The organism is Acetobacter oeni (assembly GCF_011516825.1).
GTDB lineage: Bacteria > Pseudomonadota > Alphaproteobacteria > Acetobacterales > Acetobacteraceae > Acetobacter > Acetobacter oeni.
Map to the genome: position 1 here is coordinate 1 of NZ_WOTA01000012.1, position 114,927 is coordinate 114,927.

106 protein-coding genes, 1 tRNA gene and 2 pseudogenes (1 of these 109 only partly in view) are annotated in these 114,927 nt (G+C 61.3%); 77 read left to right on the forward strand and 32 right to left on the reverse strand.

The window, feature by feature from the left end; translation table 11 throughout:
• Nucleotides 1-103 precede the first annotated feature (103 nt).
• The 17 genes and pseudogenes from GOB90_RS19780 to GOB90_RS09410 all read left to right on the forward strand — a co-directional run.
• Nucleotides 104-283: pseudogene (locus tag GOB90_RS19780) on the forward strand (DUF736 domain-containing protein); the annotation flags it as partial.
• A 340-nt stretch (nt 284-623) separates the two neighbouring features.
• Nucleotides 624-776, forward strand: coding sequence for a hypothetical protein (locus GOB90_RS09335; protein WP_010518334.1), 153 nt, complete (start codon nt 624-626; stop codon nt 774-776).
• A 180-nt stretch (nt 777-956) separates the two neighbouring features.
• On the forward strand, nt 957-1,241 hold the full coding sequence (locus GOB90_RS09340; protein ID WP_018308128.1) for a helix-turn-helix domain-containing protein: 285 nt from the start codon (nt 957-959) through the stop codon (nt 1,239-1,241).
• A 130-nt stretch (nt 1,242-1,371) separates the two neighbouring features.
• Nucleotides 1,372-1,635, forward strand: coding sequence for a DNA -binding domain-containing protein (locus GOB90_RS09345; protein WP_010518332.1), 264 nt, complete (start codon nt 1,372-1,374; stop codon nt 1,633-1,635).
• 138 nt (nt 1,636-1,773) lie between these two features.
• Nucleotides 1,774-1,992: a transcriptional regulator domain-containing protein gene (locus GOB90_RS09350; protein WP_010518331.1), complete on the forward strand. Its 219-nt coding sequence runs from the start codon at nt 1,774-1,776 to the stop codon at nt 1,990-1,992.
• 19 nt (nt 1,993-2,011) lie between these two features.
• On the forward strand, nt 2,012-2,560 hold the full coding sequence (locus tag GOB90_RS09355; RefSeq protein ID WP_018308127.1) for a DUF2285 domain-containing protein: 549 nt from the start codon (nt 2,012-2,014) through the stop codon (nt 2,558-2,560).
• A 222-nt stretch (nt 2,561-2,782) separates the two neighbouring features.
• Nucleotides 2,783-3,034: a helix-turn-helix transcriptional regulator gene (locus GOB90_RS09360; RefSeq protein ID WP_010668883.1), complete on the forward strand. Its 252-nt coding sequence runs from the start codon at nt 2,783-2,785 to the stop codon at nt 3,032-3,034.
• Complete coding sequence (locus GOB90_RS09365; RefSeq protein WP_018308126.1) at nt 3,031-4,122, forward strand: replication initiator protein A; 1,092 nt, start codon at nt 3,031-3,033, stop codon at nt 4,120-4,122. The genes GOB90_RS09360 and GOB90_RS09365 overlap by 4 nt, the downstream gene beginning before the upstream one ends.
• Nucleotides 4,119-4,757, forward strand: coding sequence for a ParA family partition ATPase (parA, locus tag GOB90_RS09370; protein WP_018308125.1), 639 nt, complete (start codon nt 4,119-4,121; stop codon nt 4,755-4,757). Before GOB90_RS09365 ends, parA begins: the two co-directional genes overlap by 4 nt.
• Nucleotides 4,754-5,497, forward strand: a complete 744-nt coding sequence (locus tag GOB90_RS09375; RefSeq protein ID WP_018308124.1) for a DNA-methyltransferase — start codon at nt 4,754-4,756, stop codon at nt 5,495-5,497. The genes parA and GOB90_RS09375 overlap by 4 nt, the downstream gene beginning before the upstream one ends.
• Entirely contained in the window at nt 5,494-5,736 is a 243-nt protein-coding gene (locus GOB90_RS09380) for a ribbon-helix-helix protein (protein WP_018308123.1), read from the forward strand. The genes GOB90_RS09375 and GOB90_RS09380 overlap by 4 nt, the downstream gene beginning before the upstream one ends.
• Nucleotides 5,733-6,233: a DUF2840 domain-containing protein gene (locus tag GOB90_RS09385; RefSeq protein WP_146893096.1), complete on the forward strand. Its 501-nt coding sequence runs from the start codon at nt 5,733-5,735 to the stop codon at nt 6,231-6,233. Before GOB90_RS09380 ends, GOB90_RS09385 begins: the two co-directional genes overlap by 4 nt.
• Complete coding sequence (locus GOB90_RS09390; protein ID WP_010666222.1) at nt 6,230-6,787, forward strand: S26 family signal peptidase; 558 nt, start codon at nt 6,230-6,232, stop codon at nt 6,785-6,787. The genes GOB90_RS09385 and GOB90_RS09390 overlap by 4 nt, the downstream gene beginning before the upstream one ends.
• 1 nt (nt 6,788) lies before the next feature.
• Nucleotides 6,789-7,127, forward strand: a complete 339-nt coding sequence (locus GOB90_RS09395; protein ID WP_146893098.1) for a DUF736 domain-containing protein — start codon at nt 6,789-6,791, stop codon at nt 7,125-7,127.
• A 4-nt stretch (nt 7,128-7,131) separates the two neighbouring features.
• The gene (locus GOB90_RS09400; protein WP_010666220.1) at nt 7,132-7,803 is read left to right on the forward strand and encodes a lytic transglycosylase domain-containing protein; all 672 of its coding nucleotides are present in this window, start codon (nt 7,132-7,134) and stop codon (nt 7,801-7,803) included.
• Between the two features lie 294 nt (nt 7,804-8,097).
• Nucleotides 8,098-9,837, forward strand: a complete 1,740-nt coding sequence (locus GOB90_RS09405) for a relaxase/mobilization nuclease domain-containing protein (RefSeq protein ID WP_010666219.1) — start codon at nt 8,098-8,100, stop codon at nt 9,835-9,837.
• A gap of 253 nt (nt 9,838-10,090) precedes the next feature.
• The gene (locus GOB90_RS09410; RefSeq protein ID WP_155723214.1) at nt 10,091-10,231 is read left to right on the forward strand and encodes a hypothetical protein; all 141 of its coding nucleotides are present in this window, start codon (nt 10,091-10,093) and stop codon (nt 10,229-10,231) included.
• Nucleotides 10,232-10,302: 71 nt separating this feature from the next.
• On the opposite strand, the gene GOB90_RS19495 is transcribed toward GOB90_RS09410, so the two are convergent.
• Complete coding sequence (locus GOB90_RS19495; RefSeq protein WP_146892496.1) at nt 10,303-10,527, reverse strand: GDCCVxC domain-containing (seleno)protein; 225 nt, start codon at nt 10,525-10,527, stop codon at nt 10,303-10,305.
• On the reverse strand, nt 10,520-10,882 hold the full coding sequence (locus GOB90_RS09415; RefSeq protein ID WP_062497130.1) for a mercuric reductase: 363 nt from the start codon (nt 10,880-10,882) through the stop codon (nt 10,520-10,522). The genes GOB90_RS19495 and GOB90_RS09415 overlap by 8 nt, the downstream gene beginning before the upstream one ends.
• A gap of 69 nt (nt 10,883-10,951) precedes the next feature.
• Here GOB90_RS09415 and GOB90_RS09420 point away from each other — a divergent pair, with 69 nt between their 5' ends.
• Nucleotides 10,952-11,383: a MerR family transcriptional regulator gene (locus tag GOB90_RS09420; protein ID WP_062497128.1), complete on the forward strand. Its 432-nt coding sequence runs from the start codon at nt 10,952-10,954 to the stop codon at nt 11,381-11,383.
• Here GOB90_RS09420 and GOB90_RS09425 read toward each other — a convergent pair.
• Nucleotides 11,372-11,554 carry a hypothetical protein gene (locus GOB90_RS09425; protein WP_062497126.1) on the reverse strand — a complete coding sequence of 61 codons (183 nt, stop codon included), beginning with the start codon at nt 11,552-11,554 and terminating at the stop codon, nt 11,372-11,374. The two genes, GOB90_RS09420 and GOB90_RS09425, sit on opposite strands and share 12 nt — an antisense overlap.
• 256 nt (nt 11,555-11,810) lie before the next feature.
• Here GOB90_RS09425 and GOB90_RS09430 point away from each other — a divergent pair, with 256 nt between their 5' ends.
• From GOB90_RS09430 to GOB90_RS09450, 6 genes and pseudogenes are all read left to right on the forward strand, one after another.
• On the forward strand, nt 11,811-12,152 hold the full coding sequence (locus GOB90_RS09430) for an ArsR/SmtB family transcription factor (protein WP_062497124.1): 342 nt from the start codon (nt 11,811-11,813) through the stop codon (nt 12,150-12,152).
• A gap of 8 nt (nt 12,153-12,160) precedes the next feature.
• Nucleotides 12,161-12,499 (forward strand): annotated as a pseudogene (locus GOB90_RS19155) (arsenate reductase ArsC); the annotation flags it as partial.
• A 141-nt stretch (nt 12,500-12,640) separates the two neighbouring features.
• Nucleotides 12,641-13,078, forward strand: a complete 438-nt coding sequence (arsC, locus tag GOB90_RS19160) for an arsenate reductase (glutaredoxin) (protein ID WP_231100611.1) — start codon at nt 12,641-12,643, stop codon at nt 13,076-13,078.
• Nucleotides 13,078-14,373, forward strand: coding sequence for an arsenic transporter (locus tag GOB90_RS09440; RefSeq protein ID WP_062497122.1), 1,296 nt, complete (start codon nt 13,078-13,080; stop codon nt 14,371-14,373). The genes arsC and GOB90_RS09440 overlap by 1 nt, the downstream gene beginning before the upstream one ends.
• 23 nt (nt 14,374-14,396) lie before the next feature.
• Nucleotides 14,397-15,095 carry an arsenical resistance protein ArsH gene (gene arsH / locus GOB90_RS09445; RefSeq protein WP_062497199.1) on the forward strand — a complete coding sequence of 233 codons (699 nt, stop codon included), beginning with the start codon at nt 14,397-14,399 and terminating at the stop codon, nt 15,093-15,095.
• Between the two features lie 8 nt (nt 15,096-15,103).
• Nucleotides 15,104-16,183: an ArsO family NAD(P)H-dependent flavin-containing monooxygenase gene (locus GOB90_RS09450; RefSeq protein WP_062497120.1), complete on the forward strand. Its 1,080-nt coding sequence runs from the start codon at nt 15,104-15,106 to the stop codon at nt 16,181-16,183.
• A 132-nt stretch (nt 16,184-16,315) separates the two neighbouring features.
• Here the strand turns inward: GOB90_RS09450 and GOB90_RS09455 are convergent, their stop codons facing one another.
• A complete protein-coding gene (locus GOB90_RS09455; protein ID WP_062497118.1) occupies nt 16,316-16,732 on the reverse strand; it encodes a hypothetical protein in 417 nt (138 codons plus the stop codon).
• 1,309 nt (nt 16,733-18,041) lie between these two features.
• On the opposite strand from GOB90_RS09455, the gene GOB90_RS09460 reads away from it, so the two are divergent.
• From GOB90_RS09460 to GOB90_RS09515, 12 genes are all read left to right on the forward strand, one after another.
• On the forward strand, nt 18,042-20,033 hold the full coding sequence (locus tag GOB90_RS09460; protein WP_146892499.1) for a conjugal transfer protein TraG: 1,992 nt from the start codon (nt 18,042-18,044) through the stop codon (nt 20,031-20,033).
• 7 nt (nt 20,034-20,040) lie between these two features.
• Nucleotides 20,041-20,487, forward strand: coding sequence for a hypothetical protein (locus GOB90_RS09465; protein ID WP_023979799.1), 447 nt, complete (start codon nt 20,041-20,043; stop codon nt 20,485-20,487).
• A 194-nt stretch (nt 20,488-20,681) separates the two neighbouring features.
• Nucleotides 20,682-21,611, forward strand: a complete 930-nt coding sequence (gene trbB, locus GOB90_RS09470; protein ID WP_031241578.1) for a P-type conjugative transfer ATPase TrbB — start codon at nt 20,682-20,684, stop codon at nt 21,609-21,611.
• A complete protein-coding gene (locus tag GOB90_RS09475; RefSeq protein WP_035444205.1) occupies nt 21,608-21,940 on the forward strand; it encodes a TrbC/VirB2 family protein in 333 nt (110 codons plus the stop codon). The genes trbB and GOB90_RS09475 overlap by 4 nt, the downstream gene beginning before the upstream one ends.
• On the forward strand, nt 21,940-22,215 hold the full coding sequence (locus GOB90_RS09480; protein WP_110912912.1) for a VirB3 family type IV secretion system protein: 276 nt from the start codon (nt 21,940-21,942) through the stop codon (nt 22,213-22,215). The genes GOB90_RS09475 and GOB90_RS09480 overlap by 1 nt, the downstream gene beginning before the upstream one ends.
• Before the next feature lie 12 nt (nt 22,216-22,227).
• Complete coding sequence (gene trbE / locus GOB90_RS09485) at nt 22,228-24,660, forward strand: conjugal transfer protein TrbE (protein ID WP_110912913.1); 2,433 nt, start codon at nt 22,228-22,230, stop codon at nt 24,658-24,660.
• A gap of 23 nt (nt 24,661-24,683) precedes the next feature.
• Nucleotides 24,684-25,391, forward strand: a complete 708-nt coding sequence (gene trbJ / locus GOB90_RS09490) for a P-type conjugative transfer protein TrbJ (RefSeq protein ID WP_077814490.1) — start codon at nt 24,684-24,686, stop codon at nt 25,389-25,391.
• 3 nt (nt 25,392-25,394) lie between these two features.
• On the forward strand, nt 25,395-26,819 hold the full coding sequence (gene trbL, locus GOB90_RS09495; RefSeq protein WP_077813798.1) for a P-type conjugative transfer protein TrbL: 1,425 nt from the start codon (nt 25,395-25,397) through the stop codon (nt 26,817-26,819).
• On the forward strand, nt 26,819-27,502 hold the full coding sequence (trbF, locus tag GOB90_RS09500; RefSeq protein WP_010516386.1) for a conjugal transfer protein TrbF: 684 nt from the start codon (nt 26,819-26,821) through the stop codon (nt 27,500-27,502). Before trbL ends, trbF begins: the two co-directional genes overlap by 1 nt.
• The gene (gene trbG, locus GOB90_RS09505) at nt 27,499-28,500 is read left to right on the forward strand and encodes a P-type conjugative transfer protein TrbG (RefSeq protein WP_146887791.1); all 1,002 of its coding nucleotides are present in this window, start codon (nt 27,499-27,501) and stop codon (nt 28,498-28,500) included. The genes trbF and trbG overlap by 4 nt, the downstream gene beginning before the upstream one ends.
• On the forward strand, nt 28,497-29,699 hold the full coding sequence (locus tag GOB90_RS09510; RefSeq protein ID WP_010516382.1) for a TrbI/VirB10 family protein: 1,203 nt from the start codon (nt 28,497-28,499) through the stop codon (nt 29,697-29,699). Before trbG ends, GOB90_RS09510 begins: the two co-directional genes overlap by 4 nt.
• The gene (locus tag GOB90_RS09515; RefSeq protein ID WP_010516380.1) at nt 29,696-29,956 is read left to right on the forward strand and encodes a DUF2274 domain-containing protein; all 261 of its coding nucleotides are present in this window, start codon (nt 29,696-29,698) and stop codon (nt 29,954-29,956) included. The genes GOB90_RS09510 and GOB90_RS09515 overlap by 4 nt, the downstream gene beginning before the upstream one ends.
• Here the strand turns inward: GOB90_RS09515 and GOB90_RS09520 are convergent.
• Nucleotides 29,919-30,845 carry a LysR family transcriptional regulator gene (locus GOB90_RS09520; RefSeq protein ID WP_010516378.1) on the reverse strand — a complete coding sequence of 309 codons (927 nt, stop codon included), beginning with the start codon at nt 30,843-30,845 and terminating at the stop codon, nt 29,919-29,921. The genes GOB90_RS09515 and GOB90_RS09520 overlap by 38 nt on opposite strands.
• Nucleotides 30,846-31,059: 214 nt before the next feature.
• On the opposite strand from GOB90_RS09520, the gene GOB90_RS09525 reads away from it, so the two are divergent.
• The gene (locus GOB90_RS09525) at nt 31,060-31,629 is read left to right on the forward strand and encodes a hypothetical protein (RefSeq protein ID WP_010516376.1); all 570 of its coding nucleotides are present in this window, start codon (nt 31,060-31,062) and stop codon (nt 31,627-31,629) included.
• Complete coding sequence (locus tag GOB90_RS09530; RefSeq protein WP_010516374.1) at nt 31,626-32,258, forward strand: glutathione S-transferase family protein; 633 nt, start codon at nt 31,626-31,628, stop codon at nt 32,256-32,258. The genes GOB90_RS09525 and GOB90_RS09530 overlap by 4 nt, the downstream gene beginning before the upstream one ends.
• Nucleotides 32,259-32,499: 241 nt before the next feature.
• Here the strand turns inward: GOB90_RS09530 and GOB90_RS09535 are convergent.
• The 3 genes from GOB90_RS09535 to GOB90_RS09545 form a co-directional block, all read right to left on the reverse strand.
• A tRNA-Gly gene (locus tag GOB90_RS09535) sits at nt 32,500-32,574 on the reverse strand.
• 129 nt (nt 32,575-32,703) lie between these two features.
• Complete coding sequence (locus GOB90_RS09540; RefSeq protein WP_146887789.1) at nt 32,704-33,402, reverse strand: histidine phosphatase family protein; 699 nt, start codon at nt 33,400-33,402, stop codon at nt 32,704-32,706.
• The gene (locus GOB90_RS09545; protein WP_146887787.1) at nt 33,402-35,600 is read right to left on the reverse strand and encodes a hypothetical protein; all 2,199 of its coding nucleotides are present in this window, start codon (nt 35,598-35,600) and stop codon (nt 33,402-33,404) included. Before GOB90_RS09545 ends, GOB90_RS09540 begins: the two co-directional genes overlap by 1 nt.
• Nucleotides 35,601-35,771: 171 nt before the next feature.
• On the opposite strand from GOB90_RS09545, the gene rfbB reads away from it, so the two are divergent.
• The 5 genes from rfbB to GOB90_RS09570 all read left to right on the forward strand — a co-directional run bounded on the left by rfbB (nt 35,772) and on the right by GOB90_RS09570 (nt 40,387).
• A complete protein-coding gene (rfbB, locus tag GOB90_RS09550) occupies nt 35,772-36,854 on the forward strand; it encodes a dTDP-glucose 4,6-dehydratase (protein ID WP_146887785.1) in 1,083 nt (360 codons plus the stop codon).
• A 26-nt stretch (nt 36,855-36,880) separates the two neighbouring features.
• Nucleotides 36,881-37,750 carry a glucose-1-phosphate thymidylyltransferase RfbA gene (gene rfbA / locus GOB90_RS09555; RefSeq protein WP_173572024.1) on the forward strand — a complete coding sequence of 290 codons (870 nt, stop codon included), beginning with the start codon at nt 36,881-36,883 and terminating at the stop codon, nt 37,748-37,750.
• Nucleotides 37,751-37,880: 130 nt separating this feature from the next.
• Nucleotides 37,881-38,441: a dTDP-4-dehydrorhamnose 3,5-epimerase gene (rfbC, locus tag GOB90_RS09560; protein WP_146887781.1), complete on the forward strand. Its 561-nt coding sequence runs from the start codon at nt 37,881-37,883 to the stop codon at nt 38,439-38,441.
• On the forward strand, nt 38,438-39,346 hold the full coding sequence (gene rfbD, locus GOB90_RS09565) for a dTDP-4-dehydrorhamnose reductase (protein WP_146887779.1): 909 nt from the start codon (nt 38,438-38,440) through the stop codon (nt 39,344-39,346). The genes rfbC and rfbD overlap by 4 nt, the downstream gene beginning before the upstream one ends.
• A gap of 45 nt (nt 39,347-39,391) precedes the next feature.
• Entirely contained in the window at nt 39,392-40,387 is a 996-nt protein-coding gene (locus GOB90_RS09570) for a glycosyltransferase (RefSeq protein WP_146887777.1), read from the forward strand.
• Nucleotides 40,388-40,434: 47 nt separating this feature from the next.
• Here GOB90_RS09570 and GOB90_RS09575 read toward each other — a convergent pair whose 3' ends face one another.
• A complete protein-coding gene (locus GOB90_RS09575) occupies nt 40,435-40,713 on the reverse strand; it encodes a hypothetical protein (protein ID WP_242011922.1) in 279 nt (92 codons plus the stop codon).
• Nucleotides 40,714-40,808: 95 nt separating this feature from the next.
• Here GOB90_RS09575 and GOB90_RS09580 point away from each other — a divergent pair, with 95 nt between their 5' ends.
• The 3 genes from GOB90_RS09580 (at nt 40,809) to rho (ending at nt 43,882) form a co-directional block, all read left to right on the forward strand.
• On the forward strand, nt 40,809-41,780 hold the full coding sequence (locus GOB90_RS09580) for a magnesium transporter CorA family protein (protein WP_146887774.1): 972 nt from the start codon (nt 40,809-40,811) through the stop codon (nt 41,778-41,780).
• Nucleotides 41,781-42,035: 255 nt separating this feature from the next.
• Complete coding sequence (locus GOB90_RS09585) at nt 42,036-42,362, forward strand: hypothetical protein (protein ID WP_146887772.1); 327 nt, start codon at nt 42,036-42,038, stop codon at nt 42,360-42,362.
• A 221-nt stretch (nt 42,363-42,583) separates the two neighbouring features.
• Entirely contained in the window at nt 42,584-43,882 is a 1,299-nt protein-coding gene (gene rho, locus GOB90_RS09590) for a transcription termination factor Rho (protein ID WP_146887770.1), read from the forward strand.
• Nucleotides 43,883-44,024: 142 nt separating this feature from the next.
• Here the strand turns inward: rho and GOB90_RS09595 are convergent, their stop codons facing one another.
• The gene (locus GOB90_RS09595) at nt 44,025-44,975 is read right to left on the reverse strand and encodes an SDR family oxidoreductase (protein ID WP_146887768.1); all 951 of its coding nucleotides are present in this window, start codon (nt 44,973-44,975) and stop codon (nt 44,025-44,027) included.
• Complete coding sequence (locus GOB90_RS09600) at nt 44,972-45,571, reverse strand: DedA family protein (RefSeq protein WP_146887814.1); 600 nt, start codon at nt 45,569-45,571, stop codon at nt 44,972-44,974. Before GOB90_RS09600 ends, GOB90_RS09595 begins: the two co-directional genes overlap by 4 nt.
• A gap of 191 nt (nt 45,572-45,762) precedes the next feature.
• On the opposite strand from GOB90_RS09600, the gene GOB90_RS09605 reads away from it, so the two are divergent.
• Nucleotides 45,763-47,757: a S9 family peptidase gene (locus GOB90_RS09605; protein ID WP_146887766.1), complete on the forward strand. Its 1,995-nt coding sequence runs from the start codon at nt 45,763-45,765 to the stop codon at nt 47,755-47,757.
• A 175-nt stretch (nt 47,758-47,932) separates the two neighbouring features.
• Complete coding sequence (locus tag GOB90_RS09610) at nt 47,933-49,276, forward strand: sugar porter family MFS transporter (RefSeq protein WP_146887764.1); 1,344 nt, start codon at nt 47,933-47,935, stop codon at nt 49,274-49,276.
• A gap of 169 nt (nt 49,277-49,445) precedes the next feature.
• Here the strand turns inward: GOB90_RS09610 and GOB90_RS09615 are convergent, their stop codons facing one another.
• Nucleotides 49,446-50,699, reverse strand: coding sequence for a cytochrome-c peroxidase (locus GOB90_RS09615; RefSeq protein WP_306309442.1), 1,254 nt, complete (start codon nt 50,697-50,699; stop codon nt 49,446-49,448).
• 43 nt (nt 50,700-50,742) lie between these two features.
• Between GOB90_RS09615 and acpA the strand changes: the two genes are divergently transcribed.
• The 4 genes from acpA to GOB90_RS09635 all read left to right on the forward strand — a co-directional run bounded on the left by acpA (nt 50,743) and on the right by GOB90_RS09635 (nt 55,014).
• Entirely contained in the window at nt 50,743-52,359 is a 1,617-nt protein-coding gene (gene acpA, locus GOB90_RS09620; RefSeq protein ID WP_242011923.1) for an acid phosphatase, read from the forward strand.
• 83 nt (nt 52,360-52,442) lie between these two features.
• Nucleotides 52,443-53,222: a DsbA family protein gene (locus tag GOB90_RS09625; protein WP_146887762.1), complete on the forward strand. Its 780-nt coding sequence runs from the start codon at nt 52,443-52,445 to the stop codon at nt 53,220-53,222.
• Between the two features lie 189 nt (nt 53,223-53,411).
• Entirely contained in the window at nt 53,412-53,597 is a 186-nt protein-coding gene (locus tag GOB90_RS09630; RefSeq protein ID WP_146887760.1) for a hypothetical protein, read from the forward strand.
• 124 nt (nt 53,598-53,721) lie between these two features.
• On the forward strand, nt 53,722-55,014 hold the full coding sequence (locus tag GOB90_RS09635; protein WP_146887758.1) for a DEAD/DEAH box helicase: 1,293 nt from the start codon (nt 53,722-53,724) through the stop codon (nt 55,012-55,014).
• A gap of 306 nt (nt 55,015-55,320) precedes the next feature.
• On the opposite strand, the gene metH is transcribed toward GOB90_RS09635, so the two are convergent.
• Nucleotides 55,321-58,836, reverse strand: coding sequence for a methionine synthase (gene metH, locus GOB90_RS09640; RefSeq protein ID WP_146887756.1), 3,516 nt, complete (start codon nt 58,834-58,836; stop codon nt 55,321-55,323).
• Between the two features lie 142 nt (nt 58,837-58,978).
• Between metH and GOB90_RS09645 the strand changes: the two genes are divergently transcribed.
• The 7 genes from GOB90_RS09645 (at nt 58,979) to GOB90_RS09675 (ending at nt 71,676) form a co-directional block, all read left to right on the forward strand.
• Nucleotides 58,979-59,428, forward strand: coding sequence for a hypothetical protein (locus GOB90_RS09645; RefSeq protein ID WP_146887754.1), 450 nt, complete (start codon nt 58,979-58,981; stop codon nt 59,426-59,428).
• Nucleotides 59,429-59,751: 323 nt separating this feature from the next.
• Nucleotides 59,752-61,929, forward strand: coding sequence for a peptidase domain-containing ABC transporter (locus GOB90_RS09650; protein ID WP_146887808.1), 2,178 nt, complete (start codon nt 59,752-59,754; stop codon nt 61,927-61,929).
• Nucleotides 61,930-61,931: 2 nt separating this feature from the next.
• Nucleotides 61,932-63,392 carry an HlyD family type I secretion periplasmic adaptor subunit gene (locus GOB90_RS09655; protein WP_146887752.1) on the forward strand — a complete coding sequence of 487 codons (1,461 nt, stop codon included), beginning with the start codon at nt 61,932-61,934 and terminating at the stop codon, nt 63,390-63,392.
• Nucleotides 63,393-63,635: 243 nt separating this feature from the next.
• Nucleotides 63,636-65,438 carry a tetratricopeptide repeat protein gene (locus GOB90_RS09660; protein WP_146887750.1) on the forward strand — a complete coding sequence of 601 codons (1,803 nt, stop codon included), beginning with the start codon at nt 63,636-63,638 and terminating at the stop codon, nt 65,436-65,438.
• 15 nt (nt 65,439-65,453) lie between these two features.
• Nucleotides 65,454-68,879 (forward strand): glycosyltransferase, encoded by a 3,426-nt coding sequence (locus GOB90_RS09665; RefSeq protein ID WP_261765952.1) that lies wholly within the window; start codon nt 65,454-65,456, stop codon nt 68,877-68,879.
• Between the two features lie 101 nt (nt 68,880-68,980).
• The gene (locus GOB90_RS09670) at nt 68,981-70,159 is read left to right on the forward strand and encodes a hypothetical protein (RefSeq protein ID WP_146887748.1); all 1,179 of its coding nucleotides are present in this window, start codon (nt 68,981-68,983) and stop codon (nt 70,157-70,159) included.
• 170 nt (nt 70,160-70,329) lie between these two features.
• Nucleotides 70,330-71,676 carry a glycosyltransferase family 4 protein gene (locus GOB90_RS09675; RefSeq protein WP_146887746.1) on the forward strand — a complete coding sequence of 449 codons (1,347 nt, stop codon included), beginning with the start codon at nt 70,330-70,332 and terminating at the stop codon, nt 71,674-71,676.
• Between the two features lie 39 nt (nt 71,677-71,715).
• Here the strand turns inward: GOB90_RS09675 and GOB90_RS09680 are convergent, their stop codons facing one another.
• The 4 genes from GOB90_RS09680 to GOB90_RS09695 form a co-directional block, all read right to left on the reverse strand.
• Nucleotides 71,716-72,993, reverse strand: a complete 1,278-nt coding sequence (locus tag GOB90_RS09680) for an NAD(P)/FAD-dependent oxidoreductase (protein WP_146887743.1) — start codon at nt 72,991-72,993, stop codon at nt 71,716-71,718.
• Nucleotides 72,994-73,307: 314 nt separating this feature from the next.
• On the reverse strand, nt 73,308-74,369 hold the full coding sequence (locus GOB90_RS09685; protein WP_146887741.1) for a WD40 repeat domain-containing protein: 1,062 nt from the start codon (nt 74,367-74,369) through the stop codon (nt 73,308-73,310).
• A 104-nt stretch (nt 74,370-74,473) separates the two neighbouring features.
• Nucleotides 74,474-75,481, reverse strand: a complete 1,008-nt coding sequence (locus tag GOB90_RS09690) for a CobW family GTP-binding protein (RefSeq protein ID WP_146887739.1) — start codon at nt 75,479-75,481, stop codon at nt 74,474-74,476.
• 102 nt (nt 75,482-75,583) lie between these two features.
• Entirely contained in the window at nt 75,584-78,958 is a 3,375-nt protein-coding gene (locus GOB90_RS09695; protein ID WP_146887737.1) for an AsmA-like C-terminal region-containing protein, read from the reverse strand.
• Nucleotides 78,959-79,065: 107 nt separating this feature from the next.
• On the opposite strand from GOB90_RS09695, the gene GOB90_RS09700 reads away from it, so the two are divergent.
• From GOB90_RS09700 to GOB90_RS09710, 3 genes are all read left to right on the forward strand, one after another.
• The gene (locus GOB90_RS09700; protein ID WP_146887804.1) at nt 79,066-82,203 is read left to right on the forward strand and encodes a bifunctional [glutamine synthetase] adenylyltransferase/[glutamine synthetase]-adenylyl-L-tyrosine phosphorylase; all 3,138 of its coding nucleotides are present in this window, start codon (nt 79,066-79,068) and stop codon (nt 82,201-82,203) included.
• 60 nt (nt 82,204-82,263) lie between these two features.
• Nucleotides 82,264-82,737: a thioredoxin-dependent thiol peroxidase gene (gene bcp / locus GOB90_RS09705; RefSeq protein ID WP_146887735.1), complete on the forward strand. Its 474-nt coding sequence runs from the start codon at nt 82,264-82,266 to the stop codon at nt 82,735-82,737.
• Between the two features lie 126 nt (nt 82,738-82,863).
• The gene (locus GOB90_RS09710; RefSeq protein ID WP_146887732.1) at nt 82,864-83,247 is read left to right on the forward strand and encodes a hypothetical protein; all 384 of its coding nucleotides are present in this window, start codon (nt 82,864-82,866) and stop codon (nt 83,245-83,247) included.
• A gap of 214 nt (nt 83,248-83,461) precedes the next feature.
• On the opposite strand, the gene GOB90_RS09715 is transcribed toward GOB90_RS09710, so the two are convergent.
• Nucleotides 83,462-84,406, reverse strand: a complete 945-nt coding sequence (locus GOB90_RS09715) for a helix-turn-helix domain-containing protein (protein ID WP_146887730.1) — start codon at nt 84,404-84,406, stop codon at nt 83,462-83,464.
• Between the two features lie 224 nt (nt 84,407-84,630).
• On the opposite strand from GOB90_RS09715, the gene GOB90_RS09720 reads away from it, so the two are divergent.
• From GOB90_RS09720 to GOB90_RS09730, 3 genes are read left to right on the forward strand one after another with little or no spacing between them, the layout of a single operon-like run.
• On the forward strand, nt 84,631-85,596 hold the full coding sequence (locus GOB90_RS09720; RefSeq protein ID WP_146887728.1) for a thiamine pyrophosphate-dependent dehydrogenase E1 component subunit alpha: 966 nt from the start codon (nt 84,631-84,633) through the stop codon (nt 85,594-85,596).
• Between the two features lie 30 nt (nt 85,597-85,626).
• Nucleotides 85,627-86,655 (forward strand): alpha-ketoacid dehydrogenase subunit beta, encoded by a 1,029-nt coding sequence (locus GOB90_RS09725; protein ID WP_146887726.1) that lies wholly within the window; start codon nt 85,627-85,629, stop codon nt 86,653-86,655.
• Nucleotides 86,656-86,658: 3 nt separating this feature from the next.
• On the forward strand, nt 86,659-87,783 hold the full coding sequence (locus tag GOB90_RS09730) for an acetoin dehydrogenase dihydrolipoyllysine-residue acetyltransferase subunit (protein WP_146887724.1): 1,125 nt from the start codon (nt 86,659-86,661) through the stop codon (nt 87,781-87,783).
• A gap of 53 nt (nt 87,784-87,836) precedes the next feature.
• Here the strand turns inward: GOB90_RS09730 and GOB90_RS09735 are convergent, their stop codons facing one another.
• Nucleotides 87,837-88,532, reverse strand: a complete 696-nt coding sequence (locus GOB90_RS09735) for an NADPH-dependent F420 reductase (RefSeq protein ID WP_146887722.1) — start codon at nt 88,530-88,532, stop codon at nt 87,837-87,839.
• Nucleotides 88,533-88,731: 199 nt separating this feature from the next.
• Complete coding sequence (gene folD, locus GOB90_RS09740; RefSeq protein WP_146887720.1) at nt 88,732-89,655, reverse strand: bifunctional methylenetetrahydrofolate dehydrogenase/methenyltetrahydrofolate cyclohydrolase FolD; 924 nt, start codon at nt 89,653-89,655, stop codon at nt 88,732-88,734.
• 62 nt (nt 89,656-89,717) lie between these two features.
• Between folD and GOB90_RS09745 the strand changes: the two genes are divergently transcribed.
• Nucleotides 89,718-90,833, forward strand: a complete 1,116-nt coding sequence (locus GOB90_RS09745) for a threonine aldolase family protein (RefSeq protein WP_146887718.1) — start codon at nt 89,718-89,720, stop codon at nt 90,831-90,833.
• Between the two features lie 57 nt (nt 90,834-90,890).
• On the opposite strand, the gene GOB90_RS09750 is transcribed toward GOB90_RS09745, so the two are convergent.
• Nucleotides 90,891-91,820 carry a nucleoside hydrolase gene (locus GOB90_RS09750; protein ID WP_146887716.1) on the reverse strand — a complete coding sequence of 310 codons (930 nt, stop codon included), beginning with the start codon at nt 91,818-91,820 and terminating at the stop codon, nt 90,891-90,893.
• Nucleotides 91,821-91,963: 143 nt separating this feature from the next.
• On the opposite strand from GOB90_RS09750, the gene GOB90_RS09755 reads away from it, so the two are divergent.
• Nucleotides 91,964-93,214, forward strand: coding sequence for a class I SAM-dependent methyltransferase (locus GOB90_RS09755; RefSeq protein WP_146887714.1), 1,251 nt, complete (start codon nt 91,964-91,966; stop codon nt 93,212-93,214).
• Between the two features lie 37 nt (nt 93,215-93,251).
• Here GOB90_RS09755 and GOB90_RS09760 read toward each other — a convergent pair whose 3' ends face one another.
• The 3 genes from GOB90_RS09760 to GOB90_RS09770 all read right to left on the reverse strand — a co-directional run bounded on the left by GOB90_RS09760 (nt 93,252) and on the right by GOB90_RS09770 (nt 96,337).
• Nucleotides 93,252-94,061, reverse strand: a complete 810-nt coding sequence (locus GOB90_RS09760; RefSeq protein ID WP_146887711.1) for an MBL fold metallo-hydrolase — start codon at nt 94,059-94,061, stop codon at nt 93,252-93,254.
• A 216-nt stretch (nt 94,062-94,277) separates the two neighbouring features.
• A complete protein-coding gene (gene lexA / locus GOB90_RS09765; protein ID WP_146887709.1) occupies nt 94,278-94,985 on the reverse strand; it encodes a transcriptional repressor LexA in 708 nt (235 codons plus the stop codon).
• A gap of 143 nt (nt 94,986-95,128) precedes the next feature.
• Nucleotides 95,129-96,337 (reverse strand): molybdopterin molybdotransferase MoeA, encoded by a 1,209-nt coding sequence (locus GOB90_RS09770; RefSeq protein ID WP_146887707.1) that lies wholly within the window; start codon nt 96,335-96,337, stop codon nt 95,129-95,131.
• Nucleotides 96,338-96,492: 155 nt separating this feature from the next.
• Here GOB90_RS09770 and rpmG point away from each other — a divergent pair, with 155 nt between their 5' ends.
• On the forward strand, nt 96,493-96,660 hold the full coding sequence (rpmG, locus tag GOB90_RS09775; RefSeq protein WP_146887705.1) for a 50S ribosomal protein L33: 168 nt from the start codon (nt 96,493-96,495) through the stop codon (nt 96,658-96,660).
• Between the two features lie 202 nt (nt 96,661-96,862).
• On the opposite strand, the gene GOB90_RS09780 is transcribed toward rpmG, so the two are convergent.
• Entirely contained in the window at nt 96,863-97,192 is a 330-nt protein-coding gene (locus GOB90_RS09780; protein WP_146887703.1) for an FtsB family cell division protein, read from the reverse strand.
• 194 nt (nt 97,193-97,386) lie between these two features.
• Nucleotides 97,387-98,694, reverse strand: a complete 1,308-nt coding sequence (gene eno, locus GOB90_RS09785) for a phosphopyruvate hydratase (RefSeq protein WP_146887701.1) — start codon at nt 98,692-98,694, stop codon at nt 97,387-97,389.
• Nucleotides 98,695-99,328: 634 nt separating this feature from the next.
• On the opposite strand from eno, the gene GOB90_RS09790 reads away from it, so the two are divergent.
• The gene (locus tag GOB90_RS09790) at nt 99,329-100,351 is read left to right on the forward strand and encodes an alpha/beta fold hydrolase (protein ID WP_242011924.1); all 1,023 of its coding nucleotides are present in this window, start codon (nt 99,329-99,331) and stop codon (nt 100,349-100,351) included.
• 54 nt (nt 100,352-100,405) lie between these two features.
• Nucleotides 100,406-101,383, forward strand: a complete 978-nt coding sequence (locus GOB90_RS09795; protein WP_306309446.1) for a mitochondrial fission ELM1 family protein — start codon at nt 100,406-100,408, stop codon at nt 101,381-101,383.
• Nucleotides 101,384-101,481: 98 nt separating this feature from the next.
• Here the strand turns inward: GOB90_RS09795 and GOB90_RS09800 are convergent, their stop codons facing one another.
• The 6 genes from GOB90_RS09800 to GOB90_RS09825 all read right to left on the reverse strand — a co-directional run bounded on the left by GOB90_RS09800 (nt 101,482) and on the right by GOB90_RS09825 (nt 108,943).
• Nucleotides 101,482-102,090, reverse strand: coding sequence for a YceI family protein (locus tag GOB90_RS09800; protein WP_146887699.1), 609 nt, complete (start codon nt 102,088-102,090; stop codon nt 101,482-101,484).
• A 38-nt stretch (nt 102,091-102,128) separates the two neighbouring features.
• The gene (locus GOB90_RS09805) at nt 102,129-102,965 is read right to left on the reverse strand and encodes a DODA-type extradiol aromatic ring-opening family dioxygenase (protein ID WP_146887697.1); all 837 of its coding nucleotides are present in this window, start codon (nt 102,963-102,965) and stop codon (nt 102,129-102,131) included.
• 148 nt (nt 102,966-103,113) lie between these two features.
• The gene (locus GOB90_RS09810; protein WP_173572026.1) at nt 103,114-105,321 is read right to left on the reverse strand and encodes a TonB-dependent receptor; all 2,208 of its coding nucleotides are present in this window, start codon (nt 105,319-105,321) and stop codon (nt 103,114-103,116) included.
• 530 nt (nt 105,322-105,851) lie between these two features.
• Complete coding sequence (locus tag GOB90_RS09815) at nt 105,852-107,276, reverse strand: cytochrome-c peroxidase (RefSeq protein WP_146887693.1); 1,425 nt, start codon at nt 107,274-107,276, stop codon at nt 105,852-105,854.
• Nucleotides 107,277-107,396: 120 nt separating this feature from the next.
• Entirely contained in the window at nt 107,397-108,125 is a 729-nt protein-coding gene (locus GOB90_RS09820) for a DNA-methyltransferase (protein WP_242011926.1), read from the reverse strand.
• A 140-nt stretch (nt 108,126-108,265) separates the two neighbouring features.
• Nucleotides 108,266-108,943: a Tim44/TimA family putative adaptor protein gene (locus GOB90_RS09825; RefSeq protein ID WP_146887690.1), complete on the reverse strand. Its 678-nt coding sequence runs from the start codon at nt 108,941-108,943 to the stop codon at nt 108,266-108,268.
• Nucleotides 108,944-108,997: 54 nt separating this feature from the next.
• On the opposite strand from GOB90_RS09825, the gene GOB90_RS09830 reads away from it, so the two are divergent.
• The 7 genes from GOB90_RS09830 to sucD all read left to right on the forward strand — a co-directional run.
• Nucleotides 108,998-109,714 carry a histidine phosphatase family protein gene (locus tag GOB90_RS09830; protein WP_306309448.1) on the forward strand — a complete coding sequence of 239 codons (717 nt, stop codon included), beginning with the start codon at nt 108,998-109,000 and terminating at the stop codon, nt 109,712-109,714.
• Between the two features lie 134 nt (nt 109,715-109,848).
• The gene (gene secB / locus GOB90_RS09835; protein ID WP_146887688.1) at nt 109,849-110,364 is read left to right on the forward strand and encodes a protein-export chaperone SecB; all 516 of its coding nucleotides are present in this window, start codon (nt 109,849-109,851) and stop codon (nt 110,362-110,364) included.
• A 173-nt stretch (nt 110,365-110,537) separates the two neighbouring features.
• On the forward strand, nt 110,538-110,882 hold the full coding sequence (locus tag GOB90_RS09840) for a hypothetical protein (RefSeq protein WP_373322105.1): 345 nt from the start codon (nt 110,538-110,540) through the stop codon (nt 110,880-110,882).
• 275 nt (nt 110,883-111,157) lie between these two features.
• Complete coding sequence (locus GOB90_RS09845; RefSeq protein WP_146887686.1) at nt 111,158-112,294, forward strand: acyl-CoA dehydrogenase family protein; 1,137 nt, start codon at nt 111,158-111,160, stop codon at nt 112,292-112,294.
• Nucleotides 112,295-112,519: 225 nt separating this feature from the next.
• Entirely contained in the window at nt 112,520-112,999 is a 480-nt protein-coding gene (gene ybaK, locus GOB90_RS09850; RefSeq protein ID WP_146887684.1) for a Cys-tRNA(Pro) deacylase, read from the forward strand.
• A gap of 23 nt (nt 113,000-113,022) precedes the next feature.
• Nucleotides 113,023-114,222 (forward strand): ADP-forming succinate--CoA ligase subunit beta, encoded by a 1,200-nt coding sequence (gene sucC / locus GOB90_RS09855; RefSeq protein ID WP_146887682.1) that lies wholly within the window; start codon nt 113,023-113,025, stop codon nt 114,220-114,222.
• Nucleotides 114,222-114,927, forward strand: the 5' portion of a protein-coding gene (gene sucD / locus GOB90_RS09860) for a succinate--CoA ligase subunit alpha (RefSeq protein ID WP_146887681.1). Its footprint extends 176 nt past the window's final position; 706 of the gene's 882 nt are visible here — the first part of the coding sequence; it begins with the start codon at nt 114,222-114,224; the stop codon falls past the right edge of the window. The genes sucC and sucD overlap by 1 nt, the downstream gene beginning before the upstream one ends.

Consider the following 114,927-nt stretch of genomic DNA (forward strand, 5'->3'; position numbering starts at 1 on the left):
CGGAGCAGAAACCAGCCCAAACCCGCAGAAAACCACCATCGAGGATCACCCGCTCCGCATAATCCCGGACTCCACATAATCAACCTTATGCGGTGCTCCGCATAAGGTGGAGATCGGAGCGGCCTGGTCCCGGCGCTCCAACGAGGGGCGCGACTATCTGAGCCTCAAGCTCGACGATCCGAGCTTCAACGCCCCGATCTTCGCCAACCTCTTCGATGACGAGGACGGCGAGGGCTACAGCCTGATCTGGTCCCGCCCCAACGGCCGCCGCAACGGCGACTGAGGTGCCAGCGATCCCCCGCCCGGCCGGTCCGGGTGGGGCCTTCGCATGACCGATCGCGAACCGGCGGGTGGGCGCACCAGTCGCGCCGCGCCCAATCTGCCAATGTGTGGGCAAGAAAGGGGAACAGGGCTTCCCTCAGCCTTCCCATTGTACCATGCCCGGCGTGAACCGCCTCAAGGACGCGCGGTCCCCCCAATTTTGCCCGGCGCACCCTACGGGCACACCAGACAAAATCGGCTCCCCCGCGCGCCGCTGGGGCGGTCGCCTGCGGCGATCCTTGACCCGATTCACGCGCGCATGAGGCGACGGCCTGTCTTCGAAAAACGAAAGGAGCAGGACGATGACCACGCTACACGACCAGATCCAGATGCTGCGCGCCGAACTGACCAGCTTTCACCTCAGCCGTCGTGAGCGGGCCAAAATCGAGCGTGAACTGAACCAGGTATGCGCGCAATTCGCAGCAAAATGCCACGACGGGGAGGCCTCCGCGTAAGCGGGGGACTTTTCGTCTGGTCGCCCGTACCGACGGCGGACCCCACTGACGGTCCTATCAGAAGCAGGACGCCGGTGTTTCCTCACTATCCAACTGAAAGAACGATATTGAATCTCCATTATACGACTATTATAGTCGTATTTCTGGTGTGCATGCCCTGCATGTCGGATGTGATCATGGATGATCACTGGCCGACAGGTAAGGGCGGCACGGGCACTCCTGAACTGGACACAGGAACGGCTCGCTGAAAAAGCCCTCGTAGCATTGACCGCGCTCAAGCGCCTTGAATCCGAGCGTGGCCTTGGTGTCCATGAGGGCACGATCGACCAGGTCCGCCGCGCGCTGGAAGCAGCGGGCATCCTGTTCATCGAGTCCGGGCAAGGGCGTGGTGTCATGTTTCTTCACGAGACTTCCGATCCACAGACGCGACAGGATGCGGGCCGTCGCAGACGCGCGCCGTCCTGATCGGCCTGGCCGCGCAGCCTTCCCACTCGGCCCCGCGTTGTTTTTTGCGTCAGCGCGGAACCGTCGAACGGTCGTCATTCCACGAATTTGTTATCGAACCGATCCAACAGCGCTATCACGAGGGATCGTCATGACCCACCCATCCTTCCAGGATCACCCGCCTCTGACGGCGCGTGTGAACGCCTATGACGAGCAGCATCTCGACCTTTATCTCCGCCTCCTGATCGCCGACGAGGAAGGTGCCGACTGGCGCGAAGTCGTTGCGGTGCTGTTCAAAATCGATCCTGTCTGTGAACCCGTGCGCGCCAGGGCTGTTTACGACAACCATCTTGCACGGGCGCGCTGGATGACCAAAGCCGGCTACCGGCATTTGCTGGAGCCGCGCCTGCAATAGCCGGGCTTCGCCGGCCCACGCGCTGGTCCCCCACGGCACTCTCCCCAATAGAAAATCAGGGTCTATGCGCTCGCGGTTCCGATCCGGCTAATTGAGGCTGCCCCCTTGCCGTATGAGGGGCCAGACAGGGAGGTCACCATGCCGACATCCTTCTGGCGTTCACAGGAAATACGCGACCGTATCAGCACTCTGGACCGTTCCGGTTTCGCCGTCGAGTTCCTGCGCCGCAACGCGACGTACCGTCGCGAGTATGCCCGCCTGCAACGACGCATCGCCCGCCGGGCAACGGACGCCGCCGCAGAGCGCGCGGCGTTCGCCGAACGCTGGGGGTTGGGCTTTTGTCCATGCTCCCGATGAACCCGCCCGCCGCGGCCGCATGGTCTGGAGGCCCGAGGTCTCCCCGGCCACGCTGATTCTCACGCCGGCACCCTCGGGTTTCGCGACGGTGACCCCGATCGAACCCGCCATGCTGGGGAATATCCTGGCCCGTCACGACGATGCGGATGGCGGGTGGCTTACGATCGGCGACGCGGTTGGCGATCTCTTTCTTCGGCTTCTGGACCCTTCGGCCTTGCAACGCCCCGCCGTGCTGCTGCCGCTGGACGCTGCCGGCGAGCTTCGTCTCGACGTGGCGTTGCGCTTTTTCCGGCATCTGCGTGGCAGCCGCGTTGCCCTGCTTCCACGCGCGCTCCAGCTCACGCCGCTCCAGCGTGCGCGGCAGATTCAGCTTCTGATCGCCTTCGACATTCAGGAAATTGGTGGCGGCCCACGTGAGGTCGCCATAGCCGCCGGCCGTTCATGGCAGGCGATTTTACCTTCCATCGAGTGGAAGAACACTGCGGCGCGGCGCTTTGCGGATCGCCTGATTCAGGACGCAGAGAACCGGGTAAACGGCGGTTACCTGGATTTCTTACACGGCAAATAGCATCAGCCGTTTTTCGCTCTCCTGCGCTGTTTCCCTCCATTTTTTCGACGGTGGCCTGCGCCCGGCTGCGCACGGTAACTCTTGCGCGCGTCATGGTCCGCCGAAGGTGGACACTGAGTCTGAAAAATCTTCGTCCACCCCCAACGCCTGCTTTCTTCGCCACCGTCATCCCGATCCGCCGCGACTTCGCCGCGACGCTTCAAAACCGGACGGAGGCATATCATGCTCAACAGACCCACGCCCTCACCGGCGCGCTATCTGCGCACCCATGAGGCTGCGCAAATTCTCGGACTTTCGCCGCGCACACTGGAAAAATATCGCTGCCACGGTACAGGACCGACGTTCCGCAAGCTTGGTGGTCGCGTCGTCTATCTGATCGATGACCTCGACGTATGGGCAGCCGCCGGTGCGTGCAAATCCACCTCCGACCCGAATTATGACGCGGCGCGTGCCGCCGGGCATGACCCACGATGAATGCCGCGCCGGGTATTCCGCGTTCCAGGCGCGCAAGCGAACGCAACAGGCTCGACCCGTTCGTGGTCTCCGGCGGGGATGCCAGCCCGCGCGATCAGCGCGACCTGATGGAGCGACCGTTCTTCTCGCTCGCGAAGACAAAGCGCACGGTGCCGATCTTCTATGAAGCCGGTGACGTCCGTGTCGAAGTCTTCGGCATGCCCGACCATGGCATGGCGACGATCTGGGACGCCGATGTGCTGATCTGGGCCGCCAGCCAGATCGTCGAGGCGGAAAATCTTGGTCTTACGACATCGCGCTTCCTGCGCTTCACGCCCTATCAGCTTCTGAGCAGTATCGGGCGTCAGACGGGAGCGCGGGATTATGGGCTACTCAAGGCGGCACTGACCCGGCTCCAGTCCACCGTGGTCGCCACTACGATCCGCAACGGCCAGAACTGGCGCCGTCAGCAGTTCTCCTGGATCACCGAATGGGAGATCTGTGCCAGCCAGACGGGCCGCGCCGCTGGTGTCGAGATCGTCATTCCCGAATGGTTCTATCGCGGCGTGATCGACCGCTCGCTCGTGCTTGCCATCGACCCGGCCTATTTCCGCCTCACCGGCGGCATCGAACGCTGGCTCTATCGCATCGCCCGCAAGCATGCTGGCCGCCAGCGTGCGGGCTGGACCTTCGAGATCGCCCATCTGCATGCGAAATCCGGCAGCCTGGTGCGTGTCTCGGATTTCGCCATCCAGATCCGGCATATCGCCGCCCGCCAGTCGTTGCCCGGCTATCGCCTGGGCATCGAGCGCGACGGCGCGCGCGAATTGCTCCGCATCCTGCCGGCCGACTTATCCACAATTCCTGTGGATAACCATGTGAATGGTATCGGGATTTCACACGCAACCCTTATCGGGACATCACACGCAGGACTATCGGGACTTCGCACGCACGAATCGCAGCTAAGTCTTTGGCCTGAAACGGCGATTCCGGCCCTTAACTTATCTAACTTAGAATCTAACTCTTATGTTGATGGGGCGGGCCGCCTTGCGGATAACGGCCCTGGTCCCTCCGTTTCCGGCCCAAAAGCACGCGGAGACGGGCCATGATCGTGGCCCTCCTCAACCAGAAGGGCGGCGTCGGCAAGACGACGCTGGCGCTGCATCTCGCGGGCCAATGGGCTCGGGAAGGCCGGCGCGTGACGGTCATCGATGCCGACCCGCAGGGCTCGGCGCTGGACTGGTCGGCGCAGCGCGCACGGGAGGGACTGCCCCGCCTGTTCGGCGTGATCGGCCTGGCGCGCGACACGCTGCATCACGAGGCGCCGGAACTGGCTCAGGGGGTGGATCACGTCGTCATCGACGGTCCGCCTCGGGTGGCGGCGCTGCTGCGCTCCGCCCTGCTGGCGGCCGATCTGGTGCTGATCCCGGTGCAGCCTTCGCCGTTCGACGGCTGGGCCTCGGCCGAAATGCTGCGGCTGCTGGCGGAAGCGCGGCTCTTCCGTCCCGGTCTGCTGGCCCGTTTCGTGCTGAACCGCTGCGCCGCGCGCACGGTGATCGCCCGCGAAACCCGGCTGGCGCTGGTGGGGCATGAGCCGGCGGCGCTGGCAGCGCGGATCGGCCAGCGGGTCGCGTTCGCCGACATGGCGCGCACCGGCCGCCTGGTCTGCGACTTGCGCCCGCAGGGGATTGCCGCCCGCGAAATCGCCGCACTGACAGCCGAGATTGGGGGGCTGGTGTCATGACCCTGCTGACCGGCGACAGCGCGCTCCTGATGCCCTGGCACGGCCCCTACGACATGATCCTGGTCGATCCCCCCTATGGCGATACGTCGCTCGCATGGGACCGGCGCATAGCGGATTGGCCCGGCAAGGCGCTCGCTGCCCTGAAACCCAGCGGCTCGCTCTGGGTTTTCGGCTCCCTGCGGAGTTTCCTTGCATCCAACGCGGCATTTCGGAATGCGGGCTGGAAATATGCCCAGGAACTGGTCTGGGAGAAGCAGAACGGTTCCAGCTTCCATGCCGATCGGTTCCGGCGCGTGCATGAACTGATCGTCCAGTTCTATCGCGACGATACGCCCTGGCGCGCCGTCTACAACGTGGTTCCGACCACGTCCGACGCACGGGCACGCACGGTACGACGGAAACACCGGCCGCCCCACATGGGTCGGATCGATGCCGGTCGTTACGTCAGCGAGGACGGTGGCCCGCGCCTGATGCGCTCCGTGATTCCGGTCCGTAATACGCATGGCCGGGCCATCCACCCGACCGAGAAGCCGGTGGCGTTGCTGGAGATCCTGATCCGCACGAGCTGCCCACCGGGTGGCCTGGTGGGCGACTGGTTCGCCGGCTCGGGGGCTGCTGGCGTCGCCTGTCGGCTCGCCGGTCGGCGCTATGTCGGCTGCGAGATCGATCCTGTCATGGCGCAGAAAGCGCGCGACCGTATCGCGTCCGTGCTGCCGCTCGGCGAGGGAATATCGCCATGACAGAGCGTCGCACGCTACCCGGCTTCGCGTCGCGCCCCGCCGACCCGGAACGCTGGGTCAAGGCGCCGGACAAGCCTGCGGCTGCCAACCACTTCACCGCCCGGCTGACCATCGACGTCACGCCGGCGCTGCGCGCCCGCATCAAGGTCGCGGCGTTCCAGCGCGGCATGACCGTCGCCGACATGCTGCGCGCGCTGCTCGCCCGTGAGTTCCCTGACAATCCCGGAGACGTGCCATGAACGGACGATTTTCTACGCCGCCGCATCGCCGCGCGGCGTCGCTGACCCATGTCGAACTGACCTGGATCGAGAAGCGTATCGAGCACTGGTTGCGCTTCGGCCACCGCGTTGACGAACAGATCCTTGATGGTCGCCGCCGCATTTCCAGTTTCGCGCCGGGCAGCATCTTCGCCTTCGTTCGCTGGGCGTCGAACGATCTGGGAGCCACGGTCTCCCGCGTGGACATCGTACGGGCGGTGGAGGCAGGAAGCCCGTTCCAGACCCTCCCGTTTGTGCGTCCCGGTGGCGAAATCCTGCTGCGTGTCGATAGCTGGCCGAGGGTCGAGCGCGTACTCCGGGCGATCGACGTTATTGACGCGCTGGGCATCGACCCGGCGGATGCCGCACCCGAATACTGGCGGCATCTCCACCATCGCATCAGTGCCGGACATGAGCCCCGCAGCTACACGCGTGAGCAGCAGTCAGCATGGCTCAAGCGACGGCAGGTGACGTCATGACCCGGCGTGGCTGGTTCTTCGCCACCTATTTCGCGGTGCTCGGCGTGGGCATTTCACTGGCCGTGCATCCTATGCCCCGGCTGATCTGGAATGAGACGGCGAGCGTGCCAATCGGACTTTATCGGCTGCACACGGACCTTTCGCCGCATGTCGGCGATCTGGTCGCTGTCCGTCTGCCCGAGCGCGCGGCGACGCTGCTGGCGACGCGCGGCTACCTCCCTCTCGGTGTGCCCCTGCTCAAACCTGTAGCGGCCATCGCAGGGCAGTCCGTTTGCCGTACCGGACAACGCATCACCATCGACGGAAAATTCGCTGGCGACGCGCAATCCGTCGATCACCGTGGCCGCCCGCTGCCCGTCTGGCAGGGCTGCCAACACCTCGATCCCGGCCAGGTCTTCGTCATGAACCCGGCCGAACCACGCAGTCTCGACGGTCGATATTTCGGCGTGCTGTCCCTCTCCACCGTCATCGGCCGTGCCACCCCGGTCTGGCGTCCATCCGGGAGCGGCCAGGCCGTCGCCTCATCCTCCAATCCATCCTCGAAAGGACAATAAGATGGCACAGATCGGTCTTTTCACCCGCACCAAAACCGGCTTTGCCGGGCGCATCCGCACCCTCACCGTGACGCAGGATCTTACCCTCATTCCGGCCGATTTTTCTGATGCCGAACATGCTCCGGATTATCGCGTCCATCTCACCGACGCGGACGGCCCGGAGGTCGGCGCAGGCTGGAAACGCACCGGCGAGAGGGCTGGTGAATACATCGCCGTAGCCCTCGACGATCCCGCCTTCACGCAGCCGATCCGGGCCAATCTCTTCCGCACCGCCGACGACCGCGCGGTCTGGGTGCTGAACTGGACGCGCCCGTCAAAGCGCGCCGAACGGGGAGATTGAGACGATGCGACGCGCCTTCTTCCTCGCTGTCGGCATCACCGCGATCGGCGTATTGGCTGCTGCCGACCAGACACGGGCTGCGTCGGTTTCGACACTCGCCGGCACCGATCCTTTTGCTGCCCAGATCGCTGAGGCAGTCCGCCGTTTCGACGTTCCGACCGCCTGGATAAGGGCGGTGATGCGTGCTGAGAGCGGCGGCGACACCAGCGCGATTTCGTCAAAAGGCGCGGTCGGACTCATGCAGATCATGCCCACGACCTGGGCCAACCTGCGTGTCCGTTACGGGCTGGGAAGTGATCCATTCGATGTGCATGACAACATTCTCGCGGGTGCTGCGTACCTGCGCGAGATGCACGATCGCTACGGCTCACCGGGATTTCTCGCAGCCTATAATGCCGGACCGGGACGCTACGAGGACTTCCGCGATCGGCATCGCCCGTTGCCGCCCGAAACACTCGCCTATGTCGCCGGTCTTCTGCCTCTTCTCGGCCAGAACGGTGACACAATACCGCTTCTGGCGGTGCATCCCGATCCCCTGGCATGGAGGCGCGCGCCGATCTTTATCGCACTCGCGAACGATGCGTCTGCCAACATCACCGCACGCGATCTGTCGCCTATTGCACCGCACTCCGCTGGCCTGTTCGTGACGGTTTCTGACAGGGAGCCGGCACCATGACCATGCCGAATCCGCCTCTGCTTACCGCCCATTCGCAGCCGGTCGCAGGTCAGCGCATCATCGTGGTCTGGCGTGGTCCAGCGTTTCTCATGAGGGATCGTAGCAGGGATCAGGGGGCGCACTGGGTCTGGGCAAAGAAGAGGCGAGATAAAAGGGCGCACATTGCGCCTCGGTTGGGGTGTTGGTTTTCCAGCGTTTTTACCTTTCCTACACAATGTTTCTCTCTCTCCTCCAATGTTTTCCGACCCTACTTTTCCTTGTTGCACCGGCCTTTTTCGCACATTCGGGGCGCCAATGGCCCGCGAGAATGATTTCCAGCCCCGTCTGGGCCGCATCCGCTCGCCGCGCGCCCAGCGGCTCAAGCCCTTCGTCGCCCAGGCCCTCGCCTCGGCCCAGCGTGCCGGAGGCGGTGGGTTCCGATCGGGCCGCAGCGGCGGCGGTTCCCGCTCGTCCTTCGGGCGTGGCCGCGTCGCAGCAGCCAGGGCCAATCGTCTGCTGACCAGCCGTGCCCGCCGCGTGACCGTCAAGGCCCGTGTCGTGCGCCACAGCGGGCGCAAGGCGCCACTCGCCGCCCATCTGCGTTACCTGCGCCGGGAAGGGGTCACGAAGGACGGCGAAAAGGCGCGGCTCTTCGGTCCTGGCATCGACGATGCTGACCCGAAGGCGTTCGCCGAGCGCTGCGAGGACGACCGTCACCATTTCCGTTTCATCGTCTCACCCGAGGACGCGCCCGACATGGCCGACCTCAAGGGCTATGCCCGCGAGCTGGTCGGGCAGATGGAGAAAGACCTCGGCACAAAACTGGACTGGGTGGGGGTGGACCACTGGAACACCCAGCACCCCCATGTCCATATCCTCGTGCGCGGCGTGGCCGAAGATGGCAGCGATCTCGTGATCTCCCGCGATTACATCCGCGAGGGCCTGCGCGCCCGCGCCCAGGATCTGGTGACGCAGGAACTCGGGCCGCGCAATGACGTCGAAATTCACCGCGCACTCGAACGCCAGGTCGATGCCGAGCACTGGACCCAGCTTGACCGGCAACTTGCCCGCGACGCGGGCCGCAACGGCATCATCGACATGGCGCCAGCGCCGGATCGGCAGCCTGATCCGTTCGAGGCCCTGAAGGTCGGGCGCCTGCGCAGCCTGGAAGGGCTTGGCCTCGCCCATCAGGTCGGTCAGGGACAATGGATGCTGGATGAATCCGCCGAGGTGACGCTCCGCGAACTCGGGGAGCGCGGCGACATCATCAAGCGTATCCACCGCTCCCTGACCGAGCGCGGCATCGAGCGGAGCGCGTCGAGCTATGTGCTGGGGGGTGAAAGCCTTGATGTTCCCGTCATCGGCAGGCTGGTCGATCGCGGGCTGGACGATGAACTGAAAGGCACTGCCTACGCCGTCATCGACGGGGTGGATGGCCGCACGCATCATATCCGCTTTCCCGATCTCGATGCGACCGGTGATGGCAGCATGGGATCGGTTGTGGAGCTTCGCGCCTTCGATGACAGGAAAGGGCAGCGTCGCGTTGCTCTGGCTGTTCGTTCTGACCTGTCGATTGAGGATCAGGTGACGGCGCGAGGGGCCACCTGGCTCGACCGGCAAGCAGTGGCGCGCGATCCCGCGGCGCTAGGCCAGAGTGGCTTCGGTGCCGAAGTGCGCGAGGCGATGGAGCGGCGGACCGAGCAACTGATTGAGCAGGGTCTTGCCGAACGTCGGACGCAGGGGGTGGTCCTTGCGCGCAACCTGATCGGGAAACTCAGGGACCGCGAGGTCCGGGAAGTCGGAGAGCAGCTCGCCGGCGAGACAGGCCGGGCGTTCAGCCAGTCGGCCTCGGGTGAGTATGTCACCGGCACGTATCGTCAACGCATGACGTTGGCCTCCGGCCGCTATGCGATGATCGATGATGGGCTCCAGTTCCAGCTTGTACCATGGACTCCGTCGCTGGAGAAGCAGCGGGGCCAGCACGTCTCCGGCGTCGCACGCGACGATGGCGGGATCGACTGGAGCTTCACCCGGAACCGGGGGCTCGGACTGTAGTCGTCGTAGCGATAAGGACAGTTAAATTCCCCTGGATTGAAGATAGACGCGCCGAGGGACAGGAAGTTGCTGGCGACATATCCTGACAGTCCAGTCCCAAACGGCGGTCGGAAGAAAAAATCATCGCTGCCACCGGCCCTGCCCAAAAAGCCCCATGAACCTCCCGCGAGGCGGGGGTGGGCGACGAGAGCGAGCCGAGAGGCCCGCAGAAGCGGCGGGCTGCACCCGCAGGGGCGAAATGGAATGGAGCAGCGTGACGAAGCCGGGCTTGCAGCGCGCTGTGGCGGGCCACTTCCCCGATCAGGGTCGCCAGACAACCGTCGAGCACGCCACGCTCGATCCAGCGATAATAACTCCGCTTGGGCATCGCGACCGCGATGATGGTGCTGGCTGACGTTGTTGTGGCCCAGGATCAAGCTGATTGCGGTTGAGGTGCTACGCCGCTGATTTGCGGTGGCTTGCCAATCAACGGCAGCAGCTATCCTTGCCGTCGGCCTGGACCGGCGGACACGACACGGTTCCATAGGAACAAAATACGCAGCAATCGCCCGGCTTGGGCTTGAGCACCATACCGCAACCCTTGCAGTAGTAGAAGAACTGGCACGCATTGGTCGGCATGGTCTCGGTCGCCTGATGCCCACAATGTGGACAGGTGAGCGTGGAGCGCAGTTCGATCGCGGCGTCAGGCATAACGGTAGCCAAGATAGAGCAGCACGACGCCGACCAGCAGGCCAGCAAAGGTGAATATCCGGACCGCCGGCGGCGTGCAGACACCGTCCGGTCCGCAACGCGATGCCGCAACCTGCTGCCGCCCGAGCAAGACCGCACCGAACAGGAGGAACAGCGCGCCGACGATCAGAAGCGGCGTGCGGAAGGGCGCAGTTGCGACCGCGATGCCGGAAAGCCAGGCGACGCCGAGTCCGGCTGACGTGAGCAGGATCGGGAGCGCGCAACACGAGGCGACGGCGAATGCCGCCGCAATCCCGCCGAGTGTGAGGGAGGCGGCACCGATACCCTTGGGGCGGGGTTGAAGAGGTTGCGACATACGAATCCTTGTGCGTGACCGAACCGAGCGATACCATCTGTAGCAACTACAGACTCAAGCGGAATCTTCATGCCGGCTTCAGAAACGATACCGATCGGCGAACTCTCACGCCAAACCGGCTGCAACATCGAGACGATCCGCTATTATGAGCGGATCGGCGTGCTTCCTGTCCCGATCCGACGCGGGCGTTATCGCCATTACGGTGCAGGCGACGTGCGCCGTCTGAGCTTCGTTCGCCGAGCCCGTGAACTCGGCTTCTCGATCGAGGCGATCCGGACGTTTTTGACGCTGGCTGAGGGTGGCGCGCAGTCGTGCCAGCAAGCGCACGATCTGGCAAAGGACCATCTGGCAGAAGTGCGCTCGAAGCTTGCCGACCTCGAACGGATGGCGAGCGTGCTGACGAGGGCGGTGCAGGCCTGCGAACGCGGCGACAATAGCGGCTGCCCGCTGCTCGAAACCCTCGCCGAGGTGACCCCGTCAGCCGCACCCTCAGACGGCTGAACGCACCTCATACCAGAGTCGCGTGCGCTTCACGAGTCCAACGACCGAAAGCATAACCGGGACCTCGACGAGCACACCCACGACGATCGCGAGCGCAGCGCCCGAGCCCAGGCCGAACAGGCTGATCGCGGCAGCGACGGCCAGCCCGAAAACGTTGGACGCACCGATCAACGCGGCGGGTGCAGCGACGCACCCGATCGGCGATCATGGCAGGCAAAGGCCCAAGCTTGACGGCGGCATCGTCGAGCGTCCGTGTGATGCGCGGTCCCGCCGGCCCGCCATCAGTGGAATAGAGAATGATGAATGGCCGATGTCGGGAAAGCAGCCAGTCGGAAATCGGCAATGACGCTGAGCAATCCGGCGACAGGAACGGTCCATCGGGCGAAAGGGGTTTGACAATATTCCATATATCCGTGAGTAAGGATATATGGATACCGAATCGAGCCTATCAGCCCTGAGCGCACTGTCGCAATCCACGCGACTGGAAATCTTCCGCCTGCTGGTGCGCCACGAACCGGACGGGCTGCCGGCCGGAGACGTCGCGCGGCATCTCAATGTCCCGCAGAACACGATCTCGGCCCATCTCGCCACCCTGACGCGGGCTGGCCTGCTGACCTCGCAGCGCCATAGCCGTGTGATTGTCTATCGTGCCTGCCTGCCGCGCCTGCGGGAACTGATGCTGTTTCTCGTCAAGGACTGCTGCGGGCGAAGCCCCGAACTCTGTGAGCCACTGGTTGCAGAACTGTCCTCCTGCTGCCCATCCGAGTGAGCCCCCCAATGACCGATCGCGTCTTCAATGTCTTGTTTCTGTGTACGGGTAATTCCGCACGTTCAATCTTGGCCGAGAGCATCCTGCGCAAGGATGGTGCCGGCCATTTCAGAGTCTTCTCCGCCGGAAGCCATCCCAAGGGGCAGGTCAATCCTCTCGCCTTGAAAGTACTGACGAGCTTCGACTACCCGACCGAGGGGCTGCGTTCCAAGCCCTGGGATGAGTTCGCTGTTGCGAACGCTCCCGTTATGGATTTCGTTTTTACCGTCTGCGATGACGCCGCAGGAGAAGTCTGTCCGGTATGGCCAGGAAAACCCATCACGGCCCATTGGGGCATTCCCGATCCGAGTAGTGTTTCGGGAACCGATGCCGACCGGGAACGCGCGTTCGTCTCGGCGTTCAAGGGTCTGAAGAATCGTATTTCCCTGCTTGTCGCGTTGCCGATCGCCAAGCTTGAGACTGCCAGTCTGGTGACGAAATTGCGCGACATTGGCACCGAGACAACCGGCGTTACGATCTATCACAACCCGGATTGCGGCACATCGCGCAATACACTTGCCCTGATCCGCAATGCGGGGATCGAGCCGACCATCATCGAATACCTCAAAACTCCGCCATCGCGCGCCGAACTGGTCAGTCTCATCACGCGCATGGGAATCTCGGTTCGCGATCTCCTGCGGCGCAAGGGCACGCCCTATGATGCGCTTGGCCTCGACAATCCATCCCTGACCGATGACGACCTGATCGACGCCATGATGGCGCATCCAATCCTGATGAACCGGCCGATCGTCGTCACCCCGCTCGGTGTTGCGCTCTGCCGTCCGTCCGAGGCGGTACTGGACATCCTGCCCAACCCGCAGCGAGGCGCTTTCGTCAAAGAGGACGGCGAGAAGATCGTCGATGAATCCGGAAAGCGGATCTCCTGATGCTGGCTCTTCTGCTTTTCGTTGCCACGCTGGTTTTTGTCATCTGGCAGCCTCGGGGGCTGGGCATCGGCTGGAGCGCCATGACAGGTGCCGCCGTGGCCCTGGCGGCTGGCGTGATCCACTGGCACGACATTCCTGTCGTCTGGCACATCGTCTGGGACGCGACCTTCACCTTTATCGCGCTGATCGTCATCTCGCTGTTGCTGGATGAGGCCGGGTTCTTCCATTGGGCCGCCCTGCACGTCGTGCGCTGGGGCAAGGGGCGAGGCCGGACGCTATTCCCGCTGATCGTGGTGCTGGGAGCGGCCATTGCGGCTGTGTTCGCCAATGACGGCGCGGCCTTGCTGCTCACGCCCATTGTCATCGCCATCCTCACGCAGCTTCGCCTCAGTCCTGCTGCGGCGCTGGCCTTTATTATCGCCACTGGCTTCGTCGCGGATACCACCAGCCTGCCGCTTGTCATCTCCAACCTGGTGAACATCGTCAGCGCCAATTTCTTTGGCATTGCGTTCGATCGCTATGCCGCGATCATGGTCCCTGTCGATCTGGTGGCGCTGGGCGCGACGCTGGCGGTGCTTTGGCTGCGGTACCGGCGGCAGGTACCGGCGACTTATCCCGTGGCCGAACTCCCCGCCCCGGCCACGGCGATCCGGGATCATGCCGTGTTCCGCGCCGCGTTCCCATTGCTGGCGCTGGTCCTGGCCGCGTATTTCCTGACCGCCCCGTTCCATATCCCAGTCTGCATCGTGGCAGGTCTTGCGGCTGGGGCTCTCCTGATCGTCGCCGGGCGGGGACACGTCATTCCGGTCCGTACAGTGCTGCGCGGCGCGCCGTGGCAGATCGTGATCTTCTCGCTGGGCATGTATCTGGTGGTGTATGGCCTGCGCAATGCCGGGCTGACTGACTATCTCGCGACCGCGCTGGTCTGGCTCGGCCATCAGGGAACATTCACGGCCACGATCGGCACCGGCTTTCTGGCGGCCCTTCTCTCGTCGGTCATGAACAACATGCCGAGCGTGCTGGTGGGGGCGCTGGCGATCCAGCAGGCTCACGACATCACACCGCTGACTCGCGACCTGATGGTCTATGCCAATGTCATCGGCTGTGACCTCGGCCCCAAATTCACCCCGATCGGCAGTCTCGCCACGTTGCTATGGCTGCATGTGCTGGCATCCAAGAAGCATCGGGTCACATGGGGGCAGTATATGAAAGTCGGACTGGCGATCACCCCGCCTGTCCTGCTGGTCACGCTCGCGGCGTTGGCCCTGTGGCTGCCCTGGATCAGCCACCTGTAATGCACGAATGGACCGATATCACAATGACTGAACCTGACTTGCCGGCCCTCCACCCCGAATATCTTGAACGGGTCGATCTCGCGCGGCTGGAACCGCAACCGCGTGTGGACCATCCGCCGCGTATCCTTCTGCTCTTCGGCTCTTTGCGTCCCCGATCCTTCAGCCGGTTGCTGGTGCTTGAGGCAGAACGCATCCTGAAGGTGCTGGGGGCCGAGACACGGGTGTTCGACCCGACCGGCCTGCCGGTAGCGGATTCCGTGCCTGCGACCCATCCGAAAGTGCAGGAACTGCGGGACCTCTCAATCTGGTCGGAAGGCCAGGTCTGGTGCAGCCCTGAACGGCACGGCAACATGACGGCAGTATTCAAAAACCAGATCGACTGGTTGCCCCTCACCGAAGGCTCGATCCGCCCGACGCAGGGCCGCACGCTGGCGGTCATGCAGGTCTCGGGCGGATCGCAGAGCTTCAATTCCGTCAATGCCCTGCGGGTGCTGGGCCGGTGGATGCGGATGTTTACCATCCCCAACCAGTCCAGCGTGCCAATGGCCTATACGCAGTTCGGTGACGATGACCGGATGAAGCCGTCCCCCCTCTATGACCGGATGGTGGATGTCATGGAAGAGTTGGTGAAGTTCACATGGCTTTTGCGCGACCGGGCCGACTACCTCGTGGATCGCTACAGTGAACGCAAGGCGGAATTTCGTCTCCCGGAAAGTCTGTGAGCCGGGCAATGGCGGAACCGTTCGATGTCGTGATCGTGGGCGGCGGTCAGGCAGCGCTCGCCGCGTCCTATTTCCTGCGCCGGACCGGGCTGACCTACGTCATTCTGGACAACGGGACGCAGGCGGGAGGGGCATGGGTCCACGGCTGGGACTCCCTGCATCTGTTTTCACCCGCGTCCTACAGTTCACTGCCCGGCTGGCCGATGCCCGACACGCCCGATGGCAGCTACCCCACCCGCGACGAGGTGCTGGACTATCTGTACCGGTATGAGGCGCGCTATGCGCCGCCGATCCACCGCCCCGTATCGGTCGATCGCGTGGAGCGCGCGGAAGGAAAACTCCTGAATGTCCGGACGAACACAGGTGATTTCCTCAGCCGTGCGGTTATCGGGGCGACCGGTACGTGGTCAGCCCCTTTCATTCCCGATGTCGCGGGGCATGACCTCTTTGGCGGGACGCAACTCCATTCCAGCCATTACCGGAATGCCGCGCCCTTTGCTGGCCGGCGTGTGCTTGTGGTGGGAGGCGGCAATTCCGGGGCGCAGATCCTGGCGGAGATGTCGCTTGTCGCCCAGGCAACATGGGTCACGCTGCATGACCCCGTCTTCTTGCCCGATGACGTGGATGGACGGGTTCTGTTCGAGCGGGCGACCGCTCGCGTTCTCGGCGGCCCGTCGGCCATGCCTGCCGGCGGTTTTGGCGATATCGTCATGGTACCACCTGTGCGCGCCGCCATGGAGCGAGGCGTGCTCCACGCGGTGCGCCCGTTTGTACGTATGACCGCAACGGGCGTCGTCTGGCCCGACGGGCGGGAAGAAGCCATCGACGCGATCATCTGGTGTACCGGCTTCCGACCCGCGCTCTCCGCATTTGCGCCGCTCGACGTGATCGAGCCGGACGGGCTGATTCGCGTTAACGGACAGCAGGCCGTCAGGGAGCCACGTCTCTGGCTGCTGGGTTATGGATCCTGGTGCGGCCCCGCATGCGCCACCCTGCTGGGGGCAGGCCGCGTCGCACGATCTATGGTCAGGCAACTGGCGGCCTGGCTTGCGTCGCCGACACAGGATGTCCGATTAACGAAGAACTGAATGGATATTCCGGCGGCCGGGGCGCGACTACGACCGTCCGTTTGCCGCGCGCAGCGGCCAGCATAGAACTTGCTATCAACCACGAACTTTAGGCACTTCACACGATCCGATATCCCTGCGGATAAAGAAATCTCACGCGACGACTGTCGTTTTATTCTGATTGTTCGTATCGTACTCTGCGAGAGTGCTGCGCAATGCCTTGAGGGACGCAACCGTATCTTTCACATCGCCGATGCCGTTCGTTTCCTGATAGTTGATCATTGTATCAAGCAAGGAATAGGCATTGAGATTGCCGGTGGATGACTGGCGAAGCTGGCCGCCATTGACGCCTTGGAGTGCCCATCCGTCCAGTAGTGAGAGTTCACCGCTTTGACGGAGAGTAATTTTCCCCTGATCATAAAGTTCTGCATTCACGTCTTGCAGGTTCGATGCGGAAATGTTGCTGAAGTCAAGGGACGAAGATTGCAGAATTCCTGTCTTTTCTGTTGCGGCTCCTGATGAGGATTGTGTCGCATTGCCGATAATCGAAGATATGCCGCTGATGCGCATTTTCAGTCCTTTCCCATGGAGAGACAGAGGCCGAAGACCTCACCTGCATGATGTCCGATGTTCTCTTCTGTCTATGTCATTTCACCGTTGTCGCCAACCATGGCGTTTGAATCCCACACTAACCTTCCTGTGCGGTAGATGTCGGTCCGTCAGGATCCGGCCGATCATCAGTAATTTCAAAATCTGTACACGCGTTCGATCCATGAAGAAGACATAGAAGTGCATCAGGAACGGCCTCATTGATAATGCTGCCAAACCGCGCGCGAAGATGCTGTTTTATCCAGAATTTGACTATCTGATCCTCAGAATCGATGTCCATCTCCGAATACTTTCTATGACCGTTCAGTGAATTAAGTCACGGTCCTGCGGCCCCAACGTCGTGAGGTGATCCACGATATTTCGTACATTCATCCAGAATTGCGCGCTGTCTCTATGACCCGCCTCAACACATCGCAACACATGCGCATGAGCTTTGTTCCACGCTCCACTCCATCCGAAGGAACGGATCAAGGCGTCTGCCATGTCTGACGCACAACACGCATTGGAAATTTCGTCATCTTTTTCTATCGCCAATCCGCTCTCCGCCTCGCACGACATGACGACGACGGAAGCGAATTGAGGGCGTGACTCCCCGTTACCCGCCTGGCGTCGGGCGGGTCGAAAGGTGTTTTGCACTGGGCGTAGCCACCTCCTGCCTATTCCCCTGCTGAGAACAGCCAAGGCTGTTCACCGCAGGACCATAGGTCCGGGTGTTCTATTCGGCAGGCCACCCGACATAGGAGGCCGCCCAGTTGCAAAAAGCGTTTCGACACGCCGATTTCAGAATAACACATGGGATATCCCCGTGTCACCCTCCGTAAGCACACGTGCGCACAGCACCTTCGCGATGTATATCCGTCAATTCAACAAGAATTTTGGAAACCAACAGAGTATTGGTTAATGAAGTCGCAGCATTTCAGGCGCCGGCCAACACGGCCTTCACAAGGCACAGCACTCTGTTATTCTTTCCCAGAGAAATGAAAAGTCTCTTTGTGCAATAATACTATGATTTTTCACATATTTTCCATCCGAAGGCAGGCTGCGCTGCCGATCGTCCATTCCTCATTGTCATTGCCGTCACCGTGCTTTTGAAGCTCAGCCCTATGTCCGAATCGCCTGCTACCGGTGTGTCCCAGGATCGGCTGGGCGGACCTTGTCCGCACAGCGCAAGTATTTTTTCGCTCTGGTTTGCCCGGCTGCGAACAACGCTTAAAAGCACTTGAACGCAGGAATCCGCCGTTCCTTCCTCCTCTAAAAGGGAGGGCTCCCGATGTCGGGCACCAAGATTCTTTGGGGGCAGATCATCGTCGTCTTGGCGATCATCCTGCTGACCATGTGGGCTGCGACCGAATGGATCGCTTGGAAGCTGGCCTTCCAGGCCGAACTCGGGCGACCCTGGTTCATAATCCTGCGGTTTCCATTCTACTTGCCGCCCGCGTTCTTCTGGTGGTGGTATGCGTATGACGCCTATGCGCCGGAGGTCTTCGCACGGGGTGCCTATATCGCCGCGTCGGGCGGCATCCTGGCTGCGCTTACTGCGATCGGCCTCTCGGTCTGGCGGGCGCGCGAGGCGAAGCGGATCGAGACATATGGCTCGGCCCGTTGGGCTGACGCCAAGGAGATCGCCCAGGCCGGTTTGCTTGACCCCGACGGCGTGGTACTAGGCCGCTATCGTCGAGAGTACCTGCGGCATGACGGGCCAGAGCACGTCCTGACCTTTGCACCAACGCGCAGCGGCAAGGGTGTCGGCATGGTCATCCCCACGCTCCTGACCTGGCCCGGTTCGGCCATCGTCCACGACATCAAGGGTGAGAACTGGGAACTGACGGCGGGATTCCGCGCCCGTTTCGGCCACGTCGTGCTGTTCGATCCAACCAATGCAGCCTCCGCGGCCTACAACCCGTTGCTGGAGATCCGGCGTGGGGAGTGGGAAGTCCGTGATGCCCAGAACGTCGCCGATATCCTCGTCGACCCGGAGGGCAGCCTGGAGAAGCGCAACCATTGGGAGAAGACTTCGCACTCCCTGCTGGTCGGCGCCATCCTGCACGTCCTCTACGCCGAGCCCGACAAGACCCTGGCCGGTGTCGCCAATTTCCTGTCGGACCCGAAGCGCCCCATCGCCACCACGCTGTCAGCGATGATGCGGACGAAGCATCTCGGTGACGCCGGTCCGCATCCCGTCGTGGCCTCGGCCGCGCGCGAGTTGCTGAACAAATCCCCCAACGAGCGCTCGGGTGTGCTGTCCACCGCCATGTCCTTCCTCGGCCTCTATCGCGATCCAGTGGTCGCGGAAGTGACGCGGCGCTGCGAATGGCGCATCGCCGACATTGTCGGCGCCGATCGCCCGGTGACGCTCTACCTGACCGTGCCGCCGTCGGACATCAGCCGCACCAAGCCACTGATCCGTCTGGTGCTGAACCAGATCGGCCGGCGCCTGACGGAAGACCTTGATGCCGCGGCGCGGCGGCGACGTGTGCTGCTGATGCTCGACGAATTCCCGGCCCTCGGGCGGCTGGATTTCTTTGAATCGGCGCTGGCCTTCATGGCGGGCTACCGGATCAAGAGCTTCCTGATCGCCCAGTCCCTCAACCAGATCGAGCGGGCCTACGGGCCGAACAATTCGATCCTCGACAACTGTCATGTCCGGGTGAGCTTCGCCACCAACGACGAACGGACGGCAAAACGTGTCTCCGACGCGCTCGGGACCGCCACCGAGATGAAGGCGATGAAGAACTACGCGGGCCACCGTCTTTCGCCCTGGCTGGGCCATCTGATGGTTTCGCGCTCGGAGACGGCACGCCCGCTGCTGACGGCGGGAGAAGTCATGCAGCTCCCGCCAGCGGATGAGATCGTCATGGCCTCCGGCCTCTATCCGATCCGTGCGAAGAAGGCCCGTTACTTCGAGGATGCGCGCTTCCAGGAACGCATTCTGCCGCCGCCAAAGCCTACGCCCCCGAAGGATGGGTGCCCGGACGACTGGAGTAGCCGTCCCCTGCCGCCCAGGCCGCCGGCACCCGATGCGGCGGCCGAAACGCGGACAGGGGACGATGAGGAAGAAGACCCGAAGCAGTCCGCCCGACGCCATCAGCCCGAACTGGACGAAGGCACTGTCGAGAAAAAGGAGCCGATGGAGAACGAGTTCACGCCCGATCCGGTCGATGAGTTCGACGACATCGCGCCCCGCAACAACCGGATGAACGATCTCAGGCGCGGCATCGCCCGGCAGGCGTCGCTCGACCGTGGCGATGAGCTTGGACTGTGAGGCAGACATGGCGATACCGAAAAAGAAGGCCCAGATCTCCGTCTATCTCGATCCCGATGTGATGAAGACCCTGTCTGCCTATGCCGCGCGACGCGCGCAGCCGATGTCGCTGATCGTCGAGGCCGCCGTTGCTTCCTTCCTCTCGCCCGACGGGGAAGAGCGCCGCGAGGCTGCTACATCGAAGCGCCTCGACCGGCAGGACCGACGTCTCGCGCGGCTGGAGCGCGATATCGGCATCACGGTGGAGACACTAGCGCTGTTCATCCGTTTCTGGCTGACCACGACCCCGCCGCTGCCCGAACCGGCCGCGAAGGCGGCGCGCGCGCAGGCCGGGGTGCGCTACGATAATTTTGTCGCCGCCCTCGGCCGTAGGCTGGCCCAGGGGCCAAGACTCCAGCAGGAAATCCCGGAGGATGTTTTGGACCCCGGCGCACGGGATGAACCGGAGGCGTAAAATCCGCACCCCGCAAGTATTTTTGCCCTGTGTTTCGCCGCCGTTCTACGACCTCTGAATTCTTGTTGAAACGCGCTGTTTCCAGCCTTTCTTAATGATCCCCGTCGCTGTTCGTCCGTCGCGTGCGGCCCATACGGGGGAAGGTCATGTCGGTTTCCGTCATCCATGAAGGGGCCAGAGTGCGCGGCGTGTCCATGCTGCGCACAGCGATGGGGCCGGCGATTGCCCGGCACCTTGCCGATCCCTCTGTGGTCGAGGTCATGCTTAATCCCGATGGGCGGCTGTGGATCGATCGGCTGTCAGAGGGCATGGCCAACACGGGCGAAACCATCACACCTGCCGACGCCGAGCGCATCGTGCGTCTGGTTGCACACCACGTCGGGGCTGAGGTGCATGAGGGTGCGCCCCGTGTCTCGGCCGAGTTGCCAACCGGCGAACGGTTCGAGGGATTGCTGCCGCCCGTGGTGACGGCCCCCAGTTTCGCGATCCGCAAGCCCGCCGTCGCGGTGTTCACCCTCGATGACTATGTCGCCGCCGGGATCATGACAGAAGGGCTGGCGGTGTCTCTGCGCCGCGCTGTTTCGGAACGGAAGAACATCCTGGTCGCAGGCGGCACATCCACGGGCAAGACCACGCTGGTCAACGCCCTGCTGGCCGAGGTCGCGAAAACCGGCGATCGCGTCGTCCTGATCGAGGACACGCGCGAGTTGCAATGCATGGCGCCCAATCTCATTGCCCTGCGGACCCGCGAAGGGGTCATCACGCTGTCGGATCTCGTCCGGTCCGGTCTGCGCCTGCGTCCCGACCGTATTCCCATCGGTGAGGTGCGTGGTGCCGAAGCCCTTGATCTGGTCAAGGCATGGGGCACCGGCCATCCGGGCGGCATCGGTACGCTGCATGCGGGATCAGTGCTCGCCGCTCTCTACCGTCTCGAACAACTGATCCAGGAAGCGGTGGTAACGGTGCCACGCGCCATGATCGCGGACACCATCGACGTGATCGCTGTCCTGTCCGGGCGAGGCAATGCCCGCCGGCTCTCCGAACTCGCCACCGTGGACGGGCTCGATCCCGCCACCGGCGCCTATCGCATTCATCCCTTCCAGAATTCGGGAGATTCCCAATGACCCATGCCATAATCCGCGTGCGTCGGCACGCGCCCGCCATTTCCGCCATGTTGCTGCTTTCGGTCGCATGGTGTTCCTCGGCCCTGGCGTCCGGGTCGGACATGCCGTGGGAAACGCCCCTGAACGAGATCCTGCAATCCGTGCAGGGACCGGTCGCCAAGATTATCTCGGTGATCATCATCACGGTCACGGGTCTGACCCTGGCGTTCGGGGAAACATCGGGTGGGTTCCGCCGCCTGATCCAGATCGTCTTCGGCCTGTCGATCGCTTTTGCGGCGTCCAGCTTCTTCCTGTCGTTCTTCTCCTTCTCGGGCGGGGCGCTGATCTGATGGCGGGATACGACGATGACGCGGTGCCGGGCTTTCATGTCCCGGTGCATCGCTCCCTGACCGACCCGATCCTGTTGGGTGGCGCTCCCCGTGCCGTGGCCATCGCCAATGGCACGCTGGCGGCGGCCATAACACTCGGCCTGCGTCTCTGGCTGATCGGGGCCGCCTTCTGGATCGTCGGCCACGGGCTGGCGCTCTGGGGCGCGAAACGCGATCCGCTGTTCATCGAGGTCGGGCGGCGGCATCTCCGCTATCCCGCCTGGCTGCGGGCATAGGGGAGATCGGCCATGATGTCCCTTGGCGAGTACCGTAATCGCAGTGCCCTTCTATCTGATTTCCTGCCCTGGGCCGCGCTGGTCGAAAAGGGTGTGGTCCTGAACAAGGACGGCAGTTTCCAGCGCACGGCGCGCATCCGTGGCCCCGATATGGACAGCGCCACGCCCGCCGAACTGGTCGGTGTCACCGCACGGCTCAACAGTAATCTCCGCCGTCTGGGCTCCGGATGGGCGGTGTTCGTCGAGGCGCAGCGCGTCCCGGCCACACTCTATCCCGAGAGCGATTTTCCGGATGCCGCCTCGCACATGGTCGATCTGGAACGGCGTGAGCAGTTCGAGGATGAGGGCGCACATTTCGTGAGCCGGTATTTTCTGACCCTTGTCTGGCTGCCACCGGCGGAATCATCTGATCGCGCTGCCCGGTTCCTGTTCGAGGGCAGGGAGCGCGAAGGGCCGGACCCACACGGCATGCTCCATGCGTTCGTGGATCGCTCCGACCGGATGCTGGCGTTGCTGGACGGTTTCATGCCCGAGGCCACCTGGCTCAATGACGGTGAGACGCTGACCTATTTACATTCGACCATTTCGACGCGGAACCAGCGTGTCCGGGTGCCGGAAATCCCTATGCATCTTGACGCGCTGCTGGTCGATCAGCCGCTTTCGGGCGGGTTGGAGCCAAAACTCGGCGATGCCTTCCTGAAAACGCTGACGATCACCGGTTTCCCGTCGCGGACCTTTCCCGGAATCCTGGATGACCTGAACCGGCTGGCGATGCCCTATCGCTGGTCCACCCGCGCGATCCTGCTGGACAAGACGGATGCGACGAAAGTGCTGATAAAAATCCGTCGCCAGTGGTTCGCAAAGCGCAAGAGCATTACGGCGATTGTTCGGGAGGTGATGACCAACGAGGCGTCGGTTCTGGTGGATAACGACGCCGCCAACAAGGCGGCGGATGCGGACCTTGCCTTGCAGTCCCTCGGTGCTGATGACGTCGGGCAGGCCTACATCACCGCCACGGTAACGGTCTGGGATGGTTCCGCTTCCATCGCTACAGAAAAACTCCGTTTGGTCGAAAAGATCATCCAGGGCCGCGACTTCACTTGCATGGCGGAAAGCCTCAACGCCGTGGAGGCATGGCTCGGCTCTCTTCCCGGCCATATCTATGCCAATGTGCGCCAGCCACCCGTCTCGACGTTGAACCTGGCGCATATGATTCCGCTGTCAGCGGTGTGGGCTGGACCGGAGCGCGACACCCACTTCAACGCCCCGCCTCTTTTCTACGGCAGGACGGCGGGCGCTACACCGTTTCGTTTCTCGCTCCATGTCGGCGATGTCGGCCACACGCTGATCGCAGGACCGACAGGAGCTGGCAAATCTGTCCTGCTAGCGCTGATGGCGCTCCAGTTCCGGCGTTATGCGGGATCGCAGATTTTTGCCTTCGATTTCGGCGGGTCCATGCGTGCGGCGACGATGGCGATGGACGGGGACTGGCACGATCTTGGAGGCGGGCTGACGGACGAGGGCGATGGGCATTCCGCCGTTTCCCTTCAGCCGCTGGCACAGATTGACGATCCCGACGAGCGCAAATGGGCCAGTGAATGGCTGGGGCAGATCCTTGTCGGTGAAGGGGTAACGCTGACCCCCGAGGTGAAGTCTCACCTCTGGTCGGCGCTGAATTCCCTGGCATCGTCGCCTGTGCCGGAACGTACATTGTCCGGGCTGGTAGCACTGCTTCAATCCAACGCTTTGAAGCAGGCTCTGGCCCCATACTGCCTCGGTGGTCCTTATGGCCGCCTGCTCGATGCAGACGCCGAACGTCTGGGTGACGCCGATGTCGTGGTGTTCGAGACCGAAGGGCTGATCGGCTCCAGCGCGGCATCATTCGTTCTGTCGTACCTGTTCCACCGCATCGAAGGGCGACTGGACGGGAGGCCGACGCTGCTGGTCATCGACGAAGGCTGGCTGGTGCTGGATGACGGGGACTTTGCCGGCCAGCTCCGAGAGTGGCTAAAGACGCTGCGCAAGAAGAACGCATCGGTGATTTTCGCCACCCAGTCGCTGTCCGATATCGCCAATTCCCGCATTGCGCCTGCCGTGGTGGAAAGCTGCCCGACCCGGATCTTCCTGCCCAACGAACGGGCGATCGAGCCACAGATCGCGGCCATCTATCGCGACTTCGGGCTGAATGACCGGCAGATCGCCATCATCGCCCGCGCGGCATCCAAGCGGGAATATTACTGCCAGACCCAGCGGGGGAACCGGCTGTTCGAACTGGGGCTCGGCCCTGTCGCCCTGGCGCTGTGCGCGGCCTCCGGCAAGGACGACCACAGGCTGATCGATCGGGTGCTGGCGGAGCACGGGCGGGTTGGGTTCCTGCCCGCCTGGTTCGAGGCGCGTGATGTCATGTGGGCGGCTGATCTTCTGCGGGAAGGGGAGGTGCCGTGAGATATCGTCTGATTCCTGCCGTTATGGTCGTTGCTTTTACGGTTTCTGCTTCTCAATCCGCCCATGCCCAATGGGCGGTGTATGATGGCGCGAACCATGTCGAGAACGTGCTGATCGCGGCGCGCACGCTCCAGCAGATCGACAACCAGATCACGTCACTGGCCAATCAGGCGCAGATGCTGGTCAATCAGGGTCGCAATCTGGCGAGCCTCCCGCTTTCGACACTGTCGACGCTGCAATCGACGATTTCCCAGACGACGGCGTTGCTCGCGCAGGCGCAGAATATCGCATACAGCGTCCAGTCCGTTGAGCAGCAGTACCAGCAGTCATACACATCGTTATCGTCAGGCATGTCAGACAGCGCCCTGTTCAGTCAGGCGCAGACGCGGTGGCAGAATTCCGTGGGTGGGTTCGAGGATGCCCTGAAGCTTCAGGCGCGGGTGGTAGGAAATATCCCGAGCGACAGCTCGGCCATGACGCAACTGGTCTCGGCGAGCCAGAGTTCGGCCGGGGCGCTACAGGCCGCACAGGCGGGAAACCAGCTTCTCGCGCTTCAGTCTCGCCAGCTTTCCGACATCCAGGCCGAACTCGCGGCTAATGGCCGGGCCGCGGACCTCGAACGGGCGCGACAGGCGGCGAACGAGGCCGGTGCGGAAGCCCAATATCAGCATTTCTCGCAGTATGACGCCTATGTTCCCCAGGCCGTCGCCATCCCAAGTTCTGGATATTGAGCAATGGCGAGCGACAATGTCGGCATCATCGACGGCTTCCTGAATACCTTCGAGACCACGATCGACAGCGGTTTCGGTCTGGTCCGGGGAAGCGTGGTGTCGCTCGCGGGTTCGCTCTCGGTGCTGGACATCGTGCTGGCGGGGCTGTTCTGGGCGTGGGCGGCCGACGAGGACATCGTCCAGCGTCTCGTGAAGAAGACGCTGTATATCGGCTTCTTTGCCTTCATCATCGACCATTTCAGCGGCCTGTCGGGGATCGTTTTCAACAGTTTCGCGGCCCTCGGTCTCAAGGCCGGCGGCGGCACGCTGGCAATTGCGGACTTCATGCACCCCGGCCGACTGGCGGCGACCGGGCTCGATGCCGCGCAACCGCTTCTGGATGCGGCGAGTAAACTGGCGTTTTCGTTCGGTGCGCTGGCCAGCATCGTGCAGATCCTCGTCCTGGTCCTGTGCTGGTTCATCGTGCTGGCGGCCTTCTTCATTCTCGCGGTGCAACTCTTCGTGGCGATCGTCGAGTTCAAGCTGACCAGCCTAGCCGGTTTCGTGCTGATCCCGTTCGCCCTGTTCAATCGCACCGCTTTCCTGGCCGAGAAGGCGCTGGGCAATGTCGTATCGTCCGGTGTGAAGATCATGGTGCTGGCGGTCATTTCCGCCATCGCCTCCGTGCTGTTCAGGCAGTTCACGACGTCCTACGGTGATAGTGCGCCCACCATCGGCCAGGCGCTGTCCGTTGTTCTGGCGTCGCTCTGCATCGTGGGTCTCGCCATTTTCGGCGGCTCTCTCGCCAATGGGCTGATCTCCGGTGCCCCGCAGCTTGGTGCCGGGGCAGCGGCCGGAACCGCAATGGCGGTGGGCGCGATGGGTGCTGCGGCTGTTGCCGCGCCCGCTGCCCTGGCGTCTGGGGGCGCTGCCGCGCTTGGTGCGACGGCCGCGGCAGCGCGCGGCGGGGCTGCCGTCGCAGGTGCCGCCACGACAGCCTACTCCATGGGAGCAGCCGGACAGACCGGCGCGGCGGGCATGGCGTCGGCGGCTGGCAATGTCGGTCGCGCCGCTGGTGGTGCTGCGATGAACGCCGTGAAGAACAAGGTCGGCGCGGCAACATCCTCGTTGAAGGAAAGCTACTCTGCTGGCGGACGCTGGGCCGCCGGTGCGATGGGCGCCGGCGGAGAAGGCGATAGGCCATCGGGTGACGGTGGATCTTCAGGCCCGTCCGGCGGCGGAGGTGATCCCGGTACCGGGCCTGCCGGTAGCGGTAACCCTGGCGGCGGCCCCGATGGCGGCGACGGCTCCGACGGCAAGCCGCCCCGCTGGGCGCGAAAGATGAAGCGCCGCAACGCCGCCACCCATGCTGCCGAGGCCGCCCATATCATCCGCTCCGCCGATGGCGGGGGCGGGTCCACGTCCATCGATCTCTCGGAGAAAGAATGATGTTCCGTCGCTCCACAACACGCTACGGGACCACGCCCGAGCCCGTCACGCCCTACCAGAAAGCCGCACAGATCTGGGATGAGCGCATCGGCTCGGCCCGTGTGCAGGCCCGCAACTGGCGGTTGATGGCGTTCGGTTCCCTGTTCCTGTCCGCAGGTCTCGGGGCCGGGCTGGTCTGGCAGTCCGCGCGCGGCACCATCACGCCGTGGGTCGTGCAGGTCGACACGCTCGGTCAGGCGCAGGTCGTGGCGCCGGCGACGTCCGGCTACATGCCCGCTGATCCGCAGATTGCCTGGTATCTGGCACAGTTCGTCCACGACGTGCGCTCCCTGTCATCCGATGCCGTCGTGGTCCGGCATAACTGGCTGCGCGCCTATAATTTCACCAGCGTTTCTGGTGCCGTGGCGCTGAACGATTATGCCCGCCTGAATGATCCGTTTTCGCGGATCGGGCACGAGCAGGTCGAGCTGGACATCGCTTCGGTAATCCGGGCCTCGCCCGCCAGCTTCCGCGTCGCCTGGACCGAGCGCCATTACCGTGACGGCGCGTTCACCGGCACCGAACGCTGGACCGCCATCGTGTCGGTTGTTCTGCGCACGCCGCGCGACGCTGATCATCTTCGGAAAAACCCGCTTGGAATCTACGTCTCTGCCATCAACTGGTCGAAGGAACTCGGGCAATGATCCGTCGCGCTCTTCGTGCTTTGCCGTTGCTAACCCTGCCCCTGGCGGGTTGCGCGCAACAGTACCATCCACCCGTCATACGATATGACGACGCGGCCCAGGCCACGCTCCTGCCTGATCCGCCGAAGCCTGTGCGGGTGGCGGAGGTGCCACAGCCACTCCCGCTGCCGGGCCAGCTCAAGCCGCTTCCGCCCTTACGGCGTACCCATGTCGTGCCCGAGGCGGCTGACCCTACCGTGCGCGTGACCCAGGCCAATCTTGCCGCTCGCATCCAGCCGACGCGGGCCGGTTACGTGAACGCGGTGCAGGTTTACCCCTACAGCGCGGGAGCGCTCTATCAGGTCTATGCTTCGCCCGGCGAGATCACCGACGTTATGCTCCAGCCGGGTGAAAAACTGGTGGGTACCGGCCCGGTCGCGGTGGGTGATACCGTGCGCTGGATCGTCGGCGATACCACCAGTGGCGCGGGCACGACCAGGCGCGTGCATATCCTGGTCAAGCCGACGCGACCGGATCTCATCACCAATCTGATCGTCAATACCGACCGGAGGAGCTACCTTGCCGAACTGCGGGCGACACCCACGACCTATATGGCGTCGGTGTCCTGGGATTATCCCGAGGACGACCTGATTGCCCTGCATCGGCAGGACAGCGACGCCGATGATGCAGCCCCGGTGGATGCGGGGCTGGCTCTGAATGCGCTGAATTTCCGTTACGCTATTCAGCCGGTGAAAGGTGGCACGCCGCCCTGGCTGCCCAGCCGGGCGTTTGACGATGGCCACAAGGTCTATATCGCGTTTCCGTCCGGTATCGGGCAGGGCGAACTGCCGCCGCTGTTCGTGTTGGGGGCCGATGGCGGGCCGGAATTGGTGAACTACCGCGTCCGGCAGAACTGGATGATCGTCGATCGCCTGTTTGCCGCCGCCGAATTGCGGCTGGGCGACAGGCATTCCGAGCAGCGGGTACGGATCGTGCGCACGGATGGCAGGAAGTCATGAGCGGCGCGGAAGAGCGCCCGGAAGGGAATACGGGAGCCACCACAAGCGGAAGCGGAACAGGACCATCATCCCCGCCGCCCTCTCCCGATCTGCGGCTGCGCGCGCAGCGTCCGCCGGTGGTCCGGCTCTCGCGCCCCGTCATCTGGACGCTGGGTGGTGCGGGGATGCTCGCGATCGGTCTTGCGCTGGGCTACGCGCTGCAAAATGGTGCGCAGAAGGGGCCGCTCCAGGGGGCACAGGACACCGACACCCGCCCCTCGGCCGACGGGCTGGCCGCACTCCCCAATGACTATACCGCCACCCCGAAACTCGGGCCGCCTTTGCCCGGCGATCTCGGCAAGCCGATCCTCGATGCACAGCGGAACGGTCGCGCGGGACCGGTTTCCGGCATGGGAGACCGGCGTGGCGATCAGGAGATCGAGGCGGCACGCACCAGCAGGCTCTTCGCGCAGATCGAGGCGCGGGAGGGCCAGGCTGCGCAGACGATTCCGGTCATGGCCACCGCTCCCGGAGCACAGGCATCACCGACCGGCCCCGACCAGCAGACCGGCAATCGCGCCTTTCTGGCAGGTCAGCCGGATCGCGCGACGGTCAGCCCGGACCGGATCGTATCTCCCGCCTCGCCCTATATGCTCCAGGCCGGGACCGTCATTGCCGGCGCGCTGAACACGAAGATCAGTTCCGATCTGCCCGGCCAGATCGTGGGGCATGTGACCCAGAACGTCTATGACAGTCCGACAGGCCGGTTCTTGCTCGTCCCGCAGGGTAGCACCCTGTTCGGAGCCTATAACAGCGGCATTTCCTTCGGGCAGCAGCGCACCCAGATCATCTGGACGCGGCTGATCTATCCGAATGGCGAAAGCCTCGTCCTGGAAAAGCTGCCCGGTGGCGACGCCATCGGCCAGTCTGGCCTGTCCGATGAGGTGAACAATCATTGGGGGCAACTGTTCAAGGCGGCCCTCGTCACGACCCTCCTCAGCGTGGGCTCCGAGGCCGGGACGTCATGGAACGAGAACAACCTGATGCAGGCCATCCGCTCCGGCGCGAGCAACGGGTTTTCTATGGTCGGCAACCGGCTGATTGATCGCAGCCTGAATATTCAGCCGACGCTGACAGACCGCCCGGGCCTGCCGTTCACGCTTATCCTGAATCGCGACCTTGTCCTGAAACCCTGGCACCCAAAGGAACCGGCTCCATGACGAAGCTGCGCATCACCGAAATTCCCGACGAGAAGCCGGTCCGTGTCACCGTGGACCTGCCTGCGGACCTGCATCGCGATCTCGTCGCTTATGCTGCCCTGGTCAGCCAGAACGGCCAGTCCGTCGATCCGGCCCGTCTCGTACCGCACATGATCCGTGGCTTTATCACCTCCGACCGCGCGTTCCGAAAGCTCCGGCAGGAGCCACGGCGGGCACCCGTTAAAACGCAGTCGCCTGCTGCTCCAGAAAACGGATGACTGTCCTCGCGGCCGGTGGGCAGCGCTCACGGTGCCAAGCCGCGCCATAGGCGAAGTGGGAAAATCCGTCCCCGTCGATGACTTCCACTACCGCGATCCGCTCCCGGATGGCAGCGGGCAGAAAACCCAGCCAGGCATCCGGCAACAGAGCGATGCCGCTGCCATTCGCTGCCAATGCGACGACCCGCAGGCTTCTGACCGCCTCCTGACGTGTCACCGGCACGAATCCCGCCTGCCGCATCTTGCGCATCAAGAGCGCGAGCAGTTCCTCGCCGGTATCATCCTTGCCGATCAGAAAGATTCCATCATGCAACTCAGCCCATGACGCGGTTCCGACCTGTGCGATCGGATGTTCGGCCGACATGATCGCAACGACACGATCGCTCCAGAGCGGGACGGTGGCCACCATGCTGCCGGGCAGGGGCAGCGTCATTATCGCGAGGTCGATCTCCTCCTGTTCCAGGGCCTGGAACAGTTCTTTTTTCGCATTATCCCGATAAGTGAAGGAGATACCGGGTTGCGCAAGGCTGTACGACTCCAGTATCGCCGAGATCCGGCCGGGTGGGATGCTGCCCTGGACGCCCACGGAGATGACGCCGGTCTCGCCCCGGCTCCAACGCCGCGTGCGCTCGTACAGTCCGACTGTTCCATCGAGCAACTTCTCAGCCTCTCGCAGAAAGGCAACTCCCGCCGGGGTGAGCCGGGCACCGCTCGACGTGCGTCGAAAAAGGGAGACGCCAAGTCGCTCTTCCAGTAACCGCAAGGACCGGCTTACGGCAGATTGTTTGCCTCCCAGCGCCCGTGCGGCTCCATGGATACTTCCCTCCCTCGCGATGACACGCACGAACAGCAATTCCCGCAGATCGAGAGGTGGTCGCCGAACCGACATTTTCTGTCTATCCCGATTTTTTGAAGACCTTCGGCATGACCTGCCAAAATCCAGTCATTGTGCTTTCAAGTCTGCAACAATAATTCGTTCACGATATATTATGACGTTACTCTCTGCCTTCGCCATGAAGCCATCGCAATATCCGCGCTGCGGTGCAAAATGCTCTTGTGGCATAGTGCGCTAATGTACCACCTCGCCGAAGAGAAATGGAAGCATGATGAACCTATTGGACGAATTCATCCCGCGCTTCGATTTCAGCGAGCGACACAGTGTCGATATCTCCGCCCCGGCCAGTCGCATCATGAACGCGGTGGCTGCATGGCGGAATCAGGACGATCCGCTGGTTCGTGCCGCCATCCGCCTGCGCGAAATGCCCGCCCGGCTGTTAGGCCATGCGCGGCAACGGAATCTGGACCTCACCGACTTCACGCTGCTGGAACGGCGAGGCGATGCCGCCCTGGTCTACGGCCTCGTCGGCGCGTTCTGGCGGGCGGATTACGGATTGTGCGACATTCCCACAACGGACGCTTTTCTCACCCCTTGCCATGATGACGTCTGCAAGCTCGCTCTGGGCTTCTCCATCCAGCCGGGACCACACGGTACCCAGTTGCTGGTGACGGAAACCCGCGTGTTTTGCGCCATGGACCGGGCCAGGCGTCGCTTCACGCCCTATTGGTATCTGATCCGCCCGGTCAGCGGCCTGATCCGCCGCCGCATGCTCGCGACCATCCGGGAACAGTCGGAGTCTCCGCCCTCTCATCACCCGCGCGCAGCATTGCCATGAAGCTTTACGACTACCCCACCGCCCCCAATCCACGGCGTGTGCGCTTCTTCATCGCCGAGAAAGGGCTGACGATTCCTATCGTTACAGTTGATCTGGCGAAGCACGAGCAGTTCGCGCCCACGTTCCGCCTCCTTAACCCCTCCTGCACCGTTCCCGTCCTGGAACTGGACGACGGCACCGCGATCAGCGAGGTGCCCGTCATCTGCCGTTATCTGGAGGAGTTGCATCCCGATCCCCCTCTGATGGGCGCGACGCGAGAACAACGCGCCATCATCGGCATGTGGGACCGGCGCATGGAGATCGACGGCTATCTTGCCGCGATGGAAGCCGTACGGAACAGCCTGCCGGGACTGTCGGGCCGCGCACTGGTCGGACCACACGGCTATGCGCAAATCCCCGAGCTTACCGCGCGCGGCCGTCAGAGGCTGGCCGATTTCATGGCCGATCTGGACACCCGGCTGCGCGATGTACCCTATGTCGCGGGCAATGCCTTCTCGATCGCTGACATCACCGCGTTCGTCACGCTGGATTTCGCCCGTAGCCGACTGAAGCTGGCATTGCCAGACGAGGCCTCCGCCCTGCATGCATGGGTCACGAGCATCGCGAAACGGCCAGGAGCACAGGCATGACGGCCTTTGCCATACTCTTGTTAGCCGGCATCTCGTTCAAGAGCGCTGTTCTACTTATGAACATCACCCGCCCGAACATCCTGACGATGTGTGCCACGGGATTCGGCACGCTACGCCGTAGCCACCCCCGATTTGCTCCGGGCTGCTTACAAAATGCTTACATTCCTGTGCTACGGCACACTGTAAACAAAAAACGGTCCCGAAGGAACGTCTTTAACCGCCTGATTTTCCTTGGAAAATCTGGAGCGGGCGATGGGATTCGAACCCACGACCCCAACCTTGGCAAGGTTGTGCTCTACCCCTGAGCTACGCCCGCGTCCTGTGCGACGAGGGCTCGTTTAGATCAGTCATCCGGACTGCGCAAGAGACAAAACGCGTTTTGCACCCGAAAAAAACGGAGCCCGATCATTCACTTCTCCATTTCCGGAAAAATACGAACAGACTTTCAGATTCCAGGCAGTTCGTTCACCGTCACCACACGCCAGGCTCCGTCATGACACTCGAGGATCGTAAGGGAAAGATTCTGGACTGAAAAATGCAGAGCTGTATCCGGTGAAATCCTGAGAGCGTGCGCCAGCGCGGCACGTATCGCGCCACCGTGGCTCACAACAACCATATCGCGAGACGCATTTTCCTCAGCCAGCCGGTCCAGAGCCGCGCCCACGCGGGTGCAGACCGTGACCATGCTTTCCCCGCCCGGTGGACATTCACTCCCGGAAAGAGGCCAGAACTGATGTGGCGGCAGCTTCAGTTTTCCCGGTAACTCCCCATGTGGCAGCCCCTGCCAGTTCCCGAGATCCTGCTCGACCAGATCCGACTCGACGATGAGACCACGCGCTCCGTATCCTGCATTCTGAATTGTTTCCGCCGTCCGGCGCGTGCGCCTTAAAGGCGTGATAAACCATAAAGCCTCTGAAGGCAGACGTCGGGCCAGCGCCTCATACATTGATTGCTGCGCAATCAGACTTTCCGGACACAGCGGAACGTCCATGGTTCCATAAAGCATGGCCCGGGCGTTTTGCTCCACCAAGGCATGACGTATGAGCCAGAAACGCGTAATCCCGGCTTCCAGCTTTGGCGCATCCAGAAAATTACCGTGATTTTGCTGTCCTTCAGGAATAAATCCGGAGGAAACCACACCCATCAGACGTCTCCGTTTTGTTTCAGCAGATTACCCGCGATCTTATCCACATCCTGAAGTGGTGCGTAAGTCGGCAGGGGATCAACGGCCAGAATCCGGTCCCAATGCCGTCGGATCAGACCAATTTTTGCAATAACCTCGCGCGCGTCATCGATTTCTCGCGCCAGGCGCAAATCCGTATCAAGCTTTCTGTGAGACGGCTCGCCTGATACCAAGCGAGCTCCGGCTGAAATTCGCAACGCACCCGCACATGCACCGCCGAGCGCAGCGGAAGGAACAGCAACTGGCTGGCCGATATGGCACAACAGCCTTGCCAGACCACTCACTCTTTCCGGCTCGTTCGCCGCGAATACATGGCTCAGATCTGCATTCAGCCAGCGATAAAGCCGCCGGGCATCAGCAAGCCCCAGCGGCGTCATTTCCTCTTTCCTAAGGGAATTCCGAATGCCTGAATCCGGTGCTCTCACAAGAAAGCTGAGGATTGTCGTCATATCATCCCATGCACCAGGCAAAGCAGGCCGCACAGGAACCGGTGCCTCTAGCAGAGCGATATCATCGCACTCCGTCAGCGCCGAGCGCACTTCCCGAAGAAACCGCTCAAGGCGCATGCGCGTCTCTGTCGCCGGAACGGCCCGGAATGCCTCCATTTCGGCGATCGCCGCATGCCATCTCAGGGTCAGGCCGCAATTCGTTGCCTGCGGCAAATTTTCCGTCGCCTGGCAAGCCGGCCACTCAGTGCGCCCGGCATAATCGGACAAACCTGCCGGCAGACCACCGTGGTTCAGCCTTTTACGCCAGTGAGCCGGAAGAAGCAGCGCCCCGCAAAATGGCGGCCCGGTGATAAACTTCGATCCGGTAATCATGACAGCCCGGCCTCTGGCGACCCAGTTCCCAATTCGCTCCCGCGTCAGCCGATCCTGGCAGGCATCAACGACAATATCGATTCTCTCACCGAATTTCTGTTCGAAATTTTCCAGTGTCTCCTCATCCGGCGCCAGCAGACCGGTTTTCGACAGATCCAGTTGATGCAGGAGAATGTGGTGTCCCCGTGCAATCGCACCCGCGATCTGTTCCCGACATCGATCAGCCAGGATATCGGGAGCCACAGCATCGCCATTCGCTTCGCGCAACCGGATGGCTTCGACCTCAGTACGGGCCTCCCTGTTTTCCGGATCAGCAAATCCGAAACCGTCGATGATTTCACCATGAACCACTTTCGAACGCCGGGCCGTATCGTCCGCGAAGTGACGCCCGGCAGCCGCGAGCGGCACACCACTCCCTGTTTCGTCCGGTGCAATCAGAATATTTGTAACCGGCCTCGTTCCCGCTCCAAGCAACGAAATCGCCAGAGCAGCGAGTTCACAATCGGTGCCTGACGGGGCAAGCACGACCCGGTCCTCGCCAGGCAGGTTGAAATATGAAGCAAGGAACATACGGGCTTCACTGGCAAGCGCTGCAAGAAGGACTTCGCCATCATCACGGATTAAAGCCCGCTGCAAACGCTGACGTGCTTTTTCCGCGCCGGCAAAACCCCGCTCCGATACGGACGATGCGGTCGAAGACGCAAATGTAATCGCCCAGGGCCGCGGCCGATGTGAACAGCCGTAGTGATTAAGTCCGGTCCGCGGATCAAGCAGCAACCGTGCGTCTCCGCCCGTCGCCATCAGGGTCTCGGTCGGACCAATAAGACCCCACGAACGATCCAGCCATGACGTCAGGTCTTCCAGATCCTGCCCGGAAAGCTGTTTCGGCACGTGCGACGGGACGGGAAGCAGAAGCCGCAACATCGGCCAGAGTTCATTGATAGCATCCTGCTGAAGTGGCGTGTCGTCGCCGAGCAGATCCACCCAGTCCGGCTTGCGGGTTTCTTTATCCGGAGATCCTGCATCCAGCCCGTAGAACAGCGCTGCTGTTCGTGACGCGGCAAAACTCGCCCTTACGATCCATCTCTCCGGCGATAACTCCGGCATTCCATCCAGCAGACTCGCCAGTTCGAGAGCATGCCTCAGAACGAAAGCCTGATAGCGCGCGGTGTTATGGCTGACAGCGTCCTCACTGATATCGATCGTTCCGTCAGACCTGACACGGAAGGAACCGGGAGTCGTGGAAATGAGGCGAATATTGCGTTCTTCCGCAATAACTCTCAGATCCGGCCGATCGGAACCCTTTAAAAGTTCCGGAGTGGGAAAGCCTGCAAGCATAAATGCTACCCATTCTGTCGTTAAATAAAAATCATCGCCCCAGGGCTATGGTTAATGTGAGACGTAACGCGTAGCTCGTTCAGTAACGTATAAGGTGCTTCTAGTGATTGAGTCCGCTCTCCGCTATACGCAAAGCGCAGCCCCTTCGGGCATTCGAAACGGGATGGTTTGATGCGTATTCTATTAACCGGCGGATGTGGATTCATCGGATCCGCCGTAATCCGGCACCTGATTGGCGGAACCGAACACTCAGTCATGAACGTGGACTGCATGACTTATGCAGCATCACCTGAAACGGTGCAGAGTGCCGCATCATCGGATCGGTACCAGTTTGCTCAGGTGAACATCTGTGATGCTCCGGCGCTGGCGGAACTGTTCACCACCTTCCGCCCCGACGCGGTGATGCACCTCGCGGCCGAAAGCCACGTAGACCGCTCTATCGACGGCCCGGATGTCTTTATCCAGACCAATGTCGTCGGCACATATACTATGCTGGAGGCAGCGCGCGCTTACTGGCAGACGCTGGGTGACGACGCACGCAAGGCTTTTCGCTTCCATCACATCTCCACGGACGAAGTGTTCGGCGCACTGGAACCGGGCGAACCGCCGTTCACGGAAACCACGTCCTACGATCCGCGCAGCCCTTATTCAGCATCGAAGGCCTCATCCGACCATCTGGTGCGCGCCTGGTATCATACTTATGGGCTGCCGACTTTCGTCACCAACACCACAAACAACTACGGAATCTGGCACTTCCCGGAAAAACTGATCCCGCTGGTAACGATCAACGCGATCGAAGGCAAGGAACTGCCTGTTTACGGGAAAGGCGAAAATATCCGCGACTGGCTCTTTGTCGAGGATCATGCTGAAGCTCTCGTACGGGCCGTTGAAATCGGGATACCCGGTGAGACCTACGCCATCGGGGCACGGCAGCCGCGCTCCAACCTTGAGGTCGTCAGAACCATTTGTCAGGTTCTTGATGAGCTTTCACCTGATCCGGCAGGGCCACGCGAGCGTCTTATCCGTTTCGTATCCGATCGTCCGGGACATGATTTCAAATACGAAATCGATCCCACACACGCAGAAAAATCGCTCGGCTGGAAAGCAAAACATAACTTCGAGTCCGGCATTCGTCGCACAGTGCAATGGTATCTTGATAACCATTCATGGTGGCAGTCCATACGGGAACGTCGATATACTGGTGAACGCCTCGGCCAGACCGTAAAAACAAAATCCGGAACTGATTCCAAATGAGTAAGACCCCACCCGTTCAGACAAATATGAAGGGCATTCTGCTGGCAGGAGGATCGGGGACACGCCTTTATCCTATGACCCTTGCGGCAAGTAAGCAGCTGCTCCCGGTTTATGATAAACCGATGATTTATTATCCGCTGACGACACTTATGCTCGCCGGCATCCGGGATATCATGATCATCTCCACGCCGGCGGATCTGCCGCAGTTTAAGCGTCTCCTGGGCGACGGATCTCAGTTCGGTGTCCGTTTTGAATACCGCGAACAGCCAAGCCCCGACGGAATCGCGCAGGCCTTTCTCATCGCAGGAGACTGGATTGAAGGGTGTCCCTGCGCGCTGGTGCTCGGAGACAATCTGATCTTCGCCGATCATCTGTCAGTGCTGCTGCGTGCTGCCGCCACACGCCCAAAAGGTGCTACGGTTTTTGCCTACCAGGTTCGTGACCCTGAGCGTTATGGCGTCGTCAGCTTCGATGAAACAGGAAAGGCCCTGTCTGTCGAAGAAAAGCCCGCTTACCCGGCTTCGAACTGGGCCATTACAGGGCTTTATTTCTATGACAATCGCGTTGCGGAATTTGCCCGTCAGGTCCGGCCATCGGCACGCGGTGAACTGGAAATCACCGACCTCAACCGCTTTTATCTTGAAGAGGGAAGTCTGCACGTTGATCGTCTGAGCCGTGGCTGTGCATGGCTGGATGCCGGCCTTCCGGAGAGTCTGATGCAGGCCGGGCAGTTTGTGCACACTATTCAGGCCCGGCAGGGGATGCTGGTCGGCTCACCTGCGGAAGTCGCATTCCGCATGGGATATATTGATGCCGATGCCCTGCGTGCTCATGCTGCGAAGATGGGCAAAACCGAACTGGGACGGATGCTCAGAGAACTGGCCGATCAGGGCTGATTTCATCGCGCAGACGCCGCGGATTTATCCCGCCGGTGGTCTGCTGCATAAAAACACACCCTCAGGCATAGCCAGGGTGTGTTTTTCTGTATCACAAAATTACCGCATTATTATTCTACGGAGCTGAAGTATGAAGGTAGAACGCCTGGAAATTCCTGATGTCATTCTCATTACACCTCCGCGCTTTTCCGATAATCGTGGTTTTTTTTCAGAGACCTATAATATCCAGCGCATGATGGACGCCGGAATTACACAGCCTTTCGTTCAGGATAACCAGAGCCTTTCACGTCAGAAAGGAGTCGTTCGAGGCCTTCATTGTCAGCTTGACCCGCATGCTCAGGGCAAACTCATACGTTGTACCAGAGGTGCGATTTGGGATGTGGCAATCGACGCCCGAACCGGCTCTCCCACTTATGGTAAATGGGTCGCGGCAGAACTGTCAGAAGAAAACTGGTCTCAACTCTGGATTCCGCCCGGTTTTCTGCACGGGTTTTGTACACTGGCAGAAGATTCAGAGGTGCAGTACAAATGTACCGGTCTCTACGATAAAGCTTCTGAACGCGCTGTAATCTGGAACAGCCAGGAACTCGCCATTGACTGGCCTGTTCAGCCCGGCGCTGCAGTACTGTCCGGAAAAGATCTCGAAGCACCGGATTTTTCGGCTGCAAAAGACTGGTTTCATTACAAATGACAAGTACAGATTCCGATACCCGCTCTATTCTCGTCACAGGTGGAAACGGTCAGCTTGCCACCTCCCTTGCCAATCTCGGAGGGGAAAAGATCCGTCGCGTCGGGCGCCCGGAATTCGATTTCGAGCGTCCTGAAACAATTGAAGCCACAATCAAAGCCTGTAATCCCGCAGCGATCGTGAACGCCGCCGCATGGACAGCGGTTGATCTCGCTGAGAAAGAAGTTGCCGGCGCGGAAGCAGCAAACCGTGATGGCCCGGCTCTGCTCGCTGCCATTTGCGCAGAGCGGAACATCCCTTTCATCCACGTCTCAACAGATTATGTTTTTTCCGGGGATAAGGGATCACCCTATACAGAGACGGACGCCGTTTCCCCGGAAACTGTTTACGGGCTCACAAAAGCAGAAGGCGAGCGGCTCGTACTCCGCGCGGACCCAAAAGCAATCATCCTTCGGACTTCCTGGGTCTATTCCGCTCACGGCAAAAATTTTGTGCGTACCATGATCAGTGCAGGCGCCAGAAACTCTGTTTTGAAGGTCGTGGGGGATCAGCGCGGAAATCCGACCAGTTCGGATGATCTGGCGAAAGCCATTCTGGCGATCCTGGCTTTGATTGAGGAAAGCGGCTGGAAGGATGAATATGCAGGCATTTATCATGCCTGCGGCACGGGTGAAGCCACCTGGCATGAACTCGCCGTTGCAGCGCTCGAACAGGCAGCCCGCCACAGACAACGGATGCCGGAAATTACATCGATCCGAACTGAAGACTGGCCCACTCCGGCAAAACGTCCGGCAGATTCACGCATGGACAACAGCAGGCTTGCTCAGGTCTTCAACGTGTACATGCCGGAATGGCGTGAAAGCGTCGCGCGAACTGTGGACTCTCTGTTCGCGGAAAAAATATCCTGAACGATATGAAATTGCGTACAATATTGTAATGACGCAATACATCCGATGAGTGCCGCTCCCATAACCTCCGCTCCCTGGGTTCCACGCCTCATCGGAGCCGGTCATGATCCGACAGACGGACCGCCTGTCGCGATCCTGCTTTCGCTCTACAATGGCGAAACATTCCTTAACCGTCAGCTCGATTCGTTTCTTGACCAAAATTATCAAAACTGGATTCTGCTCTGGCGTGATGACGGCTCAGCCGATGCGTCCCGGGCAATTCTGAGAGCGTTTCAGGCAAACCGGGGTGCCGGCCGTTGTCTGGAGATCGATAGTGAATCAGATACGAATATCGGCATAGCAGCTTCTTACTGGCGTCTTATGGACTGTGCGCCCGCAGGACATCTGATTGCTTTCGCAGACCAGGATGATGTCTGGCTTCCGGAAAAACTGTCGCGAGGTGTCGCTGCTCTTAAAGACGTTCCCGCAAATACACCAGGCATGTATTTCGGTCGACAGATTCTGACAGACCGACAGTTGAAGCCGATTATGATCTCTCCCCCCATCACGAACCTTCGCGGCATTTTCTCCGCGCTCGCACAAAACGTTGCAACGGGTTGCACGGTCATCCTGAACGAAAAGGCCCTGAGCCTTCTGGACGCAATGCGGCCGCCACCACCTTTTATTCTCCACGACTGGGCAGCTTATCTCGCTGTCTCTGCCGCCGAAGGAACTGTGTGCGTTGATGAGCATCCCGCCATATTATATCGGCAACATTCCGGAAATGCCGTAGGCGCTCCGTCTTCGTGGCTGCGGCGCAGTTATGCCGCGGCCCGCAGAGGTCCAACCGCATTTATGACAATTTTTCGTTCAAATCTTGTATGGCTTCTCAGACACCGGGGTCTCGTAACCCCATTAACCACGTTACGCCTTGAAAAGCTGGAAAGAGGTCTAGCGGGAACACGCCGCGAACGATTACAGTTACTGAGACAATTCCCTGACCTGACACGTTCCGGCTTTAGCGAAAAACTACTTTTCCGCCTGTGGTTCCTCTTTGGATAGCCGGTCGCCGGCGACCGACCTGTCAGCGCTTTACCTTCCCCTCTGTTTCACGATTCCCGCCGCAATGCCGTTCTGTTTTCTCCGGATGTGTCGGCCAGATCTTTCATATAACTGAGCAGCGATGCTGTGCGCGTCACCGTGAAACCAAGAGTTTGCAATGTGGTGAGCATATCAGGTGTCACACCGGCTTTATCACGCAGCAACGCGATATCATCGTTCTCCAGATCCATTACCCATTTTCCCGCCTGCGCATCCCTGTCCGGGGATCTTTCATATATTCTTAACCGCAAAACGATTGACCAACGATTAAAGCCCTGTTCCGGCACAACGTTACAGCCACGGAAATTGATGATAGACCCCGACCTCATGCCGGGGTTTTTACAGCCTGTGTGCAAAGTGAAATCATCGCAGGAGTGGGTTTATGTTTCTGGCTCACAGAACTGGCCAGCCGGCACGTGCCGTCGAAACGGAGGCCGATGCTGCCGGCGCTACGTGGCTTGATCTGATTGACCCGACCGATGCGGAACATGCTCTGGCAACTAAAATTGCCAGCCAGGATATTCCACGCCGTGCCAATCTCGATGAAATCGAGAGTTCCTCACGTCTTTTCACTCATGACGATGCCGTTTACCTGTCAACGCCGCTCGTACGACGGACGGAAACCGAACTTGTCTGCCCGCCGATTGGCTTTGTACTTACACCCAAAATTCTCATCAGCGTCCGTTTTTCACAATATGCGTCGTTCGATATTGCAGCGCGCCAGCTTGCAGACTCTGCTACACCTCTGAGCAGCGATGACGTTCTGATTCTGCTGCTCGAGGCGATCGTAGACCGCCTGGCAGACGTCCTTGAGCATGTAGGACTGGCACTGAACCAGCTCTCGAGAGATGTTTTCGCTGGCTATAGTCCCCAAGCCGGAAGGATAGCTGCGTGGCAGCGTGCAATTCTGCGTCGCGTCGGGCACTCAGAGGATTTTTCCTCCCTCGTCAGAGACAGTCTGCTCGGTCTCGACCGTATCGCCATTTTTGTCAGTGAAACGACGAAGCACCGCCTTGCTCACTCTCTCACCACGCGACTGGCCACAGTAAATCGCGATATCGCCTCGCTTAATGACTTTGTGTCACAGCAGTCTAATAAGGTTCAGTTCCTGCTTGATGCTGCTCTGGGTTTCATCAGCATCGAGCAAAACGACGGAATGAAGATTCTGACCGTGGTCAGTTTTATTGGTGTGGCGCCAACGCTGATCGCGGGTGTCTACGGGATGAATTTTAAGGATATTCCCGAACTGACATGGAGCTTTGGCTACTGGTACGCTCTGACAGCCATGGCGTCTTCGGTCATCCTGCCGCTTCTGTGGTTCTGGAGACGTGGCTGGCTGGGAGAAGTAAAATAAACCGAAGTTCAGATATGCGATTACTACAAATGAGATACCGCCCCACAGCATTGCTCATTACGGGGCTCTGAGTCCTGCTTCTTTCCGGACTGTCCGCAAAATCCGTCACGAAATCAGGCGGCGCGTTGCCATCCGCTGCCGGGTCCGCACAGCCTCTGATTGACCGATAGGAACAACCCCTGGCGTTATGGCGGATCATCGCCGGGCAGCACACACCGGATTATCGTTGGACTGCGGCAAAGCGGAGAACACAGCATGCCGGTAGAATGTGCAGTTCCTGATCGCAATCTGCGGGCGTTGATGTTCGGCACCCTGTCCGGCTCGTTCGATATGCCAACAGCAGGCAGAGGGTCTGTTCACTGCCGGATGACCGTTCCCCTGAGTGACCGGATACTGCCTCTGGAGGGCATCTGCAGTCCCGGCACACCGGGAGGTTCGGTGGCCACCCGACAAACGCCGGTATTGCTCAGCGCACAGCTGAATAACTTCCTGTCGCCGGATACTTCAACTGCTGAGTACTGGCTGACTGCCAGAGGTTTTCCCGAAGCCTTTCACAAGGCCAGCTCCGTTCAGGCACGGTAATTCCTGCCCCGGAACCTTACGCTTGACAACGCCCGACACTCCCACTACTCGACTGTCCACCACTGGCGGCCTTCATCCGCCCAGTGCGTTCCTTATATCAGGATTTTCGCCATCAGACGCGGCACGTCAGTCCCGCGTTATGCTGTCCCGTTCCGGGACAGAACTGCGAAAGCCTTGATTCTCCCCGGTAGTCCCGTTTGCCACATCAAGGCGCATTTTACATGCATCTCGCTGAACTTAAGGCCAAAACCCCGGCCGATCTTCTTTCTTACGCCGAAAGTCTCAATATCGAGAACGCGTCGTCACTCCGTAAACAGGAGCTGATGTTCGCGATCCTGAAGACTCTGGCCGATAACGACCAGGCTATTTACGGCGAGGGGACACTTGAAATCCTTTCGGATGGCTTCGGTTATCTCCGCTCACCGGAAGCCAATTACCTGCCCGGTCCGGATGATATTTATATCTCTCCTGTTCAGGTACGCCGTTTCGGCCTCCGGACAGGCGATACGGTAGAAGGCCAGATCCGCGCGCCACGCGACGGAGAGCGTTACTTCTCGCTCCTCAAAGTCAACACGATTAACTTTGAGTCGCCGGATGCCGTTCGCCACAGAATTAACTTCGACAATCTGACGCCGCTCTATCCGGAGCGCCGCCTGCAGATGGAAGTTGAAGGCCAGACGCCTCCGGAAGCGGAAACGCCGTCCAAAGGCAAAAAAAGCCAGCCGCGCGACTTTACGTCCCGCGTCATCGATCTTGTTGCACCGATCGGTATGGGGCAGCGCGCACTCATAGTGGCGCCCCCCAGAACCGGTAAGACTGTGATGCTGCAGAGTATCGCCTCATCCATCAGCGCCAATCACCCGGAAGTCTTCCTGATCGTTCTGCTCATTGATGAACGCCCGGAAGAAGTCACCGACATGGCCCGCTCCGTGCGCGGCGAAGTGGTCGCATCCACGTTTGACGAGCCGGCTCAGCGTCATGTCCAGGTCACGGAAATGGTGCTCGAGAAGGCCAAGCGTCTTGTCGAGCATAAGCGTGACGTGGTCATTCTGCTTGACTCGATTACGCGCCTTGCACGCGCTTACAACACCGTTGTCCCGTCATCGGGTAAAGTGCTGACCGGTGGTGTGGACGCGAATGCGTTGCAGCGCCCGAAACGCTTCTTCGGTGCGGCCCGTAACATCGAAGAAGGCGGCTCGCTGACCATCATCGCAACGGCACTGATCGATACCGGTTCGCGCATGGATGAAGTCATCTTCGAAGAGTTCAAAGGCACGGGCAACTCCGAACTGATCCTCGACCGCAAACTGGCTGACAAGCGCACCTTCCCCGCTATCGACATCACCAAGAGCGGCACACGCAAGGAAGAGCTTCTGGTGGATCGGGCAACGTTGTCGAAGATGTGGGTACTTCGCCGCATCCTGGCGCCCATGGGCACGATGGACGCCATGGAATTTCTGCTGGACAAGCTGAAATACAGCAAATCCAATCATGACTTCTTCGAAGCGATGAATAACTGACAGTTAAACGGGGCTCGCAGCAGCATGCAATCTGCGCTGCGAACCCCGTTTTTCGTCAGAAGCACAAAGAAAAATCCGCCGGACTCTCCCGATCGGTATCGGCGCGGGAATGAATACCCGCCGAAACTCCGGCACTATAGATTCAGTCAAATCCAACGTCAGTCAGGCGTTCCGATACGTCCCACAGACGTTTCGCGATGTCAGGGCGCTGAGCAGAAGGCGGAATCACGGCGGGTCCCGGCGGCCCGCGCCGCTCACCGGCACCTGTCGGGCCGTAATACTGTCCGTCTTCAGCCTGAGACGATGCCGCTGCATAAACAAAAGGTTCGGCACCTTCCGCAGCCGATTGCCCAAGCAACTGAAATGCAATGTTGGCGCCCAGTTCTGTCACGAGCGTCAGTACGCCGCCAGTCCCGCTGCCCATTCCGTTAACAATGAGCCGGGTCCGTGCCCAGCCCGGATGGGCGATACGGGCATGCAGTTTCCACCCCTCAATCTTTGCCCGCCGGGCAAGCTCCATCCCGAACATGAGATTGGCCAGCTTGCTCTGATTGTAAGCATGAAACGGCACGTAGCGGTACCGGGACTGCAGATCGTCGAACCGTATCTGGCCTTTCCAGGCGGCCAGACTGGCGATCGCCACGACGATACCTCCGTCAGGCGCACACTCCAGAAGCGGCTTCAGGCGTGCCGTCAGCGCAAAATGTCCCAGATGATTGACGCCGAACTGGAGTTCGAATCCGTCTTTCGTTTCCAGGCGGCGGGGAGGCGCCATAACACCGGCGTTGTTAATAAGCACGTCAACCGCCGAAACACGCCCGGCCAGTCTGTCAGAAAATTCCGCGACGGAAGCGAGGGATGCCAGGTTCAGCGGTGCCGCTTCAACGCGTGCGCCGGGAACACGACTGGCAAGTTCCCTGACAGCCGCATCGTTGCGTTCCACATTACGCGAAGCGAGAATCACGCGGGCCCCCAGCAGAGCCAGATCACACGCGGCCTCAAACCCCAGTCCGCTGTTGGCGCCGGTAACCACGGCAACTTTGCCATCCAGCCGTTCGAGGGAACTCAGAAAAGAGCCACGTTCATCTGTCATTGTTTCAGTTCCGCTTCCATTCCATGCACAAGCGCCGGATCATTTTCGGCCGCTTCAAGTGCTTCTTTTGTCAGCCGCTTTTCATTCTTTTTCAAAAAGACAAGCATACCGACAATAACAGCCACGCCGATCGGTATGACGATCCAGGCAGCGGGTCCCGAGAGCCGGAGAGCTTCATGACCCAGATAATAGGTAATCAGACTGTACCCACCGGCCCAGCACAAACCTCCCATGGCGTTGAAAATCAGGAAACTGCGCCAGTGCATATGATTCGCGCCGGCCATCAGAGCCACGAAAACGCGCAGAATGGCAATAAACCGTCCGAAGAACACCACGATACCGCCGTGCTGACGGAAAACGTATCGCCCGAGAAGCAGTCTCTGCGGTGTCAGACCTACTTTGCGGCCATGACGGAGGAGCAGGTGAAATCCGAGCGCCTTGCCGATCAGATAGCCGAAATTGTCGCCCATGATGGCGCCGGTTACACCTGCGGTTGCAACGCCGTAGATATTCAGTCTGTGTGTTGTCGCCGCATAGAGCGCCGCAGTGATGAGCAGGCTTTCCGCCGGAAGAGGCAGGCCCATGCTTTCAAACATCACGACGACACCGATCACACCGTAACCATATTCAGAGAGAAGCGTATCCAGATAATGTAACAGGGCAGAGGTTCCCGAATGCACAATAAAGGAGCCCTGAGGAACCGTCTGGACACGGGACTGTCAAGCCTGCAAACCATTATCAACATTTTATAAATAACGCGCAGGGCGGCGCAGACATCGGAGGCCTCATGATGCAACACGCCAGACCATGCGGCACGTGGCCTTCACCCGTGACAGTCGGACTGGCTGCGGGAAAAACCGTCACACTTTCCTCCGTTTCAGTGGTCGGAAACTCTGTTTTCTGGCTGGAGCGGCGACCTGCGGAAGGCGGACGAACCGCACTGGTTTGCAGTTGTGACGGTGATGCGCCTCGCGATGTGACACCCCCTGACATGGATGTGGCGACTAAAGTCCACGAATACGGCGGCAAGGCCTACACTCTCAGCGACAGCAGTCTGGTGTTCAGCAATCACCGTGACAACGGCGTGTATCTGCTGCCGGTCAACGCTCCGTCCGGAAAAAAACCACAGCTTGTCGCCGGGGGTGCGGCGCTCCGTTACGCCAGTCTGGCGATCGATCCGCTTAACCGGGCTGTTTTCGGGGTCCGCGAGGATCACCGTGCTGAAGGAGAACCCCGCTCCACACTGGTTGCTCTGCCGCTGTCGCCCGATTCCAGGGGAGGTGAAGGCACGGTCCTGGTCAGCGGGGCAGATTTCTACTCAACACCCGTGGCAGCGCCGGACGGATCGTTGCTGGCCTGGATCGAGTGGGATCACCCGGCCATGCCTTGGACCTCCACCCGTCTGTGCGTAGCGCCGATTCTCTATGCCGATGGTCGCATGGAACTCGGCCCGAAACGCGTTCTTGCCGGTCTGAACATAAATGAGTCGGTCACGGAACCCCAATGGGCCGACCCTCAGACGCTGATTGCCGTATCGGATCGGAGTGGCTGGTGGAATCTCTGTCGCTTTTCCGTGGCCCTCCCTGCCTCTGAACCGGAAGCTCTTTGTCCCATGGAGGCGGAAACAGGCCAGCCGCACTGGGTTTTCGGACAAAGCAGCTACACGCTTTTACCGCACAACCGCATCCTGGCATTGAGCGTGCGGGAGGGGCAGTCGCAGACGCTTATGCTCACTCCGGCGAAAAACGGCTTTTCCGTGCGATCCGTCTCTCTCGGTCAGCCGGACCAGTGCCCGCTCCGTCTGGGGGGCGCCGGCGAGCAGGAGATTTACGCCTGGCTTAATCAGCCTGCCGACGGGCCTGCTGCGGTCGTGATCGGCAGGGCTGACAAAACGCCACGTATTCTGAAGGCTGCCGCCACGCTTCCTTTCGGATCGCGCGATATCGCACTGCCACAGCCCGTGCGCTTCCCCATCCCGGGGGGAGATAAGGGTTATGCTTTCTTCTATGCGCCGGCCAATGCGCATTACACCATTCCGGACAATGAATTGCCGCCCATGATCGTTACCGCTCACGGCGGGCCGACAGCGCGGGCGAGTGAAGCTTTTTTACTCAAAGTCCAGTGGTGGACGAGCCGGGGCTTTGCGGTACTGGATGTCAATTACAGCGGCTCGACCGGCTTTGGCCGGGCGTATCGTGAGCGTCTGGACGGGAAGTGGGGAGTTCGCGATGTGGCGGACTGTGTTGCCGCCGCACGTTATATAGCCGGCACCGGTAAGGTTGACCCGAAGCGCATTGCCATCAGAGGGGCCAGTGCGGGGGGCCTGACGGTGCTGGTCGGGCTGGCGACATCCGATGTTTTCGCCGCTGGCGTCAGTCTGTATGGCGTGACCGATCTCCGGGCTCTTGCACAGGAAACTCACAAATTTGAAGCACGTTATCTGGACAGCCTGGTAGGTCCATGGCCGGATGCGGAGGCTGTCTATCGTGAACGCTCGCCTCTCTTCATGGCTGACCGGATCAGGTGCCCGGTGCTGTTTCTGCAGGGTCTCGACGACAGAGTCGTGCCGCCGGAACAGGCGAGGGCCATGGTGCTCGCCCTTCGGGAAAACGCCGCTCCATGCGCATTGTATGAATTTCCGGGAGAAGGCCACGGTTTTCGGGGAGAAGCCACCATCGGACAGGCGCTGCTGCTCGAGCTGGATTTCTACGGGCAGGTTTTCGGCTTTGTGCCCGCAGAGCAGGATCGCACGCCGGCAACCCACGTTCATCTGGAACCATGAGAATGGGGGTTTCCGGAACATTGCTTTCAGGCACCGGCGCAGGGGAAACATCTGAAAGTTTCGACTTCCGGTTACGTTTCAGGTATTAAGAACCATGCACACCGTCACACTGAACGGATATAAGAACAATAAACCGGCTTTTGAAGCACGTTGGGAAGAGACGGAATAATACTATATGAATGACAGTTTCATCGTCGGCATCATCGCCGTCGTTGCTGCCACGGGCGGCCTTCTCTTCGGGTATGATACAGGGATCATTTCTGCGGCGTTGCTGCAGATCACCCGTGACTTCTCTCTTTCAGTCATGGGGCAGCAGATTGTTACCTCGGCAATTATTGCCGGAGCCCTTATCGGCTGTCTCGGCTCAGCCCCGGTTTCCGATCATTTCGGGCGCCGTCGTACGATCATGATTGCCGCGGCGATCTTTCTCGTCGGTACGATCGGAGCGACTCTCTCCGGGACAGTTCCGCTTCTGACGCTCTCACGCTTTATTCTTGGGCTTGCCGTCGGCGCTTCTTCACAGATTGTGCCTGTCTATATCGCTGAAATCGTCCCCGCGAACCGGCGCGGTCAGCTTGTTGTTCTGTTCCAGATGGCGGTTGTCTTCGGCATTACGGTCTCTTTCATCACCGGTTATCTTCTGCGTGACCATTCCTGGCGGCTTATGTTCGGTCTCGGCGCAATCCCGGCGATTCTTCTGTTGCTGGGCATGGCGTTTCTGCCCAACAGCCCGCGCTGGATGACCATGCAGGGCGACGTTCCCGGTGCCCGCAAGGTTCTGCGTCTTGTCCGGAGCTCCGACAGAGTGGCGGAACGGGAACTGGACAGCATCATCTCGGCACTGGGGAATCAGGCGGGCTGGCCCGAGATCTTCAAGTCGTGGCTGCGTCCCGCCGTGGTCGCCGCTGTCGGCGTGGCGCTGCTGACCCAGATTACCGGAATCAATGCGGTGCTTTATTACGCGCCGACCATCTTTGCGAGCGTCGGTTTTGGTCAGGGGTCGGCTATTCTGGCTTCCATTCCGATCGGTGTTGCCATGATTCTGGCGACCGTATTTGGAAGCTGGGCCGTGGATGCGTGGGGCCGGCGAGCGTTGATGCTTCGTCTGTTACCGTTTTCGGCCCTGTCGCTGGCTGTGCTGGCCGTTGTGTTCATGCTTGGGGCCACGCAGGGCGCCAATCCCTGGATCGCTGTCGGCTCACTCGTCGCTTATGCCATTTTCAATGCGGGCAGTCTGTCTGTGACGATCTGGCTGATCGGAGCGGAAGTCTTTCCGCTTTCAGTCCGTAGCAAAGGAATGAGTCTGGTCGCGGGAAGTCATTGGGCGGCCGATCTGCTGGTTTCACTTTTCACACTTTCCCTGATCGGGGCGATCGGCGCGGCCGGGACGTTCTGGCTGTTTGCCGGCGTCAACCTGGCGGCAGCGGGCTTTGTTTATAAATTTGTGCCGGAAACAAAGGGACGGTCGCTCGAAGAAATCGAGACCAGCCTGCGCGAGCATCGCTTCAGCGAAGGCTGAGCGGGTCCCGCTCCGGACCTGTGGTTCCTCGTGGCTCTGGTGGCTGTTTTTCTCAGGGCCTTGCCCTGAAACCCACCGAAGGCCGGGGCCTTTGGAAACCGATTTATTCAGGCAAAAATCGGGCTGTTTCTGATTTCCGGATAAATCACACAGTGAACTGCAACACCCGTCAGCGGTCTTTCTGATCCGGATTATCGGTCAGTGTTTTGAGAAATGCGACAATGGCATCGATCTCATCATCGCTCAGCGAGGGGTGTTTCTGACCGACGCCGCCAAAGGGCGGGTCTGAATTGATGTTGCTCCGGTATTTGCGCGGAAGATCATCATAGCGCAGGGGCCCATTCGGTCCTTTGCCATACCAGCGCCCCGGATCGCTGTCGCGGGTTGCATAAAAGGCTACGGCATCGCGCAGGCTGTGCATGACCCCGTTATGAAAGAAGGTCTTTCGCAGCGCGACGTTTCTCAGCGAAGGCGTGCGGAACAGACCGCAATACTCCGGCCGGTCGCTAAAATCCGTGCGCAGCGGACCGCAGAGACCGAGATCGTGGAAATTCGGGTTCCGGTTGGCCGGAATGGCCATGTTCCGCGGCACGGCCAGAGCGATCATCCCATAATCGCTCAGTTGTGGCGGGGTGCCGTCTTTGCCCGGCGCGCTGATATGGCAGGAGGCACAGTTGCCTTTTTCCGGATCGCTGAAGAGGGCCAACCCCCTCGCTTCGACTGGCGTAAGTGTCGCTTTCCCGGCCAGAAACAGGTCATATTTGCTGTTGTAGGGGTAAAATGTCTTCCAGTCCTGCTGATAGGCCTCAAGCGCCTCCAGAGCGACGGACAGCCTCGACTGGAGAAGGGGAGCGCCGGAGGAGGGCCTGCTACGTGCGGCGGGCAGGCGCAGGAGATCGAGTTCCGGGCCGTAACCGGCGGCAACCAGACGCTTTTCGGCGTCATCTTCCGTGCGGTTCGCCATCTCCACGGGTGACAGGAGCGGAATCAGAGCCTGAGCAGCGCCGGTATCGACGCGACCATCCCAGGTCAGGCCCCCTGTCGGGCCATTATCAATACTTTCATCGGCTTCCTCGTCGGAATCGAAGGCATGTTCCGTGAAGCGCGGCACGGCTTCCAGATAAGTCAGGGACGGCGGCGCCCTGAACCCCCGGAGGGTCATGGACGGGCCGCCGGGCTCTACCGGACGGGTGTCGGGCGGCCCGTAGGCATAGCGCGGATCGTGGCAGGACGCGCAGGACTGGCGGCCTGATGCGGAAAGGCGCGGGTCACGGAACAGGCGGGCACCGAGCGTCGTGAGGGTCTGCGCACGCCGGAACGCGGCCTGTCGGGAGAGAGCGGCTCTGGCGGGCATGGCGGTCGGGAGGACCGATGCCGGCAGGACCATCAGGCAGGCGGCAGCCAGTATGAACCTTTGAAGCACGCGGGTTATACGGCCTTGCGGCTTCTTCCGCTTCCGATACAACATGATCCTCTTTCCGGAACAGGCGGTCGCCTGCTTTCTGCTTCTGATACGGGAGACTGAAGCGATGCATCGCAGCCTGCAAGCCGCACTGTCCACCGCGGGACTGTGCCTGCTGCTCCTTTACCCGGCGGACACGGGTTTCGCGGCTTCCTCGCAGACAGCGGACACTCTGTCACAGATTCAGACCGTGGTGGTGATCTATGATGAGAACCGCTCTTTTGACAGTCTCTATGGTCGTTTTCCAGGCGCTGAAGGTCTGGATCAGGCTCCGGACAGTGCGAAGATCCAGCGGGACCGGGACGGCAGCGTGCTGCCGGAGCTGCCGCCGGTCTGGGGCGGCATCACCGCTTTCGGCGTAAAGCCGGCCATCACGCAGGCCATGAGCGCGCATCTGCCGAACGGGCCGTTTCAGGTCGATGCAACAGACGGGCTCAATGTCGCCGACGGGGTTCCGACGACGGATCTCTGGCACCGATTTTATCAGAACCAGGCGCAGATCAACGGTGGCCGGAACGATCAGTTCGTGGCCTGGACGAATGTCGGCGCGATGGTCATGGCCAACTGGGACGGATCACGCATGAAGATGTGGAAGATCGCGCAGCGCTACACGCTGGCGGATCACTTCTTCATGGGCGGGTTCGGCGGGTCTTTCTTCAACCATCAGTGGCTGATCTGCGCCTGCGCGCCCTATTACCCGCACGCGGACAAGAGCCCGGCGGCGGCGCTGATTGCCGAGACCGGGGCGGATCGCGCAAAGCTCCTTCTCGCCGCCAACTCGCCGAAATCAGTCCTGGACGGGCCACCGAAATATGCTCATGACGGCGATCTGACACCGGATTTCTACGCCGTGAATACGATGCAGCCGCCGTATCAGCCGAGCGAGGGGCCGGTGAACAAAGGGGGTGATCCGGCATTTGCCGATCCTGCGCGGCCAACGACCCTGGTGCCCCAGACGGCGGCGACGATCGGCGACCGTCTTTCGGACGCGGGTGTGAGCTGGGCGTGGTATGCCGGGGCCTGGAGTGAGGTGCTGACACATGGGTTTCACAGTCCGGTGCCGGACTTTCAGACCCATCATCAGCCACTCAACTATTATAAGTCTTTTGCGCCGGGGACCGCGGCGCGACAGGAACACCTCCGGGATGGTGGGATGGCCGGTCGGGCGCTGATTGCCGATATCGATGCCGGGCGGCTGCCGCAGGTGGCTTTTTACAAGCCTCAGGGTAATCTGAACGAACATTCAGGCTACACCGATATCATGTCGGGCGACGCGCATCTGGCCGAGGTAATCGGCCATCTCGAACACAGTCCGCAATGGCCGCACATGCTGGTGATCGTGACCTATGATGAGAACGGCGGGTTGTGGGACCATGTGGCGCCGCCGAAAGCGGATCGCTGGGGGCCGGGGTCGCGGATTCCGGCGATCATCATTTCGCCGTTTGCGAAAAAAGGGGTCGTGGATCACACGCCTTATGACACGACGTCGATCCAGCGGTTTCTGAACCGGCGTTTCGGGCTGAAGCCCCTGCCCGGTCTTGTGGTGCGCGATGAATCGGTGCGGAAACGCAGCGGGATTGCGCTCGGGGATCTGACCGGGGCGCTCACGCTGACGCCATGAGAGGCGGTGTGGCTCTGGTGAGCGGTCCGCGGGAAGCGGGTTCGACATTCACAATCGGGCGGTGCTGGGGTAGAGCACCGGGCATGACATCCTTTCTTCGTTCCCTCCCGTTCCGCACCCTGGGCCGCGCGATTGCCCTGCCCGCTCTGGCCCTTGTCTCATCCGGTCTTCTGGCCACCACGCCCGCGCGGGCGGATGAGACGTTCACGGCGGCCCAGCGGCAGGAGATCGTCTCGATTGTCCGGCAGGCGCTGAAGACCGATCCGTCGATTCTCGCGGATGCGATCACGACGCTGCGGGCACAGGGCGAGGCGACGAAGCAGGCCGACGCGCTGAAGGCGGTTCGTGAGAACCATGTGAAGCTCGCGGGCAGCGCAACGGATGTGGTTCTCGGCAACCCGCAGGGGACGCAGACGATCGTTGAGTTTTACGATCCGCGCTGCCCTTACTGCCGGAAGGTGCTGCCGGATCTGGACCGGCTGGTGGCGGACGAACCCGGGCTGAAGCTGGTCGAAAAAGTAATTCCGGTTCTGGGCGCCAACAGCCAGCTTGAGGCGCAGGCGCTGCTCGCGGCGGCTTTGCAGGGTGGCTACATGAAGCTCCAGCATGTGCTGATGAATGACAGCGAGACGCCGTCGCTGCCGCGTATCCGCACGCTGGCGGGATCGGTCGGTCTGGATGCGAACCGGCTGGAGCAGGACATGAAGAGCCCGGCGGTTGCCGCCGCGATGCGGGAGAATATGGCGCTCGCGCAGAAGGTCGGCGTGGACGGAACACCGACCTTTGTGATTGACGAGAAGATGATCATTCCGGGCGCGGCCTCTGTCGATGACCTGAAGAACGCACTGAAGGCAGCCCGCTAAAGGGGCTGAGAGCGTGCATGGGGCGGGGTTGTCCTTCCGGGGCGATGTTCACGGGAGCTGATGAGCCGTGTCCCTGCGCGCCGGAGCCATGGGTTTTTCTTTTCCGCCCGGTATTGGATGATTTTGGGGACGGGACGATCGGCCGGACCGATTCCAGAGAGTTACGGACATTTCCGTTCCGGATATGGAATGGAAAAAGGGCGGTCGGAGGATTTCGGGCTTGCGGTCCGGACGGGGACACGGGTGCGTCTGTGCGGCCTGTCTGATTCCAGGCTGGATGGAGTGTTCGTTTTCGGGAATGGCGAGCCGGAAGATCAGGTGACGGGGGACGTAACGGTTCAGCCGACGGGTCTGCGTGTTGCACGTGGAAGATGAGTCATCGCGTAGTGTTCCTTCTTCACGTTGACGCGGTGCGGCGTCACCCTTAAAAGCCCGCATTCTGACCCAGCGAAGCCCGCTCAGGCGCAACCTTACTCAGCGCCGGAGGCGCCGCTTAATCATGACCATGACTTTCGCCGATCTCGCTCTGGCCCCCGACCTGCTAAGTGCTCTGGCCGAGGAGGGGTATGTCTGCCCTACTCCGATCCAGGCGCGGTCAATCCCGCTTCTGCTGGAAGGCCGCGATCTGCTGGGCATGGCCCAGACCGGCACAGGCAAGACCGCTTCCTTCGCGCTGCCGCTGCTGCATCGGCTTGCCGAAGCGCCCCGGTCCGCACCTGCGGGGGGTGCCCGCGTTCTGGTGCTCGCGCCCACGCGCGAGCTGGTCTCTCAGATCGCCGATGGTTTCGGGAATTTTGGTCGGTATCTGAAGCCCGAGGTGACAACGATCTTTGGCGGTGTCAGCCAGTTTCACCAGATCAATGCGCTCAGGGCCGGCGTGGACATCATTGTGGCGACCCCGGGGCGGTTGCTGGACCTGATCGAACAGGGCCACTGCGATCTCTCGCAGCTTGAGGCGCTGGTGCTGGATGAGGCCGACCAGATGCTCGATATGGGCTTCGCCAAACCGATCGAGCGCATCGTCGCGACATTGCCGAAGGACCGGCATACACTGCTGTTTTCGGCGACGATGCCGAAATCCATCACCGCGCTGGCCGAGAGTCTCCTGCGCGATCCGGCGAAAGTCGAGATCGCTCCGCCCTCGACCACCGTCGACCGGATCGAGCAGTCAGTCATGTTTCTCGATGCCGCTGACAAGAAAACGGCGTTGCTGGCACAGTTGCAGATGCCGGGGATTGGTCAGGCTGTGGTCTTCACTTTGCAGAAGAACATCGCCAACGAAGTCTGCGCTTTTCTCACCGGTGCAGGCATCACGGCTGAAGCGCTGCACGGCAACAGATCGCAGGGCCAGCGGGAGCGTGCGCTGAACGCCTTTCGCGAAGGAACCGTGCAGGTTCTGGTGGCGACGGATATCGCGGCGCGTGGCATCGATGTTGACACGGTCACGCATGTTTTCAACCACGATCTGCCGAGCCTGCCGGAAAGCTATGTTCACCGCATAGGCCGCACCGGTCGCGCGGGACGCAGCGGCTTCGCCGTCACGCTCTGTGATGCCGAACAGCGGGCCTGGCTGCATGATGTGGAGCGGGAGATCGGCCGGACTCTGACCGTTCAGACCGATCACCCGTGGCATTCGGAAGAGGCGCAGAACTCGACCATGCGCGCTCCCGTGCTGGGCGGTGGTCCGGCGAAGAAAATCAAGCCGCCGAAAATCCGTGAGCGTAAAGTGTGGACCGAGGAAGAGAAGGCTGCCGCGCGGGCAGCGGCCATGGCGGTCAAAGAGGAAGTCTGATGAATCCGGGACCGGTTTTGGCGTCCCGGCGATAGTTACGCAGAGGGCTCTGCCCGAACCCGGCAGGGGCCAAAGGCCCCTGCACCCCAATCTGCTGATAAATAAACCGGTTTCCAAAGGCCCCGGCCTTTGGTGGGTTTCAGGGCAAAGCCCTGAGAAAAGCAGTAATATTTAATAAGAAACAGCCAGATCTGGCGCGGGTGTCGGCCAGACCAAGCTTGTACACATCATTACGAACAGATCCTGATGTAGCTGCCGGCTCCCGTGAACGGCTTTTCCTGTAGCATTGCGCCGGAAAAGCCGTGATCAGACTGTAAAGTATTTGGCATGGGGGTTGAGGATCACCAGGGCCGAAGTCGATTGTTCGGGGTGGAGCTGGTAGCCATCCGAGAGGGAGACGCCGATGCGTTCGGCATCGAGAAGTTTCAGAATGGGTTCCTGATCTTCCAGACGCGGGCAGGCGGGATAGCCGAAGGAGTAGCGGGAGCCGCGATAGCCCTGGCTGAGGAGCTTATCCATATCGCGGTCGTCTTCGGCGGAGAAGCCGAGTTCGGCTCGGATGCGTTTATGAGTGTATTCGGCCATGGCCTCGGCGATCTCGACGGAGAGGCCGTGGAGATAGAGGTAGTCCTGATAACGATTTTCCTCGAACCAGTCGCGGGCGATGTCGGAGGCTTTCTGGCCGACGGTAACGACCTGGAGACCGATGACGTCGCGCTGCTCGTCGTCCACGTCACGCACGAAATCAGCGATGCACTCACCGTCCTCGCGGGGCTGGCGGGGCATGGTGAAGCGGGCGACTTCGGTGGTACCGTCCTCAGCGAAAAGAATAAGATCGTTGGCCTGCCCTGCGGCTTTCCAGTATCCGTAGGAAGCGCGGGGTGTGAGGATGTTATCGGCTTCAGCAAGGGTGAGCATGCGGCGCAGCACCGGACGGAGTTCCTGATCGGCCCATACCAGGAAATCATCAAGTGAGCGGCCCTGTTTTTTGAAGCCCCACTGAAACTGATAGAGTGAGCGTTTGTTCAGGAAGGGCAGAACCGCGTTCGTATCGGCTTCGAGCTTGCGCGGTCCCCAGAAAGGCGGCGTGATGACGGGTTCGTCTTTTGTCAGACGATGACGGCGTTTTTGCACGGCGATGACATCGACGGGACCGAAGCCGCGCTCTTCGGCGGTCTCGGGCGTGCGCGGGGTATTACGGCTGGCCTTGCCCTCGCGACGTCTGGCGATGGCGGCGCAGTAATCGTCGAATTTGCCCTGAACGACGTGATCCATGAGGGAAAGACCGTCGAAGGCGTCCCGGGCATACACGACGCGGCCGGTTGTGCCGTAAGCGGCGACACAGTCTTCCTCGACATAATTCCGGGTGAGCGCCGCGCCGCCGAGGATGACGGGGAGGTCCATATCCTGACGGGCGATCTCCTGGAGATTTTCCCTCATGATGACAGTAGATTTCACAAGCAGGCCGGACATGCCGATGGCATCCGCCTTGTGGATGCGGGCGGCTTCGATCATGTCGGCGACGGGGATTTTGATGCCGAGATTGATGACACGGTAGCCGTTATTGGTGAGGATGATATCGACAAGGTTCTTGCCGATGTCATGCACGTCGCCCTTGACGGTGGCCAGCACGATGATGCCGCGCGCCTGCCCTTCCTTCCGCTCCATATGCGGTTCAAGGTAAGCGACGGCGGTTTTCATGGTTTCGGCGGATTGCAGCACGAAAGGGAGCTGCATTTTGCCGGAGCCGAAGAGTTCGCCGACGACTTTCATGCCATCGAGCAGGACGGTGTTGATGATGTCGAGCGGAGCCATGGTCTGCATCGCCTCTTCGAGATCGGCTTCCAGACCTTTGCGGTCGCCGTCGACGATGCGGTCTTTGAGACGCTCAGGGGCGGTTTCGGCTTTAACTTTCTTGGCGACATCGGCGGCCTTGCGACCCGCGAAGAGTTCGAGCAGGCGCTGGAGCGGGTCGTAATCTTCGGTTCTGCGATCGAAGATAAGATCTTCGGCGACGCGGACTTCTTCTTCGGCGATGAGGTGCAGCGGGCGGATTTTCGAGACGTGGACGATGGCGCCGGTCATGCCGGCTTTGACGGCGTGGTCGAGGAAGACGGAGTTGAGCACGGCGCGGGCGGCGCGGTTCAGGCCGAAGGAGATGTTCGACAGGCCGAGGACGATCTGGATCTCGGGGAACCGCTCGCGGATGAGGCGGATGCCTTCGAGGGTCCATTCGCCGAGTTTGCGGTCATCCTCCACGCCGGTGGCGATGGTGAAGGTCAGCGGATCGATCATGAGATCGGACTGCGGCAGGCCGTACTGCGTGCAGGCGAATTCGACGAGGCGGGTGGCGATCCGGAGTTTGTCTTCCGGGGTTTTGGCCATTCCGACTTCATCGATGGTGAGTGCGACGACGGCGGCGCCAAATTTACGGGCCAGTTTCATGCGCTCATGCGCGATGTCTTCGCCGTCCTCGAAGTTGATCGAGTTGATGATCGGTTTGCCGCCATGGAGTTTAAGGGCGGATTCGATGACGGGTGTTTCGGTGGAGTCGATGACCAGCGGGGCGTTCACTGAGGAGGTGAAGCGGCGGACGACCTCGTCCATTTCGACGATTTCGTTACGGCCGACGAAGGCGGTGCAGATATCGAGTGCGTTGGAGCCTTCGGTGGCCTGTTCGCGGCCGACGGCGACGCAGCCGTCCCAGTCGTTAGCTTCCTGGAGTTCGCGCCATTTCTTCGAGCCGTTGGCGTTGCAGCGTTCGCCTATGGAGAAGTAGGCGTTTTCCTGACGCAGCGGGGTCTGGCTGTAGAGGCTGGCGACGGAGGGGACCCAGTTCGGGCTGCGCTTTACGGGCGCGGGGCGGTGTTTTCCGCTCGGCGCGCGGCTGCGGAGCATGGCGTCGAGGGCGGCGATATGGGGGGTGGAGGTGCCGCAGCAGCCGCCGACGATGTTCAGGCCGTCTTCGACGACGAAGCGCTCGACCCAGCTGGCCATTTCGTCCGGGCCGAGGGGGTAACAGGTCTCGCCGTTGACGAGTTCGGGCAGGCCGGCGTTTGGCTGGACGGAGAGCAGGCCGGGCCAGTTTTCGGCGAGCCAGCGGACGTGTTCGGCCATTTCCTGCGGGCCTGTGGCGCAGTTGAGGCCCATCAGATCCACGTCGAGACTGTGGATGACAGTGGTGGCGGCGGCGATATCCGGGCCGACGAGGAGGGTCCCTGTGGTTTCGACGGTGACCTGAACGAAGATCGGGGTTTTCGTGCCGAGTTCGTCGCGGGCGATTTTCATGCCGTTGACGGCGGCCTTGATTTGCAGCGTGTCCTGGCAGGTTTCGATGAGGATGGCATCGACGCCGCCTTCGATCAGTCCCCTGCCCTGCTCGGCGAGACCGGCTTCGAGCGTGTCGTAGTCGATATTACCGAGGGAGGGCAGTTTGGTGCCGGGGCCGACGGAGCCGATGACGTAGCGGTGCCGGTTGTCATCGAAGCTGTCGGCGGCCTCACGCGCCAGGGTTGCGGCGATGCGGTTGATGTCGCGGGCCTGATCCTGGAGGCCGAATTCGGAGAGGGTGAGGGGCGAGCCGCCGAAGCTGTTGGTCTCGACCATGTCGGCCCCGGCCTCGAAATAGCCGCGATGGATTTCCCGGATGAGTTCGGGCCGGGAGAGGTTGAGGATTTCGGTGCAGTTCTCCTGTCCCCGGTAATCCCGTTCGGTATCGAGGTCGAGAACCTGGACACGTGAGCCCATGCCGCCGTCGCAGAGGAGGACCTGTTCGCGGAGGGCTTCGAGGAGAGGGGGGCGCGGGGATCTGGCCGAGGTCATTGCCTGTGTACCGGAACTGGGGGAAAACGGAGGGTGCCCGTCATGCGAGGCATCGGAAGACGGCGGTTATCACAGAGGGTGTGGCGGCTGTCCAGAATGCATTGGCTGCGTTTTGCCGGGGCGGGAGACAGCCGGGCGGTTCATGACAGGCGATTCTTATCAAATTCCACTTATTATTACGACGCCGGAGCAGGTTTCGGACTGGTCCGGCGAGCGCAGAAGCACGGCGCTGCTTCTGGATGCGACGGAATCCGGGTTTTTCGATGATGTGAGGGGATGGCTGGAGGTCGTATCGGCTGACAGGGCGAGGTCCGGGTTCATGGCTGTGTCGGCCGGACCGTCACCCGTCAGAGCGGGACACGCTGTCGGGAAGATGCGGGCATCGCATGGGACCGCCTGTACCTGCTGTGTGGTGCGAGCGCCGGTCGCCGCTCAGATGCTGGCGCTGTTTCAGGCGCGTGCGCGGGGGCTGCGCGGATTTTTCCGGTCGATTGTACTTGTTGTCTCTCCGGGGCAGGTTACGGCGGTCGAAGCCTCGCTTCAGGCGGATTCTCCCGTGCTCAGTCTGTTTAAAATTCAGGCTGAGAGGTAACGAAAAATCATTCTTCTTAATATAAATTGCTGCGGGAGCCGTGAAATGCAGCGGATATCCGGGTAATAAGCCGGCACTGTTGCCGGAAAACAGGTCGTGACGTCGTAATTCATGCATTGGGCAGCGACATTCCGGTTTGTGTGGTAGAGGCCGTTCAGCGTTTTGCCGGGGGGTGAGACGCTGACAAGTTTTGTAGAGGACGATCTGTGGATCCAGACGATCACGCGCTTGGCGCTCCTGACCCGGACGGGTATTCCCGTGAGACATCCGGCGAGGACACAGCTGAGTCTTCCTCTGGCCAGACGGCGCGCCCTTCTCCGGCGATGATCCGGTTGCGGGCCGTCATCGCCGCAGCCCATTTCCACGGACTTGAACTGGACGTCCGGGATTTTGCGGCCGAACCGGGAGAAGCATCTCCCTCCCCCGCGACGCTGGCGCGCTGGCTGAACGACCAGGGCGCGGTCGCCAAGGGCATGAACATCAAATGGCGTTATCTCATCAGGATGAGCAATTCGCCGCCCATCGTTCTGATGTTCCGCGACGGTTCCGCCGCGATCATGGTCAACGCGGATGCGGAGCGGGGTGTTGTCTGGCTGCGCGATCCGCTGACGGGTGAGAGCCAGCCGCCTGTTCCGGTCGATGAAATGCGGCTGACGCAAATCTGGACCGGCGATATTCTTCTGATCAAGCGCCGCAAGGATCAGAGCGAGGCGGATGCGCCGATCAATGTGGGCTGGCTTGCCAAGATGGTGCTGCGCGAGAAGAAATCTCTGCGCGACATCGCTTTTGCCTCCATGACGCTCAGTATTCTGCAGATTTTTCCGCCGCTGATCGTCATGCAGGTCATCGACCGCGTGGTGAACAACCGGTCGATGGCGACGCTGGTCTCCATTGTGGCGATCGTGCTGGTTCTGTCCTTCTATGAAGTCCTGCTGTCCTACGGGCGCCGGGAACTGACGCTCGTTCTGACCACCCGCATTGATACACGGCTTTCGCTGCATATTTTCTCGCGCCTTCTCGCGCTGCCTCTGGAGTATTTCGAGCGGCAGCAGGCGGGTAACATCATCGGTCGTGTGATGGCGATCTATAAGGTGCGTGACTTCATGACCGGTCGGCTCATGTCGACATTTCTCGACATGTTCACGCTGGTGGTCATCCTGCCTTTCCTTTTCTATCTCAGTTCCACCCTGGCCTGGATGACGGTTGCGGCATCGGGTGTGATCGGTCTGATCATCGTGGTCTTCATGGGACCGATGGCCCGGGTTTTCACCAAGCTGATCCATGCCGAGATGGAGCGGAATTCGGTCATGTATGAGACGGTGGCCGGTATCCGCACGATCAAGACGCTGGCGCTCGAGCCGACCCGCAAGCAGGACTGGGATGTCCGGACGGCGGACGTGGTGCGCTGGAAGCTGGCGGCGGGCCGGATGGGGAACTGGCCTTCGACGCTGACCATGCCGCTTGAGATGTTCATCAATCGCGGCATCATTCTTGTGGGCGCCTATCTTGTTCTGACCAACGCAAGCAATGTCGGGATCGGCGCTCTGGTGGCGTTCATGATGCTGGGTGGCCGTGTGGCAGCGCCTCTGACCGGTCTGGCGAAACTGCTCGACGATCTGAACGAGGTGACGACATCGCTGGGCGAGGCGGGATCGGTGCTGAATCAGCCGACCGAAACGAAGGCGCTGACGACCGGCATGCGGCCCCGGATCAAGGGGGCATTGTCCTTCATTGATGTGAACTTCTGCTATCCGGGCAGCACCACCAAGGCGCTGAACGACGTGTGCTTCGAAATCCCGGCCGGCACGATGCTTGGCCTGGTCGGGCGCTCGGGCTCGGGTAAATCAACGATTACGCGTCTGCTTCAGGGTGTGAGCCGGTCGTATACCGGTTATCTGAAGCTCGATGGCGTGGATCTGCGCGAGATCAATCTGACTCATCTCCGCCGGTCTTTCGGCGTGGTGTTGCAGGATAACTTCCTGTTTCGCGGCACAATCCGGGAGAACATCACGGCCGGGCGGCCGGGCCTGACGATTGACGATGTGGTGAGGGCGGCCCGGCTTGCGGGTGCTGAAGAGTTCATCGAGCGGATGCCCGCCGGGTATGAGACGTGGATTGAAGAGGGATCGACCAATATCTCCGGTGGTCAGAGGCAGCGGCTTGCCATTGCCCGCGCGGTGATTTCAGATCCGAAGCTAATGATTCTTGACGAGGCGACATCGGCGCTCGATCCGGAGAGTGAGGCGCTGGTCAATGCGAATCTTGAGCGCATCGGCCAGGGACGCACGATGGTCATCGTATCTCACCGCCTGTCTTCTCTTGTGAACTGTGATCAGATTATGGTTATGGAACGGGGTGAGGTCGCGGATATCGGACCACATGAAGTCCTGCTTGAACGCTGCGCGATCTATCGTACTTTGTGGATGCAGCAGAACCGGCATACCAGCAGTCGCGGCGCTGCGAAGAATAGTGCTGCACCGCTGATTGCCGAGGAAGACTGAGCATGAGCGCACATGACATTGTCCCGGCTCCCGAAGGCGACGAAAAAGACGGCGACAGGAAACCGAAAGATTTTCTGCCTCAGGCGGATGACCCTTTCGCGCCGGGGGATCTGCCGCCGGCGCTGCTGGAGTTTCATTCGCCGAGCGCGGCGCTTGTCAACATGCCGCCCACACCGACGGCACAGTATATTTCATGGATCATCGGCGCGCTGACACTGGCCAGTGTCATTGTTATGGCCGTGTTCCCGCTGAACAGGGTCGTGACCTCTCCGGGGAAAATCGTCTCGACGCAGCAGACGCTTGTTGTACAGCCGCTTGAGACGTCGATCATTCACAGTATCGATGTGCGCGAGGGGGATTTTGTCCATAAAGGGCAGATACTGGCGCATCTCGATCCCACGATTAACGATGCCGATCTGACCAACATGCAGGCTCTGTCCGAGAGCTATGGCGCTGAAGTGGATCGTCTGACGGCTGAAGCGCAGGGGCGTGACTATACGGCGGATAAGAACAACCCGTCCTCGCTTCAGCAGGTTGCGACGTTCCTGCGCCGCAAGGCCGAGTATGATGCGAAGATCAGCGGTTATCAGGAGCAGATGGCCGCGCAGGCCAGTGATCTTCAGGGATATCAGGCCAATGCCGCGATGTATGCCGCGCGTGCGAAGGTCGCAAGGGATGTTCACAGCATGCGGGCGCGGCTGCAGGCCGATCAGGTGGGCAGTCGTCTGTCCACTCTTGGCGCGCAGAACGATCTGATGGAAGTCGAGCGGTCCGAGATTTCGTCCCGGCAACAGGCCACCTCCGCCCAGAGCAAGATACGGGCGCTGGCGGCGGAGCGTCAGGGTTACATCGAGACGTGGAAAGCCGAGGTTTACAAGGATCTCAGTGACGCACAGCGCCGGCTGTCCGAGGCGGAGAGCAACTATCAGAAAGCAAAACTCCGCAAGAGCATGATTCTGCTCAAATCCGGGGAAGACGCGATCGTGCTGACCGTTGCCAAACTGTCGATGGGCTCGGTCATGACCACGGGATCGGAACTGATGACACTGGTTCCGGTCGGCAGCGGGCTTGAGGTCGAGGCAACGCTTCGCGGGTCCGATGCCGGGTTTATCCGGCTTGGTGACAAGGCGCTGCTGAAATTCGCGACTTTCCCCTTTGCGCAGTATGGCGGTGCCGAGGCAACAGTCCGTGAGATCAGCGCCGACTCTTTCGGAGCGCAGGGCAAACCGGAATCCGGCGCGGGATCGCCGGCGGGACAGGCGCCTGATCAGAACCCGGCAGAGACCTATTACCGGCTTCGGTTGCGGATTGACCGTTACACCCTGCACGGCGTGCCTGCCTTCTTTCATCCGCAGCCCGGCATGCCGGTTACGGCGGATATTCAGGTTGGCAAGCGCACGATCATGCAGTTTCTGCTGAACAGCATCATGCCTATGGTGACTGACGGCATGAGAGAGCCCTGAGGATTATACGGCAGAAATTTTTGCCGGACTAAGAGCGTGATCCGGACGGGGCGAGTGAAGTAGCCACGGCATCCGGCCGGCACGCCATACGATGTATTTTATTATCGGCAACGGATATGGTGTGGCCCGGACAGCCAGGAGCTCCGTTCGGGTCACACATGCTGAATTTCAGACAGGCTGGCGGCACGATCCGGCTTATCTTCCACAGATGGCATAATGTGACCGTGGCCAGGGAGGATGAATTTGGGACTGCTTTCACGTCTGCTCGCGCGCCGGTCGCCAAAAGCAAGGCTGCAACATGGCCTTGATCTGATTGAGCAGGAAGATTTTACCGCCGGCTTTGCAGAAATCAGTGCCGCGGCGAAGGCTGGCCTGCCTGAAGCGGGATTTCGCCTCGGGCGGCTGTATCTCGATGGGGTCGGCGTTCCGCGTGATCTCGTCGAAGGCGCCCGCTGGATGCGCCGTTCGGGGCAGGCTGGCTGGACTGAGTCCCGGTTTGTACTGGCGACGCTTTATCTGATCGGTCTTCCGGACGCCGTTGAAAACGATGAATTCGGACTGTCCGACGTGGCGCAGCCTGTCACCGGAACGCCGGATTATCGCAAGGCGGCGCACTGGGCTGCTCTGGGGGCGCAGGACGGATTGCCCGATGCGCAGGCGCTGTATGGCTATGTGCTCAGCGTCGGCCCGGAAGACATTCAGAATCAGACCGAGGCGCTTGTCTGGTATGGCAGGGCGGCGGAGGCCGGTTGCGCGCAGGGACATCTGGGTCTGGGGCTGGCCGCTCTGAATTCAGCGACGAACATGGAAGAGCAGGCTAAGGCGGTCCGTCACCTTCGCATCGCGGCGGATGGTGAAGTGGGATCGGCCCTGTATCTCATGGGGATTATCTGCGAACGCGGTGCCGGTGTGCCACAGGATGTCGCGGCCGCGACAAAATATTATGGCAAGGCGGCCGAACATAATATCCGGTCGGGCCAGGCCCGTTATGGTCTCGCGCTGCTTGAGGGACGCGGCATCGGGCGTGATCCTGTCCGTGGTGAAACCTGGCTGCGCAAAGCGGCCGTCGCCGGTGATTTTGAAGCTGCGGCGATGCTTGGCGACATGCATGCCCGTGGTGGCGATGCGACCCCCAACTATCTTGAAGCGGCCAGATGGTATCAGCTTGCCGGCGAAGGTGGCCATGCGGCGGCGGCCCGTGCGCTCGGGCTGCTCTATCTGACCGGCTCCGGCGTTGAACGGAACGCCGGTCTGGCGGCGCACTGGTTCAGGCTGTCATCGGAACATGGCGACGCGGCTGGCACGACCGATCTGGCGAATCTCATTCTGCTGGGCAATGGCTCGCCGGAAGATCGGGTCAGGACACGGGAGCTTTATGAAAAGGCCGCGCGGAGCGGCGATCTGGTGGCGGCCTTCAATTTCGGTGTCTGTCTTGCCGAGGGGGTCGGGACAGAGCAGGATGAGCAGGAAGCTGTCCTGTGGATGCGCAAGGCGGCGGAAGGTGTTGTTAACGCGCAGTACTGGTATGGCCGCATGCTTCTCGAAGGCCGGGGCAGCGAGCCGCGCGAGGAAGAAGGGCGCGACTGGATTCGCAAGGCGGCGGAGACGGGCATGGCGGATGCGGAGTTTCTGTACGGTCAGCTTCTGTTGTCCGGACGCGGTGGCTTACGCGACCATGCGGAAGCGGCGCGGATGTTTGAGCTGGCGGCGAACCAGGACAATGTTGCCGCCATGTTTGCGTGCGGTGCCATGCTGGGCGGCGGACATGAGATTCCGGAAGACCGGCTCCGGGCTTTCGAATGGTTCCATCGGGCGGCCAGTCGCGGACATGCGGGGGCACAGCTGATGATGGGACGATATCTCACACGCGGCCTCGCCGGGCGCACGGATCTCACCGAGGGGCGCCTCTGGTACAAGAAAGCCGAGGCGCAGGGCATTGCGCAGGCGGCGGCCGAGCTGTCGCAGCCTGATCGCGATGAGAGAGCCGCGAAAGCGAAAGAAGCAATGCCGGCTGTCGATGCGGCGCCCGCACATGCCACCGGCTGAAGCACATCTGGCGACGTGAGACATCGAAAGCGCAACGCATCCGCCGCTGGTGCAGCCTCTTCTTCTCAGGCTTCCGCGCTGGCGCTGACACCGGAAACCGGACAGCCCGCTTCTCCCCGAACGCGTTCCGGACCGGCGCCACCGCCCGGACTGATAACGGGAGAGGATCGCGCCAACTGGAAGCGTCAGGCCGATGAACAGGCTCAGGAGGCTTTTCGTCAGGGGCAGCAGAGCTGGAGCGCGGGCGATCATGCGGCGGCATTGCGCTGGCTGGAACGGGCGCATCGTATGGCGCCGGAAAGCCCCAATGTCGCGTTCTTCCTGGCTGGCGTCAGACAGGCCAACGGATTTCGCGACGAGGCCATAACCCTTCTTCAGAATCTGTCACGGCGCTACGATTTTCGCCAGGGCTGGACGCTTCTGGCTGCGGCTTTGCTGAATGCAGGGCGAACGGGCGAAGCCTTGCAGGCGCTCTCGGAAGTGCTGTCCCGGCATGTCTGCGACGATGCTCTCGTGCGTCTTGCTGACCGTATCGTTGCGGCGGCGGGCGCGCCGGGATGGTGCGGGATCGACAGGCGCGGTGCTGTCCGGCCGGGGGGCAGGTTTCTGCGGGATCTGCCAGCCCGGACCGGACGACGGGGGAAGGACGCGGCGGGACGCGGGCGTCGTCCGGCGGCCGGGATGCCGGAGGGGCTGTCTCTCGAAGTTGACGGCGTGGCCTGCGAGACCGGGAATCTGGCTGATGATCTTCTGTGGCCGTCGGAAGTCGGGCGGCGATGGAGCGGCGCTGACACGGTCGCGGTCTGTTTTGAAGACGTGCCTCTGGTCGGATCGCCATTGCGGCCTGGCGTTGCGACCCGAACGGAAGGAATCGTTCAGGCGGGACCGGACGGGCTGACGGGATGGGTCTGGCATCCGAACGATCCCGGGCAGGCACCACTGATCCGGATTTTCAGTGAGGGCCAAGGTGAAAGTGAGGGCCAGAGTGAAACTGTCCTGTCACTGACCGCAGAGGCGTTTTCCACTGATGTAAGCTCCGATATTCCGGTGGCGCGTTACCGGGCGATTGCGGTGCCGTGGTCCGATCTGCCTGACGGCATGATTCACGTGCGGAGCGAAGCCGGGAAGGATCTCACGGGGAGTCCGCTTGATCCTGGTCTGGAACGGCGCGCGGCGCGATGGGCGGCCCGACAGGCCTGTTCCGTCAGTATGCAGGGCGAGCCCCCGCGTGAACCGCCACCGCCGTTTATGCCGGTTCCGGTCACGACGGCGCCCTGCGATGCGCCTGTTGTTTCGGGACATTTCGCTGCCGGCACCCGGCCGGGGATCATGGTGATTGTGCCGGTTTACCGGGATGTTCAGCGGACCCGCGCCTGCCTGAACAGTCTTCTGACAACGCTGCGGACGGCGGAGAGTGCGGTTCCGGAGGCTCGGGTTTTCGTTATCGACGATGCGTCTCCGGAGCCGGGCATGACCAGGATGCTGGAGGAGATTGCCGGGGAGACGTGCGTCACGGTTGTGCGTAACACGCGTAATCTCGGATTTTCGGCATCGGTGAATGTCGGTCTTCGGGCCGCGCTTCCTGTTCGGACAGGAAGGCGGCGTGGAAAAAATTCTGACGGATATGATGTTGTTCTGCTGAACAGCGATACGCTGGTGGCTGACGGGTGGCTGGAGGAATTGCAGGCGGTTGCCTGGTCGGATGCCGCGATCGGGACGGTTACGCCGCTCTCTAACGATGCGACCATCATGTCGTATCCGGATCTCACCCGAAACACTGTTCCCACGCTGGCACGGACGCAGAGAATGATGCGACTGGCGCGCATGGCCAATGGCGGAACGGCGATCGACGTGCCGACGGCGCATGGTTTCTGCATGTATATAAGGCAGGACTGCCTGAAACAGACGGGGCTGCTCCGCGCGGATCTGTTCGCGCAGGGCTACGGGGAAGAGAATGACTTTTCTCTGCGGGCGCGTTGTCTGGGGTGGCGCAATGTGGCCGCGCCGGGGGCGTATGTCGCGCATGTGGGTTCGGTCTCGTTCGGGGCCACGCGCAACGCTTTGCTGACGCGGAATCTTGCGCTGCTGAACCGGCTGCATCCGGGTTATGACGCGCTGATCGGCGCGCATGTGGCCGCCGACCCGCTGTTTGAGGTCCGCCGCCGGCTCGATCTGTTGCGATGGCGGCGGAGCTGGCCGGCCGGTCCGGCATCTGAATCCGGCGCACCGGTCCGGAAAAATGCCGACAGGAAAAGGACTTCCACAAAACGCTCGGTCATTCTCGTGACCCATGATTATGGCGGAGGCGTCGAACGGGTGGTGCGCGCCCGGGCGCGCAGGCTTCGGGAGGACGGGATACAACCGGTTATCGTCCGGCCTGTCGAAGGCGGCTGCCGGATTGACGGCTGGCGAGCGGATAGTGCGGGAGAGACGGACCGGCTGAACGCTAAACTTCCGGATTCCGCTGACGGACTCTACCCCGGTCTGAGATTCCGGCTTCCGGAAGAATGGCCGGCGCTGCTGCGGGTTCTGACAGCCGGGCGGGTTCTGCACATTGAGTGGCACCATGCCAGCGGGCATCACATGGCGATGCGCGAGCTCGCAGCGGCTATTGGCGTGCCCTATGATGTTTATGTTCATGATTACATCTGGTTTTGTCCGCGCATTTCCCTTCTGGGTGTTGCCGGGCGGTATTGTGGCGAACCCGATCTGGCCGGGTGTGAGCAGTGTCTGGCGGTCCTCGGGCGCAATGTCCGCGACGATCTGCCTCTTGCCGACTACATCTTACGTTCCGCTGAAGAACTGAAATCCGCCCGCGCCGTTGTCACGCCATCCGAAGATGCCGCGCGACGGATGCGGCGTCACTTTCCGGACGTGCGGTTCAGCGTGGAACCGCCGGAGGACGACAGGCCGGATCTGGATCTGGCAGAGTTCAGTGACGTGGCCGCCAGCGGAAAAACATCGGGACCGGGCGCGGTGACATCGCCCCGGACAGACCGGTTCCGGATCTGCGTCATCGGGGCGATCGGGAAGGAAAAGGGCTACGACGTTCTGCTCGCCGCCGCGCGGGATGCCCGGGAGAAAACCCTGCCGCTCGAATACATTATCGCTGGTCACACACCGGACGATCTGGCGCTGATGGAGACCGGGCATGTTTACGTTACGGGGGCGTATAAAGAAGACGAAGCCATTTCCCTGATCCGCGCGCAGCAGGCCGATTACGGGTTTATTCCCTCCGTGTGGCCCGAAACATGGTGTCTTGCGCTTGGTGTTGCCTGGCGGGCCGGTCTTCGTGTCGCGGCCTTTGATATAGGCGCTGTTGCGGATCGGATACGGGCAACAGAAAGGGGGACTATTCTCCCTCCTGGTATATCGGCGGCCCGACTTAACGTGATATTGACCTCTCTGTGCCAGGGTTCGGTATCGGCACCAGTCCGGTGAATACCGGCTGAAACAGGAAATTGACCCCTGGCGGCCTTCGGTTTCGACCGGATCTGTCGGGTTAACATGACTTTTATTGTATAACCTACGGAACAAGCTTTATGTCCCAGAGTGGCCAGACACCAAATCAGAGCCGTATCACCGATCTTAAGGTCTCCGGTCATCTGATGACATTAGACCAGGGTTTATTCTGCGTCTTTCATGCCCCTTCTCAGGAGGCTCCGGCCCCGACCGGGCTGCCGGGCGTGCGCATTACTTTACCGCCGGCTCTTAATGACAGCGTAACCATCTCGACATTTGATCAGACCGGCTGGCTCGGGGGTGCAAATAACGCAGCTCTGATCCGCGTAACGCGCGGTCCTGCTCAGGTGCTGGTCACGATTTATCAGGAACTGAACTCGCAGCACGAGGCGCCGCGTCTTCAGGTTGTCAGACTGAGCGATGTGGGTGCGGCGGCGGCATCGGCCGGTGCACAGACACCTCGCATTCCGGTCGCGGCGGCGCCGGGCGTACAGGCGACAGCAGTAACGGCTCCCGCGGGCACCGACAGGAAGCCACCGGAAATTGCGGCCCATATCCAGCGTCGGGGTGATGTTGGCGTGCGGATCGGCGAGTGGATGGGGCAGCCGGGCAGCCGGGCCTGGATCGAAGGGTTCGGCATTTCCCCGGATATGCTGATCGGGCCTGAGGATATCGAATATCAGGCCGTGCTCGGAAAAGGGTGGCTGTCGCCATGGGCTGAAGGGGGTCAGTATTGCGGCAGCCGTGGCATGGCGCTTCCCATTCTCGGCCTGAAGATCCGGCTGAAAGGGGAGGCCGCAAAAAAATACAACTGTATGGTCGAGGCAACATTTACGGACGGCACGGAAATCGGCCCTGTTGATGACTCCGCCACTATAGAATCTGAAAAACTCGCGCCGCTTGAAGCCTTCCGGATCACGATTACGCCGAAAAGCCGTAAAGCCGCGGCAAAACGGGATGTGGAAGATCTCTTCGAAGAAGAGATTGAAGAAGATCTGGCTCTGCTTGAAGCTGCGGAAGAGCTTGAGGAAGTGGAAGAGATTTTTGCGGCTCCGGCTGGCCGCAGGCGTCAGCCCGCGCAGCCGAAAAAGGCGGCCGCCGCGAAAGGCGGGCGGGCGGCCAGCTCTGCGGCTCTGTCCCGGGAGCTGCCCGTGATGAAGAAAAGCGCACCGCAGAAAGCGGCGGCAAAAACAAAACCGGTCAAAGCCGCTGAAAAATCCGGCAGGGCAACGACCACCCGGAAAGGCGGCCGCCGGTAACACATAACCGGCTCCGATGGGACGGACGAATCCGTTCCATCGGTCATGCTCTGTTAATTATCGGCAGTTTTACTTTATGACCGCCGGTTTATGGCGGAACGGACAATCACTGACCGCCATGCGCAGGGAATGCCCCTGGCGGAGCTTCATTCTGAAATCAGGTTACGATTTTGAAATTCCTTTTTGTACACCAGAATTTTCCTGGCCAGTTCCTTCATATCGTGCGTCGCCTGGCAAAATCGGGAAACCATGAAGTTGTCTTCATCAGTGAAGGCAATGTGAATGCTATATCGGGTGTCAGACGCGTTATTTATCGCATGCCGACGAAGACGACCGACAGTGTGCATCCCGGCGCCAGGGAATTTGATCTCGGGCTGACACGCGCGGATGCTGTCGCGCAGGCAGCCATGACGTTACGAACTCTCGGTTTCGTACCGGACATTATCATCGGTCATCACGGATGGGGTGAGCTCCTCAATATGGAGGATGTTTTCCCCGGGGTGCCGCTTCTCGGTTATTTTGAATTTTTTTATCACACCGACAAATATGATGTTGGTTTCGATCCGGAATTTCCGCTCATTCCCGAAATGCTTCCGAAAATCCGGGCCAAGAACGCCATCAATCTTCAGGCTCTGAACAATCCTGGCCTGGGACAGACGCCGACGCTGTTCCAGCGCAATACATATCCGGAATGGGCGCAGTCACGGATTGCGGTACTGCGTGAAGGCGTGGATCTGGACCTTTGCGCGCCTGACCCGAAGGCCGCGAAGCGGACGTTGCAGATCAAAGACGTCACGATCTCGCCGAAAGATAAGCTGGTCACGTATGTTTCGCGCGATCTGGAGCCTTATCGCGGTTTCCATGTTCTGATGCGCGCCCTGCCCCGGATTCAGAAAGAGTGTCCGCAGGCCCGGATCATCATGGTGGGGGGCGATGGCGTCAGCTATGGCTCGCGGCTTGTGAATGGCACATGGCGGGAGAGGATGCTCTCCGAGCTCCAGGGCCAGCTTGATCTGAGCCGGATTCACTTCGTCGGAAAAGTAGCTTACGACGATTTCCGCGCATTGCTGAAGCGATCAGACGCGCATGTCTATCTGACCTATCCTTTTGTGGCGTCCTGGTCGTTGCGGGAGGCGATGGCGACGGGGTGTCCGATCGTCGGCAGCGACACGGCGCCGGTTCGGGAATTTATCGAGGATCGCCAGACGGGACTGCTGACTCCTTTTTCCGAGCCTCTGAGCATCGCGGACAATGTTCTCGAGATTCTTGATGACAGGCGTCTGGCAAAACGTCTCGGCGGGGCCGCCCGGGCGGAGGCGGAAGCGACGCTGTGTCTGAACGATTATCTGTCGCGTTATGAAGATCTGATTGAGCAGCTGACCGGGAAATCTCCATCACACGCTGCATCCGCACCGAAGCCGGCAGCGCGCCGCACGACGGCGGCCGCCGCCGCTCCGAAGAAGAAAGCGGTGGCTGTCAGAACGGTGACAGCCCGGACCACAAAAAAGAAGGGCTGACAACAGGCCGCTGCCAGATAAGCCGGGCAGCGTTCCTTATCAGTCCAGCCGGACGGATGGCTGAACGTAGCCGCCGAACCAGTCGGACAGGCAGGCAGCCGTGCCGCGCGCGATGCCGTGCAGTTCGAACTGGTGCTGACGATACAGCGCTGAGTGACCGAGGCGGGCGGAAAGCCCATGCAGACGACCGCCACCAAAGGTTTTTCCGTCGGCGAAGACGCCCCAGCCGTTGTAATCACCCAGCGACACGATCGCGCCCTTGTCATGGTATTCGAACGGCGGCATCGGGTCACCCAGGAGCCAGGCGCCCATATGCGAGGCGAGGTGATGCGCCTGCTGACGCGCGACCTGTGCCGTCGGCGCGAGGGGGCTGTCTGAGACGTTCGCGCAGTCGCCCACTGCAAAAATACGCGAATCTTCCGTTGTTTGCAGGGTCGGTCCGACCAGCAACTGGCCTGATCTGCCGCAGGCGAGGCCGCCGAGTTTCGCAGTCACTTCCGGCGCGCAGACCCCGGCGGCCCAGACCCGGAAGGTCGCATCGACCCGCGAGCCGTCTTTCAGCACGAAACCTTTTTCGTCAGCGGCACTGACCATGGCGCCTGTCCGGACGTCGATTCCGATGGCGCGGAGCTGGCGGGCCGCCGCGTGCGAAACATTCTCCGGAAAAGCGGGAAGAATACGGGGGCCGGCCTCAAGCAGGCAGATATTGAGTTCCGGCTTGCCGGGCACGAAGCTGTAGAGCGCGGCCAGATCAAGGGCCTTGTGCAGTTCCGCGGCCAGCTGCACGCCGGTCGCGCCGCCGCCGACGATTGCGATTTCGAGCGGTCTTCCGATCGAATAGGCCTGCAGAACGGCCCGACGGAATTTGTCGTTGAACGCGTTGGCCTCGACGAGATTGTCTATGAACTGACAGTGTTCGGCAACGCCGGGCGTGCCGAAATCGTTGGCGCGGCTGCCGATTGCAAAAACGAGGGCATCGTAATCCAGGGTGCGTTCATCCAGGACTTTTTCGCCGTCTTCGAGCAGTGGCGCGAGTGTCAGACGCTGCGCCTTGCGATCCAGGCCGGAGATGGCGCCGTAGCAGAATTCGAAATGGTGACCGGCGGCGTGGGAGGCGAAGGGAATGCGGTCTGCTTCATTGGCGGCCGTACCGGCGGCGAAGCAATGCAGCATGGGTTTCCAGACGTGAGAGAAACTTTCATCGACGAGCGTGATCTGGGCGCGGCCTTTTCGACCGAGCGTGTCACCCAGTCTGGTTGCGAGCGCAAGACCGGCGATACCGCCACCAACAATGACGAGGCGGGATTTTCTGCTCACGGGATTTACCTTTCAGAAGGCCGCCTGAGCGGACCTTCGCTCTTCTGTCTGGTCTCATTAGCGGCTGAAGCAGGCGCGCAGATGAGATGCATCTGCCTGACGCAGATGAATAATAACAGCCCACCGGGCCGGAACACGCTATTCCCCGGACGGTCACATTCCGGCGACACGATTGTACGCGGCAGTCAGAATATTGTGTTTATACCGGTCTTTAACACACGCTGCGGAGCGTTGTCGCACAGCAGCCACGTTCCCGGGGGCCTGTATCTGTTTTTGCGGGCCTCCGGGGACGGGTCGCATGGCTAAGACATTCTTCAGGAGTCGGATGACAGATTAACAAGACCGATCCGTCCGTTTTCCGTGCCGTATCCGAGCGTGCAGCCGTCGGAGCTGATGGCCAGCGCCGTGACGGCGTCGCCATCTCCGGTGCAGACGGGCAGAACCCGCTGGGAATTGTAGTCGATCATCAGGACCGCGCCGTTTGCAAAGCCGGCGACCAGCAGCTCCTGCGTGGGGTGAGTGGCGACACGGGTGCAGAGCACGCCCGGAATGCCCGGCATTTCGGCGGGCGGTTTGCCCATCGGGCCACCACCGAAGAACGGCCAGAGCACGACACAATCGGCACCGCTGGTGGCGAGCCATCTGCCATTGCGGGTGAAGGCCAGCGAGGCGACCTTTGACGGGTAGCCGCTCATGCGCATGTTATGGCCGTCCGACAGACGCCATCCGTGCAGTTCGTTTTCCTGCATGGAGGTGACGAGCGCTTCTCCGCCGGGATGGATGGCGACGCCGATATGGCTGCCTTTCCATTCCAGCTGGCGCGGTTTGCCGTCCTTCGACTGCACGAACCAGAGGGACGCGCCGTTATAATGTGAGGCGGCGAGGCGCTTGCCTCTGGCATCGAAGGCAATGCCCGAGACTGTGGAGGGATGTTCGAGCGTCCGCAGGAGGGTGGTGCCGTCGCCCTTGCGAATCTGCACGTCCTTGCCTGTGGCGCAGGCGATAATCTGTGTTTTGCCGCCCGCCCATGTGGCGACATGTTCGATCCAGCGGCGGGTTTTGGCGAGCGTTTCCACGCTGTCTGTGGAGACGCGGGCCAGCTTGCAGTCTTCGCCGCCGGTAAGGAAGGTATTTCCGGCCACATCCGGCGCGAGGGCGGGGATGGGGCCGTCATGGGCTTCCACAACTGTCCATTTATCGGGACTTTTCAGGTCTGCCCGGTCCGCGATAATCAGGTCGCCCTCAGCCGTGGCGAAGGCGAAGGCGCTGTTATCGCGCGAGGCGCAGCAGGCGGTGATATGCCCGTCTGTCGTCCGTTCCGCGCCGCGATGATCCACGATTCCGGCGAACACGGATTCTGCCGACTGATCGCTCATTCCGGTTCCATTCTTTCCAGTGTTTCGGGCCAGCGTTTCAGCCCGGTATTTCAGGCTGCGGACACACATGTCCCACCCGGCGCGTGTCCGGGCGGGACATCAGGTCAGGCGCGGCAGCTTTCGAATCCGCGACGCAGACGCGGGCGGTTGAGGTTCTTGCCGATGAACACCAGGCGGGACTCGCGCTTCTCGCCGTCTTTCCACGGGCCGATATACCCGCCATCAGCCATCATATGCACGGCCTGGAACGCGAAACGATCATCCTGGCCTTCAAAATTCAGGATGCCTTTGGAGCGGAGAATATCGGCGCCCTGCTCCTGGAGAAGCGCATTGATCCAGGCGTTGAAACGCCCCTCATGCAGCGGCTCGGTGACGGTGAACGAGACGCTGGTGACGCCTTCTTCATGCGAATGTTCGGTATTTTCGAGAAAATCAGGCTCATAGGCCAGGGCGCGTTCGAGATCGAAGCCCCCCTGGTCCAGCACGTCGGTCAGCGGGACATTGCCGCGCTGAGCGCGGTGAATCCGGACATACGCATTGATCTGCCGGAGCCGGGCCTCGATCTCATCCAGCTTTGCTTCGCTGACGAGATCGGTCTTGTTGAGAATGATCACATCGGCGAACGCGACCTGATGGACGGCTTCCGGGCTCTCCTGAAGCGTCTGAAGCACGTTGTAAGCATCCACGACGGTAACGACGGCGTCCAGGCGGGTTTTGCCGCGCACGTCCTCATCGACGAAGAAGGTCTGCGCGACGGGCGCGGGGTCGGCAAGGCCGGTGGTTTCGACGATGATGCCGTCGAATTTCGTACGGCGTTTCATCAGGCTGCCGAGAATACGGATCAGATCGCCGCGCACGGTGCAGCAGATACAGCCGTTGTTCATTTCGAACACTTCCTCGTCGGCATCGACGACGAGGTCGTTATCGACGCCGAGTTCGCCGAACTCATTGATAACAACAGCATATTTCCGGCCATGTTCGGCGGTCAGGATATGGTTGAGCAGCGTGGTTTTGCCGGCGCCGAGAAAGCCGGTCAGGACGGTGACCGGGACGAGAGCGGTTCCGTCCGGTCCCGCCTCAGGGGCGGTCGGGGCATCCTGTGTCGCGGACATGGTGGTCTCCTTCTCTGGCGGCGGTCAGATCCGACGGGTCATGGAATCACGATATAGGCATGCCGGGGCCATCCGGCAAAGATGAGCAGCCAGGCTGACGGATCAGAAAATCTTTCGCAGTACGCCGGGCAGGAAAATGCTGAACGGGCTGACGGAAAATGCCGGATCGTCCAGCTTACCTTTCAACCCGAATTTTACGGCGAGGAAACCGCCGCCTTTTTCCGGCGCGAACAGGCGACCGATCGCGGGGAGGCCGCCCGGCAGGGCATTGACGGCGAAGGCGGGGACAATGGTGCCGGACAGATCGAGGGTTCCGGCATCGAGATTGACCGGGCCTTCCAGGGTGGCGCCGAGAGCGCCGTTTCCGGCCCGGCCATCGTGGATATGCAGGATGCCGTCGGCGAAGGAGACCGGCATCTCGAACCGCAGAACCTCGAACTTTGATTCGTTTTTTGTATTCAGCCAGCCGTAGATGGACAGGTTTCGCGCGATGCGGAGAGCTTCGGGCGCTCTTGTAATCACGAAAGGGGTGACGTTCAGCGTGCCTTTGAACGGTGCGCTGGCCCGCGTGTCATCGAAACGGCCGTCGAGCTTCGCATGGCCGCCGCTCATGAGGTCCGTCACTCTGAGCTTGTCGAGAAGCATGCCGAAATCGGGCACATCGGCGGTGAATCGCCGGGTATTTCCCGCAGGTTCGATGTTGACGGTGGCCGGTGTCGGCGTGGTCATGGCGAAACGCAGTCGCTCGATGCGGGTGCCGTTATGATCGATATGGGCTCTGACGCCGCCGAGGGCGCTGTCTTTGCCATACCAGAGGGTGTCGGCATCAACGTCTATGAGCCAGGAACGGCCCGGCGGCCCTTTGATCCGGCCGCTGGCGGCTTCCGGCACATGGAACGTCGTCGGCGTCGACCCGGTGTCTTTGGGCTTACCCTGAACCAGAGGCGTGAGATCGAGGGTGCTGGCCCGGACATGAACGGCGATCGGGCCGCTGTTGCTAAAGGGTATGGTCAGCCGGGCCGAGCCGACGGAACGGCTGATCCGGAAGTTCGGCAGCAGCAGTTCCGGTGGCCCGTTCGGATGAAATTTCGCCTCGCCGTTGAGCTTCAGGTCCGGACCTGAAGCTCTGATTTCCTCGACGGACTGAAGCTTGCCGTCGTCAACATACAGCACGGCGTGCGCACTGGCCGGAACCGACGGGGCCTTGCTCCAGACAGGCAGATGGATGCCGGCGTTCAGCATGTTCAGGTCCAGCGCGACGGTATCGGGCAGATCCTTGATCATGGTGTAATTAACAGCGATTTCGGCGCGATTATAGAAGTAGCTGCTGACCGGAATCCCGGCCGCTTCGACGTTCTCCGGAGTCAGGTGCAGATGGGCCAGCACGTGATCGACCGTCCCGCCTGACGGCACATCATCGAAAGTCGTGTCGGCTTTTACATCGGCGGGGATGTGGCTGAACAGCACATGACCGGCCAGGGTCATGCCGTGCATGGTGACGTCGGTATCCAGCGTTCCGTCATCGACGGCCCGCCCCATGGCCACGTCGCCCAGATGCAGACGGGTGAGATGAGCGTGACCGTCCAGCGTCATGTCGTCGGTGCTCACATGGGCGCGGAGCGGCAGTTGCAGCGTGAAGCCGATCAGCGCGTTGCCACGCGGATGTGTGAAGGGGATCGGGTGGCGCGACAGGACGTGCAGACGCGGTTCGGCGAGCAGGGCGAGCTGGTCGCGCAGATCGCCCGCGAGTTCGACATGAATGGTGCCGATCTGGTCTTTCTTGTCCAGGTCGCTGATGATCATGCTGCCGGGTTTGAGGATCAGCTTCCCGGTGCCGGTGGCACCGACATTGTGGCCGGTGCGGATCGTGGGCTGATAACCGTTCTGAAACCCGATTTTAATGGTGCGCGGATCGACGAATTCGAGATGGGCGTCCAGACCTTCCATCGGGATGATCGGACGCAGCCAGTGCAGTTCCATTGCCTGCCCGTCGAGACCGCCCGAAACGCTGGTCACGTCAGCGGACTGTCCTGTCCGGTCGGGACCGATGCCGAGCGTGATATGCAGATTCCGCACCGTTCCGGCCGTGATGTTTTTTGTCACCCAGAGACGGGCGCCTTTCGCGGCGGCGGCGGGCCACCAGGTCCCCAGTTTTGTGAACGGCATGTCGGACAGCGCAACACTCGCCGTTCCGGTCACTTTGCGCGGGACACCTATATTCTTCCACTCGAACTCTCCGCTGGCGGTAAACTGTGGTGGCGGGAAGATCTCCGGCGCGGCTGTTGCGGACGAAGGCGGGCTGGCCGGCTGGGTTACGACGACCGGAGGGGCTGACGCGACAGGGGGCGCGGCAGGGAGCACGGGGGGCTCGCGCAGCTGGATGGCGACATTCCCGATAGTGAGACGAACGGGCCAGGAGCCGGCCTTTCTGTCACCGGGAGTCAGATGCAGGGCGGCGGTGCCGTGCTGCGTGAACAGCCATGATCCCGCGGCTTTTATCTGCCCTTCGCCGAGAGAGAGCATGGCACTGACATCGGCCGGCATCATGTAATGGCGGACCGGTCCCGCGCGGAGGATCACGTCTGCATCCAGCCCGACCGGGGCACGTACGGCATCCAGCCCCGGCAGCACGGAGGCCAGGCCAGCGGGCGTTACGGGGTCGAGCGCGATATGCCAGGCCAGTGTGTTATCCGGAGCCAGCGCACCTTTTGCCGTCAGTTTTGCCTGGAAAGGATGTGTGGCGTCGCCCTGATCCGGCACTTCCGAGACGCCGACGGTCAGTGTGCCCGACAGGCCGTGCCGGTGTTTCACGGCGACGGGTGTGAGGTCGGCTTCCAGCGGATCGACGGTCCATCGGGCGTGGAGCTGGTCATCGGCCAGAGTGATGTGCGTGTTGCTGAGCAGAACACGGTGGAGTTTCGACGGGTCGACCGCCAGGCCCCCGCCTGCGGAAGACGCCGGGCCAGGCAGGTCCAGGTCGATCGCGCCACCGGCGTTGCGGCGCAGCAGGATGCCGGCGCCGCTGATGCGGAGATCGGTGACGGCGATCGCGCCATGAAGGAGAGGAAACGCATCGAGGGCGATGGCGCCGGAGGCGATCCGGTCCGCCACATGGCCCGCTGAATCGAGAATCCGCACGTCATCGAGTTCAAGCAGGACGGGCGAGCCGAAGCCATCGCGCAGACCTGTCCAGCACAGCCGTGCGCGGGCGATATCGAGTCTGCCGCGCGGCGGGGCGCCTTTCGGCCCGTTGATAACGGCCAGGGGAAGGAACGGACGGAGCGCGGGAGTGACGTCAACCGGACCGAACATCATCGCGACCAGCAGCGACAGAACGGCCAGAGCCGGCAGACCGATAACGAGACCGATCGCGGCCAGCCCGGCGATCAGCAGACGTTTCGGACGCTTCTTTTTCAATTGCGGAGCGGAACCGGAAATCCCGGATCGCGACGGGCCGGCTTGACCGGGATCGCTCATCGCCGCATCCCTTGCTGGCCCATTATTGCGTAAAGCTCATGCCCCACCGTAAAATCTCTCGCCCGTCTGCTTCCGTGCCGTCCGCCGCTCCGGCAAAGACCGGGGCAATGCGCCGGAAATGTGGCGATTCCGATCACATCTCTCCGGATGACGACACCCGTGAGCCGGCACGGGAACCGCGGCGCGAGATCGGCTGGCGGGCGCGGCGTCATCCCGGCTGGCCGGAGGCGGAGTGGCCGGAGGCGGCCGATCCGGAGGCGGCGGATCGTTTCCTGGAAGATATGACCGCTCTGTGGCGGGAGGCGGAGCTTGACCCTGGCATGCTGCACGCGCCGGGAATCCCGGATCTGCTCGCCTGTATCGGTGGAAACAGCCCTTATCTGGCGGATCTCATCCGGCGCGCGCCGGATGATTTCGTGCGCCTGATCACGGACGGACCGGATGTTTTCACCGATGCCGCGCTGGCTGGAATCGCGGCGCTGCCGGTCACGGGTGAACTCGAGATGATCGCGACGGCGCTGCGCCAGGCAAAGGGGCGCGTGGCGCTGGCGAGCGCGCTGGCCGATATCGGCAGGTTCTGGACCTTGGAATCGGTCACGCAGGCGCTGAGCCGGCTGGCTGATACGGCACTCGATGTTGCTGTCAGGCATCTGCTGCGTGCGGCCCATGATGCCGGGCGCCTCTCATTGCTAGACCCCGCGCGTCCTGCGCGTGGCAGTGGCTACGTTGTGCTGGCGATGGGAAAGCTGGGCGCGCGGGAACTGAACTTCTCCTCGGATATCGATCTCGTGGCGCTGTTTGACGCCACTCTGCATGAGGATCCGGATTCCGCCAGGCAGGTTTTCATTCGCATGACTAGCGACCTTGTCCGGCTCATGGAAGCACGCGATGCGAATGGTTACGTCTTTCGCACCGATCTGCGCCTGCGCCCGGACCCGTCCGCGACGCCGCTGGCCGTGTCGATGCCGGCTGCCATTTCCTACTATGAAAGTCTTGGCCAGACATGGGAGCGGGCGGCGATGACCAAGGCCCGCCCGGTGGCGGGAAACATCACGCTCGGGCGGGATTTTCTGCGGGTCATTCACCCGTTTGTCTGGCGCCGTCATCTCGATTTCGCGCTGATCGACGACATTCACGACATGAAAGCGAAGATCGACCGGCACCGGAAACCGGGACGCACGGGGCTGGCCGGGCTGTCGGATTCGATTCTGACCGATCCGGACGGAGATGTGCACTGGCTTCTGGGCCACAATGTCAAACTGGGCGAAGGCGGCATCCGGGAGATCGAGTTCGTCGCCCAGGCCATGCAGCTGATCTGGGGCGGACGGACGCCCGGCCTGCGGGACCGGACGACGCTGGGCGCGCTGCGCACGCTGACGCGCTCGGGGCACATGCCGCGGGAGGAAGCGGAGATTCTGGCGCGGGCTTACCGGCTGCTGCGTGAAACCGAGCATCGCGTGCAGATGCGGGCGGACCAGCAGACGCATCAGCTCCCGGACACGGAGGCGGGATTCGGGGCGCTGGCCCTGTTTCTCGGTTATGCGAGCGGCGGCGATCTGGCGCTTGATCTGCTGCCCCAGATGCGGGCGGCCCGCCGGATTTTCGAACGGCACTTCAGGACGCCCGCGCCTGAAGACGCGGCGGACATGCCGGAGTTCGACCTGAACGCCGACGATCTGCCGGCGCGGCTGGGCGCCACCGGCTTTCCGGAGGCGGAATGCGACGCAGCGGCGACGATCATGTCGCACTGGGCCGGCAACACCCGGCGGGCACTGCGGTCGGAACGGGCGCATGCGCTGTTGCGCAATCTGCTGCCACAACTGCTCACCAGCTTTATCGCCGGGCGTGACCCGCTGGGCTGTGTGCGTCATTTCGACACACTGCTGTCCAGGCAGCGGGCCGGGGTGCAGCTGCTGTCGCTTCTGGAGCGCAACCCGAAGCTGATTACCCGTATTGTCGCCATTTTCGATGCGTCACCGTTTCTGGCCAGCCATCTGGCCGATATACCATCGGCACTTGAGGGGCTGCTTGAGCCACAGGAGAGTGACGAGACGGCTCTCAGCACGGCAACCGGGCAGATCCGGCTGCTGGCGGCGGAAAAGCCGCCCCGGGAGCTTCTGGTGGCGCGGCTTCGCCCGCTCGTCCGGGCCGAGGAGTTCCGTCTCTCCGTCGCCCGACTGGAGGGGCGTCTCACTGAGGATAAAGCGGCGCTTGCCCGCACAACTGTCGCGGATGTTGTGATCGGCGTGTTGCTGGAGGCCACATTCCGCGAGCATCGCATCCGGCATGGCCGGGTCGAGGGCGGCGGCGTGACGGTCGTGGCGCTTGGCAAGGCCGGATCGCGCGAGATGATGACGGGGTCGGACCTCGATCTGATGCTGATTTTCGATCATCCGGAGGACATTTCGTCCAGCTCGTCCCTGCCGGGCGCGACGGAGTCGCCGGTTCGTGAACTGGCCGTGTCTCAGTATTATCTTCGCCTTGCCAACAGCTTCATCGCGGCGCTGACGGCACCCGATGCGGAAGGACCGCTTTACGAAGTGGACATGCGGCTTCGCCCTTCGGGCGCGGCCGGACCCGTCGCCGTCTCACGCGCTGCGTTTGTGCGTTATCACGCCGGATCGTCCTGGACGTGGGAGCGAATGACGCTTACCCGCGCCCGGATCGTTGCGACGGCCGGAGAGGCGGGCGTGAAACAGGTAATGAAGACAACGCTTCAGGCGGATCTGGAGTCGATTCTCTCCGGGTCCGGCCAGACACCGGCGCCGGATATCCGGGCGGATGCGGCGGCGATGCGCTCCCGCCTTGCGCGGGATATGCCGCCATCCGGACCATGGGATGTCAAACGCCGGGCCGGCGGGCTGATGGAGGTGGAGTTCATTGCACAGGCCCTGCAACTGATCGCGGGTTCAGCGGAGGCCCGCTCTCCCTGCACGCCACGGGCGTTCCGCCTGCTGGCGCGGGCCGGGGTGCTGTCGCGGCAGGATGCCCGGGTTCTGGTCGACGCGGATGAGGCGTGGCGGAGTCTCCAGAGTATTCTGCGGCTGCTCCGGGGTCCCTCCCCTCCGGCGGACCCGATGCGGGATCTGCCGCCCGTTACGCAGGAACTGCTGTGTCGGAGCATGGGGGCGTCCGGTCTGTCCGAACTCACCGCACGGGTTGAGAAACTGGCTCTGACGGTTCGGGAACTGTTCACGCGTCTGATCGGACCGGTCGGGGACGCGGCAGGCCGGCCGCCATCATAATTTCGTTCCAGGCCGTGACGGTCGTTGCACGGCGCCCGGCACTCGGGCAGGCTTGGCGGCATGAGCAACGAACCCATTGCCGTGGGCGATAAGGCCCCGGATTTCACCCTGCAGGCCAGTCGCGGCCGGACAGTTTCAACCCGTGACCTCGCGGGCAAACCGTACCTCCTGTATTTTTATCCCAAAGCGGATACGCCGGGCTGCACGACGCAGGCCTGTGGCATTCAGGAGGCCCTGCCCGCGCTGGGCAGACTTCATCTCACGGTCATCGGGATCAGCCCCGATCCGGTATCGAAGATCGACAAATTTGCCGACAAATACGGGCTGGAATTTCCGCTGGCCAGCGACCCGGAGCATGAGCTTGCCGACAAATATGGCACCTGGGTTGAAAAATCCATGTATGGGCGCACGTCTTTCGGGATGGAGCGCAGTTCGTTCCTGGTCGGGGCGGACGGGCGCGTCCGGGCAATCTGGCGCAAGGTGAAGCCGGCGGAGCATACCGCGCTCGTTGAGAAGGCCGCCGCGGAACTCTGATTGCTCTCTCCCGGCGTAGTGTGACGATTTGTCGCACTCCCTGCCCGGAATTCGCCATGATGGCGGCGCCAGATGGTCTCATCGGCCGGGGCGTCCCTGCGATGTGTCCGGTCAGGGAGATATGACATGCGCAAATCCTTTCGTTCACTCATGGTTATCCCGGCTCTGGCCGGAGTACTTGCCGGCAGCGTGATTATACCTGCGACGGCCAGCGCCCGCGGATACGAGATGAGACATGGTGGCCCGGGATGGGGTGGGCCGCCTCCCGGCGCGCGGTGGCACCGTGGTCCCGGCTGGGGACCTGGCGCCGTGGTTGGCGGGATTATCGGCGGTGTGGCGCTTGGTGCGCTCGGTGGCATGGCGGTTGCCAGCGCGGTTCCGCCACCTGTCGCCTATGGTCCGCCGCCGCCGGTTTATGCCGTTCCGGGCGGGCCTTATCCGATGGCCACGCCTTATGCCTATCCTTCTTATCCGGTTTATCCGGGTTATGCGCCTTACAGATCCTGGTAATTTAAGACTGACGGATCGCGGGGCGGGCTACCCGGTCGCGTCCGTCAGAGCCGGTCGGCTGTGCTGGCACGGCCATCATGTATCCGGTTCTGTTCCTGTTGAGAGTTGACGTTTTTCTCAGGGCTTTGCCCTGAGACCCACCAAAGGCCGGGGCCCGTGGCTCCTGCCGGGTTCAGGCAGCGCCCGTAACCTGTGGGAAAATCCCTCATCTAGATTAAGCCTGAACAGAGCCTGTATTTTCCTGCATCGCACGAATTTTACGATGCAGTGTTGACCGGCTGATCCCGAGAAGGCGTGCGGCAGGCGCGATTTTACCGCCTGACATCGCCAGCGCGCCTTCAATGACGGCGCGTTCTGCTTCATGAAAATCCGGCACGCCGCGTCCTCTTGTGCCAAGATCGAAGCAGATGCTGCTGTTGCTGTTGCCGTTCAGCCCGAGCATAGGTCGCGCCGCGAAGGTCGCCCCCACCACAACGCGGGATTCGTCCAGAGCGACCATGGGCAGCGAGACCTCGTTGCTTTCTCCCAGCAGAACCACGGTCTGATCCCGGAACGCTTCGAGAAAGCTGCGGCGTTCGATGCGGCGGGCGGCATCGATCAGAACAGCTTCCATCATAAAGGCGATCCGCCCGCCCGGGTCAGGCCGTGTCGAACTGGTGTCCAGCACGCCCGTAAGTTGCCCGTCCGGCCCGTAAAACGGCACGGCGGAGCAGGCGAGATAGCGCAGCCCGAGACGCCAGTGCTGCTCCATATGGACCGTGACGGGTTTTCCCTCGACCAGACTTGTGCCGACCCCGTTTGTACCGGCTTCCCGCTCGGACCACCGCGCGCCTGGACAGAGATGCCAGCGTCGATGGCCCTTTTCCAGCGGATGGTTGCCCCGGCTGGTCAGGATCACACCCTGCGCGTCGGCCATCAGCACGGTGTAGTCGAGCGTCGAGACGATGCCGTGCAGACGGTCGAGTTCCGGTTCAGCGATTTTCATGAGTGAGCCCATGCGGCTGCACGCCTGTCGCAGTTCGGCGCCGCAAAGCAGTTCGGGCGATACGCGCTGATTCGGATCGAGCCGGTAGACAGTCGCACAACGCGTCCATGATGCGGCGATATGGGGAGGCAGTGCCGCAAGCCGGTCGTCTGGAATGAGGATCGCTTCGCTCATTATTTTTTTCTTTCGGATCCTGTCTGGCATCTTTGTTTTCAGGCTGCCATTTCGAGAGTGTCGCAGAACCGCGACACTCCTCACCCTGACATTTCACATCAGCGTGACCCTGATAATCAGCACTCTTACCCGCGCCCGTCAAACACCGTTTCGTTCAGGCAGTTCAGAAAGGCCGGGTGGCACTGACAATAACAGAACAACCGCTGACAAACAGGGGAGATACCATGCAAATTGCCCGTGATATTCTGCTTCGGTCCTATCGCTCGATGCGAACCATCCGCGAGTTCGAGGAACGTCTGCATGTTGAGTTCGCAACAGGCGAAATTCCGGGTTTCGTACATCTTTATTGTGGCGAGGAAGCATCCGGCGTCGGTGTCTGCGCGCATCTCACCGACACCGACACCATTGCCAGCACACATCGCGGGCACGGACACTGCATTGCAAAAGGTGTTGGCGTAGATGGCATGATGGCGGAAATTTATGGTCGCCAGACGGGCGTGTGCCGTGGAAAAGGCGGGTCGATGCACATTGCCGATCTGTCGCTGGGGATGCTCGGAGCGAACGGCATTGTCGGTGGCGGACCGCCGCTGATCTGCGGCGCGGCGCTGTCACACAAAACTCTTAAAGACGGTGCTGTTGCCATCGCTTTTTATGGCGATGGTGCTTCCAACGAAGGCAGCACGCTTGAAAGCCTGAATCTCGCGACGGTCTGGAACCTCCCGGCGGTCTTCGTGGTCGAGGATAACGGATATGGCGAGGCGACGGGCTCGTCCTATGCCTGCGCGGGAAACCAGAAGGACCGGGCAGCCGGTTTCGGGATGCCGTATTTCGAGTGTGACGGCAATGACTTCTTCTCCGTCTACCAGACTGCCGGAGAGGCCATCAGCCATGCCCGCAACGGCAACGGACCGGCGATGGTGCATGTGCATCTGGCCCGCTGGTACGGGCATTTCGAAGGCGATGCGATGACGTATCGCGCCGAAGGCGAGGTCGCGGAACTTCGCGCGGATCATGACTGTCTCGTGAATTTTCGGCGACGCGTCACCGAAGCCGGGCTTCTGGAAGCCGCCGCGCTCGATGATGTGGATATGGCCGTGAAGGACGCGGTCGAGGCGGCGGTTGTGGCGGCGAAAGCGGCGCCTCTGCCCGTGGAAGATGACCTTCTGAAAGATGTGTACGTTTCTTACTGAAAATATCCGGTCCTCAACGGGGAAAAAAGAATGAGCAGGAAAAGTTTCCGTCAGTCGATCAATGAGGCTCTGCGTCAGGAAATGCGCCGTGACCCGCGTGTGATTCTCATGGGAGAAGACGTGGCCGGCGGCCGTGGCGGCACCTCGGGCGTGAAAGACGCATGGGGCGGCGTTCTGGGTGTTACAAAGGGCCTGCTGACCGAGTTCGGCGAAGATCGCGTTCTCGATACACCAATTACCGAAGCATCCTATATCGGCGCGGCGGCAGGCGCGGCGGCGACCGGTCTGCGGCCTGTGGCTGAGCTGATGTTTGTTGATTTTGTCGGCTGCTGTCTTGACCAGATCATGAATCAGGCCGCGAAATTTCGCTATATGTTCGGTGGGAAGGCCCGCACGCCTCTGGTGATCCGGGCGATGTATGGCGCGGGATTCAACGCGGCGGCGCAGCACAGCCAGGCGCTCTATCCGCTGTTCACGCATATTCCGGGCCTCAAGGTCGTGGTGCCGTCCTCGCCTTATGAGGCGAAGGGACTCCTGATCGAGGCGATCCGGGATGATGATCCTGTGATCTTTCTTGAAAACAAGGTCATGTATGACGATGAGGAGGATGTGCCGGACGACCCGTATACCATCCCGTTCGGAGAGGCGAATCTGACGCGCGAGGGCGATGATGTAACGATTGTCGCGTTCGGCCGGATGGTGAAATTCGCGAACGAGGCCGCAGACCGCCTGGCGAAGGATGGAATTTCCTGCACGGTGATCGACCCGCGCACGACATCACCTCTGGATACCGGCACAATTCTCGATTGCGTCGCCGACACCGGGCGCCTGGTGATCGTGGATGAGTCCAGCCCGCGCTGCAATCTGGCGACCGACGTAGCTGCTCTTGTAGCGGAAGAGGCTTTCGATGCGCTGAAGGCGCCGATCCGTCGTGTCTGCCCGCCCCACACACCGGTTCCGTTCGCAACGGTTCTCGAAAATCTTTATGTGCCGAACACGGAGAAAATCGTGGCGGCAGTCCGGTCGGTTGCGTCATACCGGATGAAAGAGGAGGCCTGAACGATGAGCGGCACCATCACCCCGGTCACAATGCCGAAATTCGGTCTGGCGATGACGGAAGGAAAACTGGCGAGCTGGAGTGTCAAACCCGGCGCGACCGTAAAAGCCGGACAGGAAATTGCCGATATCGAAACAAGCAAGATCACAAATGGCTATGAGAGTCCGGCGGAGGGGATTCTGCGGCGACAGGTTGCCAGTGAAGGCGACACACTGCCGGTCGGGGCGCTGCTCGGCGTGCTTGCGCCTGAATCGGTATCCGATGAGGATATCGATGCATTTGTCAAAAAGTTTAACGAGGAGTTCTCCAGTGGCGAGGAGAGTGCCGCCGGGGAATCCGCGCCGCAGCGTAAGACGGTCGCTGTGGGGGACCTGGACCTGTCCGTGCTGGAATCAGGTGCGGATCACGGTGGCGTTCCCGTGCTGCTGATTCACGGGTTTGGCGGAGACCTGACAAACTGGATGCTGAACCAGCCGGCGCTGGCGGAAACGCATCGGGTGATTGCGTTCGATCTGCCGGGACACGGGGAATCGACCAAGGATGTCGGTGATGGAACGCCGGCGGGATTTGCCGCCACGATTGCGAAACTGATTGCGGAACTCGGGACGGATCGGGTTCATGTCGTCGGACATTCGCTGGGTGGCGCGATTGCTCTGGAACTGGCGGGCGCACATGGCGATACGGTGGCGTCTCTGACTCTGATTGATCCGGCCGGCCTCGGGACAGACATCAACATGACGTTTATTAACGGATATATCGAGGCGGATCGCAGAAAGACACTGGAGCCGGTGATTCAGTATCTTGTGCATGACAAGTCACTGGTCACGCGGGCCATGGTGGAGAACATCATTCGCTTCAAGCGTCTGGACGGGGTGGTAAAGGGGCTCAGAACCATCGCCGATGTCAGCTTCCCTGATGGAAAGCAGGGGTTTCCGCTTCGGTCCGTTCTTGAGGCTTACAAAGGCCCGGTCCAGGTTCTCTGGGGCGAGGATGACGAGATTTTATCCGTCTCCGGAGCCGACGGGCTGCCGGCCTCCGTGAAGGTCACACGCTATCCCGCAACGGGCCATATGCCACAGCTTGAAAAGTCGTCCGAAGTCAACAGGGCTGTCTCGTCGTTTATCGGCTGAGAATTGAAAAGGGAGAGGGGGGAAGCTATCTGCCCACCCCCTCTCCTCTTCTGTCAGTGCGGTGTTCCGAAATCACCCGGACTGTGATCCGTTGCAGACCATTGCGGCGTCCGTTTCGGGCTGGCTTCGCTCAAAGCCTTTCGGACCCCGGCCTCATCGAAATCACCACAATAAACCGGCGTGCCGGGCTGCTGACGCCAGGACTCTGCCAGCGGGCCATCATCCACGGCATCGAACCCGATCTCGTTGATGAGCTTCATGACAGTCTGCTTCGCCGTGGCATCGTCACCGGAGACGGGCAATGCGATGCGGCCCGGCGTTCCGGCGGGCTTGCCGTTTTCAAGCAGATGTTTCGCGTAGATATTGTTGAACGCCTTGATGACGGGGCGTCCGAGATGCTGTGACACCCACACACTTTCGGGCGTGCCGCTTTCGATCGCGGCGATGCGCCCGTCGCGTTCCCGGGGATAGTAATTGCCGGTGTCCACGACGACCACGTTCTGTGGCACGGAGGCGAACAGGGTCTTGCCGAGAGCGGGAATGTTCTTTTCCGGAATCGTCACCACGATGAGATCGACGTCTCTGACGGCGTCCTGTGCGGTGACAGCCTGCGCACCGGTTTCTTTTGCCAGAGCGCTCAGGGTTTCCGGGCCGCGCGAATTGGCGATTTTGACCTGATGTCCGGTCGCGGTGAAGCGACGTGTGAGTGTGCCGCCGATCTGTCCGGCGCCGATAATACCGATTTTCATGACGTATATCCCGTCCTGATTCTGATCTCCCGAATATAGGGTCCGGGCAAAAGCGGTTCCAGAGAAAGGAGCCTTTTCGGAGCTTCACTTTCTCTCCCGTTCTCTCCCGCGAAGAGGTACGGCTCGTCCGGTCCCGTTTCATGAACGGACGGGGCGGCGGGGCGGTTTCCTTCCGGAGACTGGCGCCGCGCGCCCGGAGTCAGTCCGGGGCGCCTTCCAGGCTGAGCCGGGCGGCGGTCACGGTATTTTGCAACAGGCAGGCAATGGTCATGGGGCCGACCCCGCCGGGAACGGGCGTGATACGGCCGGCAACGGCAGCGACCTCGTCGAAGGCAACATCGCCCACGAGCTTTGTTTTACCGGCCGAGGCGGGGATACGGGTGATGCCGACATCGATGACGGTGGCGCCGGGTTTGACCCAGTCGCGCCCTACGAGGCCGCTGACGCCGGTGGCGACGACCAGGATATCGGCCATACGGGTAAGGGCCTGCGGATTAACGGTGTCGATATGAGCGACGGAGACGGTGCAGCCCTCGTTCAGCAGCAGCAGTGCCATCGGTTTGCCAACGAGGTTGGAAGCACCCACGACGACCGCGTTGAGGCCGCGCAGATTGCCGAGTTCCGATTTCAGCAGCATCAGGCAGCCGAGCGGGGTGCACGGGACGAGGCCGGGAAGACCGAGGCTCAGGCGCCCGGCATTGACTTCGCCGAGCCCGTCGACGTCCTTTTTCGGGTCGATGGCATTGGTGATGCGGCGGCCATCCATGCCTTTCGGGAGCGGAAGCTGGACGAGGATGCCATGAATTTCAGGATCGGCATTCAGGCGATCGACAAGCTGGAGAAGCTCGGCTTCCTTTGTCGTCTCCGGCAGCATGTGCATGAAGGAGCGCATGCCGACGCGGTGCGTTTCCAGCGCCTTGTTGCGGACATAGACTTCGCTGGCAGGATCGTTTCCGACGAGGACGACGGCGAGGCCGGGCGTGATGCCATGTTTCTCATGAAACGCGACGACATCCCCGGCGATCTGTTTTCTCAGCCCGGCGGCGAAGGCTTTGCCGTCGATCCGGCGTCCTCTTTCCGGGGTGCCGGCGGTCACGGTTTCGGGGGCGGTCTGGTCTGGCATGGGCGGGTTTCTGCTCGGATGCTAGGGTAACGACGTTTGCGACGAAGAGGCAGGAAGGCAACATGAACCAGAACACTGTCGAACAGCCATCCGGTGATACGTCCGCTGCCGGGGAAGAAACTGCGACACACATACGCAGGAACTTCGCCAGCGACAATGTTTCGCCTGTTTGTCCTGAGATTCTCGCGGCTCTGAGCGCGGCCAGCACGGGTGCGGCTGCATCGTATGGCGACGATCCGTGGACGGAGAAGCTGGAGCGCCGGGTTGCGGAGGTTTTCGAGGCTGAGGCGCGGGTATTCCCTGTCTCGACGGGGACGGCCTGCAACAGTCTGGCCCTGTCGGCACTGTGTCCGCCCTGGGGGGCGGTGCTGTGTGACGAGAGCGCGCATATCAACAATGAGGAGTGTGGCGCACCGGAGTTTTTCACGCATGGGGCGAAGCTGCTCGGGCTGCCGTCCGATGACGGTCGGATCAGTTCTGAGATGCTGGGCCGGGCGCTGGAGAAAGCGGCTTCCGGGGGCAGTCATGTCAGCCGGGTTTCGGCGCTGAGCGTCACTCAGGCGACGGAATGGGGCACGGTGTATCGTCCGGAGCATTTGCGGGAAGTGACGGGCATGGCGCGGCGTGCCGGGCTTGGGGTGCATATGGACGGCGCGCGGCTTGTGAACGCACTGGCGTTTCTCGGCTGTTCGCCGGCGGAGGCGACCTGGCGTTCGGGCGTGGACATTCTCTCGCTGGGCGCGACGAAGAGCGGCGCGATGGCGGCGGAGATGCTGGTTGTTTTCGATCCGGCGCGGGCGGAGGAGATGGATCGCCGGCGGAAGCGGGCGGGGCATATCTGGTCGAAACAGCGGTTTCTCAGCGCACAGCTTCTGGCCTGGCTGGAGGACGATCTGTGGCTGCGTAACGGACGTAACGCCACTGACATGGCGGCGCGGCTGGCACGGGGGCTGCTGCGCCAGCCGGGAGCGGTGCTGCCGTTTGAGACGGAAAGCAGCGAAGTGTTTGTCGTGCTGCCCGAACTGCTGCTCGAGGCCCTGGAGGCGGCGGGATTCGGATTTTACCGCTGGACGACACCCCCGGGGATCACCGGGACGCTGATCCGGCTGGTCACAGGGTATGACACGCGGGCCGAGGATGTGGATGCGCTGCTGGCGGTGCTGGCTTCGGTGGAGTGAGGGGACAATCAGCAGCCCCGCACAGGCTGATTGTCCCGGTGCCCGAGCGCCGGTTTCTCAGAACCGGGACAGGCGTTCGGTGATGAGGTCGTAGGCGGCCGCGGCGTCACATTCCCGGAGGAAGAGCGTGTTTCTGGGGAGATTTGTGATGCCCCACCAGTCCACGACGCTCATGCCCATGGTGAGTTCACTGCCGGTTTCGATGCGGACATTGACCTCGCGACCTTTGTAGAGATCCGGCCTGAGGAGCCAGAGCACCGTATTGGGGTCGTGGAGCGGTCCGCCATCGGTACCATATTTGGTGGCTTCAAAGGTTTTCTCGAAACGAAGCCAGTCGGCGACGACTTTGCCAACGCGGTTTCCGATCGCCTCGAAGCGGGCGAGGCGGGCGGCGCTGGTATGGAGCGCATGGGTAACGTCAAGGGGGATCATCGTTATCGGGATGCCGGATTCAAGGACGATCGCGGCGGCGTGCGGATCAGCATAGATGTTGAATTCGGCGGTCGGGGTAATGTTGCCGACTTCCGAGAATGCGCCTGACATTGTCACGATCCGGCCGATGCGGGTACGCAGGGCGGGCTCGCGGGAGATGGCGAGCGCAAGGTTGGTCATCGGACCAATGGCGCAGAGCGTGATGGCGCCGGGCACATGGTCCATCACGGTGCGGATGATGAAATCGACCGCGTGTTCCGGCGCGGCTTTCTGCGCGGGATCGGGGAGATCGACGCCCTCGAAGCCGGTACGGCCGTGGACGTGGGTGGCGTCGATGGGCGCGCGCAGAAGGGGACGATCGGCGCCGGCATGGACGGGAACGGTGGTGACACCGACCAGATCCATCGTTTTCAGTGCGTTGATGGTGGCCTGACGGACGCTGACATTACCTGCGACGGTGGTAACGCCGAGGAGTTCGATCTCCGGGCTGATAAGAGCCAGGAGGATGGTAAGGGCGTCGTCCTGGCCGGGGTCGGTGTCGATGATGATCTTCATGGTCCGGGCTCCTGTCTTTGGAGTGGGATTAGAACGGATGCGAAAGGGTGTCATCCCGCCGGAGGATCGCCTGGGCCGGAAGCGCCCTTCCCTCCCCCGTCCGGCTCGCTTATTTCAGGGCCTGATAAAGGAAGGGAGCTGCGATGACCGGGGAACAGGACAGGCGGGATGAGGCGCTGGTGTCTCAGTATGAGGCTTATCCTTACCCGGAGCGCGACCCCCGGGACGAGACGAAACGGCTGCTGATCGGCAGCCCGAGTCATCTGCGGGAAATCGATTACTGGGTTTTCGGGGCAAAGCGGTCGCGGAGTCTGCCGCTGCGGGTTCTGATCGCGGGCTGCGGGACCGGGGATGCGGCGATCATGCTCGGCACGCATATGGCGCGGGCGGGGCGCGAGGGCGAGATTGTGGCGCTGGACCGGTCGGAAAAAGCGCTGTCGATCGCGCGGGCGCGGGCCGGGATGCGAGGGCTGGAGAATATCCGGTTCGTGCAGGGGTCTCTGACAAACATCGAGGCGGATCCCGGGCTGTTCGATTACATCGATTGCTGCGGCGTTCTGCATCATCTGCCGGACCCGGACGCGGCGCTGGCGGGGCTGGAACGGATTCTGGCGCCGGGGGGCGGCATGGGACTGATGGTTTATGCGCCTTACGGGCGGACCGGAGTTTACATGTTGCAGGACGCCCTGGCGCGACTGGCTCCGATGTCCGAATCCCCTCGCGACCGGCTGGACGTGGCGCGGCGGGTGATGCGCCATCTCCCGGCGACGGCGTGGCTGCGGGCGAACGGCAATTTTGGTGATCATCTGAGCGGCGGCGATGCCGGGCTTTATGATCTGCTGCTGAACCCCCGGGACCGGGCTTATGACGTTCCGGCATTGTTCGGGCTGCTGGACCGGGCGGGACTTGAGACGACGTGTCTGATGGAGCCCGCACGGTACGATCCGGCCCTGCTGCTCCCCGATCCGCGATTGCGGACGCGGATTGAGGAGCTGGACTATCGGTCGCGGGCCGCGCTGGCGGAGGAACTGGCAGGCAACATGGCGACGCATGTGGTTTATGTGGTGCGTCGCGGGGAAGCGCCGGAACGGGCCGATCCGATGGCGGCCGATGCCGTGCCGGTGATGCGGGAGATTCCGGGTTCGGAACTGGTGAAGCAGATGACACCGGATAACCGGCTGCGCTTTGCATTCGGGACGCTGGAAGTTCTGCTGCCGTTGCCGGGCCAGACGCGCGGGTTGCTGCCGCTGATTGACGGTGTGCGGACGGTGCGGGAACTGGGCGAGGCGATGGAGAGCCGGAGCGTGGCGGCAAAGCGGTTTCCCGCATTGTGGCAGGAAATATTTGCGACACTGGAAGGGGTGAACCGGGTGTTGCTGGCGTCGCCCGCGTGAGCTTCGCGGCGCTGCCCCAATACGCGAAACGGCTCTGTCAGTCCCTGCGCCAGCCTTCCGTGGTGTGGACCGCCTCCCCTTGCGCCTCCAGGTATTCGAGCATGGAACCGAGCATTTCCGCCGCGGCGCGGGACAGGTTCCGCGGGAGATTTCTGTAGAGCCCGGCGAGGAGCTGAGGTTCCGGTTGCGGCGTGGATGTCAGCGCGTCCCGGGTGCGGGCGATCCTGTTGAGGCGGGATTTCAGCAGGCTGGCGATAAAGGGCGCCGGCTCGGTAACGGGCGGACCGTGGGCGCTGAAGAGCGTGGCATAGTTGCGGGTCTGGTTGTCTTTCAGGCTGGCGAGATAGGCGCTCATACTGCCGTTCGGAGCGCGGAGAATGACGGAGGTGGACCAGCCCATGATGTGGTCGCCGGACAGCAGTCGCCCGTCCCCGATATCGATACAGACATGATCCATTGTGTGCCCCGGCGTTCTGACGGGACTGAGCCCCGGGAGTGTCAGGGCATCGGGGTTCTGACCATGGGTGCCGCCATAAATCGGGGCATCGGCGAGGCGGGCGAGAGCTTGCGCGCCGGCCTCGTGATCATGGTGGCTGTGAGTGACGAGGATGGTGTGGATTTTCCCGCCGCAGGCGTCGAGCACGGCCTGCTGGTGGTCCGGATCTTCCGGGCCGGGATCGACCACGACCCATCCGGGGCTGGTCTCGATCAGCCAGGTATTGGTGCCGTGATACGTCATCGGGCCGGGGTTTCGGGCGACAACGCGGATAAGGCCAGGCGCTTCGGCGAGGGGCCGGCCATATTCGGGGACGGCTTCCTGATAACGGGACAGGGGCTGGACTGACATTCCGCGTTTATTCCGGCCAGTTCTGGTTCTGGTCACGATACAGGGCACCGGCTCATGCGCCTCGTCAATGTGTCGTGTTCGGGCTCTGCCCGGACCCGGCAGGGACCACTGGCCCCCGCACCCCGGCTTGTTGATAACTAAAAGGTTTCCAAAGGTCCCGGCCTTTGGTGGGTTTCAGGGCAGAGTCCTGAAAAAAACCGCTTTAAGAGACCAGTTTCAGTGGTAACGGCGCAAAAGGCCAACGAGCTGGCCCTGAATGCGGAGACGTTCGGCGGGAACGATGCGCGTCTCGTAAGCAGGGTTGGCGGCTTCCAGGGCAATCGTATTGCCCCGTTTACGCAGACGTTTGAGCGTGACCTCGTTGTCATCGAGAAGAGCGACAACGATCTTTCCGCTGTCGGCTGTTTCTGTGCGACGGATGATGACAGTGTCGCCGTCGAGAATTCCGGCTTCGATCATGGAATCGCCGGAGACTTCCAGAGCATAATGTTCACCGGTGCCGAGCATGGCAACGGGGACTTCGACCTGAGAACCGCTGTCTCTGAGCGCTTCGATCGGAAGGCCGGCGGCGATTTTTCCATAAAGCGGGAGATTGACGGAACTGGCGGCATCACCGGTCCGGACGCCGGGAAGGCGCTGCGAGAAATCACCTTTGATGACGTTGAGCGAACGGGGCAGACGCGCGGGCGCATTTGCCAGGGACTCGCCACTGTCCGGGAGGCGGAGGATTTCGAGCGCGCGCGCCCTGTTGTGGCGTCGCTGGAGAAAGCCGCGCTCTTCAAGGCCGGAAATCAGGCGGTGGATGCCGGATTTGGACTTGAGACCCAGGCCTTCCTTCATCTCGTCGAAGGAAGGCGAGAAGCCTGTCTGACGAAGGTGGGAGTCGATGAACAGCAACAACTCATGTTGTTTGCGTGTGAGCATTCACCGGTCCCTTTGTTCTGTTTTTTGAGAATTAATCGAAGGGATTTTGTTCTACATTGGTTCTCATTTCAGGTCAATATGAATTACAGCTCTTCGCCGGCAGTCCGGGCTCTGAAAACCGGCAGGAAACGACGGCGACCGGCTCAGTCGTCCCGATGACCGAAACGAATAATGTCGCATATCTCTCCGGCTTTAGCGGCAGGCGCATGGGCGTCACGCAGGATAAGGGCATCGCCGGTGGCGAGCGGACTTATCATGCCGGAATCCTGCTTTGGAAACGGGGTGGCCAGCAGAATGCCGTTTTCGTCGCGTGTCAGGGCGGCGCGCAGATGGTCGAATCGGAGATCGTTGGCAGGAAGATCGCAGGCGAGACGGGCTTTTTCGCGGCCATTGTCGCCGGACGGGGTTTCCCCGCTCATCCCGCGGAGGGCTGGCAGGACGAAAACGATGCCGCAGACGAAAGCGGCGACGGGATTGCCCGGCAGGCCGATGACCGGGGTATCGCCGAGATGGCCGAACATCAAAGGTTTACCCGGACGCATGGCGATTTTCCAGAAATCGGTGACAAGCCCGGCTTCACCGAGGGCGGCTTTGACAAGGTCGTAATCGCCGACGCTGGCGCCCCCGATGGTCAGCAGCATGTCAGTAGTGGCGAGACCTGTGGCCGCCTGACGAATGTCACCTGCCGTGTCCTTTGCGACGGGGAGGATAACGGGATCGGCCCCGGCCTCTTTCAGAAGAGCGCCGAGCATGAAAGCGGCGGAGCCGATGATGGAGCCGGGAGGAACACTGTCTCCGGGCAGGCAAATTTCGTCGCCGGTGCTGAGAATGGCCACGCGGGGACGCCGGCGGACAGTGATCCACGGGCAGTTTGCAGCGGCAGCCAGACCGATATCGCGGGCGGAAAGGCGCTTTCCGGCGGGGATGACGGGCTGCCCGCAGGTAAAATCCTGCCCACGGGCACGGATGAAGCGGCCGGACGTAACAGGCTGAGTAACGGTGAGACGGTCCCCGTCGCGGGTCGTGTTTTCCTGGATCAGAACAGCGTCCGCACCATCCGGGATCACGCTGCCGGTGAAGATCCGCACGCAGCTTCCGGCTGTGACAGTCTCTGCGGAGGGATGGCCGGCAGGCGCTTCTCCCGTGATGCGGAGTTCGGCGCCGGCAGTCGTGTCGGCGGCGCGGACGGCGTAACCGTCCATGGCGGAGACATCGGCGGGCGGGTTGGAGAGACGCGCGAGCACGGGTGCGGCGGTGATTCGACCGGCGGCTTCCATCAGGGAAACGGTCTCCGTGCCCGACAGAGGGAGGCCGGAGACGATTCGGGTAAGGGCTTCGGAGGGGTCGATCATGGCAACTTTCGACTTTTTTCGTGTTCCGGAGGGCTCCGGGGCGCATGAAAGCTTGACCTGACGGGTCCGGATGCGCAATTTGCGCCAAACCTGAACAGGGTCGCGATCGGGCTGCATATCCGGACCGGCGGCCTGGCTACCACCCCGAGGATCTTATGGCCAAGAGCAATGTCATCCAGATCCGGCTCGTCTCGACGGCAGACACCGGATATTTCTATGTCACGAAGAAGAATGCCCGCGCCCAGACCGGCAAGATGGAACTGAAGAAGTACGACCCGGTTGCACGCAAGCACGTCGTCTTCCGCGAGGCGAAAATCAAATAAGCTTCCCTTCCGGGACGTTTATCCGAAAAGCGCTGTTCCGGCCGGGGACAGCGCTTTTTCTTTGTCTGCAATGCCGGGAAGCATCCTGGTGAAGCTTCGGATTCAGACTCTGCCCGGGGCCTCGCGGTTTATGAAAAAGCTGAGTCGCGCGGAAATCCGCCGCCTCTGGCACGAACGATTCGGGAAAGGCCCCTGAACCCGATCAGTAAAGCTGGTCGTGCTTGTCGTAGGGAACGACAATATCGTTCGGGTTAGCGAGGTTGAGCATGGCGCGGGCGCGCTCATCAAGCATGTCGCCGTTCAGGGCGCCTTCGCTGAGGCCGGAAACGCGACGACGCCATGCCGTTTGTTCGGCGACGGCGTTTTTCTGCGACTCGCGGGCATCGTCAAGAAGCTGAAGCTGCTGATGATAGGCGTGCAGTCCGTGAGCGCCCTGGGTGGCCTGCCATCCAAAATAACCGGTAAGACCGAGAAACAGAGCCGGAGGGATGACCGCGTTCATCACGCGACGAAACAGGCGACCAAGCTGCATGCGACTGTACACCTCCGGAATAATCCCTCAGAACGGGATCATGCGTATGGACCCCGATTCTGGCAGGACTGGGGCACCGCAAAGCATTGCCTGTCCCGGAAATGAGTCACAAGCTTATGCCCGGACAAAGATAAACAGAAAAAGCCACATCATCCGTTTTTCGGGACGTGTGGCTTTCTGGCAACAGACAGACCTTACCGGCCCGTAAAAGACCCGTTAGCGAGCCTGTTTTTAAGGATTGTCCGCCCGGCATAGGCACCGGCCGTGGCCAGTTCCTGTTCGATCCGGATGAGCTGGTTGTATTTCGCCGTCCGGTCGGAGCGGCACAGCGAGCCGGTTTTGATCTGGCCGCTGTTGGTGGCGACGGCCAGGTCGGCGATCGTCGTATCCTCGGTCTCACCGGAGCGATGACTGACGATGCAGGTGTAGCCGGCGCGGTGCGCCATTTCCATGGCGGCGAGGGTCTCGGTGAGAGTGCCGATCTGGTTCACCTTGACAAGGAGGGAGTTGGCAATGCCGTCCTCGATGCCGCGACGCAGACGCTCCGGATTGGTCACGAACAGATCATCGCCGACAAGCTGCGTAGTCTTGCCCAGGGCGGCGGTGAGGAGAGCCCATCCCTCCCAGTCGTCCTCGGACATGGCATCTTCGATCGACGCGATCGGATAGCGTTTTGTCAGATCTTCAAGGTAGGCGACCATGCCGCCGGCATCGAGGGTCTTCCCCTCCCCGGCCAGAATGTATTTGCCGTCTTTGTAGTATTCCGTCGCGGCGCAATCGAGCGCGAAGGTGACATCCTCGCCGGGCCGGTAGCCGGCGGCCTCAACGGCGCGGGTGATGTAGGACAGAGCTTCGTCGGCGGACCCGATATTCGGCGCAAACCCGCCTTCATCACCGACATTGGTGCTGAGGCCGGCCTCTGAGAGAGCTTTTTTCAGCTTCTGGAAGATTTCCGAGCCCCAGCGAACGGCATCCGACAGCGTCGGCGCGCCGACGGGCTGAATCATGAATTCCTGGATGTCGATGGGATTGTCGGCGTGCTCTCCGCCATTGACGATGTTCATCATCGGCACAGGCAGCGTATGGGCGAACGGACCGCCGATATAACGGTAGAGCGGGAGATGCAGCTCGGCGGCGGACGCTTTGGCAATGGCCAGCGAAACGCCGAGGATGGCGTTGGCGCCGAGGCGGCCTTTGTTCGGAGTGCCGTCGAGGTCGATCATCGCGTTGTCGATGTCGATCTGGTCCTGCGATTCCGCCCCCTGCAGGGTCGGGAAAATTTCTGTTTCGACGTTTTCGCAGGCCCTCAGCGCGCCTTTGCCGCCGAAACGGGATTTGTCGCCGTCACGGAGCTCGACGGCCTCATGGGCGCCGGTCGATGCGCCGGAAGGGACGGCGGCGCGGCCTTTCGCGCCGGATGCGAGTTCGACATCGACTTCAACCGTGGGGTTGCCACGGCTGTCGAGAATTTCCCGTGCGATGATATCGACGATGGCGCTCATAGGTCTGCCTCTGCGGGTTGCGTTCTTATTACGGCATGCTGATCCGGCGCGCGGCCGGGTCGCTGGTTGCCAGACAGGAGTTTCATGGCGGGGTTGTCAACTGACAAATGCGGTTCAGGGGAGAAGCGCGCGGGACATAATGTGGTTCCATCCGGCGCTGCCGGCCCCCTCACGCGGCGACGGACTCCGTGGGGCATGCAGGGCTCCTCTTCCGGAACCCTGACGGAATGCCGGGGACGCAGGGCACATGCCGGGAACCTTGAAATCTTTATGACTGCAGCCAGGCGCATCAGTTCATGGAAAACCTTGAAAAACGTGTGGCGTCACCCGGTGAACCGCGGGTAAGCCGTTTTAACCCGCCTGAGATCGCTAAGCTCCTGAAAGAAGCCGGTTTCAGCGATGTCACGGACTTCGACCGGCGCCGTATATTCTCTTATTTCGGGTGGCCACACAAAAGCACTGAGGCACAGGCCAGTGCTCATGTTGTTCACGCTCAGGCGGCGCAATGTACTGATTCCGGCAATCCGTAACACCTGCCGGTGACAGTCGCTGCGGACTATTGTTTCTTCGCCCGGTCGCCGCATGGCATGGATTTCCCGGATGACCGGTCAAAGCGCAAAACAGGGGACAGGGCATGAAAGAACGCGGATATTGCTGGCGGATCATGATCGCGGCGGTCACTGGAATGCTGGTGGCCGCGTGCATCACTGGCGCCCGGGCCGAATCCGGCCCGGTGTACGGTCCGCGACTGGCGGGGTTTTCATATCCGTGGCCGGTGCGGGAGTTCGGGTTTACGTCTCAGCGACAGGTGCTGCGGATGGCTTATCTGGATGTGCGACCAAAGCAAGCGAACGGGCAGGTTGCGGTGCTTCTGCACGGGAAGAATTTCTGCGCCGCGACGTGGGAAAGCACCATCCGGGTGCTGGCGGCACGGGGATATCGTGTGATTGCGCCGGATCAGATCGGGTTCTGCAAATCCGATACGCCGGAAAATTACCAGTTCTCTTTTGAACAGCTCGCTCTGAACACGCGCGATCTGCTCGACAGCCTGGGGATCGGAAAGGCCGTCATGATCGGACATTCAACGGGCGGCATGCTGGCGGCACGTTATGCGCTGATGTTCCCTGAGCGCGTCACCCGGCTCGTGCTGGTCGATCCGCTGGGACTGGAGGACTGGCGAGCGAAGGGCGTGCCTTACCGGAGTGTCGATCAGTGGTTTGCCGGTGAGCGAGGCAGGACAGCGGAGACAATCCGGGCTTATGAAACGAAGTATTATTATGCCGGCACGTGGAAGCCTGCTTACGAACGATGGGTGCAGATGCTGGCCGGGCAATATCGCGGAACGGGGAGCGAGGCGCTGGCATGGAATTCGGCACGGCTTTACGACATGATTTATACCCAGCCGGTTATTTACGAATTCTCGTCTCTTCGGGTACCAACGGTTCTGATCATTGGCGACAAAGATATGACAGCCGTCGGAGCAGACGGGGCATCACCGGAGGTGCGTGCCAGGCTGGGGCATTATCCGGTGCTGGCAAAAGCGGCGGTGGCGGCGATACCCGGAGCGAAACTGATCGAATTTCCGACCCTGGGTCACGCACCGCAGATTCAGGATCCTTCGGCTTTCCATAGTGCGTTGCTGGAGAGCCTGCGGTAAGAGATCCGGCTGAGACTGTCAGATGAGGATGCCGGACGTGCCAGGTGAGCGGGCGTGAGTGAAAGTGGTGCCCGGAGGTATGACCGGGTTTCGGTCATTGCGGAAGATATGGCGGGGATGCGGTCGCAGGCCTTCGGGCTGGCGGGGTATCTTTCGCTTCCGGCACGATTCTGCCCGGTGCGCGCCGGCGGACTGTCGGAACGGATGCCGTTCCCGTTCCGGCCCGATCCTCTGCGGACTGTGGCAGGCGTGAACGGGTCGGAAGAGCATGATCTGTTTCTGACCGTCGCCGGAAAAGGCGGTCGGGCGGGGCGCGCGCTGCACCGCCGGGAACAGACAGTGGTCCAGATTCAGAACCCCCGGGTCAACCCGGCGTATTTTGATCTCGTAATTGCGAATGATCATGATGAGATCGACGGGCCAAACGTCCTTCTGAGCCGGACGGCGCTGCACGGCATGACGCCCGCGCGGCTGCGGGCGGCACGGGCCGCATGGGCGGAACAACTCCGGGTGCCGGGGCGACCATTGCTGGCGGCACTGGTGGGGGGAGCCAACGGGCGTTTCCGGTTCGGACGGACGGAAGCAGAGGATCTTGCACGACATCTCATTCAGGCGGCGCTCCGGCTGGATGCGAAACTGTTTGTGACAACCTCGCGGCGAACAGGCGAAGATGCGACTTCGATACTGCGGGATGCCGTAACGGCCGTCGGGGGACGGATCTGGACCGGCGGAACGGACAATCCTTATGCCGGGCTGATTGCGTGTTCCGATTTTCTTGTGGTCACGACAGACAGTGTTTCAATGATCTCGGAGGCCGTAGCGGGCCGCGCGCCTGTTTATGTATACCGGCTGCCGGGAAAGTCGCGGCGGATCGGGCTGTTCCTGAAAACGCTGGAAGCAGCCGGGCGAATCAGGATGTTTGAAGGCGAGCCGGAAGCATGGCCGGTGATGCCGCTGGATGACACGCCGCTCATGGCGCGGGAAGTGTGCCGGCGACTGGGGATAATGAACTATTTGCGGGAAGACGGGTGAAGCGTCTCCCCCGCCCCGGCTGTCCGGAACATCTGACAGCCGGGATTAAAGGGGACGCGACTCCTCACTGAATTCAAAACCCTGAACTCCGGGATGCGTCAGCTCTGTTTCTCGAAGGCCCCTGCAATGGTCAGGGTGACGTCGTCACCAACCATGGGAACGTATTTCGAGATGCCGAATTCACTGCGCCTGATCGTCGCGGTTGCCTGGAAGCCGAGTGTATAGGCCTTATCCATCGGATTGATCCCGGAACCGATGAAGTGTGCATGCAGGATCACAGGTTTTGTAACGCCATGCAGTGTGAGATTACCCTCAACGTCGGCATCGCCGGACTCTGCGGAGACTACGTTCGTGGAAACGAACGTAGCGGTCGGATATTTCGACACATCGAACCAGTCGGGGGCTCTGAGTTCGCCGGTCAGCATATCGCTTGTTGTGGAAACACTGTTTACAGGGAAGGTGATAGTCAGTCTCGATGCTGCGATATGGGCAGGGTCGAATTTCAGGGTGCCGGTCGCGCCGGAAAACAAGCCGGAATAGTTCGTGAAACCGAGATGCAGGACCGAGAAGATGACCTGGGTGTGGCCGGTTTCGACTTTGTAGCTGCCGCCCTGCACATCCTGCGGAAGCGGCGCGGCCTGTGCGCCCGAAACCAGAACGGTCAAGGCGAAGGCTGCGAAAGCGGTATTTCGGATCGGTGTTTTCATAAGAAAGACTTTCAGTGCGGGTAAGTACGGTGGGGCTGTCATCCGAAGCGGAAACCGGACAGGACCTTACCCATAACGGCTTCGCTGTAGTCGCGTTGCCCCGCGTCGTTTCCGGCGGCCCCGGCAGCGAACATCAGGGGAAGCAGATGCTCCTCGCGCGGGTGGCAGGCGCGGGCTCCGGGCGCATTTTCCCAGTCCCGCAAAGCCTGATTTCGTTCGCTGGCAGGCGCCTCGACCGCCGCCGTCAGCCAGGCGTCGAACGCGCGGGACTGAGCGTCTGAGACGGTGTTCCGGCCCATGAAGTGCCGCAGATTATGGTATGTCATGCCCGTTGCCACAATCAGGATATTTTTATTCCGGAGCGGCTCAAGAGCGGCGCCGGCGCGCAATTCGGCGGCAGGGTTCAGATCCTGCTGCAGAGACAGTTCAACAACGGGAATAGCGGCTTTGTCGAACGCCAGCATGAAGGGGATGAAGACGCCGTGATCCAGGCCCCGCTCCGGGTCCAGGGCGCAGGGAATGTCAGCGGCTGTCAGCAGGGCACGAACTTCGGTGGCCAGAGCGGGAGAGCCCGGAACGGGATATGTCAGGCGGTAGGTATGCTCCGGAAAGCCGTAATAATCGTAGATCAGGGCAGGATTTTCACCGGATGTGACAGCCGGGATGACGGTCTCCCAATGACCGGACATGACGAGTATGGCGTCCGGACACGCCGGCAGAGTGGCGGCGATTCCGCGCAGATAAGCGGCCATACCCTCCCAGGTGCCTGACTGGTCCATAAAGAAACAGGGGCCGCCACCATGTGGAAGGAACAGGACGGGCAGCCTTATACTCTTCTTTCCGGCCGGATTTCCCGTAACTGGCGGCTGCTCCATGAGAGGCCCTTCGTGGTTTCACTGCGCATCACACTGGCATGATGCCGGGCAGACGATAATCCCGTAACGAGGAAAATCATAGAACATGCGTCTCTTTGCGAAATGCCGGGCAATCCCCTGAGAATTGCCCGGTCGCTCACCCCTGGCCTTAAAAACGCTGAGAGATACCGGTGAGAATGGTCCGTCGCAGCCCGTATTGCGGAGCACCGACACCGATACCGCTGCCGTCGCGCAGTTCGTAGCGTTTGTCGAACAGATTGGTGACGTCGAGACGCAACTGTGTGCGTTTGAGAAACGACACATGGAGCAGATCGTTGAAACTCTGCACCAGGGCGAGGTTAAATGTTGCGTATTGCGGAACGGAGGCGCCGTTCGGGGTGGCACCGTCCATGCGCAGGCCGCTGCCATACACCATGGTGGCAGACAGGCGCAGCGGGTGTCCGGTTTTATAAAAAGCGGTATAACTGCCGCCTGCCGATGCGGTCCAGCGCTGGTCATGATCGAGATGAATCCAGTGCTGTTTGATATAAGCCAGATCCTCGGGATCGAAATTCCACTGAGCAGTGGTGATGTCCTTACCGATGGCGCGGGACCAGGCGAAGTTTCCATAGACGCTGAACGGACCACGGGAATAATCGGTGGCGAATTCGTAGCCGTTGACCTGGCCGCGCCGATAGTTGAAGGCGGAGAGAATGATGGGAGACCCGAACTGGCCTTCGTCGATCATGTTCTTTGCAAGTTTGACATATCCGTCGACGGAGGCGTGCCAGCCGGGCAGAATCTCCTGCGCGAACCCGGCATCGAAGTAATGATCGCGTTCAGCTTTGACCGTGCTGTCTTTGAGCGTCTCCGGAGCACCGGATGTGCCGGCGAATTTGCTGAGCTGTGTTCCGGCAACCAGTTCGAACGGCGGCGGCGTAAAATAGCGGGAATAACCGATATGAAAAGCACCACCATGCCATGGTTCATAGACAACATTCAGTCTGGGACTGACCAGTTTCGAATGGGTGTACTCATCGACACCATCGAACCGCAGTCCGTAATTGACTGTCAGGCCCCTGACCGGTCGCCATTCGTCCTGGGCGTAGAGGCCGTACACCCAGCCGGTACGACCGTTGCCGTCATGGATGCTGGCGGTCTGGCCATCGTAAACCGCGTTCCCGCTGGCATACGTTCCGGTCTGCAGATAGACGGTTGAATCCGTTTTTGAAACCGTTCGTTCGACATACGTCTGATATCCGAAGCGAACCGTGTGATGGGTATCAACATGCCACGCGACATCGCTCTGCGAACCGGATGAAAAAACGGAACGCTGAGCGCGCTGGGCAATACCGTTATAGACGAGGTCGCCGAGCGGGGCAGGCGAATAACCGAGCGAGCTGTACCGAACGATGGCGGAACTTTGCAGGCTGAATTTACCCATTTCTTTCTGTAGCGACAGGATTCCGAAATCCGTTATTTCTTTCTGACGTTCGTTCAGGCTGGCACTGTTCACGCTGCCATACACCTGCTGTGACAGGGCGCTGTCCAGAAAGGACGGATTGGCGAACTGCCTTTGCTGGCCCGGGTTGTTCGGAAGCTGATATTCGGCGTTCGAAACACCGGCTGTCAGGCTGATGCGGGTATTTTCATCGGCTGTGTAGCGAAGGTGGCCCAGAAAATGATATTGATTGCTCAGATCATGTAAGGCATTGAATTTGGACGTCGGGTTTTCGACACCGACCCGGTCATGCACGAAATCAGCCGTGGCGAAATAATCCCATTTTCCGGCATGTCCTCCATACTGCGCGGAGGGGAAAAAGTAATCGCGGGCACCGCCATAGACGGAGACCTCCCAGCCAGGATCGGCACTGCCGTTCTTTGTATTGATATCAATAACAGCCGCCTGAAGGAATCCGTATTCACCGGGCAGAGCCCCGGTTGTCATCGACATGGAATGAGCGAAACGCGTCATCAGCGTCTGACCGAAAACACTCATGCCTTCCGGGAGCATGACACCGTCGAGACGGAACTGGACTTCGTTGTGATCGCCGCGCACATGGATCTGACCGTAGCTGTCCTGCGCGACCCCGGGAGCCTGGAGCAGAACAGAATTCAGAGGCGCATTGTCTCCGCCGGGAATTTTCTCGATATCGCTGCGCGAAAACTGATAGACGGTGGCGCCGGTTGAAGGCTGTAGAGCCGCACGCTGACGATCGAGATGCGCGTTGACGACGATATGCTCCTCGTTTGACGGAGAATCTTCGATCCCGGCCTGACCGCTCTGGAACGAAGACCGGGCGGCTGTTGTCGCGGCATCTTTTTTCTTTGTGCCGGCCAGCTTTTTTTTGTCGGCTGATACGGTGCCGGCTTCCATACCTGTATCGGGCTCAGCGGTCTGGGTCGTGGCGCGGGCCGGCGCGGCGGAGATCAGTGCAGAGCTGCCGAAAAGAAGAGGCAGAAGCCACAAAGGACGAAACGAAGACATAGAGAGCGGTTCCGATGGTGGGTGGCCCGACCCTTTTATATTGTTATGTTATAACATAACAGGTATTTTTTGTCCGAAAGCGAAACAGTGCGGGCGGACAGTTGCCTGACCCGCGCAATACCGATTCCGCATGATGAACGGACCGGATGCCTCGTGACGCATCGTCCTGCATATCCTGCGGACGCGGCAGATCTTACTGCCCGCAGTCCGACCCGTTCATCATGCGGAATTTTCCGTCACCGGCGGACAGAGACAAAAACCGGGTGGCACGTCTGTTTATGGCAGACGTGCACACCGACTGTTTACGAAATCCCGAGACCCGGCAGGCACCCCTTGGGGAACCAGGATTACCCGCCCGGAATGAATGAAAAACCGGACCGGCAGAACCGGACCGGCAGAACCGGACCGGCGCAGGTAATTTACTCGGCAGACGCGTCGAGTTTATCGATCGGCGTGCCTTTGTATTTTCCGGTCAGAGTTTTCAGAAACGCCGTAATATCGTTCACGTCCTGATCGGAGATATTCGCATCCGGCGTCTGATATTTTGCCATGTCGCGCACGGCCTGCTCCAGAGTTTTCACGCTGCCGTCATGAAACCAGGGGCCGGTCAGAGCGACATTGCGGAGCGTCGGGATCAGGAAGCGGGAACGATCCAGCGGGTCATGCGTGATGACTTCGCGGCCGTCATCGGCATCAGTGAACCTGCCGCCACGTGCAGCGAAATAGTTACCTTCCAGCCCCATGACCTCCATACCGCCACCGCCCATATCCGCGCCGTTATGGCAGCCGGAGCAGCCAATGGCCTTGAAGCGATCGTAGCCACGTCTTTCCTGATCGTTCAGCGCTGTCTTATCGCCTTTGAGATAAAGATCGAAACGACTGTCCGGCGTAATCAGGGTTTTTTCATATTCGGCAATCGCGTCGGTAATCGTGTTCTGGCCGACGGGCTGACCGGGATATACTTTTTCGAATGCGGCTGTGTATTCGGGGTCCGACGTCAGCTTCGCCGCAACGTCGTTCCAGTCATGCGCGCCCATTTCGACCGGGTTCATGACAGGACCGGCAGCCTGATCGGCAAGCGTTTTCGCGCGACCGTTCCAGAACTGCACAATGTTATAGACAGAATTGTAAACAGTCGGGACGTTGATCGGTCCTTTCTGACCGTGAATCCCGGTGGCGGTTGTCAGATTGTCCACGCCGCCCTTGTCCAGGCCATGACAGCTGGCGCAGTTCAGTGTGCCGTCTCCGGACAGTTTTTTATCAAAAAACAGTTTCTGACCGAGGGCGACCTTATCGGCATCGACCGGCCAGCTTTCAGGAATGGGCTGCACCGGCTCGGCCGCGAACCCGGGCGCAACGTCCTTTGCGGCGTAATGTTTGCGGCGCTCGTCATCAACCCAGTTCAGCACGGTCTGACGCTGGGTTTCGGACAGATGCGCGTGCCAGTGCATCAGCAGATAGAGGCCGGGTGGCATCCGGTTCTGGCGGATGACTTCCTCAATGCGGGACAGTTCTTCTTCAGTCGGCGCTTCGCCTTTCTGGAAGGCGGCGATGACCGGCTCCAGACGGAAATGGCGCAGACCCTGATCGAGATCGTGCTGCATGAGCTGCGAGGCAACCGGCAGATGGAAGTAGAACGGAAGATCGGCACCTTTGGTGTGACAATAATCACAGCGGGCCTCGTGGATCACCTCGAATGCGGCTTTCGCGGCCGCATTGTTCTGTGTGGGAGATTCAGCGGCAAGTTTCGGACCCCCCGCATGATCGAAATGCGTCAGATACGCGACGGTGCCTCCGTACGCGACCAGCCCCGCACCCACGACGCCCAGAATAATACCCTTCACGCTCACTCTCCGAAAACAGATGTCAGATTTGTAATCTGTTCCTGGGCTGATCGGATTAATCTGTCAAAACGATTATTTTCATAAAAATTATCGTTTTGTACGATTGTGAGTGCGGCGGCTTCAGGAAACCGCCGCGTCTTTCAGACGGCGACGGGCAATCGTTACATAATCCGGATCAATTTCGATGCCGATCCCCCGGGCTCCGGTCCGGTGCGCCGCCAGGAGGGTCGTACCGGTTCCCATAAACGGGTCGAGCACGACTGGGTCAGGTCGCCCGTGCAGCCGGATGCAGAGTTCGGGCAACTGAACAGGGAATGTTCCCGGATGATTGAATTTCTGTTCCCGGTCCCGGACGGTTTCATAAGGCACGAACCAGGTGTCGCCCCTGCAACGCTGATCCTGCGCATGGCCGCGCCGGGCAATGTTGCTTTTGTCCTTGAAGGGAACACCGGCGGCCAGGCGATTGAGCTGAACATCTCCATGAAGCGTCAGATGAAACAGATGCTCATGGTTGCGGTTGAGATAGCGACCGCTGTTGACCGGCTTGAAATGACCGAATGAATCTCCTGGCACGGCAATGGATTTGACCCAGGAAATATGATTCTGCAACGCGAAGAGGGCGCGCAGGCGCACGACCAACTCAAAGGGCAGCCAGGGTTCGGCAGACGTTCCGGCGATATTGAGAAAGAATGAGCCATCGGGGCGAAGCACCCGACGGACAGCGGCGGCGACCCCGACCATCCAGTCGAGATAGTCATCCTCGGCGCGGCGATCCTGATAAGAGCGATAGCCCAGTCCGATGTTATAGGGCGGCGAGGTGACAACCAGGTCAACCGACTCCGGCTTCATCCGTTTCAGGATGCGGAGACAGTCGCCCTGAATGATTTCCTGCTGTCCGACATGATAGCGTCTGGTGCGCGGGGCACGGGCCTGGACTTCCGGGGCCGCTTTTTCAGTCTCCGCGAGGTCCGGCACACGGGAGGTGCGCTTCACGCACTCCGCGCCGCGGCGAGGCGCCACGATGAACCGGAAACACCGAGCAGCCGCTCGAATGTCCAGAGATCGGAAAATTCCGTGATGGAATCGGTTCCGGTGACAGGTTTGCCATCCTTCCCGAGGGTCAGACTGATCTGATCGGATATGATTTTGGTATCGATGGCGGCGGCTGTGCCCGCGGCCCCGTCTTCCATCCTCACATCTTCGATAGCAATGCTGTTGACCGCACGCATTTCGCTTTTCTGAACTTCGCCCGCCGCATCCCGCGCGGTAAGGGCCGCGTCAAACGCCGCAAACGCCGTGGGAGTCAGCCGCTCACGGAGAACTGTGCGGTCGCCGGACGCATAGGCGGCCACGACCTGACGAAAAGCCCCGTCAACACCGGAGAGAAACTGCTGAGGCGTGAAGCCCCGCTCTTTCGTGGCCAGCACGGCCAGCTGCTGCCCGACGCGGGTGCCGGGTGCCGGAATATCGAATTTAGGCGTGCTGACAGGTTCGGCCCGCCCTTCAATGACAGGACCTTCGGCTTCTCGCGGCGATGAGACCGGCGACGGCATCGGCTGGAACCCGACTTTCTTTCCGAGCACGCTACGCAGCCGCAGGGCCAGAAAGCCCGCGATCAGAGCAAAGATAACAATATCGACCGGAAACTGGCCGAGGGAACCGTCCATCTGCGATGCCACCCAGATTAGTATAAGGATACGACGCCGGACGGGCCGGGCCGCATGAAAAATTTTACAACTCTTATCAGAATAGGGGGCGCTGCCGGGCGGCGCAATGACCTTACCCCTGATTCACCCGGCGAATCCTTCATATCCGCCACCCGGCCGCCGATGAAGCGGAGCGGACACCCGGCGTTTACCGATTGCACAACCCCCCTCAGTTCCCATATGCGACTGGTCATGATTGTTCTCAGACACTGCGAAAGCGAGTTTAACCGCCTTTTCACCGCCACCCGCCGTGATCCCGGCATAGCCGACCCGCCTCTGTCGGCGCATGGCCACACCCAGGCCGAAGGACTTGTGCAGGCGCTGGCGGGACAGACCATTCAGCGCATTATTGTCTCACCGTTTACCAGAACGCTGCAGACCGCCGCCCCTGTCGCACGCGCGCTCGGGCTCAGGCCCTCCGTCCACCCGCTGATCCGTGAACGGGCCGCGTTCTCCTGCGATGTCGGGTCGCCGCCGGCGCAGCTGGCGCTGGCCTGGCCGGAACTGGATTTCTCCGGCCTGGAGGAAACATGGTGGACCACCGGGATCGAATCTCCGGAGAATGTTGAAGAGCGGGCCAGGATCTTCCGGGCGGAAATGAGCGCGAGCCCGCACTGGCGGAATACGCTGGTCGTCAGCCACTGGGGATTTCTGATCGCATTCACCGCAGCCAGCATGGAAAACGGGTCCTGGCGCCGCATCGACCCGACGGAGCCCCTGCCCGCTCCCTGAGGCCTTCGTCTGGCAGGGCTCCGCGACGGGGGCAGACCCCTGCCACATTCGATACGCGGTTGGCGAACCCTGGCGATCATGCTACCGCGCGGTAGCCGAATTCACCCCGGATCAATACAGGGAACCAAAGCTACATGTCCGATTCCAGCCAGATGGGTGCGCAGGGCGTCCCCCCCGCTCTGCCGCTTGCCGTCAATCTGCAGTACACGAAAGACCTGTCCTTCGAAGTTCCCTCCGGACCGGAGATTTTCACGGCTCTGCAGGCCGCCCCGCAGATTTCGGTGAATATCGACGTGCAGGCAAACCGCCTTCAGAATGATCAGTCGGTTTTTGAAGTCGCCCTGACCATCAAAACCGAAGCCAACGAAGCGCCGACAAGCGAAGGTGGTCCGGCCGGTCGCAAGGTCTTCATTGCCGAGCTGACCTATGCCGCCGTCGTGACGCTGAACAACGCGCCTGCCGAGCTCGTCGAGCCGCTGCTGCTGGTGGAAGTGCCGCGTCTGATTTTCCCGTATGCGCGGAACATCCTTGGCGATGTCACCCGTGACGGCGGATTCCCGCCTGTTGTGCTGCAGCCAATCGATTTCGTGGCTTTGTGGCAGGCGCGCCGCTCCGAGTTCGCTCAGGCAGAAGCTGTCGGTCACGCCTGATTACAGGCAGGCGGGTCCCTGTGCTCCGGGGTGCGGACCTGCCAGCCAGTCTGTTCCAGTTCCCGGACGGGGTCGCCACGATGGCTCGTTTTCTGATGAATCATAATCCGGCACCTTCTGTCGGCGCGATACCCGCATGTTCCGGTCAGCTTCGGCGCACGGCCTCCGGAGCTATGACTCTGGCGGCCTTTCTCAGTGTGTTCGCCATGACCGGATGCGCTCAGAAACAGCCGCCGGCTGCGGCTTCCGCTCCACCAGGGCGCATTCCACCCCAGGAATTTCCGCCGGGCACCGTTGCCGAGACGGCGCCGCCGGAAAATGTCACGCTGATCAACGACCCGTCGGCGCCGATGGATACGCCGCTTTGCGGCACGGCAGCGCGCGAGGCCAATGCCATGGCCGCGACCATGTATCCGGAGCCGCTTTCGACCGGCAACGCCTGCGCGCAGAGCGCATGCTTCGATCCAGCCACGCAGACTTACATCGCCTCCGATAATACCCGGCGCGTCTGCCGCTAAAGCGAATATTCCGCTTTACCCCGACACCTGCCTGGGTTGTACGAACCAGGCATGCCCGGACGATCCGCGGCACCTGACGTTGCCGTTCATTCGCGCACCGGCCATCCCTGGCGTCCCTTTCAAAAATAATTCAGCGTCCCGGCCAGGAGCGTGGTTGCGGTCCCGCCGCCGGATGTGTTCGATGAACGACAGGCTGTTTCCGCCATTCGGCGAAGACGCGCCGTATCTCATGCAGCAATGCGGGAAAGACAGTTGTGACGGATGGATCGCGGGCGATGGCTACAGAACATCATGACGTCCCGGACGAACTGATCGCACGGTTTGCCGCAAGAGCACCGGCTTATGATCGTTCGGGCGAGATCGCGACGGATAATCTGGACGATCTGAACAGAGCGGGCTTCCTCGCGCTGGCCGTGCCTCGCGAGCAGGGGGGCGCCGGGATCGGATTGCGACAGATGACCAGGATCGTGGCGCAAGTGGCGGGCGGCGACCCGTCAACGGCTTTGATTCTGGCGATGCAGTATCTTCAGACTCTCGGTGTCGCGTTGTCGCGCACCTGGGCAGAGGACGTGAAGACCGGGGTCTTCGACTCAATCGTTCAGAATGGCGCGCTGATCAATGCGCTTCGTGTGGAGCCGGAACTGGGCACGCCGTCGCGGGGCGGTATTCCGGCAACACGGGTCAGGCTGCGGGACGGGATCTGGCGTCTCACCGGCCGGAAGATTTTTTCGACCGGCTCTTCAGCTCTGCGCTGGGGAATTGTATGGGGCGCGACGGATGAAGCCATGCCCCGGATCGGTCAGATCCTCGTGCCGCTGGATCTTCCCGGGGTGCGGATTGAGAAAAGCTGGCACCAGATGGGAATGCGGGCGACCGGAAGCGATACTTTCGTATTTGACGATGTCGAAATCCCGGAGCGCTACCTGGTCAATCTGATCCCGGTCGACAGCGGAAGCCCGGAAACGCCCGGACTCGCGACCTGGCACGCCCTCCTTATCGCGGCCCTCTATGACGCCGTGGCCCGATCCGCGCGCGACTGGCTGATCGGATTTCTCCATGACCGCGTGCCATCGGCACTGGGCCAGCCGCTGGCAACGCTGCCACGCTTCCATGCCGTGCTCGGTGAGATCGACGGGATGCTGCTGGCGAACGAGGCGCTGCTGGAACGGGGACTTACTCGCGAAGACATGGGATTATCGGACGGACCGGAAGCCTCACAGATCAAGCGTCTCGTAACGGAAAACGCGATTGCGGCTGTCGCCAGGGCCGTGGAAGTCACGGGCAATCCGGGGCTGAGCCAGGATCATGCGCTGGAGCGGCATTACCGCAATGTGCTGTGCGGGCGCATTCACAGTCCACAGGCTGATGTGGTGCTGGAGATGGCCGGACGGATGGTGCTGGAGCCGAAGTAACGGCAGCCCCGGTTTCCGCACCGAAAACGCGGGGCTCATGTCCCTGTTTGCGGAGTTTGCGACATTGCTCTGAAAACCGCCCGTTCTGCACGGCGGGATTCTTTACGCGGAACAGGTATCATCTCTTGACGTTTCCGGCACCCGGCCTCTATTCAACGCCTGTTGATTTAATGGAGATGCCGGCCGCGACTGGCTGCCGGGGAAACCCATATGGAGCAAGGGGCCGTGACGACAGAAACGAATGCCACGAAATTCCTGGCAGAGCAAAACGTTCCGTTTTCGGTTCATACCTATGATTACGCGCCAGGCGGCGGTCTGATCGGCATGCAGGCGGCCTCATCGATCGGGGAAGATACGGGAAATGTGCTCAAGACCCTGATTGTCGAAGTCGATAAAAAAATACCGGTCTGTGTCGTTGTGCCCGTCGATCAGAAAGTGAACTTCAAGGCTGTCGCAGCACTTTTCGAAGGCCGCAATGCCAGGATGATGAACCCGGAGAAGGCGCACGGCATCACCGGATATCAGTCGGGTGGCACAAGTCCGTTTGGTTCGGTAACATCTGTTCCGGTCGTGCTCGCCAGTCAGGCGATGAAACGACCTTATATTTATGTCAACGCCGGTGATCGCGGGCTTGTCGTGAAACTTTCTCCTGCTGACGCGCAGAAAGTCACGAACGCCATCGTCGCCGATATTGCTGCTGCCTGAACAGCAGATTTCAGGAACTGTTGATGAACATTCACGAGTATCAGGCAAAGACGCTGCTGAAATCCTGCGGGATGCCCGTGCCGGAAGGGCATGTCGCTCATTCCGCGGCTGAAGCGAAAGACATTGCACGGTCGCTTCCGGGCGATGTCTTCGTCGTCAAGGCGCAGATTCATGCCGGCGGACGCGGCGCGGGAAAATATGTCGGCGAGCCGGCCACGGGCGGCGTGCGCCTTGCCCGCTCAGTCGGCGAGGTCGAGACCTTTGCCTGCGAGATGATCGACCGCACGCTGGTCACAAAGCAGACCGGGCCGGAAGGCCGCCTGGTGCGCAAGCTCTATGTCGAGGCCGGCTGCCAGATCGGGCGGGAACTCTATCTCTCGCTGCTGGTCGATCGTGAAAAACGACGCCTGACCATTGTGACATCCCAGGATGGTGGAATGGACATCGAGGACGTCGCCGCGAAAACGCCGGAGCGTGTTCTCACGGCATCCATCGATCCCGGCATGGGATTCCAGGAATGGCAGGCGCGCGATCTGGCGGTGCGGCTTGAGCTGCGCGGCAAGCAGATCCGTCAGTTCATTCAGGTGCTGCGGGCGGCTTACGATACGTTCACGACCTATGATGCGTCGCTCGTTGAGATCAACCCGCTGGTGGTCACGAAGGATGGCGATCTGCTGGCTCTCGACGCGAAGATGAGCTTTGACGAGAGTGCGTTCTTCCGCCACCGCGATCTTGAGGATCTTCGTGACGAGAACGAGGAAGATCCGCGCGAACAGGAAGCGGCGCGGTTCGGCCTGTCCTATATCGGGCTCGACGGCACGATCGGATGCATGGTCAACGGCGCCGGACTGGCAATGGCGACGATGGACATCATCAATGCCGAGGGCGAACAGCCCGCGAACTTCCTGGATGTCGGCGGCGGCGCCTCCCGCGAGAAAGTCGCAGCCGCATTCCGCATTCTTCTGGCCGATCCGAAAGTCGAAGGCGTACTCGTCAATATTTTCGGCGGCATCATGCGCTGTGACGTGATCGCCGATGCCGTGATCGGCGCCTCGCATGAGGTCGGGCTGAAGGTGCCGCTGGTGGTGCGTCTGGCCGGGACGAATGTTGAAGAAGGCCTGACGATGCTGAAAGAGTCCGGTTTGCCGCTGATCGTCGCGGATGACCTGGGAGACGCCGCCCGAAAGATTGTCGCCGCTGTCCGTTCGGGAAGGAAATCCTGATGTCGATCCTGATCAATCGCGAAACAAAGGTTCTGACGCAGGGTTTTACCGGCGCACAGGGAACATTCCACGCGCAGCAGGCGCTGGCTTACGGCACGAAAATGATCGGCGGCGTAACGCCGGGCAAGGGCGGCACGACACATCTCGATCTGCCTGTGTTCGACACGGTCTGCGAAGCCCGCGAGGCGACGGGCGCGGATGCCACGGTCATCTATGTGCCGCCCGCGGGTGCTGCGGATGCTATCCTGGAGGCCATCGCGGCGGAGATGCCTCTGATCGTGTGTATCACCGAGGGCATTCCAGTGCTCGATATGGTGCGCGTGCGATATGCGCTCGACGGATCGGCCAGTAAACTTGTCGGACCGAACTGCCCCGGTGTGATTACGCCGGACGAATGCAAGATCGGGATCATGCCGGGGCCGGCGCACCGGCGCGGGCATGTCGGGATCGTCTCGCGCTCGGGCACGTTGACTTATGAGGCGGTCGCGCAGACGACGGCACTCGGTCTCGGACAGAGCACGAGCGTCGGCATTGGTGGCGACCCGGTGAAAGGTCTCGATTTTATCGACGTGCTTGAGATGTTCCTGGCCGATCCTGATACAGATTCCATCGTCATGATCGGTGAGATCGGCGGGCGTTCCGAGTTGGATGCAGCCGAATTCCTGAAACAGGCCCGATCCTCCAAGCCGGTCGTCGGTTTTGTCG

Bases quoted from the DNA above. Each gene is read 5' to 3' on its own strand.
- GOB90_RS09335 (WP_010518334.1), top strand. From the start codon at position 624: ATGACCACGCTACACGACCAGATCCAGATGCTGCGCGCCGAACTGACC.
- GOB90_RS09340 (WP_018308128.1), top strand. From the start codon at position 957: ATGATCACTGGCCGACAGGTAAGGGCGGCACGGGCACTCCTGAACTGG.
- GOB90_RS09345 (WP_010518332.1), top strand. From the start codon at position 1,372: ATGACCCACCCATCCTTCCAGGATCACCCGCCTCTGACGGCGCGTGTG.
- GOB90_RS09350 (WP_010518331.1), top strand. From the start codon at position 1,774: ATGCCGACATCCTTCTGGCGTTCACAGGAAATACGCGACCGTATCAGC.
- GOB90_RS09355 (WP_018308127.1), top strand. From the start codon at position 2,012: ATGGTCTGGAGGCCCGAGGTCTCCCCGGCCACGCTGATTCTCACGCCG.
- GOB90_RS09360 (WP_010668883.1), top strand. From the start codon at position 2,783: ATGCTCAACAGACCCACGCCCTCACCGGCGCGCTATCTGCGCACCCAT.
- GOB90_RS09365 (WP_018308126.1), top strand. From the start codon at position 3,031: ATGAATGCCGCGCCGGGTATTCCGCGTTCCAGGCGCGCAAGCGAACGC.
- parA (WP_018308125.1), top strand. From the start codon at position 4,119: ATGATCGTGGCCCTCCTCAACCAGAAGGGCGGCGTCGGCAAGACGACG.
- GOB90_RS09375 (WP_018308124.1), top strand. From the start codon at position 4,754: ATGACCCTGCTGACCGGCGACAGCGCGCTCCTGATGCCCTGGCACGGC.
- GOB90_RS09380 (WP_018308123.1), top strand. From the start codon at position 5,494: ATGACAGAGCGTCGCACGCTACCCGGCTTCGCGTCGCGCCCCGCCGAC.
- GOB90_RS09385 (WP_146893096.1), top strand. From the start codon at position 5,733: ATGAACGGACGATTTTCTACGCCGCCGCATCGCCGCGCGGCGTCGCTG.
- GOB90_RS09390 (WP_010666222.1), top strand. From the start codon at position 6,230: ATGACCCGGCGTGGCTGGTTCTTCGCCACCTATTTCGCGGTGCTCGGC.
- GOB90_RS09395 (WP_146893098.1), top strand. From the start codon at position 6,789: ATGGCACAGATCGGTCTTTTCACCCGCACCAAAACCGGCTTTGCCGGG.
- GOB90_RS09400 (WP_010666220.1), top strand. From the start codon at position 7,132: ATGCGACGCGCCTTCTTCCTCGCTGTCGGCATCACCGCGATCGGCGTA.
- GOB90_RS09405 (WP_010666219.1), top strand. From the start codon at position 8,098: ATGGCCCGCGAGAATGATTTCCAGCCCCGTCTGGGCCGCATCCGCTCG.
- GOB90_RS19495 (WP_146892496.1), bottom strand. From the start codon at position 10,527: ATGCCTGACGCCGCGATCGAACTGCGCTCCACGCTCACCTGTCCACAT.
- GOB90_RS09415 (WP_062497130.1), bottom strand. From the start codon at position 10,882: ATGTCGCAACCTCTTCAACCCCGCCCCAAGGGTATCGGTGCCGCCTCC.
- GOB90_RS09420 (WP_062497128.1), top strand. From the start codon at position 10,952: ATGCCGGCTTCAGAAACGATACCGATCGGCGAACTCTCACGCCAAACC.
- GOB90_RS09430 (WP_062497124.1), top strand. From the start codon at position 11,811: ATGGATACCGAATCGAGCCTATCAGCCCTGAGCGCACTGTCGCAATCC.
- GOB90_RS09440 (WP_062497122.1), top strand. From the start codon at position 13,078: ATGCTGGCTCTTCTGCTTTTCGTTGCCACGCTGGTTTTTGTCATCTGG.
- arsH (WP_062497199.1), top strand. From the start codon at position 14,397: ATGACTGAACCTGACTTGCCGGCCCTCCACCCCGAATATCTTGAACGG.
- GOB90_RS09450 (WP_062497120.1), top strand. From the start codon at position 15,104: ATGGCGGAACCGTTCGATGTCGTGATCGTGGGCGGCGGTCAGGCAGCG.
- GOB90_RS09455 (WP_062497118.1), bottom strand. From the start codon at position 16,732: ATGCGCATCAGCGGCATATCTTCGATTATCGGCAATGCGACACAATCC.
- GOB90_RS09460 (WP_146892499.1), top strand. From the start codon at position 18,042: ATGTCGGGCACCAAGATTCTTTGGGGGCAGATCATCGTCGTCTTGGCG.
- GOB90_RS09465 (WP_023979799.1), top strand. From the start codon at position 20,041: ATGGCGATACCGAAAAAGAAGGCCCAGATCTCCGTCTATCTCGATCCC.
- trbB (WP_031241578.1), top strand. From the start codon at position 20,682: ATGCTGCGCACAGCGATGGGGCCGGCGATTGCCCGGCACCTTGCCGAT.
- GOB90_RS09475 (WP_035444205.1), top strand. From the start codon at position 21,608: ATGACCCATGCCATAATCCGCGTGCGTCGGCACGCGCCCGCCATTTCC.
- GOB90_RS09480 (WP_110912912.1), top strand. From the start codon at position 21,940: ATGGCGGGATACGACGATGACGCGGTGCCGGGCTTTCATGTCCCGGTG.
- trbE (WP_110912913.1), top strand. From the start codon at position 22,228: ATGATGTCCCTTGGCGAGTACCGTAATCGCAGTGCCCTTCTATCTGAT.
- trbJ (WP_077814490.1), top strand. From the start codon at position 24,684: ATGGTCGTTGCTTTTACGGTTTCTGCTTCTCAATCCGCCCATGCCCAA.
- trbL (WP_077813798.1), top strand. From the start codon at position 25,395: ATGGCGAGCGACAATGTCGGCATCATCGACGGCTTCCTGAATACCTTC.
- trbF (WP_010516386.1), top strand. From the start codon at position 26,819: ATGTTCCGTCGCTCCACAACACGCTACGGGACCACGCCCGAGCCCGTC.
- trbG (WP_146887791.1), top strand. From the start codon at position 27,499: ATGATCCGTCGCGCTCTTCGTGCTTTGCCGTTGCTAACCCTGCCCCTG.
- GOB90_RS09510 (WP_010516382.1), top strand. From the start codon at position 28,497: ATGAGCGGCGCGGAAGAGCGCCCGGAAGGGAATACGGGAGCCACCACA.
- GOB90_RS09515 (WP_010516380.1), top strand. From the start codon at position 29,696: ATGACGAAGCTGCGCATCACCGAAATTCCCGACGAGAAGCCGGTCCGT.
- GOB90_RS09520 (WP_010516378.1), bottom strand. From the start codon at position 30,845: ATGTCGGTTCGGCGACCACCTCTCGATCTGCGGGAATTGCTGTTCGTG.
- GOB90_RS09525 (WP_010516376.1), top strand. From the start codon at position 31,060: ATGATGAACCTATTGGACGAATTCATCCCGCGCTTCGATTTCAGCGAG.
- GOB90_RS09530 (WP_010516374.1), top strand. From the start codon at position 31,626: ATGAAGCTTTACGACTACCCCACCGCCCCCAATCCACGGCGTGTGCGC.
- GOB90_RS09540 (WP_146887789.1), bottom strand. From the start codon at position 33,402: ATGGGTGTGGTTTCCTCCGGATTTATTCCTGAAGGACAGCAAAATCAC.
- GOB90_RS09545 (WP_146887787.1), bottom strand. From the start codon at position 35,600: ATGCTTGCAGGCTTTCCCACTCCGGAACTTTTAAAGGGTTCCGATCGG.
- rfbB (WP_146887785.1), top strand. From the start codon at position 35,772: ATGCGTATTCTATTAACCGGCGGATGTGGATTCATCGGATCCGCCGTA.
- rfbA (WP_173572024.1), top strand. From the start codon at position 36,881: ATGAAGGGCATTCTGCTGGCAGGAGGATCGGGGACACGCCTTTATCCT.
- rfbC (WP_146887781.1), top strand. From the start codon at position 37,881: ATGAAGGTAGAACGCCTGGAAATTCCTGATGTCATTCTCATTACACCT.
- rfbD (WP_146887779.1), top strand. From the start codon at position 38,438: ATGACAAGTACAGATTCCGATACCCGCTCTATTCTCGTCACAGGTGGA.
- GOB90_RS09570 (WP_146887777.1), top strand. From the start codon at position 39,392: ATGAGTGCCGCTCCCATAACCTCCGCTCCCTGGGTTCCACGCCTCATC.
- GOB90_RS09580 (WP_146887774.1), top strand. From the start codon at position 40,809: ATGTTTCTGGCTCACAGAACTGGCCAGCCGGCACGTGCCGTCGAAACG.
- GOB90_RS09585 (WP_146887772.1), top strand. From the start codon at position 42,036: ATGCCGGTAGAATGTGCAGTTCCTGATCGCAATCTGCGGGCGTTGATG.
- rho (WP_146887770.1), top strand. From the start codon at position 42,584: ATGCATCTCGCTGAACTTAAGGCCAAAACCCCGGCCGATCTTCTTTCT.
- GOB90_RS09595 (WP_146887768.1), bottom strand. From the start codon at position 44,975: ATGACAGATGAACGTGGCTCTTTTCTGAGTTCCCTCGAACGGCTGGAT.
- GOB90_RS09600 (WP_146887814.1), bottom strand. From the start codon at position 45,571: ATGTTTGAAAGCATGGGCCTGCCTCTTCCGGCGGAAAGCCTGCTCATC.
- GOB90_RS09605 (WP_146887766.1), top strand. From the start codon at position 45,763: ATGATGCAACACGCCAGACCATGCGGCACGTGGCCTTCACCCGTGACA.
- GOB90_RS09610 (WP_146887764.1), top strand. From the start codon at position 47,933: ATGAATGACAGTTTCATCGTCGGCATCATCGCCGTCGTTGCTGCCACG.
- acpA (WP_242011923.1), top strand. From the start codon at position 50,743: ATGATCCTCTTTCCGGAACAGGCGGTCGCCTGCTTTCTGCTTCTGATA.
- GOB90_RS09625 (WP_146887762.1), top strand. From the start codon at position 52,443: ATGACATCCTTTCTTCGTTCCCTCCCGTTCCGCACCCTGGGCCGCGCG.
- GOB90_RS09630 (WP_146887760.1), top strand. From the start codon at position 53,412: ATGGAAAAAGGGCGGTCGGAGGATTTCGGGCTTGCGGTCCGGACGGGG.
- GOB90_RS09635 (WP_146887758.1), top strand. From the start codon at position 53,722: ATGACCATGACTTTCGCCGATCTCGCTCTGGCCCCCGACCTGCTAAGT.
- metH (WP_146887756.1), bottom strand. From the start codon at position 58,836: ATGACCTCGGCCAGATCCCCGCGCCCCCCTCTCCTCGAAGCCCTCCGC.
- GOB90_RS09645 (WP_146887754.1), top strand. From the start codon at position 58,979: ATGACAGGCGATTCTTATCAAATTCCACTTATTATTACGACGCCGGAG.
- GOB90_RS09650 (WP_146887808.1), top strand. From the start codon at position 59,752: ATGATCCGGTTGCGGGCCGTCATCGCCGCAGCCCATTTCCACGGACTT.
- GOB90_RS09655 (WP_146887752.1), top strand. From the start codon at position 61,932: ATGAGCGCACATGACATTGTCCCGGCTCCCGAAGGCGACGAAAAAGAC.
- GOB90_RS09670 (WP_146887748.1), top strand. From the start codon at position 68,981: ATGTCCCAGAGTGGCCAGACACCAAATCAGAGCCGTATCACCGATCTT.
- GOB90_RS09685 (WP_146887741.1), bottom strand. From the start codon at position 74,369: ATGAGCGATCAGTCGGCAGAATCCGTGTTCGCCGGAATCGTGGATCAT.
- GOB90_RS09690 (WP_146887739.1), bottom strand. From the start codon at position 75,481: ATGTCCGCGACACAGGATGCCCCGACCGCCCCTGAGGCGGGACCGGAC.
- GOB90_RS09695 (WP_146887737.1), bottom strand. From the start codon at position 78,958: ATGAGCGATCCCGGTCAAGCCGGCCCGTCGCGATCCGGGATTTCCGGT.
- GOB90_RS09700 (WP_146887804.1), top strand. From the start codon at position 79,066: ATGCGCCGGAAATGTGGCGATTCCGATCACATCTCTCCGGATGACGAC.
- bcp (WP_146887735.1), top strand. From the start codon at position 82,264: ATGAGCAACGAACCCATTGCCGTGGGCGATAAGGCCCCGGATTTCACC.
- GOB90_RS09710 (WP_146887732.1), top strand. From the start codon at position 82,864: ATGCGCAAATCCTTTCGTTCACTCATGGTTATCCCGGCTCTGGCCGGA.
- GOB90_RS09715 (WP_146887730.1), bottom strand. From the start codon at position 84,406: ATGAGCGAAGCGATCCTCATTCCAGACGACCGGCTTGCGGCACTGCCT.
- GOB90_RS09720 (WP_146887728.1), top strand. From the start codon at position 84,631: ATGCAAATTGCCCGTGATATTCTGCTTCGGTCCTATCGCTCGATGCGA.
- GOB90_RS09725 (WP_146887726.1), top strand. From the start codon at position 85,627: ATGAGCAGGAAAAGTTTCCGTCAGTCGATCAATGAGGCTCTGCGTCAG.
- GOB90_RS09730 (WP_146887724.1), top strand. From the start codon at position 86,659: ATGAGCGGCACCATCACCCCGGTCACAATGCCGAAATTCGGTCTGGCG.
- GOB90_RS09735 (WP_146887722.1), bottom strand. From the start codon at position 88,532: ATGAAAATCGGTATTATCGGCGCCGGACAGATCGGCGGCACACTCACA.
- folD (WP_146887720.1), bottom strand. From the start codon at position 89,655: ATGCCAGACCAGACCGCCCCCGAAACCGTGACCGCCGGCACCCCGGAA.
- GOB90_RS09745 (WP_146887718.1), top strand. From the start codon at position 89,718: ATGAACCAGAACACTGTCGAACAGCCATCCGGTGATACGTCCGCTGCC.
- GOB90_RS09750 (WP_146887716.1), bottom strand. From the start codon at position 91,820: ATGAAGATCATCATCGACACCGACCCCGGCCAGGACGACGCCCTTACC.
- GOB90_RS09755 (WP_146887714.1), top strand. From the start codon at position 91,964: ATGACCGGGGAACAGGACAGGCGGGATGAGGCGCTGGTGTCTCAGTAT.
- GOB90_RS09760 (WP_146887711.1), bottom strand. From the start codon at position 94,061: ATGTCAGTCCAGCCCCTGTCCCGTTATCAGGAAGCCGTCCCCGAATAT.
- lexA (WP_146887709.1), bottom strand. From the start codon at position 94,985: ATGCTCACACGCAAACAACATGAGTTGTTGCTGTTCATCGACTCCCAC.
- GOB90_RS09770 (WP_146887707.1), bottom strand. From the start codon at position 96,337: ATGATCGACCCCTCCGAAGCCCTTACCCGAATCGTCTCCGGCCTCCCT.
- rpmG (WP_146887705.1), top strand. From the start codon at position 96,493: ATGGCCAAGAGCAATGTCATCCAGATCCGGCTCGTCTCGACGGCAGAC.
- GOB90_RS09780 (WP_146887703.1), bottom strand. From the start codon at position 97,192: ATGCAGCTTGGTCGCCTGTTTCGTCGCGTGATGAACGCGGTCATCCCT.
- eno (WP_146887701.1), bottom strand. From the start codon at position 98,694: ATGAGCGCCATCGTCGATATCATCGCACGGGAAATTCTCGACAGCCGT.
- GOB90_RS09790 (WP_242011924.1), top strand. From the start codon at position 99,329: ATGAAAGAACGCGGATATTGCTGGCGGATCATGATCGCGGCGGTCACT.
- GOB90_RS09800 (WP_146887699.1), bottom strand. From the start codon at position 102,090: ATGAAAACACCGATCCGAAATACCGCTTTCGCAGCCTTCGCCTTGACC.
- GOB90_RS09805 (WP_146887697.1), bottom strand. From the start codon at position 102,965: ATGGAGCAGCCGCCAGTTACGGGAAATCCGGCCGGAAAGAAGAGTATA.
- GOB90_RS09810 (WP_173572026.1), bottom strand. From the start codon at position 105,321: ATGGAAGCCGGCACCGTATCAGCCGACAAAAAAAAGCTGGCCGGCACA.
- GOB90_RS09820 (WP_242011926.1), bottom strand. From the start codon at position 108,125: ATGAAGCCGGAGTCGGTTGACCTGGTTGTCACCTCGCCGCCCTATAAC.
- GOB90_RS09825 (WP_146887690.1), bottom strand. From the start codon at position 108,943: ATGGACGGTTCCCTCGGCCAGTTTCCGGTCGATATTGTTATCTTTGCT.
- GOB90_RS09830 (WP_306309448.1), top strand. From the start codon at position 108,998: ATGAAAAATTTTACAACTCTTATCAGAATAGGGGGCGCTGCCGGGCGG.
- secB (WP_146887688.1), top strand. From the start codon at position 109,849: ATGTCCGATTCCAGCCAGATGGGTGCGCAGGGCGTCCCCCCCGCTCTG.
- GOB90_RS09840 (WP_373322105.1), top strand. From the start codon at position 110,538: ATGACTCTGGCGGCCTTTCTCAGTGTGTTCGCCATGACCGGATGCGCT.
- GOB90_RS09845 (WP_146887686.1), top strand. From the start codon at position 111,158: ATGGCTACAGAACATCATGACGTCCCGGACGAACTGATCGCACGGTTT.
- sucC (WP_146887682.1), top strand. From the start codon at position 113,023: ATGAACATTCACGAGTATCAGGCAAAGACGCTGCTGAAATCCTGCGGG.